Origin of the sequence: Paraburkholderia sp. BR10936, from assembly GCF_040965735.1 — a bacterium.
Taxonomy (GTDB): Bacteria; Pseudomonadota; Gammaproteobacteria; order Burkholderiales; family Burkholderiaceae; genus Paraburkholderia; species Paraburkholderia nodosa_A.
The window spans coordinates 1-115,343 of sequence record NZ_JBFRCM010000018.1; the positions used below are offsets into that span (position 1 = coordinate 1).

The window sequence follows — 115,343 nt, forward strand, 5'->3', positions numbered from 1 at the left end:
CACATTCGGGAAGTAGTGCGACCTGTTTGCGGTCATCGCCTTCAACGAATCGCTTCATGAGTCACCCAGATCTCAGTGCGTTGATTCAGTTTAGGCGACTAACACGTTTTCACACAGGCTGGACCCGAACCAGACAGTCATCCCGCTCCAAAGCAGTCGTTCAATCCGTTTCGTAAGCGATCAATCAATGACGCTCTGCGGCGTCGAGGCATATGCTCGCCATCCGGCAATTGCAAGAGCCATTCTGAGAAAGGGGTTAGCTATGACTGGACAAGGTTTGTGCGCAAATCGAATTCCAAACGACGGCGTCGAGCGGCATCACGGTTGACCAAACTATTCTCCCCGCGAGTGAAGGATGCGGGGCAAATCCGAAGAACTGGTCAACGGCTCGGGTTACTCCCTTGTCTTTCAACAAAGCAACACCCTCAGTCAGAAGGTGCTGCTCCTGCCAATCGCGGGAATTCACCAGCGCTGAGAAATCCCTGAAGCTGTCTGCAATAGGATGAAGTCCACCCTCCAACACATCAATTTTCTCAACCTTCCCTGATCGGCGCTCAAAGAATAGATCGCCGAAGACGGACGCCCCTATCGGCCTAACCGGACCATTGACCAAGCTTGGCCACTGCGCCAAGAGATTACCAAAATCAAGATGTGCCGCATCGACAAAAATATCGTCCCAAGACAGTTGTGAGCTCATTGACGCCGAATCGTAAGTTTGAGTTGAAATGTCCTTCGGCCTTCCATTAGGTTTTTGGGCCTACTCGGAGTGAATCACCTACCTGCCGTCTCAGGATTGTCAGCAATCTAGCAGCTTCTGTCGAGCGGCCGCATGTGGCCGTTCAGCGCCAGATGACCGAACGCGATGATCGTCTCGGGCGTGCGCGCGATACAAATGGCATAACCCGACCCGATATAGCGGACACTGGCGTGTCGCTATGGAAGCGTCAGTGTCACGAGCGACAATTGGTCGTCTGAGAACTCATAGTGAGTCCACACACCCTGCTGTTCAAATCGAATCCACGCAGCTCCATCCTTCGCTTGAGACGTCTTGATGCCAGCGCTCGTTGCGAAATGCATGGCTGCGGCATAGGCGTTGAAGCAGGGAACTCCAATGACGTCACTACTTATCGCGGAAAAGCCGGAGCGAGGTCGGATGTAGCACCAGATGACCGAGAGACGTTGCGTCTCGTCGAATCGGAATTCAAAGGCCGCCGATTTCGCAGACGAACTGAAGCTATCAGCAGTGTTTTCGTGTAGGCGGTCGAAATCATAGACAACGTCCATGTCAAAGTGCTCTAGTACCTCGATGACCGAGTCGCTCTTCAGATTTTTGCCGAGATAGCTTACGAGTTGCATCAGGGTGCCTCAGGTTTCTGTGGTGGAATTTTGACAAGCAGCGTTGCCATTGGCACGTTCTAGATTGTCGTTCATCTGGGAGCACTAGCCCAATGACCGCCCCTGGCCGACTGATGCTATATGAGCGGCGCCGGATATAGCGATCATGGCGGCGTCAAAACGCTCTCCAGACCTCGGAGCCAACGAATGCGTAGTGTTCCGGCCCGGAGGCTGGCCCAGGTAGAACTGCGGGCCATTCGATGCACGGATAGTAGATATACATGGGCAGGACAAAGTACAAGCTGCGTCTCACATCGACGATTGTCGTCAGCCTTTCGAACTTACGCTCCATCCAACTGAATGCTACGAAACCCGAGCAAGCGGACATCGAGAATATGCAGCCCCACGCGTAGCCGGGCAACTGGCGGCCGTCCACTATGGCGGTGTGGTACGAGTCACCATGCGGCGGTTCCCCTTCGTATTTCAGTGCTATCTCGTAGCTGCCGTCCGGCGGTAGTAGTACATATTCACCCATGCCAGCCCAGTGGCTAAGCTCTTTCTCCGTAAACTGGATTACGTGCGATTCCATCTAGGTTCTTCAACACCGCGGATAAAGAAGATATGCAGATTGTCGACGATTTCCGCGGCGGTGTCGAAGGACCGCTTGTGGCCGCACTGCGTCCCACGACCGGGCACGGCGCTCGCCCCCCGGCCAGCATCTCACGCAACGGCATAACCGACCCGTTACGGACGCTCGGACTTGCTGGAAGCGGCCGTTCGGCCGCGCCCCGGGGGCCGCAAATCGTCGGCGATCTTCGAGCCAGGTCGAATCAGACAATTGCCGGGAGTCGCTCGTCTTGCACGAATGGTGCTGTAAACAGTGCAGAACGTCGGCGCGACTTCGATGGACGATATTTATTCTGTGCCGTCGTGGCCAAAGTCAACGAGTACCTCACTGGGGCCGGCCACGTATAGCCTCTTACGTTTGCGCGGGTAATCGCAAACGTCGTGCTCCAACCTCTGACCGGCGATGATTAATACCAGAGGGATGCCGCCAGTGTTCGAAAGATTGTGGGCAGCGCCTTCCCGTGCGAACCCCAAGAAATCTCCCGCTCCGATTTCATACACCTGGCCGTCGATGGCTGCCTCCCCGGCCCCTGAAAGGACGTAGACACATTCCTCTTCATAGAGATGCCGATGATATTCGGCGGATTCGTGCCCGGGCATGAGTGTCACCAAATGAAAGCCGAATTGCGTGATCCCCGTGATGTCTCCGAGCGACTTCTTGAGGCGTATGGCCTTTTCGTTTAATGGATGGACAGAACGCTGCGGCGTCATCGCCTCGATATCGGCAGCCTTAAGCAACTCGCGCGGGTGTTTCGACATAATTGCCTCAACTTTTACAGGTAAATCGGTGGGAGTAAGGATTTTGTGCGGAGTCGCACGAGAAGCGGGCGCGGGCGCTCAAGGCGTTTTAGATTCCGCGCGCTGCTTGACCGCGGCATTCATTGCCTGAAAGTTTCGCCGAGTTTCCTCGATCACGTCCTTCGTCAACCATCCAACAAGCAATCCAGAGAAAGACTCCGTTTGCTCAAGATGGGTCCCATCGGCTACGGCTGTCAGGTGAATGCAATGTGTACCGTCGAAGACACCGCGAATCCATACACTGCCACGCCAGCAAAGGTCTTGTTCCGGACGAACGCGCACGATAGTCGGTTTGAATACCATCGAATCCGGTCCAGTGCCTAGCACAATGCGAATTGTTGCTCCTTCCCTGAACTCGCCGTCAACCCGAGTAATGAAGGGATTCCAATCGGGATACGCGGCGCTGTTTGATACGACTTTCCAGACATCGGCAGGCGGCCGATCGATAAGAACGTCAGCACGCGCGCGACTATCTTCGTGCAGGATGCAAAGGGCTCCAATTACGCCGACAACACTAGCGACGATGCCTTTCAGCAGCAATCTCCGTAAGCCCATATGCGCCCCGTAATCCGTTGTAGTGCTGCTGCTGCAGCCTTGAATTTACAGATTGTCGATGATCCAAACACCGATGTCGACCGGCCGAAAATGGCCGAACCCGGCAGTTCGCTGCTCGCGTGCGCGAAACAAGGGAAGACTCATGGACGAATGCATTCAGATCGGGGCTCACGCGCTGTTCGCGGCTGCAGTCCTGAGCCCCGAGTGGGGAGGTGAGTATCGGGAAGCAGACGACCGAGCTCGCTGCCAGAGAAGCGCGCAGAATGAGGGACGTCGCCGCAGGGGAGACGGAGCCGTCGAACTGAGGACGACGGACAGGCCCGAGTCAACAGCGACTGTTCACGCCCTGTTCGATTAGCGTTATATGTGCGGAAACGAACAGTCGCATGGAGATTGGTCGCGTAGAAGCGGACTTCGAGCCCGAAACGTCCGATCTGCGGCAAGACAAAGCCGTGTGTCAGCCCTAAGCGCGGTTGGCCGGACTTCGGCGATCCAATCTTCTACAAGGGACACCTTCATATGGGACGGCTGATGGTCGGAGCAGGGGAGATCGGCGTCATGCATCCCCGAACGCGCGCCGTGGTCACCGCATTGGCGACATTTGGGGCCTCGCCCTGCGTCATACTCGGCATCGTGAAGGGAACGACTCGAATATTGGCGCACATCCACCGTGCCAATGACCTTAAAGTGCTAAAAGGCCAACTGGCCGCAATTCTTCGTGACGCCCTGCCCGCGAACTCCCCCGCTTCAGCATTTATCGCGACGGAAAAGTACATCGGGGATACCGATGACGGCCCAGTTCAGGCCGTGATGATTGAAACTCTGAGAACGATATTGAGAGAGCTTCATGTGAGCCTTCAAGCGGAATGCATGAACAGAATGTCTGCCGTCCTCAGTTACGACGGTTACCACTTGCCCGACGAAAGTAACGGCTTTTACTTTGAGTTTGGCGAAGGCGAGATAGCAGCGCTGACAAAGTGGGCCGAAGCGTACGAAACGCGCTTCTGGGGCCGCAACGGCGTACTCCCAATGGCGATTCGTGACGGTATTAACAACGAAGACCCGATGGACGCCATTGCACGCTTGTACCGCAACGACTTCCCACCCCTTAGATGAAGGACAGCTAGTTCTTCTTCAGACACCCCGACCGGCCGAGGCTTTTTCAGATCGTTTTTGGGACATTCTACGGTGCTCGGCAGTACGGACCCGAATACGCCGGTCTGCGTCGCCGCAGATTCGGAGGCCAGCGAGGTCAACGACATCACCGTCACGAGCGGCCCGTTTCCGGAAGACCCGGCACTGACGATGCCCGCCTTCCCATTGCACGCTTGTACCGCAACGACTTCGAGAGGCGATTTGCTTTCGGCGGTCGCGAAACCACACATAACATGGAGTACCTTTGTGGGTAGGCCTGCCGAGCGAGGTGCGCCAAACCTGGAGCAAGGGCGCACACAAAAAATGAGCCGGTTAATCCGACTCTTGCTTCTTTGCGTTCTCGTAATTTGCAGTCCTACACAATTTTACCTAAGCTTTATTATAAAATGGGGGCGCATCCCGGTGCGATGCGGCGCGAGGCGATGGGTCCGGAGCCAATCACGGCCGGAAACGTATGGCGTTTTCATACATCCTAGTTTTCTACCAGCATCGATGTCTTATGATAAGAATACTTATCCGAATAGCAATGAAGCACCACACCTTTCACCCAATTCTTCGCACCCCGCGTTCAACGCCTCCACACGGCAGGTGCTAATTTCCGCCACGCTTGCAGCTATCGAGCGCGCACCCATTCTGGCGCGCCGCGCAACGGAGAACGCGACATGGGCAAGACATTCAAAATCGCCGCCATCGCCGGCGACGGTATCGGCCAGGAAGTGATGCCCGAGGGCGTGCGCGTGGTCGAGGCGGCGGCCGCGAAGTTCGGCCTGAAGCTCGAAATTAGCCATTTCGACTGGGCAAGCTGCGACTACTACCTGCAGCACGGCAAGATGATGCCCGACGACTGGTTCGCCACGCTCGAGGGTTTCGACGCGATCTATTTCGGCGCGGTCGGCTGGCCCGACAAGGTGCCCGATCACATTTCCCTGTGGGGTCGCTACTGAAGTTCCGCCGCGAGTTCGACCAGTACGTGAACGTGCGCCCGGTGCGTCTGCTGCCGGCGTGCCGTGCCCGCTCGCCAACCGCAAGCCCGGCGACATCGACTTTCTCGCACGACGCGATCATGCAGGCCATCGAGAAGGTGCTGGTGGAAGGCCCGCGCACGCCCGATATGGGCGGCACGGCGAACACCACGGAGATCGGCAGGGCAGTCGCCGCCGCGCTTTAAGCGCAAAGGCGTGGGATGTCCCCGCTGGACACCCCGGTACTGCTCACGCACTCAGTGCGGCGCGGCCCCCGTTGCCGCGTTTTCTTCCGCGCCCGGCTGTGCAGCCGCGGAGGCGCCTGCCGCCATATCGGCTGGCTGCGCGGCGCGGCACAGTGCCGTGAGCCATACGTCCTCGCCATGCGGTGCCACGCGCGCGTAGCCTTGCTCCACCACCAGCCGCCACGTATCGTCGGGCAGCGCCGCCCGATACAGCACGCGATAGTCGCCGCGGTGCGCGAGCGCTTCGTTCACGGCCGCTTCGCGCGCCGCGCGGTCATCCGGGTGAATGTGCCGCGAAAGCTCGACATAGTGGCGCGGCGCGTGCGCCGGATCGACGCCGAACAGGCGGCACCATTCGTCCGAAACGATCAGCTCGTCCTGCGCTCGCAGCCAGCGCCAGGCGCCGAAGCCCGCAATGCGCGCGGCATCGTTGAGCAGTTGCAGCCGCCGTTGCTCTGCGGATTCCACTTCCTTGCGCGCACTGATGTCGATGGTGGTGCCCACCACGCGCACCGGGCGCCCCGCGTCGTCCAGCAGCGTGGCGACGCGCGACTCGATCCAGCGGATCTGCCCGTCCGGCAAGATGATGCGGAAGTCCCAGACGCGCGGCGCCGTGCTCGCGACCAACTCTCTAAGCGTCTCGTCGTTCAGCCAGATCGAATCCTCGGGATGGAGGATTTCCCAGAATTCGGCGTTGCTGTGAATCTCTCGGCCATAAAGCTTCGCGCAGTTGCTCGAATAGATCAGCTCGTCGGTGACGAGATTCCATTCCCACGTGACGATGCCCGCCAGTTCCTGCGCCTGCTTCATGCGCGCCTCGTTCGACATGATCTCGGCGGTGTAGCGGCGGCGCAGATCGGTCATCGGCAGTTCGGTATTGCCCGCGATGCCGAGGTCTTTCACGGCATCGTCGCCATAGCGCAGCCAGACCCAGTTCACGTCGAGAAACGCTGCGAGGCGGCGCAGGTTCGAATAGTCGATCTCGCCGCCGCGCGTCCACTTGTGCACGGCGGGGCGTGAAATGCCGACGGCGTCGGCGACTTGCTGCAGGCTCAGCTTCTTGTGCTCGAGCAGCACTTTCAGACGGAACGCGAACGTATCCTCGGACATCCATTTCCCTCTGTGACGAATCTCGCGCGGTCGAAAGAATCAAGCGCAAAAGGGCGGCATACACCCCAAGGCCGCCGATCGGGGCCGGGAGTATGCCGCCTCTGATGAATGGGGCGCGCGGCCCCGACGTTTCGTCTGCTCCGTAATTCCCGCTAGTTTAACGGATCGGCAAGCGGGCCGTTCCGGACGGACGTCTCACGGTGTCCCGCCTACGCAGCCGGCCTAGAGGTCGATCACGAGGCGCGGCGTGCGCGCTCGCGACACGCACAGCAAAATAGTCTTCTGCGCGGCTTTCTCGTCGTCGTCCAGATATTGGTCGCGGTGATCCGCCTCGCCTTCGAGGATGGGGACTTCGCAGGTGCCGCACACGCCTTCGCGGCACAGCGACTCCACCGTCACGCCCGCGCGCTCGATAGCCTTGAGGATGGTCTCGTCTTCGCCCACCTCGAGTTCGATGCCGGACTTCGCCAGTACGACCGTGAACGCCTTGCCGCCCGTGTCCGTCGCGGCGAACTGCTCCGAGTGCAACTGCGCCTTCGGCCAGCCCAACAGCGCGGCGTTCGCGTAGACCGCGTCGTTGAGGCCTTGCGGGCCGCAGACGTAGACATGCGCGTCGCCGGGCAGATTGTGAAAGAGCTTGAAGAGATCGAGCTTCTGACCTTCGCTGTCGATATAGCAGTGCACGTTCGCCGCGTGGGGGCCGGTCTTCAACTCGTCGACGAAGGCGCCGTGCTCGGGACTGCGGTACGCGTAGTGCAGTTCCAGCTCGACATCCTCGGGGCGATGCTCGGCCAGTTGCGCGAGAAAGGGCGTAATGCCGATGCCTCCCGCGATGAACACATGCCGCTTGGGGCCGTGTGTGTTCGCGAGTTCGAACAGATTGGCGGGCGAGCCGATCGCGAGCCGCGTGCCTGCCTCGACCTTATCGTGCATGAAGGCTGAGCCGCCGCGCGAATCCTCTTCGCGGCGCACGGCGATCTGATACTGGCGCGTGTCGTGCGGCGAACTCAGGAGCGAATACGCATTGTGGTGCCACTGCTCGCCGTCCTGCATCGAGACGAGCACGTGGGCGCCGCCGCTGAATTCGGGCAGCGGGGCGCCATCGGGCAGCGCAAGCGTGAAGCGCTTGATGAGCGGAGTGAGTTGTTCGACGGCGACGACGTCGACAGTGATCGATTCGCGGGCGTTCATGTTGATTTCCTTGACTTCTGAATCCGGAAAAAGCAGCGGATGCGGCACGGTCCGCATCCGCGCGAAGCTGGGCGCCCGCCTTAGCGCGTGACACCCGCCATGCAGAGGTACTTGATCGACAGATAGTCTTCGATCCCGTACTTCGAGCCTTCGCGGCCGATGCCCGACTGCTTCACGCCGCCGAACGGCGCGACCTCGTTGGAGATCAGGCCCGTGTTGATACCGACGATGCCGTACTCCAGCTGGTCGGCCACGCGCCAGATGCGGCCGATGTCGCGGCTGTAGAAGTACGCGGCGAGGCCATAGATCGAATCGTTCGCGAGCTGCACGACTTCCGCGTCGCTCGAAAAGCGCACGATGGGGGCGACCGGCCCGAAGATTTCCTCGGCGAGCACGGCCATGCCGGGTTTCGCATCGGCGAGCACGGTGGGCGCGTAGAAGTTGCCGCCGCGTGCATGCGGCGCGCCGCCTGTGACTACGTGCGCGCCTTGCGCAACGGCGTCGCGCACGAGGCCGTCGACCTTGTCGCGTGCCGCTTCGGTAATGAGCGGGCCGATGTTCACGCCTTCGGCGAAACCGTCGTCGACCTTGAAGGCGCTCACGCGCTCGGCAAAGCGGCGGCAGAACTCGTCGTACAGGGCATCGTGCACGTAGAAGCGGTTCGCGCACACGCAGGTCTGGCCGGCGTTGCGGTACTTCGACAGCAGGGCGCCCTCGATGGCGGCGTCCAGATCCGCATCGTCGAACACGATGAACGGCGCGTTGCCGCCCAGCTCCAGCGAGACCTTCTTGACCGTGTCCGAGCACTGGCGCATCAGGAGGCGGCCCACTTCGGTCGAGCCCGTGAACGTGAGCTTCCTGACGAGCGGGCTCGACGTCATTTCGAGGCCGATCTCGCGCGACTTGCCCGTGACGATGTTGATCACGCCGGCCGGAATGCCGGCCTGTTCCGCCAGTGCCGCGAGTGCGAACGCGGAAAGCGGCGTCTCGTTGGCGGGCTTGATGACGATGGTGCAGCCGGCGGCAAGCGCCGGTGCGGCCTTGCGGGTGATCATCGCGGCCGGGAAATTCCACGGCGTGATGGCGGCGCACACGCCGATCGGCTCCTTCGTCACGACGAGGCGCTGGTCCGGGTTCGGGCTCGGGATCACGTCGCCGTCGATGCGCTTGCCCTGCTCAGCGAACCACTCGATGAACGAGGCCGCGTAGCCGATCTCGCCGCGTGCTTCCGCGAGCGGCTTGCCTTGCTCGCGCGTCATGATCTGGGCCAGCGCTTCCTGATTCGCCGTCACGAGCTCGAACCAGTTGCGCAACAGGCGCGCGCGCTCCTTCGCGGTGGTGGCGCGCCAGGCCGGGAAGGCGCGGTGCGCGGCTTCGATGGCCGTGCGTGCTTCCGGCGCGCCCATGTTCGGCACGTTCGCGATGCGCTCGCCGGTGGAGGGGTTGTGGACCTCGAGCGTGGCGCCGTCGTCGGCGCCGCGCCACTGGCCGTCGATATAGGCCTGCTCGCGCAGCAGGCCGTGATGTTGAAGTTTCGTCATGCCGGCCTCTTAGTCCTGATACTGCTGCGCGAGCAGATTGTGGAAGTGCGCGATGCCGTGCTCGCTGATGCCGCTGCGCTGCTTGTCGACCATGATGCGGCCCTGGCCGCGATAGCCACGCGACTTCAGGCCCTTCTGCACGCTTTCCACGAGGCGCAGGTCTTCCGGGCGGAACACGGTGCGATACCACTCGATCAGCTTTTGCTGCTCTTCCGTCGGTTCATCGTTCAGGAAGTAGATGTCGTAGTGCTGGAGCGTGACTTCGGCGCTCATCGGGAATTCATAGATGACCGTCATGAAGTCGCTGCCCGGCGGCACGTTGAACATCGTGCATGGCCACGCCCAGTAGCCGCTGAAGCTCGGGTCCTTCACGGACGGATCGAGCTTGAACGAGCGCTCCGACGATTGCGCATGACCGAATTGCACCGTCCAGTTGCCGTGCAGCGTGTGCGTGTACTGGTCGATCTTCACGGAGTCCGAGAAGCCGGGATGAGCCGGGCCGCAGTGGTAGCACTCCAGATAGTTATCGACGATCGACTTCCAGTTGGCCGGCGTTTCGGTCACGAAGCGGGCAGCCAGCTTGAGGTCGTCGATCACCGGGCAAGCCTTGCGCAGGCTGGCTTCGAGGCCCGGCAGCTGCGCTTCCACGCCTTGTGCGTCCGGGTTCAGGTTGATGAACACGAAGCCTGCGTATTCCTCCACGCGCACCGGCACGAGCGTGGAGTTCTCCTTGTCGAACGACTCCACGTGATCGCAGTTGTTGGCGTGCGCGAGCGCGCCGTCGAGCTTGAACGCCCAGGCGTGGTACGGGCAGGTGATGACGTTCTTCGCCTTGCCGCTGCCTTCGAGCAGTTGGTGGCCACGGTGCGGGCAGACGTTATAGAAGGCGCGCAGGACGCTGTCCTTGCCGCGCACGAGCAGAATGTTTTCGCCCACCACCTCGCGCGTCACATAGGCGTTCGTCTCGGCCAGCTCGCTGCGGTGCGCGACGCAGATCCACGCGTTCTCGAAGATCTTCTGTTCTTCCGACTTGTAAACCGCCTCGGAGGTGTAGTAGCTCGCCGGGATGGTCCAGGCGAGTTCCGGGTTGGCGCAGAAGTCGGCCGGGAGTTTCGGCTGTTCGGGTTTCTTGTGGAATTCGATCGGGAGGTAGGTCATGGGGTCCGCCGCACTGGGGTTGGTTAACTAACAGTTACGATGAAACTATAAGTTAACGAAAATATAAGTGAAATTTCGGCGGCAGTGGATCAGGGTTATCCCTTGACGTTGTCGGAGACGGCTCTTCCGTTGATGCACCGAGGCTATTCTTGTTCTTGTAAATCAATGTCCATTGACGTTTGGCAAAGCAAATCGATTTCTCCCCGGGCGTCAATAGGAGGATGCGATAGTGCGACGAACCTCTCTACGGTGCGTAACATTGTTAACTGATGGTTTTAGATTAACCGCAGGATAACCGCGCCGTGTCTGGAAACTGGAACCTCTGGTATCGGGGCCGGCGTGGGAAGCGCAGCCGCGTCATGCGGGGCCGCGCGAGCCACCCCACAACTGGAGGAGACATGTCCCAAGAGGCAATAGCCGAAGCGCTGGCCAACGAGCCGTCGCGCGCCAAATCCCGTATCGAATCACGCTCGATCGACTACGTGCCGCTCGCCGAACGCAAGGGCCGGGCGTGGCACCTGTGGCCGGTATGGTTCACGGGCGATGCCAATCTCGCGACCATCGCGGCCGGTGCGATCGGCATCAGCATGGGCGGCAACCTGTTGTGGAGTGCGATCGCCATCGTGCTCGGCAACGTGCTCGGCACTTTCTTCATGGCGTTCCATTCGAGCCAGGGCCCGCAGCTCGGGCTACCCCAGATGATCCAGTCGCGCCCGCAGTTCGGCTATATGGGCGCGTTGCTCGTGTGGGTGGTCGCGCTCGTCACCTATATCGGCTACAACTCGTTCAACCAGCTGATGGCGGGGCAGACCGCGCATCATCTGCTGGGCACGGAACCGCATCTGAGCTACATCGTCTTCACCGTGATTGCGGTCGCGCTCGCGGTATTCGGCTACGACCTGATCCACAAGGCGCAGCGCTGGCTCGCGTTCGCGCTGCTCGCCGCGCTCACGATCTTCAGCATCGGCATGTGCGTGAAAGTGCCGTTCCCCGCGGGCCAGCTGAGCTTCGCCGGCTTCAAGACCACGCCGTTCCTCGTCCAGCTCTTCTCGGCGGCGGCTTATCAGCTTTCGTGGTCGATCTACGTTTCGGACTACTCGCGGTACTTGCCGCCCAATACCGGTGTGCGTGCCACCTTCTGGTGGACCTTCCTTGGCGCGTTCATCGGCGGCGTCTGGATGATGCTGGTGGGCACCGCCGCGGCGGCGCTCAACGCGCAGATCGAGATTTCCGATGCGGTTCAGCGCGCGGGAGACATGATCTTTCCGGGCTTCGGCACGGTCACGCTGCTGCTTTCGCTGCTGGGGCTGCTCGCCATTACCGGCCTGAACTTCTACGGCGCGTCGCTCACGCTGCTCAGCATCACCGACTCGTTCAAGCCGCTCAAGTCGAACGCGACCAAGCGCGTGGTGAGCCTCATCGTGGTAGCGCTCACGGCGACATCGCTCGCGTTCGCGGCGTCGGACAACTTCATGGGCAAGTTCGGCGATTTCCTCGGCATTCTCGGCTACCTGTTCACGCCGTGGACCGCGATCAACCTGGTCGACTTCTTCATCGTGCGTCACTCGCATTACTCGGTGCGCGAGATCTTCAACCCGCGCGGCATTTACGGCCGCTGGAACTGGCGCGGCCTGACCGCCTACGCGGTGGGCTTCGTCGCGATGATCCCGTTCTTCAAGACGGAGCTTTACACCGGCCCGGTCGCCAATGCGCTTGGCGGCACCGACATCGCGATGCTCGTGGGCCTGCCCGTTGCCGCGCTGGTTTATCTGTGGACCTGCCGCTCGCTCGACATTGAAAAAGAACGCCAACTCGTGCGCGAAGCCGACCGCGGCCTGAACTGACTGCGCCACCACAGCGACTACAACATGAAATCGATGAATACAATGCGGCTTGCCGCACTGCATGTGGCTGCGCTCGCGCTCGCCGCGCTTCCGATGGCAGCCCGTGCACAAAGCAGCGTCACGCTCTACGGCGTGCTCGACGCGGGCGTCACCTACGTGAGCAACGCCGGCGGTTCGTATCAGGTGAAGTTCGACGACGGTGTTTCGTATGGAAACCGCTGGGGCCTGCGCGGAACCGAGGATCTGGGCGGCGGCCTGAAGGCCGTCTTCAAGCTGGAGAGCGGCTTTCACATTGGCAACGGGCAGCTCACGAACGGAGGATCGCTTTTTGGCCGCCAGGCTTATGTAGGTCTGCAAAACAACTGGGGTACGCTCACGTTCGGCAACCAGATCGACATGACCCAGGAGTTCGTCTACCTGTACAACGCCTCGTCATGGGCGAGTGGCTACGCCATCAACCAGGGCGACTTCGACCGCATGAACGGCGACCATCTGCCGAACGCCGTGAAGTTCATGTCGAACACGTTCGGCGGATTCCAGTTCGGCGGCATGTACTCGTTCAGCAATACCCCGGGGGACTTCCATACGGGCAGCGCGTGGAGCGTGGGCGCGCAGTATCAGCACGGCGCGTTTTCGATGGGCACGGCCTATACGCAGTTGAACAACCCGTCGGGCATCTACGCGTTCGACCCGTACAACATGATCGGCGTGCGCACGTTCTTCGGCAGGCCGACCGTGAGCGTCGATCCCGCCACGGGCGCCGTCAGCTCGCTCTATGCCAACACGCCGTTCCCCGTGGACAAGCAGGGCGCCTTCGGCGTCGGCGCGAGCTACGTAGTCGACAAGGTCACGCTGATGGGCGCGTTCACGTACACGCAGATCAAGGCGTTCGGCGAAAGCGAGCACATGCAGGTCGCCGAGGGCGGCGCGAACTGGCAGATCACGCCGGCGGCAAGTCTCGTGGGCGGCTATCAGTACACGCACTTCGACGGCCATCACTGGAACCAGCTCTCGGCGGCGATGCATTACCTGCTTTCGAAGAGCACGGACGTCTACATCTCGGGCGACTGGCTGAAGGCGTCGGAAGGCGTGGATGCGGTGATCGGCTATAGCTTCACGCCGTCTTCCACGACCACGCAGGCCGATGTGCGCATCGGCGTGCGCCATACGTTCTGATGAAGCCAGCTGCCAACCCGGAGCTGGACGACCTGCGAGTCTTCTGCACGGTCGCCCGCAAGTCGAGCTTCAGTGCGGCCGCCGACGCGCTCTCCGCGTCGGCGGCATATGTGAGCAAGCGCGTCGGGATACTCGAAGCTGTGGGTGCAGGCGAACGTCTCGTGGAATCCGACTAAAAAGGAGTGTTTGGCGTGATCGATTTTACCCATGTTCGTTCGTTGCTCGAGGCGAGGCGCGAAGGCTACAGCCTCGCAGGAGACTTCTATACGGACCCTGCGATGCACGAACTGGACATCGAGGCGGTCTTCTCGAACGAATGGCTGTTTGCGTGCAACGTGGCCGAAATTCCGCGCGAAGGCGACTACATCACGCTCGATATCGACAAGACCTCGGTGGTCGTGCTGCGCGGGAAGGGCGGGGACGTCGGCGCGTTCTTCAACACCTGCCGCCATCGCGGTTCGCTTCTGTGCACCGAGCCGGCGGGGCACGCGAAGCGGCTGGTCTGTCCGTATCATCAGTGGGTCTATGAGCTCGACGGCAGCTTGCTGAGCGCGCGCCAGATGCCCGCTGGTTTCGATCGCAGCGCGCATGGCCTGCGTCCGGTTCATGTCGAGGTCATCTGCGGGATGGTTTATGTCTGCATCTCCGACACGCCACCCGATATCTCTCGCTTCAAGGCGGCGGTCACGCCGTATATCGCGCCGCACCGGCCGGATCGCACCAAGGTCGCCTTTTCCATGACGCTCGTGGAGGAGGCGAACTGGAAACTCGTCATCGAGAACAATCGGGAGTGCTATCACTGCGTAGGAAGTCACCCGGAACTGCTCGCCACGCTGATTGAATTCGCGCTGCCGGACGACCCGCGCGCGAACCGCGATTTCCAGCTCCTGATGCAGGAAAAGACGGCACTCTGGGATCATCTCGACTTGCCGCATGTGCCCGCGGATGGTGGAACGGAATTTCGCTGCATCCGATTGCCGTTCCATCGCGGCGCGGTGTCGTTCACCGCAGACGGGCGCCCTGCATGCAAGAAGCTGCTGGGCGGCCTGACCGAGCCCGATATCGGATCGGTGCGGATGTTCAGGGTTCCGAACAACTGGAACCACTTCCTCTCGGACCACATCATTCATTTTCGCGTGCTGCCCTTGTCGGCCACGCAGACTGCGCTCAAGACGACCTGGCTCGTGCACGAGGATGCCGTAGAAGGCGTGGACTACGACATAGAGACGCTCACAGCGGTATGGCGCGCGACGAACGAGCAGGACGCCACGCTGGTGATGCACAATCAGCGCGGCGTGAATTCGAAGGCGTATGCGCCGGGGCCTTATGCGCCTGCGGAGTTCATGCTGACCAACTTCACCAACTGGTACGCGCGGAAGCTGGCGGAGTACGTAAAAGGAGCGCGGTGGGCGATTTCGCAGGCTTGATGAAAAAAGTGCATCAATTAGTTCTTAAATATCGTTTGTCGTCTGCGTTTCCCAATCCCTATACTCGGTCCGGCGTCGCGTGTGTGCTGTACACCGCAGGCGCATTCCCGGCCGCTTCGTTTCAGGCGTGCGGCCACCCCAAAAAAATGAAGACGGCACGTACGTCGGTCGGTCCCGTGCGTGAACCCCGCAAGAGGGCAGCAGAAAGGCCAGACGTGCTTCGCCTCTGAAAGTCGACATGGAGACAGCGCACGTCATGCGTTCACAATCCGGCAAGAATACTGAGAATCCATCCAGCTCGAGCCCCCGGAAGCCCAAACTCCATCGCAGCCTGCAAGCGCGCCACCTGCGCATGATCGCCATTGGCGGCTCCATTGGCACGGGCCTGTTCGTGGCCACGGGTGCATCGATATCGCAGGCAGGACCCGGAGGCGCGATCCTTTCGTACATGGTGATCGGCCTGATGGTCTACTTCCTGATGACGAGCCTCGGCGAGATGGCGGCGTTCATGCCTGTTTCGGGCTCGTTCGCCGCGTACGGTGCAAAGTTCGTCGATGAAGGCTTCGGTTTCGCCATCGGCTGGAACTACTGGTATAGCTGGGCCGTGACGATCGCCGTCGAACTGGTCGCGGCGCAGCTCGTGATGGGCTACTGGTTCCCGCACGTGCCGGGCATCTGGTGGAGCGCGCTCTTCCTGGCTGTGGTTTTCTCGTTCAACGCGTTGTCGGTTCGCGGCTTCGGCGAGGCCGAGTACTGGTTCGCGTTGATCAAGGTGCTGACCGTGCTTGCGTTCATCGCGATCGGCCTCCTGATGATTTTCGGCATCCTGCATGGCGGCCCCAGCAACGGCTGGGAAAACTTCACGATCAAGGATGCGCCGTTTGCCGGCGGCTGGAGCGCGATGCTCGGCGTTGCCATGATTGCGGGCTTTTCGTTCCAGGGCACGGAGATGATCGGCGTGGCGGCGGGTGAAGCAGAAAATCCGGGCTCGACGATTCCGCGTGCAGTCAAACAGATATTCTGGCGCATCCTGCTTTTCTACGTGCTCGCGATTTTCGTCATTGGCGTGCTCGTTCCCTACACGGATCCCAACCTGCTGAAGAGCGACGTGACAGATATCGGCGTGAGTCCATTTACGCTCGTCTTCCGGCGTGCGGGTCTTGCCTTCGCGGCCGGCGTGATGAATGCGGTCATCCTCTCCGCCGTGCTGTCCGCCGGCAATTCCGGCATGTACGCGTCGACCCGCATGCTGTACAACCTCGCCATGGAAGGCCGCGCGCCGCGGCTGTTCGCGAAGCTCTCGGCAGGCGGCGTGCCGCGCAACGCACTGTATGCGACGACTGCGGTCGGGGCACTGTGCTTCCTCTCGTCGCTCTATGGCGATAAGACGATGTACCTGTGGTTGCTGAACTTGTCGGGTATGGCGGGATTCATCACGTGGCTCGGCATTGCGGTCAGCCATTATCGATTCCGCAAGGGATTCCTGAAGCAGGGCTATCGCCTCGAGCAACTGCCGTATCGCGCGAAATGGTTCCCGTTCGGCCCGATTCTCGCCGCCGTGCTGTGTACCGTCGTCACGCTCGGCCAGAACTATCAGGCTTTCCTTGCCAATAAGATAGACTGGGTAGACGTGGCCGCGACCTATATCGGCCTGCCGCTCTTTCTCGTGGTCTGGTTGGGCTACTCGGTCGTGCGCAAAAGCCGGCTGGTTCGCTACGAAGACATGGAGATCGCGCCGTGGATCGAACGCCAGATGGCGGCTTCGTCCGACACTTCGTCGAGCGCCGGTTATCCTGGCAGCATCGCTATCCAGGCGAATCAGGTGAAGGCGGCTTCGGACGTTTGATCCATTACTGCGGCGTCGACTTTCTCCTGTCTTCCTTTCGCACATCGAAATTCTGTAATCGCATGAAAAATTACTACGAATCCACCGTCTCTCGCCCGTCCTACCCGCAACTGAGCGGCAAGACAGATACGCAAATCTGCATTGTCGGCGGCGGCCTCGCCGGCCTGAATACCGCGCTCGGGCTAGTCGAGCGCGGCGTGCGCGACGTCGTCGTGCTCGATGCCGAGCGTGTGGGCTTTGGCGCATCGGGCCGTAACGGCGGCTTCGTGTTCGGCGGTTACAGCCTCGACAATGCCGATCTGCTGCGCACGCTCGGGCACAGCCAGGCGCGCTCCCTGTACCGCCTCACGGTCGACGCCGTGGACCTGATCCGCACGCGCATCGCGCGCTACGGCATCGATTGCGAGATCGTCGATCGTGGCGTCATGCTTGCGAACTGGTTCGATGATCCGTCGCGGCTCGACGCCACGCGCACGCTGATGAAGCGCGATTTTGGCGTCGACTGGGAGCCGGTGACGAAGGACGCATTGCGCTCGCAGTTGAAGACCACGCGTTATCACGGCGGACTCTTCGAGCCCAACGCTTTTCATTTCCATCCGCTGAAGTACGTGCTCGGTGTGGCGAACGCCGCTGCGCAGGGCGGCGCCCGAATCTACGACCAATCGCCGGTGCGCGCGATCGAGCGGAACGGCGCGGGCTTCGTCGTGCGCACGCCACATGGCAGCGTGACGGCGAAGCATGTCGTGTTCGCCGGCGGCGGCTATGCGCGCGGCGTCGCACCGCGTATCGAGCGCGCGGTATTGCCGATCGCGACCTACGTGATCGCCACCGAGCCGCTCGGCGCGCGCCTGGCCGATGCGATCGACGCGCCCTACGCGGTCTACGACACGCGCTTCGCGTTCGACTATTACCGGCCGCTGAAGGACACGCGCATTCTTTGGGGTGGCCGGATCTCGGTGCTCGACCGCGGCCCGGAAGCCATCGCGCGATTGCTCAAGCGCGACCTCGCACGCGTGTATCCGCAACTGGCGGATGTGAAGATCGAACACGCGTGGGGTGGCTTGATGAGCTACGCGCGGCACAAGATGCCGCAAATCGGTCGAGACGCCGACGGCGTCTGGCATGCCATCGCGTTCGGCGGCCACGGCATGGCGCCCACCACGGTTGCGGGCGAGACGCTTGCCGACGCCTTGGCGCTGGGCGTGCCGGTGCCCGAAGGCTTTTCCGCATTCAGCCTGACGCGCACCTTCGGCCTCGCGGGCCTCGCGGCCGCACAATTGACGTACAGTGCTTTCCAGGCGCGCGATGCGCTGGCTGGATACCGCCACTGAGTCCCGCATTCACTTCGCGCAACCCGATGCCTGCTGCGAGGCCGGGTTGCCTGCGCGGGTTACGTATTCGACGGCGTCAGTGAATACAGGAGCCGATGCGCCGATTCGTGAAGAAGAATGAGCGCCCGTTTATTGGGCATTCTTCACGACTCAAGGCAGCATGCAGCCATGCAGCAATCCGCGCCCGAGATGAAACTGCGCGGCAACGCCTGCTGCATGCAACCGCTCGACGTAAAAATTGCCATCGTCACGCAAGGGATCGAATTCGGCCACGGCCACGAAAGCCGGCGGCATGCCGGCGAACGACGCTATGGCACTCCTGTATCAGGCTTTTGTCGAGGCGATAGCGCACTTCCTGGGCCCGCTGGAGCCGTACACTCAGCCGCTCCGCGCGCGGGGTGTGCCGCTGTGCTGGAATCCGCATGTTCGGTGCGGTTTGTTGTCAAGACGCGTCTATTTCGGCTCCCTATACTCGCCTGACATTGCCCGGCGCCACGCCACTCCCCCTTCTGGAGGCAAGCCATGTCGACGATTCCAGCACGCATAGAACGCATGCCGTATTCGAGCTTTCATCGGCGATTGTTGTGGCTGGGAGGGCTGGGCTATGTGTTCGATGCGATGGATGCCGCCGTGCTGGCCTTCATGCTGCCGGTGCTGCGCACGCAGTGGCATCTGAGCAGCGTACAGACCGGCGTGCTCGGCAGCGGCACCTTCATCGGGTATTTCTTCGGCGCCGCGCTCGCCGGCATCCTCGGCGACGTGATCGGGCGACGCACGGTCATGGTGTGGGCGCTGATCATCTACTGCATCGCTTCGCTCATTAGCGCCGGGGCGCAGGACTGGCCGTTCTTCATGGCGATGCGCATCGTAGCCGGTGTCGGCACCGGCGCCGAAAGCGCCATCGTCGCGCCGTTTCTCTCCGAGTTCGTGGCGCGCAAGTATCGCGGCACGTTCACCGGCAGTCTGGCGGCGTTCTTTTCATTCGGTTTCGTCGCCGCCGCGGTACTCGGATATCTGGTCATCCCGCTGGCACCCGATGCCTGGCGCGTCGTCTCGGTGATCACCGCGCTGCCGGTCGTCATGCTGCTGTGGTGGCGGCGTGCATTGCCGGAGTCGCCGCGCTGGCTCGATACGCGCGGCAGAACCGCCGAAGCCGCGGCGATCGTCGACAAAATGGAAGCGGAGGTGCGCGCCAACGGCTTGCAGCTCGAACCGCTGCAAGCGCACGAGCCAGCCGCGGCGGCGACCGCGGGGCGCGGCACGCCGCTCGGCAATCTCAAGGCGCTCTGGTCGCGCGAACTGGCGAGCATTACCGCGATGGCCTGGCTCATGTGGCTGTCGATCACGTTCAGCTACTACGCGTTCTTTACGTGGATTCCCGGTTTGCTGGTGCAAAGCGGCATGACCATCACGCGCAGCTTTTCGTATTCGCTCGTCATGTACCTCGCGCAAATCCCCGGTTATTTTTCGGGTGCGTGGCTCAATGAAAGGATCGGCCGTCAGGCCACCATCGCGAGCTACATGGCCCTGGGCGGCCTCTCCGCGCTGGGACTCGCGCTCACCCACGGCAATGCCGAAATCCTGACCGCGGGCTTCCTGCTGTCGTTCTTCATGAACGGCACGTATGCCGGTGTCTACGCTTTCACGCCCGAAGTGTTCCCGACCGACGTTCGTGCGACCGGCATGGGCGTCGCTTCGGCAATCGGGCGCCTGGGCGCGATCGCCGCGCCCATCCTCGTTGGCTATCTCTACCCGCGCCTCGGCTTTGGCGGGGTTTTTGGCGCCACGACGCTGGTGCTGATCATCGGCGCGCTCGCCGTTCTGATCATGGGCGTACCCACGCGCGGCCGCTCGCTCGAAGAAATTGCCGCCATGCGCATGAAGCTCCCGGAGTCGGCGCATGACACGCTCGCGCGAGGCAACCAAAGGAGGAACGTATGAACCGCATCCTGTTCAAGAACGGTGCTTTGCTCGATCCGCTGCAAGGCGCTTTGCAGCCGGGCCACAATCTGCTGGTGGAAGGCGACACGATCAAGGCAATGTCGACACAGCCGATTGACGTGCACGACGCGCAGATCTTCGATCTCGCAGGAAAGACCCTCATGCCGGGCCTGATCGACCTGCATGCGCATATGGTCGCGACGCAGTTCGACTTGCCGGCCCAGGCGAGGATGCCCAACGTATTCGTCACGCTCAAGGCGGTTCCGATCATGCGCGGCATCTTGCGGCGCGGATTCACGACCGTGCGCGATGCGGGGGGCGCCGGCTTCGCGCTGAAGCAATCGATCGAAATGGGCCTTGCGCAGGGGCCACGCCTGTTCGTTGCCGGGCGCGCGCTCAGCCAGACCGGCGGCCACGGCGACGTGCGCGCGCGCTCGGACTTCATCGTCGGCGACGCGCCGTGCAACTGCTGCGTGCGCGTCGGGGCCTTGAGCCGCGTGGTCGATGGCGTCGACGCGTTGCGCCGGGCCGTGCGGGAAGAACTGCAGATGGGCGCCGACCAGATCAAGATCATGGCCTCGGGCGGGGTCGCGTCGCCGACCGATCCGGTCGGCGCGCTCGGTTACTCGGAGGACGAGATCCGCGCGGTCGTCGCCGAAGCCCACGCGCGCGGCACTTACGTGATGGCGCATGCCTATACGCCCGAATCGATGCAGCGTGCGGTGCGCTGCGGTGTACGCACCATCGAGCACGGCAATCTGATCGACGCACCGACCGCCGCGCTGATGGCCGAGCACGGCGCGTACGCGGTGCCCACGCTGGTGGCCTACGAAGCGTTGCATCTGGAAGGGGAGCGCTACGGCTTGCCCCCCGAGAGCGCGGCCAAGATCGACATCGTGCGCGAGGCCGGCTTGCAGTCACTGGAAATATTCAAACGCGCCGGGGTCAAGATGGGCTTTGGCACCGATCTGCTCGGCCCATCGCATCGCATGCAAAGCGACGAGTTCACGATTCGCGCGCAAGTCCTGACGCCTGGGGAGATCATCAGCAGCGCCACCACCATCGGCGCCGAAATCCTCGGCATGACGGGCAAGCTGGGACGCCTGGCACCGGGCGCCTATGCCGACGTGCTGGTGGTCGATGGCGATCCGCTGCGCGACCTGGGCTGCCTCGGCGGCCAGGGCGATCACATTCCGCTGGTGATGAAGGGCGGACACGTCGAGTTCAACGAATTGCGTTGAAGCGGTCAAGGCAGGCTAGCCGAATTGGCAGACAGGCTGGCACTTGTGCGGACATCACTAGTGAACATTCCGGGTTGCAATCTCGCCGCTGGAAAGCACAACTCCATGCCGCTCACACGCAGTTTCACGCGTCGCATCAATTTCCTGCAGCGTGCGTGCCGAATCCCATCCTAGCGCCTGTGCTGCAATCGCGGAGACTTCCAGCAACAATGCGTTCGTCAGATGCCCTGAGATCGCAATGGTCGTGCGGCGGAACACCAGATCCGCGAGATGCGTCACCATATCTTGCTCGCACAGGTATCGGATTTCATGGGTCGTATACGCCGCCTCGCCCGTGAGCGAATGATCCGCGCGTCCGTCCTGCGCATGCGCGCAGTACGCGGCGACCGCCGCAGCCGCTGTGCCATAGCGGGCGAAAAGCGTCTCGGCCCGTGCGGCCGGAAGAGTGTGGCGTTGTGCGAGCGCGCCGATCCACGCGTCCCGTTTGCCTGCATCGTGCGGATAATCACGGCCGCCGCCGATCGGCTCGTGGCGCGTGCTGATCCTGCGTGAGCGTTCGAGGCGTCCGAGCACATCGTCGGCGACGGATTCCGCAAATCCGCGAAAGGTCGTCCATTTGCCGCCCACCAGCGACAGCACCGAGATCTGCGTACCCGGCAGGTGATCGACGTGCACCACATGATCGCGGCTCACATCGCCCGGATTCGCAGCGTCTGAATAAGGCAGTGGCCGCACGCCGCTATAGCGGAAGGCGATATCCGATTGCTTGAGATCCACACGGGGAAAGACTTCGCGCAAGACGCCGAGCATATAGGCGACCTCGTCGTCCTCGCAGCGCACGCCGTCCGGATCGTCGACCCGGATATCGGTCGAGCCGATGAGCAGCTTGTCCATAAACGGATAGATGAGCGAGATGCGACCGTCCTTCGAGCCGTAGTACACCATGCGGCCGCGCAGTTGCGCATGGAGCTCGGGATGGTCGACGATCAAATGCGACCCCTTCGCTCCGCCGATATATTTCCGCTCGATCCCGAGCGCAGCATTGACGCTGTCGATCCACGCGCCGCCCGCATTGACGACGATCGCGGGCTCCGTGGCAATGCGTTCTTGCGTCACGAGATCACGCAGCCATACGACGCCGCTCTCCACGTGATCGACACTCACGTAATTGGCTGCGGCAGCGTGCTCGCAGGCAGCGAGACCATCTGCGACGAGTTCGAAGTTCAGCCGTTCGGCTTGCGTCACTTTGGCGTCGTAATACGTGGCAGTCACCTTGATCGCAGGATCGAGCAGCGGCAGGCTTTGCAGCGACTGCTTTCTGAGCGCGAAACGGTGCCGCGGCATCGTGCGGTCATGCCGGCCGAGAAAGTCGTACATCGCCAGACCGATCTTCGAGATGACCGCGCCGCGATCGGCGAGCTTTGCCTTCATGCCGAAGAAGCGGCGCGCGGACGCGATCATGCCGCCGAAGTACGAGTGAATCGGCAATACGGTTTCGAGCGGCCGCACAAAGTGCGGCGCGTTTTTCAGCAGCAGGTTGCGCTCCAGCGTGGATTCGGCCACGAGGCGAAACTCGCCGGTTTCGAGGTACTTCACGCCGCCATGGATGAGCCGCGACGGCGCGCTGCTCGCCCCCGAAGCGAAATCGGTCTTGTCGATCAGCAGGCAGTCGACGCCTTGCAATGAGAGGTCGCGAAAGAGGCCCGCGCCGTTGATGCCGCCACCGACAATCAACACGCTGACCTTCGGCCGCTGCCTCACGCGGTCGAGAAAGAATTTGCGGTTTCGTTCTGTCATCGTTGCGCTCCCCTTTCAGTGCGCGATGGCCGCATGATCGAGCGCGGGCCACAAAGGCTGCATGGCTGCCGTTAGCCGCGACCAGAGCGCATACGCCTCGTCGAGTTGGCCATGTCGTTGGGTGTCCGGAACGTACGTGTGCGCGACCCGGCACGCGCGCGCGGTCGCTTCGGAAAGCGAGGCGAAAACGCCCACGCTGACACCGGCGCAGAGCGCAGCGCCAAGCGCGCTGGCCTCCCGACTCTCGGGAATATCGATCGCGACGCCGAGGACATCGGCGAATAGCTGGGCAAGCAGGGGACTCGACGAGCCTCCGCCAGTCAGCCCGGCCCGACGCGCAGGAAACGCGCTCGTCAATGCTTCGACGTGCCAACGGTGATTGAACACCATGCCTTCGAGCACGGCCCGCGCCAGATGCGCGCGACGATGCCACGAGCGTATGCCGAAGAACGACGCACTCGCCGGTTGCTCGAACGGCGAGCCGAACAGGAACGGATGAAACATGACCGAACTCGGCTCCGCGAAGGCCGCTTGCACTTCGTCGCCGATCAGGTCGAACAGCGAGCAGCCGCGCCGCGCGGCTTCCTGCGTTTCGTGCTGAAAGAGTTCGCGCAACGCCCAGTCGATGTTGCTCGATGAAGCAGGCGAGATGGACATGTTCATCCACTGGCCGGGGCGCGTGCCATTGCGGCATGACCAGCGCGGATCCCGTTGCGGTCGATCGGAGAGGATTTCGTTGATGCTGAACGTGCCCGCCGTAATCGAAACAACACCCGGCTCGATGTTGCCCATGCCGAGCGCGCTCGACGTGACATCGTGCAGCCCGCAGGCAACCGGCGTGCCTTCCTTCAGCCCGGTCTGCGCGGCGGCCCGCGCGGTGAGCTGGCCGGCGGGCGCTGCCGAAGCGATGATCTGCGGCCGCGCATGACCGATCGACGTCAGGCCGTAGAGCGCCAGGACTTCGTCGCTGTAAGTCTGCGTATCGACATCGGTGAAGGACGAACTCGCTTCGGTCGGATCGGTGGCCGGCACGCCGGTCAGGCATAGACGCAGCCAGTCCTTGCAAAAGAGCACGTGGCCGATCTTCGCAAAGCGCTCTTGCTCGTTGAACTGGATCCACTTCAGCAGGCTCACCGCGGCGTAGGGATAGGGCTGCTGTCCCGTCAGCGTCAGCGCTTTTTCGAGCACGCCTGCCTCACGCCAGCGCTCGGTTACCTCGAATGCGCGACTGTCGAGCGACAGGACACCCGGTCCGAGCGGCGCGCCGGCGCTGTCGACGAGATAGAGCCCGTCGCCGTGCCCGGTCACGCCCACGGCCGCAATCGAGTCCGGCGGAATCTCGTGCAACGCATCGCGGATGGCGCCGCAGGCCGCTGCCCAAACCTCTTGCATGTCCCGTTCGACGTGTCGCGCGCGCGGTTGGCGCTGCTCGACCCGCCGGCTTCCCACCGCGACGGTGCGTCCGGATGTGTCAAAGACGACGGCCTTGGTGGCGGTCGAACCGCTGTCGACGCCGAGTAAATAGCGCTCCATCGTGTCTCCATGCTGTTTTTTGATGCGTTGCAACAGCTTCCTTTCGGCCCATCGAGCAGGCGAAGACCACCCAGGGTTATCGCGGATGGCAGCCGGGGAAAGGAATGCTTACCTTGAGGTCACTGAAATAAATTTCAACACACGAAAAAAATATCACTTTTCGTGGGTGCATGGAGACAACATGACGAAAATCGCCGGAAAGCGTGATGCCGAGGACAGCCTTGCGATACGCGCGGCCTGGTTGCACTACGCAGCCGGGCAGACCCAGGCAGACGTCGCCTCCCGACTCGGCGTGAGCAGCGTCAAGGCGCACCGGTTGATCACGCGCGCCAATCAGAGCGGCGCGATCAAGTTCACGATCGACGGCGATGTCGCCGAGTGCGTCGTGCTCGAAGCCGAACTGGCCCAGCGCTATGGCCTGAGTTATTGCGAAGTGGTGCCGGATCTGCACGAAGGCGACTTGCCGTTGCGTGCGTTGGGGGTCGCGGGGGCGTACTTCCTGCAACGCGAGATCGCGGCGCGCCAGGACGGCGTGATCGGCATCGGACACGGGCGCACGCTCGCCGCCGTGGTCGCGAACATCCCGCGCATGGACGCAGGCACGGTGCGTTTCGTGTCGCTGCTCGGCGGCGTGACGCGCAAGTACACCGCGAATCCGTACGACGTCATCCACAAGCTCGCCGACCAGACGGGCGCGGTGTCGTACGTGCTGCCGCTGCCGTTTTTCGCCAATACCGCGGAGGATCGCGAGGTGCTGCTCTCGCAGCGTGGCGTGCGCGAAGTATTCGATCTCGCGGCGCATGCGGATTTGATGGTAGTCGGCATCGGCTCGGTGGACGAGGACGCGCAGCTTGTCGCTTCGCAGATGATCGAGCCGGCCGAAATCGAGGAAGTGCGCAGCAAGGGCGGCAAGGGCGAACTGCTCGGCCATTTTTTCAGCGACGCCGGCGAATCCGTCGAAACGTCGCTGGCGGCGCGCACGGTCGCGCCTCCGTTGGCCGATCTGACGAGCCGGCGCATCGTGGCCATTGCCGGAGGCGCGTCGAAGATCGCTGCCATCCGCGCCGTCCTGAAGAGCGGACTCCTTAGCGGCTTGATCACCGACGAGGCCACGGCGCTGGCGCTGAATGGCGACCCTGTCGCGACGGAAGCGCCGTGATGGACAAGGTCATGGGCACAGTCACGGGCAACGCGGCACGAGATCTCCTCGTCGGCATCGACGCGGGCACCTCGGTCATCAAGGCCGTGGCCTTCGATTTGTCGGGACGGCAGATTGCCGTGGCCTCGCTGCCCAATCGCTACACGACCAGCGCCGATGGCGCGGCGACCCAGTCGCTGGCGCAAACCTGGGCCGATTGCGCGCAGACCTTGCGCGATCTCGGCGAGCAGGTCGAGGGCCTCGCGCAGCGCACGCAGGCGCTGGCGGTCACGGGCCAGGGCGATGGCACGTGGCTCGTCGGTGCGGACAATCAACCCGCAAGCGACGCCTGGCTGTGGCTCGATGCGCGCGCCGCGAACACGGTGCGCGCCTTGCAGGAAGGCCCCGCAAGTCGCGCGCGCTTCGAGGCGACCGGCACCGGGCTCGCCGCATGCAGCCAGGGCGCGCAGATCGCGCATATGGCCGCGACGATGCCGGACGTGCTGGCGCGCGCCGAAGTCGCGCTGCATTGCAAGGATTGGCTGTATCTCAATCTCACCGGTGTGCGCGCGACCGATCCGTCGGAGGCCAGCTTCACCTACGGCAACTTTCGCACGCGCCGCTACGACGATGCGGTCATCGACGCACTCGGCCTGAGCGCGCGGCGCGGCCTGCTGCCCGAGATCATCGACGGGACCGAACTCACGCATCCCCTCTCTGCGCAGGCCGCAGCCGAGACGGGCCTGCTGGCCGGTACGCCCGTGTCTCTCGGCTTCGTCGATATCGTGCTGACGGCGCTGGGCGCGGGCATCCACACCGAAGGCGCGGCGGGCGCGAGTTGCTCGATCGTCGGCTCGACGGGCATGCACATGCGGGCCATGCGCAACGAGAACGTGCATCTGAACGCGGAAGGCACGGGCTATGTCATCGCGCTGCCGTTGCCGGGCATGTCGGCGCAGGTGCAGTCGAACATGGCGGCCACGCTGAACGTCGACTGGGTGCTCAATCTCGCCTGCGATCTGCTCACGCAGTTCGGCACGAGCCTCTCGCGCAGCGACCGGATCAAATGCATCGACGGCTGGCTGCAGGAAGGGCGGCCGGGCTCGCTGCTGTATCACCCGTATATCTCGGATGCGGGCGAACGCGGGCCGTTTGTCGAGCCCAACGCGCGTGCGGACTTCATTGGACTGACGAGCGAAAGCCGCTATCCGGACCTGGTCCGCGCCGTGGTCGAAGGGCTCGGAATGGCCGCACGCGACTGCTACACGTCGATGGGCATACCCATGCCTGACGAGCTACGCCTGACCGGCGGAGCGACGCGTTCGCGCGCGTTGCGCGGCGTGCTCGGCGCCGTGGTCGGCGCGCCCACGCGGATCTCCACCCGCGAGGAAGCGGGCGCGGCCGGTGCGGCCATGATGGCTGCGGTTGCGCTCGGCGTGTACCCGAACATGAATGCGTGCATCGCCGAATGGGTGACGCCGCTGCTGGGACGGCCCGAGTCGCCCGATGCGGAATTGACCCGCTTGTACGCGCAACTTTTTCCCGCGTATCGCAAGGCACGCGAGGCGCTGGTGCCGACGTGGGCGGAAACGGCCCGATTGCTGAAATCCCGGCATCGGCCAGTTTCCGCAAGCCTCAACTAACGTCGAACATGGAACGTGAGATGAGCGAGAAGGACATGGTGGACCTGTGTGTCATCGGCGGCGGCATCAACGGCGCGGGTATCGCGCGCGATGCGGCGGGCCGCGGGCTGTCGGTAATGCTGTGCGAGAAGGACGATCTCGCGCAGGGCACGTCGTCGCGTTCCGGCAAGCTGGTTCATGGCGGCCTGCGTTATCTGGAGTACTACGAATTCCGGCTCGTGCGCGAGGCGCTGATCGAGCGCGAGGTGCTGCTCAACGCCGCGCCGCACATCATCTGGCCGCTGCGTTTCGTGCTGCCGCACAGTCCCGGCGATCGTCCCGCCTGGCTCGTGCGCACCGGCCTGTTCCTGTACGACCATCTTGGCGGCCGCAAGAAGCTGCCGGGCACGCGCTCGCTCGATCTGTGGCGCAATCCCGAAGGCGCGCCGATCAAGGACGAGTACCGCAAAGGCTTCGAGTATTCCGACTGCTGGGTCGACGACGCGCGCCTCGTGGTGCTCAACGCCGTCGATGCCGCCCGGCGCGGCACCGAAGTGCTCACGCGCACCGCGTTCGTTTCGGCGCGGCGCGAGGGCGGGACGTGGCGCGTGGAACTGCGCGACGCGCGCAACGGCGCGACGCGGGTGGTGAGCGCGCGGGCGCTGGTCAACGCGGCCGGACCCTGGGTTTCCGAAGTGATCGGGCGCGCGGGCGCGCAGTCGACGCGCAAGGTGCGGCTCGTCAAGGGTAGCCATCTCGTCACGCCGAAGTTCTGGGAAGGTCCGCATTCCTACCTCGTGCAGAACCACGACAAGCGCGTGATTTTCATCAACGCGTACGAAGGCGACAAGGCGCTCATCGGGACGACCGACGTCGCCTGGGATGGCGCGCCGGAAACGGTGGCGATCACGAACGACGAGATCGACTATCTGCTCTCGGCGGTAAACCGCTATTTCAAGCATCCGTTGCGCAAGCAGGACATCGTGGAGACATTCTCGGGCGTGCGCCCGCTCTACGACGACGGCAAGGGCAATCCGTCGGCGGTCACGCGCGATTACGTGTTCGACCTCGACGTTGGCGGCGGTGCTCCGCTCCTGAACGTCTTCGGCGGCAAGATCACCACCTTCCGCAAGCTCGCCGAGCACGCGTTGCAAAAGCTGCAGCCGACCTTCCCGAAGATGGGCGCGGACTGGACCGTAGCCGCGACGCTGCCGGGTGGCGACATCGAAGGCGCCGACGTGCCGCGTTTCATGGCGAGACTTCAGGCGCAGTACGAATGGCTGCCGCGTGACCTGTTGCGCTATTACGTGCAGACGCACGGCACGCTGACGGCCCGGGTGATCAACGGCGCGACCTCGCTTGCCGGTCTGGGCCAGCAATTCGGGCCGAGCTTCTATGAGGCGGAGGCACGTTATTTGATGGCTAACGAATGGGCTGAGTCGGCCGACGACATGCTCACGCGGCGCACCAAGCACGGCTTGCACATGAGCGCCGCGCAAAAGGCCGCCTTCGGCGTCTGGCTCGACGGCCTCGTCAGGAAATCCGCGTAAGCAGGCGGGCCCCAATCCCGAGGCAACCCATAGGACACGAGACGAACATGGCATTCACACTCGCACTGAACACGAATCCGCTGGTGAACCGCTTCGCGGAGCCGGCCGACCTGATCGATGCCATTGCGCACGACATGAAGATCCGTGACGTGCAGTTGACTCACGAGTTCATCAATCCGTCGTGGCCGGCAGCAACGACACGCAGGCTGACGCGCGAGATGCGCGCGGCGATGACGCGTACCGGCGTGCGCATCACGTCGGGCATGACGGGGCCATACGGGCGGCTGAATCACTTCGGTCATCCGGATGCCGATGTGCGCCGCTATTACGTCGACTGGTTCAAGACCTTCGCGGATATCACCGCCGACCTGGGCGGCGATTCGATCGGCACGCAGTTCGCCATCTTCACCTACAAGGACTTCGACGACCGGGCGCGCCGCGACGCGCTGATTCAAACCGCGATCGATTGCTGGGCCGAAGTCGCCGAACATGCGAAGGCCGCGGGGCTGAAATACGTGTTCTGGGAACCCATGTCGATCGGCCGCGAGTTCGGCGAGACCATCGCCGCGTGCATGGCGCTGCAGGACAAGCTGAGCGTCGCGAACATGGCGATTCCCATGTGGATGATGGCCGATATCGACCACGGCGACGTCACGAGCCCCAATCCCGACGACTTCGATCCGTATGCGTGGGCGCGCGCCGTGCCGCGGGTGTCGCCGATCATTCACATCAAGCAGTCGCTGATGGACAAGGGCGGTCATCGTCCTTTCACCGCCGAGTTCAACGCGCGCGGCCGCATTCAGCCCGAACCGCTGATCAAGGCGCTGCGCGAAGGCGGTGGACGCGACAACGAGATCTGCCTCGAGCTGTCGTTCAAGGAGCGCGAGCCGACCGACCGCCAGGTCGTCGAGCAGATCGCCGAATCCGTGGCGTTCTGGGCGCCGCATTTCGATTCCGGCGTTGCCGATCTGAATATCTGAGGAGATCCGATGATGCACGGCACGAGGACACAGAAACTGGTCAACGACGGCGACGCCGCCGTCGACGAGATGCTGGAAGGCATCATGGCCGCCCACGGCGATCTGCTCACGCGCAACGACAGTGCGCCGCGCGCGATCGTCGCGCGCAACGGGCCGCGCGCCGGCAAGGTGGCGCTCGTGATCGGCGGCGGATCGGGCCATGAGCCGACGTTTCTGGGCTTCGTCGGCAAGGGGCTGGCCGACGCGGCGGTGATCGGCAACGTCTTCGCGTCGCCGCCGCCGCAACCTGCCGTGGATGCCGCGCTCGCCGCGCATGGCGGCGCGGGCGTGCTGTTCATGTACGGCAACTACGCCGGCGACGTGATGAATTTCGACATGGCCACCGAGATGCTCGAACTCGAGGGCGTCGAGGCGCGCACGGTGCTGACGACCGACGACATCGCCTCGGCGCCGCGCGAGAAGCGCGCAACGCGCCGCGGCGTGGCGGGCAACGTGTTCATCTTCAAGGCGGCGGGCGCCGCTGCCGATCTGATGATGCCGCTCGACGAGGTGGAGCGCGTGGCGCGTCATGCCAACGCGCGCACCTACACATTGGGGGTGGCGCTCGCGCCGTGCTCGCTGCCGCAAACGCGGCGTCCGAACTTCGAGATCGCGGCCGGTGAAATGGAAATCGGCATGGGCATTCACGGCGAGCCGGGCATGCGCCGCGAGACGCTGCGCACGGCCGACGCGATCACCGACGAAATCATGGATGCGATCCTCGCCGAGATGGACGCCGCAAAGGGCGATCGCGTTGCCGTACTCGTGAACTCGCTCGGTTCCACGCCGCTCATGGAACTGTACATCCTCAACCGCCGCGTGGCGCAGCGGCTCAAGGATGCGGGGCTGGTGGTGCATCGCACGCTGGTCGGGCCGCTTTGCACGTCGCTCGAAATGGCGGGCGCGTCGATCACCGTGATGCATCTGGACGATGAACTTCAGCGCCTCATCGATCACCCGTGCGAATGCGCGATGTTTCAGCAGAGGGCTGCATGACGCCCGCGCTGACGACCGCCGATATGGCGCGCCTGTTCCGCGAACTCGCGGACGCCATCGCGAAGGCGCGCGACGAGCTGTGCCGGCTCGATGGCGCGATCGGCGACGCGGACCACGGTATCGCCATGGAGCAGGGCTTCACTGCCGCCTCGAAAGCGATCGAGGTGCTGCCGGCGGACGCCACGCTCGCAGATCAGTTGAACGCGGCGGCCAAGGGTTTCCTGAACGCGGTGGGCGCTTCGTCGGGACCGCTTTATGCCACCGCGTTCATGCGTGCGGCCAAGCTTGCCGGTGCGCGGCAGGCACTGCCACTGAACGAGGCGCCAGGCCTGATCGTCGCGATGGCAGAAGGCATCCGCTCGCGCGGCCGGGCCGAAGTCGGCGAAAAGACCATGGTCGACGCCTGGGCGCCCGCTGCGGAGGCGATCGAACACGGCATGGAGGAGGGCTTGCCGGTGCGCGAGATCATGACGCGCGCGGGCGAGGCAGCAACGGCGGGCGCCGAATCGACGATCGCGATGGTCGCGACCAAGGGTCGGTCGTCGCGTCTCGGTGAACGCAGCATCGGGCACATGGACCCGGGCGCGGCGTCGGCCGCGATGGTGGTGAATGTGATCGTAGAAAACTGGAGGAGACATGGCACGGATTGAATGGGCAGGCGGCCGGCAAAGCCGCGGTACCGACGCAACGGAGGTGAGCCAATGAGCGCCATTGCTCCATCGACGAAGGGTCACGGCGGGCACAAGGCTCGCCTCGTGATCGAAGTGGTGTTGCTGGTGATCTTGCTGGTTGCGATGGCGATGAGCACGAAGGTCGTGAAGATCGGCTCCAGCGCGGACTCGCAGACCCAGGAATTCGAACCGGCCGCCTACGGCAAGAAGCAGTTTCCGAAAACTCAGGCCGCCATCGAAAAGCGCGCAGTCGATGCCGCCACGCTGGACGCGGCCATCGCCAAGGATCAGGACGCGGCGGGCAAGCAGTACGGTGTGGCCGGCGGCGGCGTGGGGCCCGAGATGTCGGTGAAATTCACCGGTGTAGCGGGCAAGGAAGATGCGGGCGTGTACGAAGTGAAGGTGCCGGGTTTGCCTGACTCGCTGGTCGTGCGCGTGCAAACAGGACCGGCAATCAACGGCACGGATCTGCGCGACGCCACCGGCGACATCAGCTTCGGGCAGTTCACCAACCAGATCGACTACCAGAACGCGGGCTACGCGATCAATGCGGAAATGAAGAAAGTGGTCCTGTCGAAAGTCGATACGACCAAACTGACCGGCAAGACCGTCTCGGTCGTCGGCGTATTCCAGCTGATCAATCCGAACGGCTGGCTCGTCACTCCTGTGAAGCTGGACGTCAAATGAGCACCGCGACCCCTATCACGACACCTGCCGCAACGAAGGACGGCGTCCTGCTGTCCGCGCGCAACATCGTCAAGTCTTACGGCGGCGTGCATGCCCTGAAGGGCGTGAATTTCGAGATCCATCGCGGCAAGGTCACGACGCTGTTCGGCGAGAACGGCGCAGGCAAGTCGACCCTGATGAAGATCCTGTCCGGCGTCGAAAAGCCCACGTCGGGTGAGATCGAACTTGACGGCGAGCGGGTCGCCTTCGCCTCGTCGAGCGATGCACGCGATCACGGCATTTCGATCATTCACCAGGAGTTGAGCCTCGCGCCCAATCTGAGCGTGCGCGACAACATCTTCATGGGCCGCGAGCTGCGCACGCCGACCGGCGTGGACTTCGCCGAAGAGGCGCGCCAGACGCAGGCACTGATGGTCGACCTCGAAGAAGAGATCGACCCGATGACGCTGGTCCACGACCTGCGCCTCGGCCAGCAGCAGGTGGTCGAGATCGCACGTGCGCTCTCGGTCGATTCGCGCATCCTCATCATGGACGAGCCGACTTCCGCGCTGAGTGCCTCCGAGGTCGAGGTGCTATTCAAGGTGATTCGCGACCTGACGAGCCGCGGCGTGTCGATCGTGTACATCTCGCACCATCTCGAAGAGGCGTTGCAGGTCACGGACTACGCCGTGGTCCTGCGCGACGGCAGGATCACCGCCACGGCGCAGCGCAAGGACATCGACCTCGGCTGGATCGTGCGCAACATGGTCGGCGAGAATTTCGATCTCGGCTCGCCGCCGACGGGTTACGCGTTCGGCGACGTCGCGCTCGACATCGACGACATCAGCGTCGCCGACGAATCGGGCACGGGCACCTCGGTGGTCGATCATCTGTCGCTCGAGGTGCGCGCGGGCGAGATCGTCTGCATCTACGGCTTGATGGGTGCGGGCCGCACGGAACTGCTCGAAGCGGTGGCCGGCCGCACGCACCTGCCTGTCACGGGCGGCAAGGTGCTGCTCGAAGGCGAGGACATGGCGTCGCTGAGCATTGGCGAGCGCATCGGGAAGGGCCTCGTGCTGGTGCCGGAGGACCGGCAGCGCGATGGCCTCGTGCCGACCATGAGCGTGGGCTCGAACATGTCGCTCGCGAGCATCCGCTCCTTTGTGAAGGGGTTCCTGATGTCGACTGGCGCCGAGCGCGAACTCGTGGGCGAATCGATCCGCAACGTGCACGTCAAGACCTCGGGAGCGGGGGCGTCGATCCGCTCGCTCTCGGGCGGCAATCAGCAAAAGGTGGTGATCGGCAAGATGCTGGCGACCGGGCCGAAAGTCATCCTGCTCGACGAACCCAGCCGCGGCATCGACATCGGCGCGAAAGCGGAGGTGTTTCGCCTGCTCGCGGAGAACGCGAAGCAAGGTCTGGCCGTGGTCTATTCGACTTCGGAAGTCGGGGAGTGTCTGAGCGTCGCGCACCGCATCATCGTCATGCGGCGCGGCAAGATATCGGCCGAATTCGGACCGGATGCCAACAAGGACGACATCATGGCCGCCTCGGGCGAAGCCGTGGTTGTCTGATCGAAGCAATGCCAGGAGACATTCAACATGAACCATGCCGCCAAAACACCGAGATCCAGTCGCTTCGGCGGAGAAGGGCTGGACTTCGGCAAGATCCTGCTCGAAGGACGTGCGTTTTTCGCGCTGATCGCCATCGTCATTATCTTTTCCTTTCTGTCACCAAATTATTTCGCACTAGAAAACTTCCTGACGATGGCCTCGCACGTGGCCATTTACGGGATCCTTGCGATCGGCATGCTGCTCGTGATCATCAACGGAGGGATCGACCTCTCGGTCGGCTCCACGCTCGGACTCTCCGGTGTCGTCGCGGGATTCTTCATGCAGGGCGTGACGCTGAACATGCTCGGCGTCGTGGTGTATCCGCCGGTCTGGGTGGTGGTCGTGCTGTGCTGCGCGCTCGGCGCGCTCATCGGCCTCGTCAACGGGGTTCTGATCGCGCGCTTCCGGGTGCCGGCCTTCGTCGCCACGCTCGGCGTCATGTATGTCGTGCGCGGGTTCGCACTGCTGATGACCAACGGGCTCACCTACAACAACCTCGGTGGACAGGCAGACCTGGGCAATACCGGTTTCGACTGGCTTGGTTTCGACCGGCTGTTCAACGTGCCGGTGGGCGTGCTGATTCTGGTGGCGATCGCAGTGCTCTGCAGCATCATGCTCAATCGCTCGGCATTCGGCCGCTGGCTCTACGCCTCGGGCGGCAATGCCCGCGCGGCGGAACTCTCCGGCGTGCCGGTAAAGCACGTGCAGATCAGCGTGTACATGCTCTCGGGCATCTGCGCGGCGATCGCCGGTCTGATTCTCTCCTCGCAGCTCACCTCCGCCGGTCCGACGGCGGGCACGAGCTACGAGCTGACGGCCATCGCGGCCGTGGTGATCGGAGGCGCGTCGCTGATGGGCGGCACCGGCAATATCCGCGGCACGCTGCTCGGCGCATTCGTGATCGGCTTTCTGTCCGACGGTCTCGTGATCATCGGCATTTCATCTTACTGGCAAACCGTATTCACCGGCGCGGTCATCGTCCTCGCGGTGTTACTGAACGCCATTCAATATCGCCGCCGTGTCAAGCGTCCCGCGCCGACCGGTGGACAACTGGCTTCTTCGCAAGGCGGCAAGGCCTGAGCCATACGGCCGGCAAGCGAGAAGTGAATTGACGCTTTTCACCATCATCCACTGAGGAGGAGACAACTCATGACCTTCAAGACAAAGACCACGATCCTTGCGGCCCTGGCCCTGGCCCTGGCCCTGGCCGCACCCTTGTTCGCCGGACAGGCTCAAGCCGCCGGCCTCATCAGCATCATCGTCAACGATCCTGCGAACCCGTACTGGCTGGCCGAAGGCAACATCGCTTCTGCCGAAGCCAAAAAGCTCGGCTACACCGCGAATGTTTCCGCGTCGAAGGGCGACACGAATACCGAGAGTCAGCAGATCGACACCGCCATCACCAACAAGTCGGTCGCGATCATTCTCGACCCGGCCAACGCGAGCGGTTCGGTTGGCGCCGTGAAGAAGGCGATCGCCGCGAAGATTCCGGTGTTCCTCGTCAATGCGGAAATCAATCAGCCGGGCCTCGCCAAGGCGCAGCTGGTTTCGAACAACGCTCAAGGCGCCGCCCTGGGCGCCCAGCAATGGGTCAAGGACGTCGGCTCGAAAGACAACTACGTCGAACTGCTCGGCGCGCCGTCCGACAACAACGCCGCGACGCGCTCGAACGGCTACAAATCGGTGCTGAGTCAGTATCCGGATCTGAAGATGGTGGGCTCGCAAGTGGCCAACTGGGATCGCACACAAGGTTTCAACGCCACGCAGAGCCTGATGCAGGCGCATCCGGACGTTATCGGTGTCATCAGCGGCAACGACGAAATGGCGCTCGGCGCGATCGCCGCGCTCAAGCAGGCAGGCAAGCTCAAGAGCGTGAAGGTCGGCGGCTTCGACGGTTCGCCCGCAGCAGTCGACGCGGTCAAGGCCGGCGAGTTGCAATACACCGTGCTGCAGCCGGTCGCCGAGTTCTCGGCCAAAGCGGTGCAGGAAGCAGATCAGTACCTGAAAACCGGCAAGACGGGCGCATCGAGCGAGAAGCAGCTGTTTGATTGCGTGCTGATCACCAAGGCGAACGCGTCGAAGTACACCGCGCCGTTCGTGCTGTCGAAGTGAGTTGACTGGCGTATTGATCACTGTGCCGGACTGGCGGGTCGAGCCGCTCCCGCCGGTTCCGGCGCGACATGCGCTGTGAGACGTGAGCGCATAGACGCAACAAGGTAACCATGACTGATTCCCTCTTTTGGGTCGGCACGAGCTGGAAGATGAACAAGACGCTGGCGGAAGCGATCGCTTTTGCCGAGCGCATGTTTGCCAGCCCCGACGACCCGCGAATTCAGTGCTTCGTGATTCCGCCTTTCACCGCGATTCGGGAAGTCAAATCCATTCTTGCGGAGACCGACATCAAGGTCGGCGCGCAAAACATGCATTGGGCCGAGCACGGCGCCTGGACCGGTGAGATAGCGCCGCCGATGCTGGTCGATTGCGGCATGGACCTCGTCGAACTCGGTCATTCCGAACGGCGCGAGCATTTCGGCGAAACTGACGACACCGTTGGCCTCAAGGTCGAGGCGGCCGTGCGCCATGGGCTGACGCCGTTGATCTGTGTTGGCGAGACGCTCGCCGACAAGCAAAGCGGCCGCGCTGCAGAAGTGCTGGCTGGCGAGGTCCGCGCTGCGCTGGCAAGACTCAGTACGGAACAGCGCGCAGCGCCGATTCTGCTCGCGTACGAGCCGGTGTGGGCCATTGGCGAACGTGGTGTTCCCGCCAGCCCCGAGTACGCCGATGCGCGACAGGCGGAAATCATTCAGGTCGCGCAGGCGATTCTCGGCCGCCGCATCCCGTGCCTGTACGGCGGCTCGGTCAACCCCGACAACTGCGCGGAGCTCACCGCCTGCCCGAATATCGACGGGCTCTTCATCGGCCGTTCGGCGTGGGATGTGAGCGGGTATCTGGACATATTGAAGCGCGTCGGGGCAGTGCTCTGACCTCGATGCGGGCTTGCCAACCCTTATTCTCAAGGAGATCGTCATGAAAGTGGCCATTGGAGGCGACAGTGCCGGAGTCGGATTGGCCCGGGTGCTGGCCGACTATCTGAAAGATCGTTTCGACGTTTTCGAAGTGTCGAGCAACGAAGCGAATCCGAACGAGTTTTACGCCAATCTCTCGGACCGCGTGGCGTCGGGCGTGATCAGCGGCGCATATGACCGCGCGATTCTCGTGTGCGGCACCGGCATCGGTGTCAGCATTTCGGCGAACAAGGTGCCGGGCATTCGCGCCGCGCTGTGCCACGACACCTATTCGGCGGAACGCGCGGCGCTCTCGAACAATGCGCAGATCATCACAATGGGTTCGCGCGTGATCGGGCCGGAGGTGGCCAAGGCCATTGCCGACGCGTTTCTGGACAACACGTTCGACGAAAACGGGCGTAGCGCGGGGAACGTCGCGGCGATCAACGAAGTGGATTCGAAATATCACCACCGGTAACTCGACGGATTTCCCAGCGCGGCTGGGTGTCGTCAGCGCTTGCGATCGACACGGCGCGCAAAATACTCGCCGACCAGCTGAATCACCGATACGAGCGCGACCAGAATAAAGATCACGACGATCATCACCTGGGTTTCGTAGCGTTCGTAGCCATAGCGAATCGCCATGTCGCCAAGGCCGCCGCCCCCGACGGCGCCAGCCATCGCCGACATGTCGATCATCGCGATTGCCGTTACCGTGACGCCGCCGAGAATGCCCGGCAGCGCTTCGGGCAACAGCACGTGGTGGACGATCTGGGAGCGTTTGCAGCCCATCGCGCGCGCGGCTTCGATGAGCCCTGGCTCCACACCCCCGAGATTGACCTGGACGATGCGCGCAAAGAACGGAATCAGGTTCGCGCTCAACGGCACGACGGCAGCCCACGCGCCCAGCGTCGTACCGACAATGAAGCGCGTGACCGGCAGCAGTGCAACCAGCAGGATGATGAAGGGGATCGCGCGGAACATGTTGATGGCGGTCGAGAGCGCCTTGTGCAGTAACGGTCGCGGATAAAGTCCGCCTGGTGCGCTCACTGTGAGCACGATCGCGAGCAGCATGCCAGCGACGATCGCGATCAGCATGGAGGCACCCACCATGAGCAGGGTCTGCAGCAGGGCCTGCACGTAGCGGTCAGCCAGGGTTGGCGACATAACGTTTCACCTCGATGGAAGCATGCGCAGGCATGCGCAATATCAGAATGCGGGAATCACCGACCCATTGAAGTGTGTCTGGATAAAGTGTCTGACTTCCTCTGACTGATACGCCTTGACGAGCTTCGGCACCCACGGCGCGTTGCGGTCCTGCTCGCGCACCGCGATGATGTTCACGTAGGGGTTGTGTTCCTTGTGCTCGACGGCGATGCCGTCGCGCGTGGCGTACAGTCCCGCCTCGGACGCCACGTTATTGACGATGGCCGCGGCATCCACGTCGGGCAGCGAGCGCGCCTGGACCAGCGGGTCCGCCTCGACGAAATTCAGCTTGCGGGGGTTGGCGCGCACATCCTGTAGCGAAGCGGTGCCGGTGTAGGGATCGAAGCCGTCGCGCAACGTGATGAGCTTGTGATCGCGCAGGATCACGAGGGCCCGGGTCTGGTTGCTCGGGTCGGCAGGAATGCTGACCGTTGCACCGACAGGAAGCGCCTCGAGCGACTTGTACTTCTTCGAATAGAAGCCGATGGGCGAAATATACGTGTCGCCAGCCGCCACGATCTTGTAGCCGCGCGACTTGACCTGATCGCGCAGATACGGAATGTGCTGGAAGGAATTGGCGTTCAGATCGCCGTTGTTCAGCGCCTCATTCGGGCTCGCGGTACCGCTGATGACGATGGCCTCCACGTCTAGCCCGTCCTTTTTTGCAACCTGCGTGACGACCTCCCAGATTTGCTCGTCTACGCCACCGGCCACGCCCACCTTGAGCGGCGTCGGCGCGCCGGCGGAGTAGGCGGGACCGCTGGCAAACGGCAGCACGAACGCGAGCGCGGCGAGAATGGGCAGAGTGCGTCGAATCATGAAGATGGCTCCGGGGTGAAAGGATGAGTTGATACGCCGGGCCATTATAGGAACGCGGATCTGCGTGGCACTACGAATGGATTGTCGAATGCTAATGACGCGCGGCGGTCCACCTATAGCCAGCAGGCCTGCTTAACGTGACGCGTTACGGTTGCCATGCGCCGCGATCGAAACGGGATGTAGACGAATTTTGGCTGATAGGCTTTTTAGTGGTTTGCTATATACTTTTCCAACTTTTCTTGTCCCGGGGCGACGACGCTGTGAAAAAAATCCTCCTCACCCTTGCCGCCTCGGTGGCAGCCTGTGCCATCTGGTCGGTCGCCGCGCACGCGGAAGACCGCGAGCTGGTTGTGGCATCGAGCGCGACCTATACACCGTTCGCGTTTGAAAACAAGGACAAGCAGATCGTAGGCTTTGACATCGACATCATCGACGCGATCGCGAGGCAGCAGCATATGAAACTGCGTATCGTGAACACGCCGTTCACGAGCATCTTCGCGTCGCTCAACAATGGCGACGTGGACCTGGTCATCTCCGGCGTCACGATCAACGATAAGCGTAAGCAGAGTTTTGACTTCTCGGCGCCGTATTTCGACGCACGCCAGTTGATCGCGGTGCCGAAGAACAGTCCCGTGAAGTCGTTGAAGGACCTGGATGGCAAGAAGGTCTCCGTGGTGAGCGGTTCCACGGCCGACGATGTCATGAGCCGTGAGGTGGGCAAGACCAACCCGAATATCCGACGTTTCGAGAGCACGCCGCTGATCATTTCCGAACTCGCCTCAGGTGGTGTAGACGCGGCAATTGGCGACAACGGTGTCATTGCGTACCGGGTATCGCAGAATCCTGGCCTCAAGACCGTGGAAGACGCGAATTTCCCCAAGGAATACTACGGAATCGTGGTCCGCAAAGGCGACAAGGCCCTGCTGGACAAGATTAACGCCGGGTTGGCTGCGATCCGCGCAGATGGCAGCTACAACGTGATCTACAAGAAGTGGTTCAACCAGGACTTCAAGCCGCAATAATGGCGTGATGCACCGGCGCGCGCCGGGCCCGCCCGCGCTTCAGCCTTTTATTGAAAGCGAGCATGGAAGACAGCAATCCGGTCATGTGGTTCGGCTGGTTCCGCCCGGACATCCTGGTGGAGTACAGGCAACTGTTCTGGGAGGGGGCGTTGGTCACCGTTGGCACAACGGTGACCTGCGTGCTGATGGGCTGCGCCTTGGGCCTCTTGTTGGCGCTCGCGCGGCTTGCCGACGCGAGGCATCAGCCGTGGCGGGCGGCGTGCAAATATGTGCTGCGCTGGCCGTCTACGGCTTATGTGAGTTTCTTTCGCGGCACGCCGTTGTTCGTGCAGATCTTGCTGATGCATTTCGCGGTGATGCCGGTGTTCATCCATCCGGTGCACGGGCTGTTGATCAGCGGCGATCTGGCTCGAACCTTGAAGCAGAATCACGGGGCGCTGATCTCCGGCGTAGCGGCGCTGACGCTGAATTCCAGCGCCTATATCTCCGAGGTGTTTCGCGCAGGCATCCAGTCGATTGCGATCGGCCAGAGGCAGGCGGGCCAATCGCTGGGCATGACGCACGGACAGATGATGCGTTATGTTGTGATCCCCCAAGCCTTCCGGCGCATGCTGCCTCCACTGGGCAACAACGTGATATCGCTGCTCAAGGACACGTCGTTGATCTCGGCAATCGGTCTCGGTGAGATGGCCTACGCTGCACGCACAGTGGCCGGCGCTTACGGCCGCTATTGGGAGCCTTACCTGGCGATTGCCGCAGCATACTGGCTGATGACGTTGGCGCTGACAATGGGCCTGCGCAGGCTGGAGGATCACCTGGCGCGAACCGATCACGTCGCACGGTAACGCGATAGCTAAAGACTGAAGGCGGCAGAGCGGGGTCGCCGCCAAGCTTCGCGATATCCCGAGTCACGCGCGGCGCTTCACACCCGGCAGTACGCAAAGCGCTTCATAAGCGAGATTGGCGGCAAGCAGGGCGGTGGTGCCGAACGGATCGTACGGCGGGGCGACTTCGACCACATCCGCGCCCACCAGGTCGAGCCCCCATGCGCCACGAATGATTTCGAGGGCTTGCGGGACCGTCAGTCCTGCGATCTCCGGCGTGCCGGTACCGGGCGCGTACGCCGGGTCGATGCCGTCGATATCGAAACTCAGATACACCGGCCCTCCGCCAACGCGCTCGCGCACCTCTGCCATCAGCGGTTCGAGCGAGCGGTTCCAGCACTCCTCGGCCTGCACTACGCGAAAACCCTGTTCGCGACACCAGTCGAAGTCTTCTGCGGCGTAGCCGGTGCCGCGCAGACCGATCTGCACCACACGCTGGCAGTCGAGCAGCCCTTCCTCGACCGCGCGGCGAAACGGTGTGCCGTGCGCGATCTTCTCGCCCATCATCGTGTCGTTGACATCCGCGTGCGCGTCGACGTGTATAAGGCCGACCTTGCCGTGCTTGCGATGAATGGCACGCAGGATCGGCAGCGTGATCGTATGGTCGCCGCCTAGCGTGACCGGCGTAGCGCCGTGGCTCAGGATGGCGTCGTAGGCCGTCTCGATCCGTGCGATCGAATCGGGGAGGTTGTACGGATTGATCGCGACATCGCCGATATCCGCGACGCGCAGCGAATCGAACGGCGCGGCGCGTGTCGCCATGTTGTACGGGCGCAGCAACACCGATTCGGTGCGAATCTGGCGCGGCCCGTAGCGCGCGCCGGTGCGATTCGATGTGCCCAGATCGAACGGCACGCCAACGAAGCAGGCATCGAGCCCTTCGGCGTTCTCCACGTTGGGCAGTCGCATCATCGTCGCGATCCCGGCGCAGCGCGGCATCGCGTTGCCGCCCAGGGGCTGGAAATATTCCATGTTCACGATTCGCTCCAGTTGCATTCAGTCGGATGCTTAAAAAGCATTCGGTGAATGCATTTTCTGCGCGAGGCGGGACACGAACAATCGAAATAATTTCATGCGACGCATGTCCTCCCGTCATGGATCGGCGTAAACCCTCGCACCTCGCCGTGCATAGGCGGGTTTTCCTCAGGTCATGCAAGAAGCTCATGCACCGCATGAAAACATATCGATTGTCCGCGCCGCGCGGCGCCGCCGAGAATGGTTTGGACAACGACGCAGATGCGTGTGCATAGGCCAATCGGGCCGGCATCTGTATCGGACGGTACCAACCAGGAATGCGACCATCCATGAACTATCCGGAATTCACCGCCAGCTTCGAGGAAGCCGGCGCGCGGCCAATGCAATGGCCCCATACAACGGGCCAAACCTGCGGCGAGGCACTCGTCACCCTGCTCGAAGGATACGGCGTCCAGTACGTGTTCGGCATTCCGGGCGTGCATACGGTCGAGCTTTATCGGGGTCTCGCCGCTTCGTCCATCCGCCACGTCACGCCGCGCCATGAACAGGGCGCGGGCTTCATGGCGGACGGCTATGCACGCGTGACCGGGAAACCGGGCGTGTGCTTCATCATCACGGGGCCTGGCATGACAAACATCGCGACCGCGATGGCGCAGGCGTATGCCGACTCCATTCCGATGCTGGTGATATCGAGCGTGAATGCACGCCGCGAACTGGGCAACGGAGACGGACGCCTGCACGAATTGCCATCGCAGCGCGACGTATTCACTGGGCTCACCGCGTTCTCGCACACGCTGCTCGATGCTGCGGAACTGCCCCAGGTGCTGGCCCGCGCATTCGCCGTTTTCGGCGGCGCGCGGCCGCGTCCGGTGCACATCGAGATTCCGCTGGACGTAATCGTCGCACCCGCTCGCGGCATGAACCTGATGCCGGTCGTCCTGCCAGCGAGGCCGGCGGGGTGCCCGGTGGCCCTCGCTGCGGCGGCAGACCTGCTTGCCACGGCGCGCCGTCCACTGATTCTTGCTGGCGGTGGCGCGCTGCACGCCGCGGCCGAACTGCAGGAACTCGCCGAGCGCCTGCAGGCGCCGGTTGCGCTGACGATCAACGCCAAGGGCTTGCTGCCGCCCGAGCATCCGCTGCTGCTGGGCTCGACGCAATCGCTGCCGCCAACGCGGGCGCTGGCCCGCGAAGCGGACGTCGTGCTCGCGGTCGGCACCGAGTTGGGCGAAACCGACTACGACGTGGTGTTCGACGGCGGCTTTTCGATCGAGGGCCGGCTGATCCGCATCGACATCGACGCGCAGCAACTGATGCGCAACTTCAGTCCCGACGTGGCCATCCCCGCCGACTCGCGGCAAGCGCTTGGCAGCCTGTCGACGCGGCTGCATGAACGCATCATGTCGGCGCGTCAGCGCGAGTGGGGCGCGCAGCGGGTCGCGCTCGCGCGGCAGGCCGTGGAGGCCGGCTACGACGCGCCGACACGCTCGCAGAAGCGCCTTGTCGACACGATCACTGCCGCGTTGCCACACGTCATCATCGCGGGCGACTCGACCAGTCCCGTGTATGCGGGCAACTTCGTGCACGACGCACCCCAGCCGCGTTCATGGTTCAACTCGTCGACTGGCTACGGCACGCTGGGCTACGGGCTTCCCGCGGCGATTGGCGCGAAGCTCGCGGCGCCCGATCGCCCCGTGGTTTGCCTGATCGGCGACGGCGGGCTGCAGTTCACGCTGCCGGAACTCGCCAGCGCCGTGGAAGCCAGGGTACCCGTGGTGGTTCTCTTGTGGAACAACTTCGGCTACGGCGAGATACGCCGCTACATGACGGCGCGCGATATCGTGCCGGTCGGCGTCGATATCCACACGCCGGATTTTCTCGCACTGGCGCGCGGTTTCGGCTGCGTGGCGGCTCGCGTGGATACGCCCGATGCACTTGCTGCCGAACTGCAGCAAGCCGTATCGCGCGACATCCCGACCGTGGTCGAAGTGAAGGAAGCCGACTGGTTTGCGCGGGTGCCGGCATGAAGCAGCATGAAGGGTTCGGGCCGGGAGTGACCCTGCGTACGCAGCTCTACATCGACGGCTTCTGGTGCGCGGGCGAGGGCCGGCGGCGTCTGACGGTCGTCAACCCATCGACCGAAGAAACGATTGCCCACGTCGAGGCTGGCAACGCCGCCGATGTCGATTGCGCGGTGCGTGCTGCCGCGCGGGCCTTCCGCACCTGGAAGAAGACAACCGGCGCGCAGCGAGCAACCTTGCTGCGTGCGATCGCGAGCGGCGTGAGCGACCGGCGCGAGCATCTGGCGGCGCTGCAGTCGCTCAACAACGGCAAACCGCTGGAGGAGGCGCGAATCGACGTGAGCGACGTGATTGCCACGTTCGAGTACTACGCGGGCCTCGCCGAGCAACTCGACGCAGTCGGCGAGTCCGTGGTTGCCATTCCCAGCGACGACTATCGGGCGAGCGTCCGGCGCGAGCCGGCGGGCGCGGTCGCGCTGATCGTGCCGTGGAATTTCCCGATGGTCACGACGGCGTGGAAACTCGCGCCTGCGCTTGCGGCCGGCTGCACGGTCATTCTCAAGCCATCCGAAATAACGCCCCTGCCTGAGCTGGAGCTTGCGGCAATCATCGCGGAGGCCGGCGTGCCGAGAGGCGTGGTCAACGTCGTGACGGGCACGGGCACCGAAGTCGGGGCGCCGTTGGCGTCACACCCGCTCGTCGCGAAGGTTTCCTTTACCGGCAGCACTGCGGTTGGGGCGCAGGTCATGAAAACCGCTGCGGATACGATCAAAGGCGTGAGTCTGGAACTGGGCGGAAAGTCCTCCATTATCGTGTTCGCCGATGCGGACCTCGATCTCGCCACCGACCTCGTTGCGGGCGGCGCGTTCTTCAATGCCGGCCAGATGTGCTCGGCCACTTCGCGCGTACTGGTCGAGCGACCGATAGCGGACGCACTCGCCGCACGTCTGGCCGACCGCGCAACGCGCACATTCGTCGGCGATCCTTTCCAGCCCGGCGTGCAGATGGGGCCACTCACCAACCGCGCGCAGTACGACCGCGTGCAGCGCTACATCGCGCACGGCAAGGCCGACGGCGCGCGTCTCGTGATCGAAGGCGAGGCGCCAGCCGGTCCCGGCTACTTTGTGAAACCGACGATGTTCGTCGATATCCCCCCCGAAAGCCCGCTGTGGCGCGAGGAAATCTTCGGCCCCGTGCTGTGCCTGCGCAGCTTCGATACCGAGGACGAGGCCATCGGGGCGGCCAACGATACGGAGTTCGGCCTGGTCGCCACGGTCGTCACGCGTGACGCCGGGCGGGGCAGGCGCGTGGCGGCCGAACTGGAAGCGGGCGTCGTCTGGATCAACGCGCCGCAGGTCATCTTTCCTCAGACCTCATGGGGCGGCTACAAGCGCAGCAGCATCGGGCGCGAGCTGGGTCCGTTCGGGCTCGCCGCCTTTCAGGAAATCAAGCAGGTGCTCATGCCTGCCGGGGCCGGCGCGGCTCCGGAAAACGTTCGCGGTGCATGAGCTTTTGTCATGGCGCGCATGCAGAGATTTCGTTTGTTGCGGGTTTTTGACGCACGTAGAGTCCATTCACGCAGCACGTTCGCGTGATTTTTGGTAATGGCAGCGCGCATCGGGCAGCGCCCATACGGTTCAATCAGGAGATGACCATGCAGGGGATCAAGCTGGGGAGAAGGCAGGCCATTCAGGCAATCGGCACGGCTCTGGCGGCATCGGCCTTGCCCATGCCATTCATCAGTACTGCCAGGGCACAGGAAAAGAGCTATGCGGGCAAGACCCTGCGGCTGCTCACCTGGTCCGACGACACCGGCGCAGCGGCCTTGCGCAACATCGCCGCCACGTTCAGCCAGAAGACCGGCGCGCAGGTCATCGCCGACCGCGCCGATGGCACCTCCGGCATGGTCGCGAAACTCAAGGCGGCCGGCGACCGGCCGACCTACGACGTGATCACGCTTGCCGGGGTCGGCGCCTCCGGTCTCGCCGATGCGGGCCTGCTGATGAAGCCGGATCTGAACAAGCTGCCCAACCTGAAAGACGTCGCGCCGCAATACCGCACGGGCGCCAATGGATTCGGCGTCGGCTACCTGCTGTGGTCGGACGGCCTCGTCTACAACACGTCCACCGTGAAGGCCGCCCCCTCGACGTACGAAGCCCTTTGGGATCCGAAGTATGCGGGACGCCTGTTCCTGCCGCCGCCCGAGTGGGCTGAAGCGGTCGATCTCGCGATCATCGCCGCGAAGATGGCGGGCGGTTCGCAGCAGAACATCGATCCGGGGTTCAAGAAGCTCGCCCAGTTGAAGGACCGCGTGCTGACGCTCGGCGAAAACCCGAACCAGGTCGCCGACCTGTTCCGCACCGGCTCGCTCGACATCGGCGGCATCTATGCACCGGCATTCTTCCCGGAGCAGATCCGCAAGCCCGAGTACAAGATGGCCGTGACCTACGGCATGAAAGAGGGCTTCGCAACCCAGCTGATGTTTACGGTGATTCCGAAGTCGCATCCCGGCGATGTCGATCTCATCCATGCCTTCATCAATCATTCGCTCGATGCCGGCGTGCAGGGCCGCATGGCCGCCGACGTGCTCAACGGTCCGGTGAACTCGCGCGCGGTCATTCCCGCCGAAAGCCGCGCCTTCGTGCCGTCGCCGCAGCAGATCGCCGAGAAGGCCGTGCTCCACGACGACAAGGCGCTCGCCGCGTTGCAGCCTGCGTGGATCAAGCGCTTCACCGAGATCTTTTCCGCGTAAGCGCCATGTCAGCCCTCTCTTCACATCGCGCTGGCACGCCGGCGCAGGCCGGCGAATCGACAGCCCAGCCCGGCACCGCAACGGCGCTGCCGCGCGTGCCGCCGTTGCTGCTGCTCGCGCCGATCCTCGCGTTTCTCGCCGTGCTGATCGCGGCGGCGCTCGCCGTGCTGCGCATGAGCTTTGGTGTGCCAGGCAACGAGTGGCATGCCTTCACGCTGCAGAATTACGTCGACCTCGGGGACGCCTACTTCCTGCGCTCGCTCTGGCTGACCTTGCGGCTGGCTTTCCAGAGCATGATCGTCGCCGTCGTGCTGGCGATTCCCGTGGCACTCGCGATGGCGCGTACGCAGTCGCGCACCGCGCGGCGCCTCCTGCTGGCCGGTGTGCTGCTGCCGCTGCTGGTCAATCTGCTGCTGCAGGGCTACGGGTGGCTCGTGATGCTGGGGCCGGCGGGCCTCGTCAATCACGTGCTCATCGCCACCGGCCTGATCGGGCGTCCGGTGTTGTGGCTGTATCGCGAGAACGGCGTGCTGCTCGGACTGATTCAAACGGCGTTCCCGCTCGCCGTGCTTCCCATCTCGAGCGCGATGCGTGCGGTGTCGCGCTCGTACGAAGAGGCGGCGGCTACCCTCGGCGCAAGCCGCTGGCAGACGATGCGCCACGTGATGCTGCCGCTGGCGATGCCTGGCATCGTCTCGGGCGCGCTGCTCGTGTTCGCCTATAACGCCAGCGCGTTCGCGGTGCCATTGCTGCTGGGCGGACGCCGCGTGCCGATGCTCGCCGTGCTCGTGCACGATCAGGTCGCGCCGTTGCTGAACTGGCCGGCCGCGTCTGCCTCGGGTGTCGTTCTGATGGCCGCGACGCTTGCGGTGATGGCCATCTCGCAACGACTGGTGCGCAACCTGCAACGCCACGCGGAGTCCCGCTCATGAATGCCTTGCGTATTCCCCTGACGATGCCCGGCCGCCTCAGCCGCGTGACCGGATGGTTCGCGACGATCGTGCTCTTTCTCGCCGCGCTGCCGATTCTGACGATGATCACGATGTCGTTCGGCAATTCGGACACGCTCGAATATCCGCCGCAGAGCTTCGGCCTGCACTGGTATCGGGCCGCATGGCACGCGTTCATGTCGCCCGATGCGAGCGACGTGCTGTCCATGGGCACGGCGCTCACGACGAGCCTCATCGTCGCGGTCTCGACGATGTTCATCGCCGCCGCCGTTTCCGTGCCCGCTGCCTACGCGCTCTCGCGCTACCGCTTTCGCGGCAAGGCCGTGATCGAGCAACTGGTCGCGCTGCCGCTCGTCTATCCGCTCGTGATGCTGGGGCTTTCGCTGCTACTCGTCTTCAATGTCCTGCCGGTGGAACTGGGCATGGGGCGGCTCGTCATTGCGCACGTCATCCTGGCGCTGCCGTTCACGGTGAAGAACTGCGCGGCATCGGTTGCGTCGATCGGACCGGAGTTCGAGGAAGCCGCCTGCGTGATGGGCGCGAGCCCGCGGCGTGCGCTCGTCGACGTCGTGCTGCCGCTCATGCGTCCCGGCATTCTCGCCGGCATGCTCTTCGCGTTCATCGTTTCGTTTAACGAATTCACGGTGACGTTCTTCCTCTATGGCATCAACACGATGACGCTGCCGGTCTGGCTCTACAGCCGCACCGTTTCGTCGCTCGACCCAACCGTGTTTTCGTTCGCGGTCTTCATCGTGCTGATCGACTTCGCCTTGATCTGGCTGCTCGAAAAGCTCGTCGGCGACGAAGGCGTGGCGCTCTGATCGCCGCCTCTCACGCGGTCCCGGGCACAAAGGAACTCTCATGACTCATCTGTCTTTGCAGGCCATCACCAAGCGCTTTCACAACGCATTCGCGGTCGACCACGTCGATCTCAACGTTCCGGACGGCAAGCTGGTGTGTTTTCTCGGGCCTTCGGGCTGCGGCAAGACAACCCTGCTGCGTATCATCGCGGGCCTGGAGACGCCGACTTCCGGATCGGTGATGTTCGCGGGGCGCGACCTCACGCAGGTGCCGGCCAACCGGCGCCACTTCGGCATGGTGTTTCAGTCGCTTGCGCTGTTCCCGCACATGACCGTTGCCGCCAATGTCGCCTATCCGCTGCGTTTGCGTGGCGTCGACAAGCGCGCACAGGCGAAGCGCGTGGCCGAACTGCTCGACCTGATCCAGCTTCCGCACATGGCGAACCGGCCCGTTACGCAGCTTTCCGGCGGACAGCGCCAGCGCGTGGCGATTGCGCGTGCGATTGCCTCGTCGCCGAAACTGCTGCTGCTCGACGAGCCGCTTTCGGCGCTCGATGCGAAGCTGCGTGAAGCGATGCAGGTCGAGATTCGCCTGCTGCAACAGCGGCTTGGCATCACGACGATCATGGTCACGCATGACCAGCGCGAAGCGATGACGATGGCCGACGAGATCGTCGTGATGCAGAAAGGGCGCATCGCCCAGGTCGGCAGGCCGCTCGACATCTACCGCGATCCCGTGAATGAATTCGTGGCGGACTTCATCGGCCTCGGCAACATCTTGCCCGTGACGCTCGAAGCCGACGCCGGCATCGCGCTGCCGGGCGGCCAGCGGATCGCCGTCAATGCCGCGATGCGCGCGCCGGAGCGCTCGGGCGACATCCGCCTGCTGATTCGTCCGGAAGACGTGTGTGTGCGGCCGATGACTGCGAATCCCGGTCCGAACGTCGTGGCCGGCAAGGTGACGTTTGTTCGCGACGTGGGCGCGCAGATCGAAGCGACGATCGATTGTGACGGCTTCACGCTCACTGCCGCTACCACCCCTCGCGAGACGCCGGACCTCGAAGTGGGGCGACCCGTGCTCGCCGAGATGCCGGCCCACGCGTGCAGGCTGATTCCGGCGCATACCACGCACTGAAATTTCGCCTCGAAATTTTTACCCCCAAAGAAGCAGTTGGAAGGAGACATCCGTCATGAACACCACTCACGTCACCACGAACCCCATGCAGCGCCTCGCGGCTCGCACCATCGCAGCCTTCGCGCTTGCCGGCATGGCCGGCCTCAGCGCGTTCGCGCCGCTCGCGCATGCGGACGCGCTCGACACGATTGCGAAATCGGGCGTCGTGCGTGTCGGCGTATTCGAGGACTATCCGCCGTTTGGATCGATCGGACCCGACATGAAGCCGCAGGGCTACGACATCGACGTGGCCAATCTGATCGGCAAGGCCCTGAATGCGAAGGTCGAACTCGTGCAGGTGACGGGCGACAACCGCATGGCCTATCTGGCGGATCACAAAGCGGACATGCTGCTTTCAGTTGGCCAGACGCCCGAGCGCGCGAAGGTCATCGACTTCTCGCAGCCGTATGCGCCGTACTATCTCGCGGTATTCGGGCCGAAATCGCTGGCGGTGAAGAATGCGGGCGATCTGGCCGGCAAGACGGTCGCCGTCGCGCGCGGCACGCTCGAAGATCTGAGCGTGTCCAAGGTGGCGCCGTCTTCCGCGGTCATCAAGCGCTTTGACGACCCGAACGGCGCGATTTCCGCATTCCTCTCCGGTCAGGCCCAACTGCTCGTGGTTGGCAATGACGTTGGCGCGACCATCATGGCCCGTCATCCCGCCAACGATCCGGAGCAGAAGTTCTCCTTGTTCAGCTCGCCAGATCACGTGGGCCTGAACAAGAACGAGCCGCGCCTGAAGCAGAAGGTCGACGACGCGATCGCGGCCGCAAAGAAGGACGGCTCGATGAACGCCATCTCGCTCAAGTGGCTGCGTGCTCCGCTGCCGGCCAGTCTTTGATGCGCTCCGACTCCCGCTTACCTGAACGACAGACGGCGCAGCGATGACTTACACATTCGACTTTAGTGACTTCGGTCTCTACGCGGGTATGCTCGCGCGCGGCGTGGAAGTGACGCTAGGCCTGACGGCGGTCTCGACCGTGTTGGGCGGCCTGCTCGGCATTGCCGGCGCGAGCGTTGCCGTTGCGGGCCCGAGGTGGGTGCGCACGCTGGTTGCGTCCTACGTCGAGCTGATTCGCAATACGCCTTTTCTCGTGCAGCTCTTCTTTGTGTTTTTCGGGCTGCCGGGTCTGGGCGTGCAGATCAACGAGATGCAGGCGGCGGTATTGGCGATGACCGTGAATCTGGGGGCCTATGCGACCGAGATCGTGCGCGCCGGCATCGACTCGGTCCCTCGCGGCCAGCGCCAGGCGGCCATGGCGCTCGGCTTGCAGGGGCGGCAGGTTTTCCGCCATGTCGTGCTGCCCCAGGCGCTCGCCAACGTCTTCCCGGCGCTGCTGGGCCAGGTGCTGATCGTGATGCTCGGCTCGGCCGTCGTCTCGCAGATTTCCGTGCCCGATCTGACGTACGCAGCCAACTTCATCCAGTCGCGCAACTTCCGCTCGTTCGAGAGCTACGTGATCGTCACGGTGATCTACCTTCTGCTGTCGATCGTCCTGCGGTTGCTCATCAACCGGCTCGGCAAGGGCCTCTTCGCCGGACGCACGGCACGCGGCGCCGGCGCCTCACGCACAACCCTGCGCGCGTGGTTTTCCGGTCGCGTCCGCATGGCTGCATCCGGCCTTTCGAAGGAGCGTTCGTAATGGTCGAGTTCACTCTCTGGGACATCGCGCGCAATCTGCTGCTGGCCGCGCGCTGGACCGTCCTGCTCTCGCTTTGTGCGTTCGTTGGAGGCGGCATCGCGGGCCTCGTGCTGCTGGCGATGCGCGTGTCGCCGTTGGCCTGGCTGCGTCGCATCGCCGTGCTGTACGTCGAACTGTTCCAGGGCACGCCACTGCTGATGCAGCTCTTTCTCGCGTTCTTCGGGCTGCCGCTCGTGGGAATCGAAGTGTCGCCGTGGCTCGCCGCAACGGTGACGCTCACGCTCTACACGAGCGCCTACCTGGCCGACATCTGGCGCGGCTGCGTCGAAGCCGTGCCACGAGGGCAGTGGAGCGCCGCGGCCAGCCTCGGCATGACATGGCCTCAGCAACTGCGTTACGTCGTCTGGCCGCAGGCATGGAAGATCGCCGTGCCGCCCACGGTCGGCTTTCTCGTGCAGGTGGTGAAGAGTACGGCGCTCACCTCGATCATCGGCCTGACCGAGCTGACCAAGACCGGGACCATGATCACGAACGCCGTGTTTCGTCCGTTCCCGATCTACGCGATGGTCGCGCTGCTGTACTTCGCGATGTGCTTTCCGCTCACGTGGTACGCACGTGTGCTCGAAGGCCGCTACCAGCGTGCCCGTCACCGCTGAACGCATGAACTTCAACGCTTTTCGGAAGCAGGTTTCCACATGATTACCATTAGCAACGTATCGAAGTGGTACGGTCAGTTCCAGGTGCTCACTGACTGCACGACGGAAGTGAAAAAAGGCGAAGTCGTCGTGGTGTGCGGGCCGTCGGGCTCAGGAAAATCGACGCTCATCAAGACGGTCAACGGCCTCGAACCGTTTCAGAACGGCGAGATCAGGATCAACGGCGAGTCGGTCGGCGACAGAAGGACCAATCTGTCGAAGCTGCGCTCGAAAGTGGGCATGGTTTTTCAGCATTTCGAACTCTTCCCGCATATGTCGATTACCGAAAACCTCACGCTCGCGCAGGTGAAGGTGCTTGGCCGGCACAAGGACGAGGCCGCGCAAAAGGCCCTGGGGCTGCTGCATCGCGTGGGCTTGCGCGCTCACGCGGACAAGTTTCCTGCCCAGCTCTCCGGCGGTCAGCAGCAGCGTGTCGCAATCGCCCGCGCGTTGTCGATGGACCCGATTGCGATGCTGTTCGACGAGCCAACCTCGGCACTCGATCCGGAGATGATCAACGAGGTGCTGGACGTGATGGTCGAACTCGCCCAGGAAGGCATGACGATGATGTGCGTCACGCACGAGATGGGCTTCGCGAAGAAGGTGGCGAATCGCGTGATCTTCATGGACCAGGGGTGTATCGTCGAAGACGATCTCAAGGAGGCGTTCTTTGCGCAGCCGAAGTCCAGTCGCGCGAAGGACTTCCTTTCAAAGATCCTTCACTAGCCTGCTTCCGTCAAACCGGAAACGCGAATCCCATGAGACGCCTTCCTCCACTCAACGCACTGCAGGTATTCGAAGTGGTCGCGCGCCACCGCAGCTTCACGTGTGCTGCAGAACACCTGTGTCTCACGCAGGGCGCGGTGAGCCGACAGATCCTCTCGCTGGAGGACTACTACAAGTTTCCGCTTTTCATCAGAGGAAAAAAGGGGCTCACGCTGACGACCGAAGGCGAGATGCTGCTGCCCGTCGTGAGGGAGGGCCTCGCGCGCATCGAGGAGACGTCGGCGCGCTTGACGCGGCAGCGCACCGATCTCGCCATGAAGGTGCCGACCTGCATCATGCGCTGGATGTTGCCAAGAATCATGCGGTTTCAGGGCGAGCACCCAGACTTGCTGGTGCAGATTACGGCAACCTGGCAGCATGACGTCGACTTCCAGGCCGAGCCGTTCGACGCCGCGATCATCTACGGTTCGTCCCCAGGCGCCGATGTTCACGCGGTGCCGCTCTTCGACGAGCAGATCACGCCGGTATGCGCGCCGGAACTGCTGAACAGCAAGCCGCTCGCACAGTTCGACGATCTCTCGCAATTTACGCTGCTGCATCCGACGCGAGACCATCGTGACTGGAGACAGTGGCTCGATCAGGTTGGCGCGACCCAGGTGGACGCAAACATGGGTCCGAGTTTCGAAACGCTCGATCTGGCCACGAACGCGGCCATGCAAGGCTTCGGCATTGCGATCGGCGACCGCACGCTGGTCGATGACGACCTCGTGGCGAAGCGGCTTGTCATGCCGTTCGACACGGTGATCGAAACGGGCGCGCGCTATTACTTTGTCTATCCCGAGTGCGTGGCACATCAGCCGAAGGTGAAGCTCTTCAGCGAGTGGATGGCACGCAATCACCAACGACAACCGGCGATTGCGCCGGTATAGCAACCGCCAGGCGAGCGGCGCCCCCTCAAACCTGCGCCGCCGCTTCATCCGCTTTGTCGCGTTCCAGCAAAGGATAAGCGAGCGCGCAAATATGTGACTGGATGCGCACGAGATCGCGCAGCACGTCGAGATGCAGCGAACTCGAGGCCAGGCTGTCCGGCTGGCCGTCGCGCAACCGTTCGAGGTGGCGTTCGCGCGCCGATCGTTCGAGTTGCCTCAGGGCCTGCTTGTCGGCGATGAGCTGCGCGGCGGTTTGTGTGCGCCCCGACACGAGCAGGGCCTGGGCGCGGCGAAAGCTGTCGATCACCGAGTCATGCAGCATGCGCAGCTCTTCGGTGCCTTCCGCCGAAAAGCTCAGCTGCATCTTGATCTTCTTCTGTGCGATCTCGAGCAGATTCTTGTCGATGATGTCGCCGATATGCTCGAGATTGATCACGGCGGTCATGATGTCCGATGCCCAGCGCCGGTCCTCTTCGCTGAGCGGCTCGCGGGTCAGTTCGGTGACGTAGCGCTTGATCGCGTCGTGGAGCACGTCCACGGTGTCGTCACGGCTCGCGACATCGCTCACTGCGCGGCGGTCATTGGCAAGCAGCACCGGCACGCTCTCGCGCAGCATCGCCTCGACGATCTCGCTCATTCTGATCACTTCGCGCGCCGCGCACGCCAGCGCCAGCGGCGGAGACTGCAAGGCGCTTTCGTCGAGGTAGCGCGGCGAGCACGTATCGTCGCCCGCAGCGGGCGAGGGCATGATGCGCTCCAGCAGACGCGCTACCGGATCGAGCAGTCCGATGAACACGACTGCGATGGCGACGTTCAGGCCAGTGTGAAAATCGGCGATCGTGCGGCTGGCGTCGCCGGGCAGCGTGTCGAGCAGGCGCGCGAGCGGCGAGCACACGGCGAGCAGCAGCACGCACACGCCGCCGCGCAGCAGCAGGTTGCCGGCGGGCAGCCTGCGGCGGCTGAGATCGTGCCCCTTCGCCGCCTCGAAGTACGGATTGAGCGCGCTCCCGACGTTCGCGCCGAGCACCATGGCGATCGCGATGTCCAGAGGCACGGTATGCAGCTTCGCGAGCGACATCACGAACAACACGACCGGAATGCTCGAATGCGCGGCCCACGTGAGCACGCACGCCAGCGCGGCGTTGAGCACGGGCTCGCCGGACAGCGCGCCGAGTACCGTACGCAGCGCGGGCGCGGTTTCCGCGGGCTGCACCGTCGAGACGAGCAGCGTGAGCGCGAGCAGCATGAGTCCGAGCCCGATCGATGCCCGGCCGATATCGCGGTTGCGCGAGCCCTTGCCCCTTTCGAACAAAGCCATGCCGATGAGCAGGCACGCGGGCGAAATCCAGCTGAGGTCAAGCGAGAACGCCTGCACGATGAGCGTCGAGCCCACGTTCGCGCCGAGCATCACGGCGAGTCCCGTCACCGCTCCCATCAGGCCGCGCGCCGCGAAGGACGACGCGATCATGCCAGTTGCCGTACTGCTCTGCAGCGCGCCGGTGATCGCGAGTCCTGCACAGAATGCATTGAAGCGGTTGCCGAGGCTGCGCGCCATGAAGCGCCGCAGCGAGGCGCCGAACGCGCGCATGAGCCCGGACTCGACCATGTGCAGGCCCCACGTGAGCAGGGCGACACCGCCCGCGAGATGAAGCACGATCAGGATCATCCGGCGCCTCCTTTGTGTTGTTTTGGCTACACCGCCTGCACGCCTGCCTCGATCGCCTCCTCGAGTATCATCAGCGCACCGCCGCTTTGGTCGAGACGCGCGAGAGCGCGAGCAGCACGAGGAGCGTGCCGCCTCCCAGCACCATCGTGAGGGTCGACGCATCGAAGATCGCACCACGGTCGGACAGCGCGAAGATGCCCACGGGCAGCGTGACCCAGCCAGGTGGATAGATCATCAGCGTCGCGCCCAGTTCGCCCATCGACAACGCGAAGCTCAGGCTGAACGACGCGAGCAGATACGGTGCGATGAGCGGCAGTGTCACGCGGGTCAGCTGGTAGAACGGCCGCGCGCCGAGGCTTTCGGCGACCTCGCCGTACTCCGGCGCGAGCCGCGAGAGCCCCGCCGACACATTGCCGTACGTGAACGCCGAAATCAGCAGGAAATGGCCGAGAAGCACGATCGACGCCGTGCCGTTGAGCAGGACGGGCGGCTGGCTGAACGCGACGAGCAATCCAAGCCCGATGGAAACCGACGGCACCGCGCTCGGCACGAAGAAGACGACGTCGAGCACGCGTCTCGGCATGCCCTTCATGCCGCGCAGCGCGAGTGCCGCCCATGTGCCGCTCACGAGTGCCGCCGCACTGGCGAGCGCCCCGGTGAGCACGCTCACGCGCAACTGGTCGGCCGAATCCGTGTGGAACACCCGCGCGTAGTGCGCGAGCGTCAGGTGGCTCGGCAGAATGCCGTTCCACTGTCCGCTCACGCTGGCGAGCGCGATCATCGCGACCGGCAATCCATAGATCGCGGCGAATAGCAGCGCCGCCGCACTCCAGGTCGACACCTTTGCCCATTTAGCCCAAAGCAGCACGGCGACCTCCGCAAAGTGACACGACTGTCCGGTAGCAGGCGTAGAGCCCGAGCGACAGCGCGATGTTGATGACGGCAATCACGCAGGCCGTGGTGTAGTCGAACTCCTGAATCGCCTTGCCGTAGATGAGCAGCGGCAGGGTGATCACGTCTTTCGCGCCGATGAACAGCACGATGCCGAACTCGTTGACGGTCAGCAGCAGGCAGAGGCTGCCGCCCGCGAGCAGCGCGGGCAACGCGGCGGGCAGGATGATCTGCCGGAGGATGCGCAGCGGCTTCGCGCCGAGACTGCTCGCCACTTCGATCTGCGCGTTGTCGATCTGCGAGAAGCAGGCAAGCAGCGGGCGCATGATGAACGGCGTATAGACCGTCACCTCGGAGAGCACGACGCCCCACTGCGTGTACAGGAAGTCGACGGGCGGCAGGTTCAGGTGGAAGAACGTCATCAACGACTGGTTCAACAGACCCGCCGAGCCGTACACGAACGTGAAGGCGAGCGCGACGAGAAAGGTTGGCAGTGCGATGAAAGTATCGATCAGCCGACCGACGAAGCGCGCGCCGGGAAACGGCACGAATGCGATCACGAGCGAGAACACGAAGCCCAGCACGAGGCAGCCCACCGACGCGCTGACCGCGATGGCGATCGTGTGATAAAGCCCGCTCAGGAACTGTCGCGAATGCAGCACGGCGGCGAAGTTCGCGAGCGTGAGCGAGTGAGTGCTGGCCTCGGCCCCGCCGCCCAGGGCCTGCAGCGCGATGAGGCCGAACGGGTAGAAGAAGATTGCCGCCAGCACTACGAGCGGCGGCGCGATCCAGAGGCCGCGCCAGCTGGCCGGGGAGCGGCCGGCCGGCGCGGGCGGCGCAATGACGAGATCAGCCATGGCCTTCGACCTCCGGTACGAGCGTGACGTCCGCGGCGTCGAAGTGAACGGACATCGCCGTGCCGGGCTCCGGCGGGCTTTCGAGCGGCGCACGCGTAAGACGTAGCGCTTCGCCGCCGACATCGAGCACGACGCTGTGCAGTTCACCAAGCCATTGCACGCTCTGCACGACGCCCGTCACGCGATTGGACGCTTCCGTGCGCGGCCTGAAGTGCAGATCGTGCGGCCGCACGCATACGTAACACGCGCTGGCGGCGGGCAGGCCGTGATGATTGCGCCCGACGATCGAAAAATCCCCGCAGCGCACCCGCGCGTAGCCGTCGGTCGTGGGCACCAGCTGCTGCGCCGGCAACACGTTCGCACGCCCGAGGAATTCCGCCGCAAAACGGTTCGGCGGATGCCGGTAGAGCCCCTGGGTCTCGCCGTGGGCCACCAGCTTGCCGTCGCGCATGATGCCGATGTGGTTCGCGAGTGTGAGCGCCTCGGTCTGATCGTGCGTCACATAAAGCACGGTCAGCGAGGGCAGGCTGCGATGCAGCTTCGCCAGCTCGTCGAGCATCGAGCGCCGGATCTGCGCGTCGAGCGCGGAGAGTGGCTCGTCGAGCAGCAGCACCTGGGGCTGGATCGCGAGCGCACGCGCGATTGCCACGCGCTGCTGCTGGCCGCCGGAGAGCTCGCGCGGATAGCGCTTCGCATACTTCGACATGCCGACGAGGCCGAGGCACTCGGGCACCCGCGTGCGGATCGCGTCCGCGTCGGTGCCGCGTGCACGCAGGCCAAAGGCGACGTTGTCTTCCACGCGCATGTGCGGAAACAGCGCGTAGTTCTGCACGACCATGCCGATGTTGCGTGCATACGGTGGCAAACGCGTGACGTCGCGCGCGCCGATCACGATGCGTCCCGCGCTCGGCTGCACGAAGCCCGCGACGGCCCGCAGCGCGGTCGTCTTGCCGGAGCCCGAGGGGCCGATGAGCGCGACGATCTCGCCGGGCTTCACGGTGAGCGTGAGCGAGTCGAGAATTGTCTGGCCGCCGTACGTCACCGAGACATTCTCGAAGCCGATTCCGCTGGCGCCGTGCGCGACCGCCGCCGGCACCGCGGGGGCCTGCGGCGCAGGCCCGCGTTCCATGGTGAAGGTATTGGCCATTAGTTGCTCGAGATCGCCTGGTTGTAAGTTGCCACGTCGGACTTCAGGTCGTGCATGACCTGGTTCCAGTCGGGCTCCCAGATTTCGACGCCCTGCAGCATCGCGCTGAGCGTCTTGAAGTTGGCGTCGGTGGGATGCACGTCGGTGCGCACGGGCATGCCATAGGCGGACTTGCTCACGTCCTGCTGGGCCTCGGCGCTCAGCAGGAAGTCGATCAGCTTCTTGCCGTTGTCCGTATGCGGCGCGCCGGCGACGAGACCGATGTAGTAGGGCAGCGAGAACGTGGCGCGGCGCCCGCTCGGGCCGGCGGGGAAGAAGACCGAAATGTTCGGGTTGTCGCGCATCTGCGAGAGGTTCATCTGCAGATCGCCATTGGCGACGTAGAGTTCGCCCTTGTTCACGAGCGCCGTGAGCTTGCCCGTGGACGCCGACGGCCCGAGGTTGTTCACCTGGAGCTTGCGCAGATACGCGAAGCCGCCGTCCTTGCCGTCGAACGCGTGGAAGGTCTGCAACATCAGCGCGGTACCGTCACCGGCCTGGCCCGGCGTCGAGTACTGCACCTTCTGCTTGAACTGCGGAGCGAGCAGGTCCGTATAGGCCTTGGGCGCACTCTTGAGCACTGCGGAGTTGTAGATGAACGTGGGGTAGTTGTCGACCATGGCGACGTACAGCCCCCTGGCATCCTTGTCGCGCGCGGCGATCTTGTCGGCGCCAGCCGGAGAGTAGGGTTGCAGCAGGCCGTCGGCCGCGGCCTTCTGCATAAACGGCGGCAACGTCACGAGCACGTCGGCCTGAATATTCGACTTCTCCTTGCCGAGACGATCCACCACGCCGCTCGACCCGGCCTCGATATATTGCACCTTGATGCCCGTTGCCTTCGTGAAGGCTTCGAACTGGTTGCCGAACCAGCTGGGCGTGCCGTCGTGAAGACCGTCCGCGCTGTAGAGGGTCACGACGCCGGATTGTGCATGCACGGAGCCCGCTGCGAAAGCGAAGGCACAGGTCACCGCGGCGATCAGTTGAGTTTTCATATTCAACCTTCCTTGAGTTCGGATGCTGAAAAAAACCTCGTAGGGCCGCGCGCTGGCGGCTTGCATCGCAATCCTGCCGGATGCTGCAGTCACTCCCAGGGCATGGACCAGGTCCTGACGTTGGTGTAGCTCTTCATCGCCTCGACCATGCCTTCCTTGTAGCCGTTGCCGGAGTCCTTGATGCCGCCGAACGGCGACATCTCCGTGCGGTAACCCGGGACTTCCCAGACGTTCACGGTGCCGACCTCCAGCTCGTTGACGAACTTCGTGGTGTAGTCGAGCCGATTCGTGCAGACGCCCGAGGAAAGACCGTAGGCGGTCGAGTTCGAGATGCGGATGATTTCGTCCATCTGGTTTGGAACCCGAATGATCGGAATCACCGGGCCGAAAGTCTCCTCGCGCACGAGTTCGCAGTCGTAGGGCACGTGATCGACGACGGTGGGGGCGAACAGCGCGCCCTGGCGTGGGGCGCCGTAGAGCACGCGTGCGCCGTGCGCTTCGGCGTCGGCCACGCGGCGCTCGAACAGTTGCGCGGCCGCTTCGTTGATGACCGTCCCCACGTCGACACTGGGGTCCATCGGGTCGCCGCACTTGAGCTTCTTCGCGTGCACGAGCACTCGCTCGACGAAGGCATCCGCCACGCTTTCCACCACGAGAATGCGCTTGACCGCCGTGCAGCGCTGGCCGGAATTCTTGGTCGCGCCCGTCACCGCAAGCAGTGCGGCACGGTCGAGGTCGGCGTCTTCCATGACGATGAGCGGGTCGTTGCCGCCCAGTTCCAGCACGGTCCGGCGGTAGCCTGCGTGCTGTGCGATGTACTTGCCCACGCGTACCGAGCCGGTGAACGTGACCAGGTCGCAATGCGGGTCCGTGATCATGCTGTCACCCATCGTGCGCGGATTGCCGGTGACGACGCTCAGCATCTCGGGGGGCAGGCCCGCTTCGTAGAGCACGTCGGCGAGCGCGAGCGCGGTGAGCGGCGTGAGTTCGGTGGGCTTGAGCACCACCCGGTTGTTCGTTGCGATGGCCGGCGCGAGCTTGTGGCTCACCATGTTCAGCGGATGGTTGAACGGCGTGATGGCGGAAATCACGCCGAGCAGCGGCAGACGCGTCGTGAAGATCTTGCGGTTCTTGCCGTTCGGGCTGATGTCGCACGAGTAGACTTCACCGTCGTCCTTGATCGTGAGTTGCGCGGCAAACGACCAGACATCGTAGGCGCGGCTTGCTTCGTAGAGCGAATCTTTCCAGCACAGACCCGACTCCGCTGTGATGAGGCGCGCGAAGTCCTCCTTGCGGTCGCGCAGCGCTTCGGCGGTGGTCTGGAGGATGCGCTGACGCTCGAAGCGCGTGAGGTGCGGGCGCGCGGCGTGCGCTTTGGCGAACGCTTCCTGCACGTGTTCGGGACGGCCCGCGGGCACGGTGCCGACCACTTCGTTCGTGTAGGGATTGAAGACTTCGATCACTTCGTCGGTCGAGACCTGCCGGCCGGCGATGCGCATGGACTCCTGCTTGAATGCGGGTTTGGTCATGACGTTCATCGCATACCTCGTTCTATGATCCGGTTGGGCGCGCCCCCCTCGCGAATGCGAGCGGCGGCGTGCGGGGGCCTTCGTGTTGATACGTGTGTCAAGCGGCGGCGGCTTGTGCGACGTGGTTCAGCGCGACATCGAAGATGTCGAAATTGCGCAGCGCGCGGCCCTGCGGCCAGTCGGTCTTGCGGTTGACAATGAGCGGCACGTCCTGCTCAGAGATCCCGCCATGCGAGCGCAACGGCTCGGTCAGGCCGGAAAAGTCGTGGCGCGCGGCGCTCGTGCCGAACACCTTGGCGCGCGTGCCGACCACGACGATGTCGCCGATCCGGTCGGGCGGCAGCTCGAAGCGCTCGCATGCGGCATCGCTCGTCAGCGCGAGTTCCACGCCCGCGGTGTGGCGCAGCTTGTCGAGCAGCGTCGCCGCGCCTGCGGCGTCGGTGCCCTCCGGGAGGTAGACGGTGGCGAACGAGCCGAGCGCGCCGTGGTGCGCGACGTAGGGATCGGTGATCGGCAGGATCACGCGCGCGCGACCCTTCCCGGTCCACTCGTCGAACAGATCCTGGAGATAGAGCACGTCGGGCTCGCCATTCGCGCGGTGCTTGTCGTTCATGCCGTGGTCCGCCGTGATCGCGAGTACGCAGCCTGCGGCGTCGAGTTCGCCCACGTAGCGGTCGAACATTGCGTAGAAGTCGTTGGCTTTCGGCGCTCCAGGTGCTGCCTTGTGCTGCACGTAGTCGGTCGTCGAGAGATACATCAGGTCGGGGCGAAACGTATCGAGAAGCTTCACGCCGGCGGCGAATACGAACTCGGAGAGATCGGCGGAGTAGACGTCGGGCAGCGGCTTGCCGACGAACGCGAGCACATCGCCGAGACCGTTCTGCTCGCGTGTCGCCTGATCGGCTTTTTCGGCCGAGAACGCGATGGCGCGGCCGCTCGCGAAGTCGAGCCCCTTGCCGAGCAGCGTGCGCAGTTTGTCCTTCGCGGTGACGACCGCCACTTTCGCGCCGGCGTCGTGGAATGCCGCGAAGATCGTGGGTGCGCGCAGGAAACGCGCGTCGTTCATCATCACTTCTTCGCCGCTCGCACGGTCGTAGAAGTAGTTGCCCGCAATACCATGCACTTTAGGCGGGCGGCCCGTGAGGATCGAGAGATTGTTCGGGTTGGTGAAGCTCGGAATCACGCACTGCGCAATGCGGCTCGTGCCGGTGCGCAGCAGCTTGGCCAGATGCGGCGCGCGGCCTGCCTTGATGGCCTCCTCGATATACGCCGGCTCGGAGCCGTCGAGGCAGATCACCACGACGGGCGCGGCGGGAAAGCGGTATTCGCGACCGTTCACGGCCACTGCGGTGTCATTCAGCGTGCTCATTGCATCTCCATTCAGGCTGTTTTTCGATCTGACCGACCATGCCCATTTCCTCGAGGACTTCGCCGATCGCGGCGAGTGCGGCGCGCATTTCCTTTTCGCCGATCCGGCCAATACAGCCGATGCGGAACGAGTCGGCCACGGTCAGCTTGCCCGGATAGATCACGAAGCCGCGCGCCTTCAAACTTTCGTAGAACTGCGCAAAGACGAAGAGTGGGTCCTCGGGCATATGGAACGTGACGATGATCGGCGCCTGCAGCGCGTCCGCGAGCAGCGGCCTGAAGCCGAGCGCGCGCATGCCGTCGAGCAGGATCCGGCAGTTGTTGCGATAGCGTCCCCCGCGACCGGCTACGCCGCCTTCGGCATCGAACTCATCGAGCGCCTGGTGGAAGGCAACGATCACGTGCGTGGGCGGCGTGAAGCGATACTGGCTCGTCTTCTCCATGTTGAGCCACTGGTCGTGCAGGTCGAGCACGAGCGTGGTGGCGTTGCCCTGTGTGCGCTTGAGCGCTTCGACGCGGCAGATCACGAAGCCGAGGCCCGGGACGCCTTCGATGCACTTGTTGGACGATGCGGCGACCGCGTCGATGTGCATGGCCTGCACGTCGATCGGCAACGCGCCGAAGGCGCTCATCGAATCGACGAGATAACCCTTGCCGTATCTGGCCGCCAGTGCGCCGATCTGCGCGATGGGGTTGAGGATGCCCGAGGTCGTCTCGCAGTGAACGGTGAACACGTGCGTGATGGACGGGTTGCTCGCCAGCAGCGCCTCGACCGCGGCGAGGTCCGGCGGCGTGTCCTCGGCCGTTTCGTGCACCACGGTCCTGCGCCCGGCGATATCGAGAATGCGCTTCGCCCGCTTGCCATAGGCGCCGTTGATCAGCACGAGGACCTCGCCGTCGGCGGGCACGAAGGTCGTGAGCATGGCCTCGACGGCGAAGGTGCCCGAACCTTGCATGGGCACCGTCGCCCAGTCGTCCGAACCGTTCGCTATCCTGACGAGTCGCGTGAGCACTGAGCGGTTGATTGCGATGAAGTTCGCATCGCGCGAGCCCCAGTCGTGAACCATTGCCGCTTTGACGGTGCGCGAGGTGGTGAGTGGACCGGGCGTAAGGAGCAGCGGATCGCCGGTTTCTGAAGCTGCAGGGGAGGAAGCCGTGGAAGATGCCGTCATGGGGTGTCTCCGTGAAGGTCTGTTCTGACTGTCTGACTGCGTGTTGAAGTCACTTTAGGCCGCGCAACAAAAACAGTCAATACGCCACTATTTGCCACAACACCAGGGGATACGCGGATGCGTTGCCAGCGATTGCGTCAGATGCGGCGCGGCAAGCGGCAGCGCGACCCGGCACTACGTGCGCGCAGAGGAACGATGTGGAGAGGGATGGGCAAGCGCCCGTGTGTGCGGCTCAGCGCTCGCCGCTAGCGACGATCACTCGCCACTGCTGCAGTTCGAACGCACGAGCGATACGCGGGGGCGGCGGCGCATCGACGACGACGCCTGCGATGTGCGGCACGGGCGTGATCCGCACGGGCGTGCCGTGCTCGAACTTGGTGTGGTCGGCGAGCACGTAGACCGCCTTGCCGGCGTTCATCATCAGATGCCGCTGCTCGGCGGCGAGCCGCGAGTAATCGGTGAATTCGCCCTCCGGCGAGATACCGCTCACGCCGAGAAAAACAAGGTCGACGCGATAGTGGGCGAGCGCGGTCATCGTCTCGATGCCGAATGCCGCTTCGTCGTTCGGCTCGATGTCGCCACCGAGCACGATCACTTTCACGCCGGGCGCGCGGCACAGGAGCAGGCCGATCGGCAGGCTGTTGGTGATGACGGTGAGGTCGCTGTGGTTCGTGAGCGCAGCGGCGAAGCCCAGCGTGGTGGAGCCCGAATCGAGCAGCACGACCATGCCGTCGGCGACGAGCTGCGCCGCAGCGGCGCCGATGGCCGCCTTGCCCGCAGCGTTCGCCGCTTCGCGCGTGGCAAGCGACGGTTCGTCAACCGCGCGCTTCGCCGCGCCGCCGTGGACGAGACTCAGGCGGCCCTGTTCCGCGAGCGCCTTGAGGTCACGACGGATCGTTTCGCGCGAGACGCCGAGCGTCATGCTCATGTCGGCGACACTCACTGAGCCGCTCGCATCGAGGCTTTGCAGAATGTAGTCGGTGCGTCCGACGGCGAGACGGCGGTTCAGCGGCGCGGGTGGAGCAAGGGGTGGGGCGGCGCGGTCATCTGGCATGGTGTTGCCTTTCAGGAAAGGAAATCGCGGCGGTGCCCGTGAACCGGATGCACGAGGATAAGCCACAAAATACCACAAATTGCCGAGCGATTCGTTCCTCTCGAAGAGGGGTGAATCGTCGTTGTATTTTGGCAGGTTCGTGATGCCAAGCCGCCCAGACCAAGCAAATATCCCCCATCAAGCGCACACGTCTTGTGGCAAATCGAGTTGTTTTGTGTGGCATCTTGTTGCATTATTTGGCTTGGTAGCTGTCCTCGCAACGCATTTCACTCCGCATCGAGGCCCACCCTATGCCTACCCCTGTCCCTGCGCATGCGCGCGTCGTGATCATCGGCGGCGGTATCGTCGGCTGCTCCGTGGCTTACCATCTCGCGAAACTCGGTTGGCGCGACATCGTCCTGCTCGAACAGGGCGTGCTCTCGTGCGGTACGACGTGGCACGCGGCGGGCCTGGTCGGCCAGTTGCGCGCGCAGCACAGCATGACGAAGCTCATTCGCTATTCCACGGCCCTTTATGCCGAACTCGAGGCCGAAACGGGGCTGGCCACCGGCTGGAAGCAATGCGGGTCGCTCTCGGTGGCGCGCACGCCGGAGCGGATGACCCAACTGAAACGCACGGCCGCGTCGGCGCGCGCCTATGGCGTGACCTGCGACGTCATCGGGCCGCGGGAGGCGGGCGAGTTGTGGCCGGTGATGCGCGCCGACGACCTGCTTGGCGCCGTCTGGCTCCCGGGTGACGGCAAGGCGAATCCGACTGACCTGACGCAATCGCTCGCGCGCGGCGCGCGCATGCGTGGCGCCCGCGTGGTCGAGAACACGCGAATCACCGCCGTGCACACGGCCGCCACGCGCGCGGGGCGAGTCGTCACCGGAGTCACGTGGCGCAACAAGGACGGCGACGAAGGCACGTTGCAGGCGGATCTCGTCGTGAACTGCGCGGGGCAGTGGGCGAAGGCGATCGGCCGGCTGGCCGGCGTCACGGTGCCCCTGCATTCGGCGGAGCACTATTACATCGTGACCGAGCGCATCGCGGGCGTGCATCCCGATTTGCCCGTCATGCGCGACCCCGACGGCTTCATCTACTTCAAGGAGGAAGTGGGCGGCCTCGTAATGGGCGGCTTCGAGCCGAATGCGAAGCCGTGGGGTATGAACGGGCTTCCGGAGAACTTCGAGTTTCAGCTGCTGCCCGACGACTGGGATCAGTTCGAAGTGCTGATGGAAAATGCATTGCAGCGTGTGCCGGCGCTTGAAACCGCGCAGGTTCGCCAGTTCTACAACGGGCCGGAATCGTTCACGCCGGACAACAATTTCATTCTCGGTGAGGCGCCCGAGTTGCGCGGCTTCTTCGTGGGCGCGGGTTTCAACTCGATGGGCATCGCCTCGGCGGGCGGCGCCGGCATGGCGCTAGCAGAGTGGATCGTGGCCGGCGAGCCGACCATGGATCTCTGGCCCGTGGACATACGCCGCTTTGCGCGCTTCAACGGCAACGACACCTGGCTGCACGACCGCGTCAAGGAAACACTAGGCCTGCACTATGCGATGCCCTGGCCAAATCGGGAACTCGACACGGCGCGGCCATTCCGTCGCTCGCCGCTCCATGCGCTGCTCGCCGCCGATGGCGCCTGCTTTGGCAGCAAAATGGGCTGGGAGCGCGCGAACTTCTTCGCGCCAAAGCCCATCGAGGCGCGCATCGAGTACGCGTTCGGCCAGCAGAACTGGCTGCCGTGGAGCGGCGCGGAGCACCGCGCCTGCCGCGAACGCGTCGCGCTGTTCGACATGACGTCGTTTGCCAAGCTGCTCGTCAAGGGGCGTGACGCGGAAGCTGTCCTGCAGGGCATCGTCGCCAATGACGTAGCCGTGCCGGTCGGCACCACGATCTATTCCGGTATCCTGAACGATCGCGGCGCTTACGAGTCGGACGTCACGCTCACGCGCCTGGCGGAAGACCAGTATCTCGTCGTCACAGGCTCCGCGCAGGCGACGCGTGACTTCGACTACATCGAGAAGGCGATTGGGCACGAGCGGCACTGCGTGCTCGTCGACGTCACCAGCCAGTACGCGGTGCTTGCCGTGATGGGGCCGCACTCGCGGGCACTGCTGCAAAGTGTTTCGAAAGCAGACTGGAGCCCCGCGGCGTTCCCGTTTGGTCAAAGCCGCGAGGTCGATATCGGTTACGCGACCGTGCGCGCAACGCGCGTGTCCTACGTCGGCGAACTGGGCTGGGAGCTATACGTTCCCGTCGAATTCGCCGTAGGCGTCTACGAGACGCTTCGTGCGGCGGGCGAAGCGTACGGCCTTGTGAATGCGGGCTACTACGCGATCGAGTCGTTGCGCCTCGAGAAGGGCTACCGCGCGTGGGGCCGCGAACTCTCGCCCGAGCACAATCCCTTCGAAGCCGGGCTCGCATTTGCATGCAAGCTCGACAAGGACATCGCCTTTCGCGGTCGCGACGTACTTCTGCGGCTGCGCGACCAGCCCTTGCAGCGTCGGCTCGCCGTCTTCAGCGCCGACGGCGCAAGCGATCGCATGCTATGGGGCGGCGAGGGCATTCTGCGCGACGGCAAGCCGGTCGGCTCGGTAACGTCGGCCGCCTTCGGCCACACGCTCGGCTGCCCGGTTGCCATGGGCTATCTCTCGCGCCTGGACGGGCCTGTCGATGCCGCGTGGCTCGCCCAGGGGCGCTATACGATCGACGTGGCGGGAGAGCCGATTCCGGCGACGCTGCATCTGCAAGCGCCATACGACCCGCGCTCGTTGCGCACGAAGAGTTGACTGAATCATTGCGGGCAACTGAAGGGCTGCACGCGAGCGGGTCAACGGCATCGTCCTCCCAAGGTGGCAACATGCATTACGCGCAATTGCGGGCATTTCATGCGGTGGCGGAGCAGGGCGGCTTTTCGAAGGCCGCCCGTGCGCTTGCGCTGACACAGCCGGCGATTTCCGATCACGTGCGGCGCCTCGAACAGGACTATGGCGTACGACTTTTCGAGCGCACCGCGCGGGGTGTCGAACCGACGGACCTCGGCCGGCGCCTCTACGCGGTGACGCGCCAGATGGTGGCCTGCGAGCGCGACGCCCGCCGCCTGCTCGAAGCCGCGGGCGAACTCGAGTCGGGCGAGCTTTCCCTCGTTGCCGATGCACCGGACCTGGCGATGAGGCTGATCGGCGCGTTCCGGATGCGCCATCCGGGGATCGTGGTGAAACTCTCGGTGGCCAACGCGACCGAGTGCATGCAGCGCGTGCTAGCCGGTGTTGTCGATGCCGCGATCTCTGCCGCGCGGGTCGTGCATGCCGGCCTGGAAACGCGGGTGCTGTGCGAGGCGCCGCTTGCCGCCGTCGTTCCTGCCAGCAGCGCGCTCGCCACACAGGCAGCGCTCAGCTACGAGGCGCTCGTGCGCGAACCGATGATCTTCCGCGAAACGCAATCCGTCACGCAGCAACTGCTCGAAGCGGAGCTGGTGCGCAAGGGCCTGCAAGTGCGTCCCGTGCTGTACGTGGAAAGTCGCGAAGCATTGCAAACCGCCATCGCGCAGGGCGTTGGCGTGGGTGTCATCGCGCGTACGGAGTTCGGTGGCTCGCCGGGCGTCCGCGCGATTGCGCTTGCCGACTGCCGGGTCCGCATGATCGAGTCGCTGGCGCGGCTCGCCGACCGTCCGGCGTCGAACCTCCTCGATGCACTGTTTAGTACCGACCCCGTATCGACCTGACTTCGGGCTCGATGCTTGCTACCCGAGGCGGAACAACGATCGACTCATACGAAACAGAGGGCCTCTATCATGAAACGCGAAGCATGAAAGAACGAGCAACTATCGTGTGCTGGCAGCAAGGACGGATTCTCCTCGTCGAACGGGGGCGATCGCGATGGTCGCTGCCCGGCGGCACGATCCGGCGCGCGGAGTCGCCGGCGGACGCTGCCGTACGTGAACTCAATGAAGAGACGACGCTCGAGGGCTGCGAGCTGGGATACCTGTTCCAGTTTGGCGGACTCAACAAGCGGCACCACGTCTTTTTCTCCGTGCTGCACGACGACGCGAGACCTATGCCGAATAACGAGATTCTAAGGTGCCGATGGTTTCGTCCCCAGAAGGTCTCGACACTGATTACCAGCGTGCCGACACGGGAAATCGTCGATCTCCTGTTCGGTCATGAAATCAAGCAAACCACGCTCGTGCGCGCGTAACGCGCTCTGCCGCCGAGCGGCCTCGCTGACCGCAGCGCTGTCCAGTCATCGAATCCAGACGCCAATCCCCGCGCGTCGCCCGCAACTATCGGGCGGGCTGATGAATGAGATCGCAAATTGCGAGTTTTTCTATTTGCCGCTCATTTATACGATATTCATTGTCCGCACAGTGTTTGTGCGGCCGCACCGCAAGCGCATCTGGAGGAGCGATGGAACATCAGCCCCGCACGCAGAACGAAAAGCTCGAGGTCAAGACCACGACATGCTACATGTGCGCGTGCCGCTGTGGCATACGCGTGCATCTTCGCGACGGCGAGGTTCGGTATATCGACGGCAATCCCGAGCATCCGCTTAATCAGGGCGTAATCTGCGCCAAAGGCTCGTCGGGCATCATGAAGCAGTATTCGCCGGCGCGCCTCACGCAGCCGCTGCTGCGCAAACCGGACGCCTTGCGCGGCACCGCCCAGTTCGAGCCCATCTCGTGGGAAGCGGCGTTCGACATGCTGGAAAAGCGCCTCGCGCATTTGCGCGCGACCGACCCGAGGCAATTCGCGCTCTTCACGGGCCGCGACCAGATGCAGGCCCTCACGGGCTTGTTCGCCAAACAGTTCGGCACCCCAAACTATGCGGCGCACGGCGGCTTCTGCTCGGCGAACATGGCGGCCGGCATGATCTATACGTTGGGCGGCTCGTTCTGGGAGTTCGGTGGGCCGGACCTCGACCGCGCGAGACTGTTCTTCATGATCGGCACGGCGGAGGACCATCACTCGAATCCGCTGAAGATTGCGATTTCGAAGTTCAAGCGCGCGGGCGGCCGCTTCATCGCCATCAATCCGATCCGCACGGGCTACGCGGCAATCGCCGATGAGTGGGTGCCGATCCGTCCCGGCACGGATGGTGCGCTGTTCATGGCGCTCATGCGTGAGCTGATCGAACAGAATGCGTATGACCGCGAGTTCGTCGAGCGCTATACGAATGCCGGTGAACTGCTCGATATGCGCGCCGACAGCGATACGTACGGCCTGTTCGTGCAGGACCCGGCGGTCGAAGTGCGCAATCCGCTGTTTCCGCAGAATCACCTGTGGTGGGACGCCGCGAGCCAGCGCGAAGTGCCGCATCATGCGCCGGGCGTGCGTCCCGCGCTGGAAGGGCGCTATACGCTCGCAGACGGCACGCCGGTCGCGCCATCGTTCGGGTTGCTGCGCGAGCAGGTTGCCGACTGCACGCCGGAGTGGGCGGCGCAGATCACCGGCATTCCCGCCGCCACGATCCGCCGGCTGGCTCAGGAAATGGCCGATGTCGCGCGCGATCAAAAGGTCACATTGCCGATTCAGTGGACCGACGCCTGGGGCGAGACGCACGAAACCGTGACGGGTGCGCCCATTGCCTTTCACGCCATGCGCGGGCTCGCCGCTCACTCGAACGGCTTTCAGTCGATACGCGGCCTCGCCGTGCTGATGTCGCTGCTCGGCACGATCGACCGGCCCGGCGGTTTCCGGCACAAGTCGCCTTACCCGCGCGCCGTGCCGCCTTCGGCGAAGCCGCCCAACAGCCCCGACGACGTGAAGCCGAACACGCCGCTCGCGAACGGTCCGCTGGGCTGGCCCGCCGCGCCGGAGGATCTGTTTATCGACGCCAAGGGCGAGCCCGTGCGCATCGACAAGGCGTTTTCGTGGGAGTATCCGCTCGCCGTGCATGGCTTGATGCATAGCGTCATTACGAACGCGTGGCGGGGCGATCCGTATCCCATCGATACGCTGTTGATCTTCATGGCCAACATGGCGTGGAATTCGTCGATGAACACGGTGGAAGTCCGCAAGATGCTCGCGGACAAGCACGAGAACGGTGAGTACAAGATTCCGTTCATCGTGGTGTGCGATGCGTTCCAGTCGGAGATGACGGCCTTCGCCGACCTGATTCTGCCCGACACGACCTACCTCGAACGCCACGACGCGATGTCGATGCTCGACCGGCCCATTTCCGAGTTCGACGGTCCGGTGGACTCCGTGCGCGTGCCGGTCGTCCCGCCGACGGGCGAATGCAAGCCGTTCCAGGAAGTGCTCGTCGAGCTGGCGAGCCGCCTGAAGCTGCCGGCTTTCACGACGCCCGAAGGCACGCGCAAATACCGCGACTATCCGGACTTCATCATCAATCACCAGACGGCGCCGGGCTCCGGCGTGGGCTTCCTGATCGGCTGGCGCGGCAAGGACGGCGAGAAGGCGCTGGTTGGCGAACCGAACCCGCGGCAGTGGCAGGAGTATGCGAAGCACAACTGCGTCTACCACTACACGCTGCCCGAGTCGCTGCAGTACATGCGCAACTGCAACGGGCCTTATCTGGACTTCGCTGTCGAAAAGGGCTTTCGCAAGTTCAACGAGCCGATCGTCATCGCGCTTTACTCGGACGTGATGCAGAAGTTCCGGCTCGCCGCCCAAGGCAAGACCAAGGGCCGGCAACCGCCCGAGCATTTGCGCGCGCGCATCGAGCAATACTTCGACCCGCTGCCGTTCTGGCATCCGCCGCTCGAGCACGACGCGACCGATCACGCGCAGTATCCGCTCGCGGCCGTCACGCAGCGTCCCATGGCGATGTACCACTCGTGGGACTCGCAGAACGCCTGGCTGCGGCAGATTCATGGCGAGAACTATCTGTACATGAATCCGCGCACGGCGGCGGCACAGGGCATCGAGGACGGCGGCTGGATCTACGTCGAATCGCAATGGGGCAAGGTGCGCTGCCTCGCGCGCTACAGCGAGGCGGTCGAGCCCGGCACGGTCTGGACATGGAACGCCATCGGCAAGTCGGCGGGCGCGTGGAATCTCGGACCCGACGCGAACGAATCGCAGCGCGGCTTCCTGCTGAACCACCTGATCGCCGACGAGATTCCCGTCAAGCGCGGCGGTCACACGCGCACGTCGAACTCCGATCCGATCACGGGGCAGGCCGCATGGTACGACGTGCGCGTGCGCATCTATCCGGCGGAGGCGCACGCCGACCACACGCTGCCGCAGTTCGCCCCCATGCCCGCGCTGCCCGGCTCCGTCGGCGCAGGGGCGGGGGCAGGGGGCATCATCCATCGCGTCGCGCAGGCGTATTTCGCCGGGCGCGGCGAGTTTGCCGCGCGGCTTGCGAAAGCCGCGCAACGCAAGTGAAACGGAGAGCATGCGATGACACAGATGGCGCTCGTGATCGATCTGAACGTCTGCGTGGGCTGCCACGCGTGCGTGACGAGCTGCAAGGAATGGAACACGTCGGGCGAGGCGGGCAGTCTCGCCGACTTTCGCCCGTATGACGCCGATCCATCGGGCACGTTCTTCAACCGGGTGCAGACGTTCGAAGCGGGCGAGTTTCCGCTTGCCGACACCGTTCATTTTCCCAAGTCCTGCCTGCACTGCGAGGACCCGCCGTGCGTGCCGGTCTGTCCGACCGGGGCAAGCTACAAGCGCAAGGAAGACGGCCTCGTGCTGGTCGACTACGACCGCTGCATCGGCTGCAAGTACTGCGCGTGGGCCTGCCCCTACGGCGCGCGCGAAATCGACGAAGCGCGCAAGGAAATGACCAAGTGCACGCTGTGCTCCGACCGCATCTACAACGAAGCGCTGCCGGAGCGCGACCGCAAGCCCGCGTGCGTGCTCGCGTGCCCGACCTCGGCGCGCCTCTTTGGCGACATTCACGATCCGGAGTCGGTCGTGTCGAAGGCGATCCGCGAACGGGGCGGCTATCAGCTGATGCCCGAGTGGGGAACCCGGCCGTCGAATCACTATTTACCGCGTCAACCGGTGACGTCCTGCGGTAGCGGCTCGTGTTCGTGCAAGACGCCGGGCGCGGGTGAGACCGATACGCTCGATGCGCAGGTCGAACACGGCGCGCTCAATCTCGCGTCGATCGCCACGCGCGTATGAGCACGTCAGCGCGCCCGCATGGCGCACCCCGAATCGTAGAGTGGAGAACGGTATGAATCCGGCATTTTCCGTGGTGTTTCTCACCACGCTGAGCGGTGCGGGCCAGGGCTTGCTGATCGCGCTCGTCGGCGTGGAGCTGGCGCAACGGCTCGGCTTCGGCGACGTGGCAGCGGTTCCGGCGATGTTCTATGTCGTTGGTGCGGCGCTTTCGTGCGCACTAGGCGCATTGGGGCTCGTGGCGTCGTTCTTCCATCTCGGCCATCCCGAGCGGGCTTGGCGGGCCATTGCGATGTGGCGTACCTCGTGGCTGTCGCGCGAATGCCTTTGTCTTCCCGCGTTTCTGGCCTGCACGTTCGCTTATGGTCTCGCGCACCTGCTTGGGGCCTCGTATTCGCTGGCAATCGGGGGCGTGGCTGTCGTCGCGAGCCTGCTGCTGTTCGTGTGCACCGCGATGATCTACGCGTGCCTGCGCTTTCTCCAGGAGTGGGCAACGCCGCTCACGCTGGTCAATTTCGTCTTGCTCGGCTGCGCGTCCGGCTTCACGCTCGCAACCGCGTGCGCCGCGAGATTCGCACCGGCCATGGCGGTGCCGCTCGCCGTCTGCGCATGCGTGTTGACGCTGGCGGGCTGCGCGTCGCGCACGGCCTCGCTGGTCCGCAATGCGCGTCTGCGTCCGAAATCGACTGTGCAAAGTGCGACCGGCATTCGCGCGGCACATGTCGAGCAGAAGTCGCGGGGATTTACGGCGGGCGCTTTCAATCTGCGCGAGTTCTTTCACGGCAAGACGCCAGGCGCGCTCAAACGCATCAAGTGGACGTTCCTGATCGCGGCGTTCCTCGCTCCTTTCTGCCTCGTGGCGATCGGCGGCGGCATTCGATCCGTTGGACCCTCGTTCGCGGTGTTTTGCCTGGCGACTGTGATCCAGTACGCGGGCCTGGTGGCGGAGCGCTGGTTTTTCTTTGCTGAAGCGCGGCATCCGCAGAATCTCTACTATCAGCGTTCATAATTCGCGCGCTCCACGTCCCTCTACTCGCGGAACGTTTTCGCGGTTTCCGTTGCGGCATGCCTCAGGTCGGGCACGAAGGCGAGCAGGTCGTCGAGCGCGACTCGCCCGACCGGCGCCTGGACGGCGATTGCCGCGCACGCACGGTTGCGGTCCAGCATCACGGGCACGGCGATCGCGATCAAGCCCTGTAAATGCTCCTGATTGTTGATCGCGAGCTGCCGCCGGCGCGTTACCGCCAGCTCTTTGCGCAACGCTTCGCGGTCGGTGATCGTTTGCTCCGAGTGGGCGCGCAGCGGCAGCGTATCGATCATGCGGTCGCGCCGCTCCTTGGGCAAAAAGCTCAGCAGCAGCTTGCCGCTTGCCGAACAGTGCAGCGGCACGTGCGAGCCCGGCTGCAGATGCATGCGCAGCGGCCATTCGGTCTCCACGCGGTCGACATAGACCACGTCGTTGCCGGCGAGCATGGTGAGATTGCAGGTCTCGCCAATCTTTTCGACGAGCTGCTCGAGCAGCAAGTGCCGCGCCGCCGCCGGCCCCGCGTGCATCAGCACGTTCACCGCCATCATTCTCACGCGTGCCGAACATTCGTAGAGCTTGTCGTTGGCGCCGCGTGTGACGAGCCACGCGTCGGTGAGCTGGGCCAGGATGCGGTGCACCGTCTGCTTGGGCAAGCCGAGCGCATCGACCAGATCCGTCATCGCCAAAGGACGGCCCGCCTGGGCTAGCGTTTCCAGCACGCGAAACGCGCGCACTGCCGCCGCATTCGATTGGTTCGAGGTGGACACGCTTGTCTCCTGCGTCGCTTGCCTTGTGCGATCGACGCTAGCTTCCCGTCATTGTGCATCTTCCAATGCGATTTTCGGGACTGGTGAAAGTCCCGAAAATCGCATATTCCGCGCCTTGATAGTCGTGCGTCTTTGATTGCGCGGGAATCGGGACTCGCATTCACGCGCCGATGAATAGATTGGCAGTACAGCCAATTATTTGATCGGAGCGCGCCGATGAATGTGAGAGAGACCGTCGCCAACGCCGCCGGTGCGGGCAAACCCGAGGCGCCCGCCCCGCAGATCGCCGCGCTCGTGGCGCGTGCGCGTGCGGCGCAGCAAGCGTTCGAGTTCGCCGGACAGGCAACCCTGGACACCGCTGCAGCAGCAGCCGCGTGGGCGATCATGGAGCCCGGCCGAAACCGCGAGCTAGCCGAGCTGGCGGTGCGCGACACGGGACTCGGGAACGCCGACGACAAGTTCCGCAAGAACTACCGCAAGACGCTCGGGCTGCTGCGCGACCTGCATGGGAAAAAGACCTGCGGCGTGATTGCTCGTGACGAGGCCACAGGCATCGTCGAAATCGCGCGCGCGGTGGGGGTGGTCGCGGCGATCACGCCCTCCACCAATCCGGCCGCGACGCCCGCCAACAAGATCGTCAACGCGCTCAAATGCGGCAATGCGGTGATCGTCGCGCCTTCGCCGAAGGGCTATGGCGCGTGCGAGGCGCTCATCGGCTTCATCCACGCCCAGTTCGCCAAGGCGGGGCTGGACCCGGCGCTCGTGCAGATGCTGCCCGCGCCCGTGGACAAGGCCGCCACCGCGGCCCTGATGCGCGAGGCCGACCTCGTCGTCGCGACGGGCTCTCAGGCCAATGTGCGCATGGCCTACGCCAGCGGCACGCCGGCCTTTGGCGTAGGGGCCGGCAACGTGGCGTCGATCGTGACGCGCACGGCGAACCTGCGCGATGCGGCGTACAAGATCGCCGCGTCGAAGACCTTCGACAACGCGACGAGCTGCTCGTCGGAGAACAGCGTCGTGATCGACGAGGCGGTTTACGACGCGATGCTGCACGAACTCGCCGCCTGTGGCGGCGTGCTGCTCGACGCGCAGCAAAAGGCGCAATTGCAGGCGGCGATGTGGACCGACGGCAAGCTCTCGTCGCGTTGCACCGCTAAATCCGCGGCGCAGATCGCGCGCGCCGCCGGCCTCGACGAGGTGGCAGAGGTCGCGGCGCACACAGGCGCGTTCCTGATGGTCGAGGAGAGCGGCTTCGGCGCGGCGCACCCGTTTTCGGGCGAAAAGCTCGCGCCGGTGCTCACGGTCTATCGCGCGCGCGATTTCGACGCTGCGGCGGATATCGTGCGCAGCCTCTACGCGTATATGGGAGCGGGTCACTCGGTCGGCCTGCATACCGACGATCCGGATCAAGCCGTGACGCTGGGTTCGACGCTGCCGGTGGCGCGCGTGATCGTCAACCAGGCGCATTGCTTCGCGACGGGCGGCAACTTCGACAACGGCCTGCCGTTCTCGCTCTCGATGGGCTGTGGGACCTGGGGGCGCAACAACTTCTCGGACAATCTCGGCTTTCGCCAGTACCTGAATGTCACGCGCGTGGCGTACCCCATCACGGAGCGCGTTCCCGAACTCGACACCTTGCTCGGCGACTATTTCCGGAGGTTCGGCCCATGAGCGCGCCCGCCACGATCCGCGCGCTGATCGAAACCCGCGCCGCACAGTATCCGGACAAGCCCTTCCTGCTGGCCGCGCCCGACGAAGGCGCCAGCGAAGACGCCGGCGCAGTCGCCGAGAGCGTCACGGCAGGCGCGACGTTGACCTTTGGCGCGCTGCTCGAGCGTTGCCGCACGCTCGAGAGCCGCTTTCGCGACGCCGGCCTCAAGCCGGGCGATGTCGTTTCGGTCCTGATGGGCAACGGCATCCAGACTGCCACGCTGCTGCTCGGCGCGATGTACAGCGGACTGATCGCGCATCCGCTCAACCTGCTTTGCCAGGCGTCCCAGCTCGCCTATATCGTCGAGCACTCGGATACGCGGATGATCTTCGCGAGCGCGCAGACCAGCGGCGCCCTCGAAGCGGCGCTCGCCGCGCTGCGCGAGCAGGGCATGTCGCGCCACATCGCGCTCGTGCGCACGCAGCCGGATGCCGTTGCGTTGCCGGTGCTGCCCGCACTCGAAACTGTGGCCGCCCATGAGGCGAGCGCTGTTCCGGCGGCGGCGAGCCTCGCGGGCCTCCCGGTCCTGGAATCCGCGCGCGTGGAAGAAGCCCGGTCCGGGCCCGATGCGGCCGACATCGCCCTGCTGATGTACACCTCGGGCACGACCGGCGCGCCCAAGGGCGTGCTGCTCAGCCACGCAAGCCTCCATGCGAACGCGCGCAACATCAGCCTCGAGCACCGGCTCGCCGACGACGACCGCGTGCTGGCATCGCTGCCGCTCTACCACATCAACGGGCTCGTCGTGACCTTGCTTGCGCCGCTCTGGCACGCGGGCTCGGTCGTGCTGACGCCGCGTTTCTCCGGGCGCACGTTCTGGCGCGACGCCGCCAGCTACGGCTGCACGTGGATCAACGTGGTGCCGACCATCGTCGCCTATCTCCTCAACGGCGACGAACCGAGCGGACTCGACCTCTCGGCGCTCAAGTTCTGCCGCAGCGCGTCGGCTGCGCTGCCCGCCGACCATCATCGCGCGTTCGAGGCGCGCTTCGGTATCGGCGTCATCGAAACGATGGGGATGACCGAGACCGCCGCGCCTGTCTTTAGCAATCCGTACGATGCATCGCGGCGCCGCATTGGCAGCATCGGCCTGCCATCGGGCGGCGAAGCGCGCGTGATCGACCGTGACGGCCGTGAATGCGGACCGAACGAGTGCGGCGAAATCGTGCTGCGCGGCGCCCAGGTCATGCGCGGCTACTACAAGCGCGGCGAGGACACGGCGAAGGCGTTCACCGCCGACGGCTGGCTGCGCACCGGCGACCTGGGCTATCGCGACGACGAAGGCTACTTCTATATCAATGGCCGCTCGAAGGAACTGATCATCAAGGGCGGCGAGAACATCGCGCCGCGCGAGATCGACGAGGCGCTGCTGCGCCATCCGGGCGTGCTCGACGCGGCGGCCGTCGGCGTGCCCGATCCCGCCTATGGGCAGGAGATCGTCGCGTTCGTGGTAGCGCGCGAGGCTCACTGGCAGGGCGCGCCCGACGCGGACGCTCTGCGCGAGCACTGCCTGCGCGAACTGGGCCGCTACAAAACACCAAAAGAATTCCGCTTCGTGAACGAACTGCCGCGCGGCCCCTCAGGGAAGGTCCAGCGGCTGAAGCTCGTGACGCCCTCGGGCTGAGACACGACTAGACGCATCCGACCCGGCGACACAAAAGAGAGACTCAGGAGACGACGACATGAAGCAGCACGCCCAGCGCGTCAAGACGCGCCATATCATTCTCGCGGTCATGTGCCTGATGTACTTTATTTCGTACATCGACCGCGTGAACATCGCGGTCGCGGGACCGCTGATCCGCCACGAAATGGGCCTGAGCGCGGTACAGCTCGGCCTGGTATTTTCCGCATTCGCCTACCCCTATGCCGTCATGCAGATCATCGGCGGCTGGCTTTCGGACAAGTTCGGTCCGAAGATCGTGCTCACTGTGCTTTCGTTGATCTGGGGCGCGGCGACGCTCGCCACGGGCTTTGCCGGCAGTGTCGCGATGCTGGTGGGGCTGCGCTTCGCGCTCGGCGTGGGCGAGGGCGGGGCGTTTCCCACGGCCACCCGCGCTTTCACATACTGGATGCCGGTGGGCGAACGCGGCTTCGCGCAGGGCATCACACACAGCTTCGCGCGCCTGGGCGGCGCGGTCACGCCGCCGCTCGTGCTCGCGGTGGTCGTGGCAGGGGGCTGGCGCGACGCGTTCATCCTGCTCGGCATCGCGAGCCTCATGTGGACGGTGCTCTATCTGTTCGTGTTCACGAATTCGCCGGAACAGAACCGGCGCGTCACGCCCGAAGAGACCGCCGAGATCGGCTATTGCAAGGGCGACTGCGACCGCGCGAAGCGCGCGGCGACACCGTGGCGCAAGCTCGTGCGGCGCATGTGGCTCGTCACGTTCGTCGACTTCTGCTATGGCTGGCTGTTGTGGGTCTATCTCACGTGGCTGCCGTCGTATCTGAAGGAGTCGCGCGGCTTCGACCTCAAGCAGCTCGCGCTCTTCACGGCGCTGCCGCTGCTCGCGGGCGTGGTGGGCGATACGCTCGGCGGCGTGGTCTCCGACCGGATCTACAAGTGGACGGGCCGGCTGCGCTTCGCGCGCTGCTCGGTGCTCGTGACGGGCATGGGCGGCTCGCTCATTTTCCTGCTGCCGATGGTGTCTGTCGCGAACCCGATAGTCGCGGTGCTCTACCTCTCCGCTTCGTTCTTCTTCCTGGAGATCACGAATCCGGTGCTGTGGACGCTGCCGCTCGATATCGCCGGCAAGTACGCGGGTACGGCGGGCGGCATGATGAACACGGGCTTCGGCATTGCGGGGATGGTGTCGCCGGTCGTGTTCGGCTACCTGATCCAGCACACCGGCAGCTACAACGTGCCGTTCATGATCTCGGCGGGATTGCTGGCGCTGGGCATCGTCGCGGCGCTCTTCATCGATACCTCACGCACGGTCGAGGCCGACGAGGAACGCGAGCGGCGCATGGGCCCGGAAGAGGCAGGGGCCTTCGCGTTCCTCGACAGCATGCCGGCGGTGCGGCTCGAACGGCACACGCTGCGGCGCCCGCTGCGCTGGTGGCGCTGAGCCACGCGGGGGGCGAGGCGTGAGGCAGGGCATGCGGCAGCCCTGAAGGCATCCAGCGGCTTCCGGTGCCTTGCGAGGGCCGCCGCCCAGGTACGTCTTATGCGCCGCCGTCGAGCTTGCGCAGACGCCAGATGAGGCTCGACGTGTCGAAGCGGCTGCCGCCCAGGCGCTGCACGTCGCCGTAGAACTGGTCGACTAGCGCCGTGACCGGCAGCGCCGCGCCGTTGCGCTTCGCTTCGTCGAGGCAGACGCCGAGGTCCTTGCGCATCCAGTCCACGGCGAAGCCGAAGTCGAACTTGTTGGCCATCATGGTCTTGCCGCGGTTGTCCATCTGCCAGCTCGCGGCGGCGCCCTTGCCGATCACGTCGAGCACGAGCGCCATGTCGAGCCCGGCGCGCTCGCCGAAGTTGATCGCCTCGGAAAGCCCCTGCACGAGGCCCGCGATGCAGATCTGATTGACCATCTTGGCGAGCTGGCCGGCGCCCGCCGCGCCCACCAGCGTCACGGCCGCCCCGTAGTGGGCGAGCGTGGGCTTCGCGCGCTCGAAGGCCGCGGCTTCGCCGCCGCACATGATCGTGAGCTTGCCGTTCTGGGCGCCCGCCTGGCCGCCCGACACGGGCGCGTCGATGAAATGCAGGCCATGTTCGGCGGCTTGGGCCGAAAGCTCGCGCGCCACGTTGGCGGAGGCGGTCGTGTGGTCGGCAAACACGGCGTCGCGCGCCATGCCGGCGAAGGCGCCGTCCGCGCCGAGCGTGATGCTGCGCAGGTCGTCGTCGTTGCCGACGCAGGCGAGCACCAGATCGGCGCCCTGGGCCGCTTCGCGCGGCGTGGCGGCCGCGCGGCCGCCGTATTCGGCGACCCATTGCGCGGCCTTTTCAGCGGTGCGGTTGTAGACCGTGACGTCGAGCCCGGCCTTGGCGAGATGACCGGCCATGGGATGGCCCATCACGCCAAGGCCCAGGAACGCGACACGGTGTACCGGATTGGGGGCGGACGAGGATACGGATTGGCTCACAGTGGCTCCTTGGGGTGGGGTTTGAGGCTGGGGCGCTCTCATTATCTCAGCTATCGGCGCGGCGCCTGGGCGGCGTCGGCACGAGGCGGCGCCGGCCTGGACTCAACCTGGACTCAAGGATAGGGCCCCTCTTCACCGCGCCCCGCTGATGGCGAGATGCCGCGTGTGATGGCGGCGACCCACCCAGGCGGCCGAGAGTGCGCTCACGAGACCCGCGAACATCGTGTAGAGGCAGATGAGCCACGGATCGCCGCCGTTGCGCTGCAAGAGCCAGGTCGCGATGATCGGGCTGATGCCGCTCGCGAAGATGCCGGAGAACTGATAGACGAACGAGATGCCGGAGTAGCGCACGTTGGCATCGAACAGCTCCGCGAAGAGCGCCGCCTCGGGCCCGTAGACCGAAGCGTAAATGACGCCCAGCGGAATGATCACGGCGATCCACACGAACACCGGCGAGCCGCCGCTGTGCTTCATGAGCCAGAAGCCGAAGAACGACGACAAGCCCGTGAAGAGCGAGCCCCAGAAGTAGATGCGCGTCCTGCCGACGCGGTCCGAAAGGCGGCCGAAAAACGGAATCGTGAAGATCATCGTGAAAGCGGCCGCCATCACGGCGAGCAGGGCGTCGGTGCGCGAGAGTTTGAGCGTCTGCGTGAGATAAGCGATCGTGAAAACGGCGAAGACGTTGAAGAACACACCATCGATGAAGCGTGCGCCCATGCCGGCGAGCACGTTGCCGGGATAGCGGCTGAGCACCTCGGCGATCGGCACGCGGACTTCGGCGCCCTGTTGCTTCACGCGTTCGAACTCCGGTGTTTCCAGCACACGCAGGCGGATATACATGCCGATCGCCACGAGCGCGAAGGAAAGGAAGAACGCCACGCGCCAGCCCCACGCGAGAAACTGCGCATTGCTGAGCACGGACGAAAGCAGGGCGACCACGCCCGACGCGAGGCAGAGCCCGATCGCGAGACCGATCTGCGGAATGCTCGCATAGAGGCCGCGCTTGCCTTCGGGCGCGTATTCGAACGACATTAGCACGGCGCCGCCCCATTCGCCGCCAAGGCCCAGGCCCTGCGCCACACGCAGGACGAGCAGCAGCGCGGGCGCCCACAGGCCGATCTGCGCATAGGTCGGCACGGTGCCGATCAACACGGTCGCGACGCCCATGATCGACAGCGTCAAGATCAGCATGCTTTTGCGGCCGAGCCGGTCGCCGAAGTGACCGAACACGATGCCGCCGAGCGGACGGCTCAGGAAGCCCACCGCGAAGGTGCCGTAGGCGAGCATCGTCGAGATGAGGGGATCGCCGCTCGGGAAATAGAGCTTGTTGAATACGATGCCGGCGACGACGCCGTAGAGGAAGAAGTCGTACCACTCGATGGTCGCGCCGATCAGGCTCGCGACGACCACGCGCCTCATCTGCCTGGCGTCGGTGCGGGGCAATGCGTTCATGGCTGTCTCCTTTTTGGGCGCACCTGGTGCGGTGCGGTTCCTTGAAAAGCAGGTTTTTTCGTCAGGTATCCTTTGTTTGCTGCGTGTCGTTTCGGTGCTGCATGGACTACTTGCCTGAGCCACTGCGTGTGGTGACTTCAGGGGTGGGCCTCGGCATGCTCCCGTTGCGGCTCGGTGAGGCTCGCGTGGTCCTCGAGAATCATATCGGCGGCTTTCTCCGCGATCATGATCACGGGGGCGTTGGTGTTGCCTGAGACGAGCTCGGGCATGATCGACGCATCGACGACGCGCAGCGCAGCGACGCCATGCACACGCAGGCGTTCGTCGACGACCGCGCTCGCGTCGCGGCCCATCTTGCAGGTGCCCGCGGGGTGATAGATGGACTGGCTGAACTGGCGCGCCGCATCGAGCAATTCGGCATCGCTTTGATACCGCTCGCCGGGCACGAACTCGGACACGATGTGCGGCGCAAGCGCCGGCGCGGCGGCGATGCGGCGCGCCACCCGAATGCCGCCAATCACGACGGGATGGTCGCGCGGATCGGACAGATAGTTGGCGCGGATGGCGGGGTACTGGAGCGGGTCGGTGGAGCGGATTTCGACGCTGCCGCGGCTATGGGGCCGCAACTGGCAGACGGACGCCGTGAACGCCGAAAAGGGATGCGCGCCCTGGCCGGGCTTGTCGGCACTCAGCGGCTGCATGTGGAACTGGATGTCGGGGCGCTCGACCGCAGGGCTCGATCGCGTGAAGATCGCCACCTGGCTGGCCGCCAGCGTGAGCGGCCCGGTGCGCCAGAGCGCGTATTGCAGGCCGATCCACGCCTTGCGCAACGGATGGTTGACCTCGTCGTTGAGCGTGCGTTCGCGCGTGCGGAACACGAGCCGCACCTGAAGATGGTCCTGCAGGTTCTGACCGACGCCCGGCAAATCGTGCAGCACGGCAACGCCCGCATTGCGCAAGACGTGCGCAGGGCCCACTCCGGAGTGCTGAAGAATTTGCGGCGAACCGATCGCACCCGAAGCAAGAATGACCTCGATGCGCGCCCGTGCGCGCTTTTTCACGCCGTCCTGCAGATACTCCACGCCGACCGCGCGGCGCCCTTCGAACAGGATCCGGGTCGTCTGCGCCCGCGTTTCCACGATCAGATTGCTGCGTTTGCGTGCCGGTTTGAGAAAGCCCTTCGCGGTGCTCCAGCGAAAGCCGTTATAGGCCGTCTGCTGAAAGTAGCCGACCCCTTCCTGGAACTCGCCGTTGTAGTCCTGATTGAGCGGGATGCCGATTTCCTGTGCGGCGGCGATGAAATGATCGGCGATGGGGCGGCGCAAGCGCAGGTCGGAGACTTTCAGCGGTCCACCTACGCCGTGCCACGCGTTCGCGCCGCGCTCCTGGTCCTCGGACTTCCTGAAATACGGGAGAACGTCCGCATAACTCCAGCCGCGATTACCGAGCGCCGCCCAACGATCGTAGTCCTCACGCTGCCCGCGCACGTAGAGCAGGCCGTTGAGCGAACTCGATCCGCCGAGCACTTTGCCACGCGGCCAGTCGATCTGCCGGCCGGCCACGCCTTCGTCCGGCTCGGTGCGATAGCACCAGTCGAGCGTGGGGTTGTGCATGGTCTTGAAGTACCCGACCGGCACGTGGATCCACGGATTGTTGTCCTCGCCACCCGCTTCGAGCAGCAGCACGGCGTTGCGCGCGTCGGCACTGAGCCGGTGGGCAAGCACGCAACCGGCCGATCCGGCGCCGACGATCAGGTAGTCGACCTCATGGTCCATGAATCCCGTCTCCTCGAAATCCAGGGGCGGCATGACGCGCCGCGTTTTCGGATCAATGTCGGGGAAGGGGATGCCGACCGCAAGCGGCGATCGTGCGCACGGGCCGAAAGTGAAACGGAAACTGCCGAAACGGAATCAGAAAGCCACGGCGCTGCGCCGGGGCCCGCTCAGGCGAGCGAGAGCCCCTGGAGCAGCGGCGCGAGCCGGCTCGCCGTCTGCTTCATGCGGCCCACCGACTCCAGCAGTTCCTCGAGGGTCGCGCGCGCGGTCGGGGCATGCACGGCGAGCGCGGCGAGCACGCGTTTGCTGGCGGGGTCGCGCACGGGCACCGCGATCGCCACCATGCCGCGCACGAACTCTTCGTTGTCGATGCCGATGCCGCGCACCGCGAGCTGTTCAAGCTCGGCCGCGAGCGCCTTGGGGGCGGTCAGGGTGCGGTGCGTCATCTTCGTCAGCACGAGGCGTTCGAGCAGCGCGTTGCGCTCGAGCACGCTCATCTGCGAGAGAAAGAGCTTGCCGCTCGCGGTGCAGTGCAGCGGAACATGCATGCCCGGACGCATCTCCATGCGCAAGGGCTCCGTCGTCTCGACACGCTCGATATAAAGCACGCGGTCGCCGTCGAGCGCGGTGAGATTGCAGGTTTCGCCGAGCGATTCCACGAGGGTGCGCAGCAGCACGCGGCACGAACGCGTGAAGGTGTTGTTGGCGAGGGTGGCGAGCGCGAGCTGCGCCGCCCGCGGGCCCAGCGCGATGCTGCGGTCGTGCCCGCGCGAATCGGGCATGTGGATCACGTAGCCGCGCGCCTCGAGCGAATCGATGAGCCGCAGCAGCGTCGCCTTGGGAATGTGCAGCCGCGCGGACAACTGTGAAAGCGTGTACGGCTGGCCCGCGGACGCCAGTTGCTCCAGCACCACGAGCGCGCGCAGCACGCGGGCGTCGTCCGCCGACGTCTCTTCGCGCAGCGCGGGGGCGTGGTCTTGCGCCCTGATTTGCGGTGGGGTTTGCGTCGTCGCTCGCGCTGTGTCGCGCATCGGTCTCCTCCTGAAGAGCATGGAAATGAAACGAATTGTTCGAGTTTCCGGGCTTTTTTCAGTATGAGCGCAAAGTTCGCGGCGTTACGTAGCGGATTACCCCGATATGTCATGCAAATGATTCCCGCGCCGTATCAGGCCGCTGTACCAGGCGATACCGGTCCACTGGCTCTACCTGCGCAATTCTGGTCTGCCTAGAATTTTTCCCAACAGAGCGCCAAAGAACGACGACAGCTTTGCAAGGAGACAGGCATGACGAACAGGCAGTCGGCAGGAACCGCTCTCGCAGCGGAGCGTGCGAGCGTCTTCACGAAGCCTGTGGAGCATTGATCATGGGATACAGCACAGTCGATCCCACCGCCGCCGGCTTTGCCGCGAGCGATTGCGGCTCCACGAAGTACGACCCCAGGTACGATCCGCTCGTCTCGCCGGGCCCTGGCGTCGGCAAGGATTACGCGCCGACCTACTGGGTCGCGACGGCAGGCAGCCCGCCGCCCGACGACGGGCCCGTCACGAGGGATCTCGACGTGGACGTCGCGATCATCGGCGCGGGCTACACGGGGCTCGCCACGGCGCTCTGCCTCGCACGCGAGCATGGCATCAAGGCCGTGGTGCTGGAGGCGAACCGCACGAGCTGGGGCTGCAGCAGCCGCAATGGCGGACAGGGGCAGAACGCCTCGGGGCGCCTCTCGCGTTCGCAATGGATCGAGCGCTGGGGCAAGGATATCGCCCTGAAAATGCACGACGAGATCCAGCAGGGCTTCGATCATTTCAAGGAGCTCGTTGCCCAGATCGATTGCGATCCGCAGCCGGGCGGTCACTTCCTGATCGCCCACCGGCCGCGCATCATGGCGAAGCTCGCCGCCGAAGCGAAGGTCTGGAAGGACGTATTCGGCTACCCGTCTGAGCTATTGAGCGCGCAGACGTTTCGCCGCGAGTTCGTCGACGACCACGAGGCGGCCGGCGCGCTGCACGAGCCCGAAGGGATCGGCATTCACGCGCTGAAGCTGGCCTTCGGTTATCTGCGCCTCGCACGCGCTGCTGGCGCGAAGGTCCACACGAGCAGCCCGGTGATGGGATGGGAGACCATCAACGGCGTGCATCACTTGCGCACGCCGGGCGGCATCGTGCGGGCGCGGGCGGTTGGCATTGCGACCGGTGCATACACGGCGCAGACGCTGCATCCCACGCTGCGCAGCAAGGTCATGCCGATTCTCTCTAACTCGATGGTTACGCGTCCGCTTACCGAAGCCGAGATTGCCGCTTGCGGCTTTCGGACGACTCAGGTGCTTACGGATACGCGCACGTTGCGCTTTTACTATCGGTTCTTGCCCGATTTGCGATTGCAGATTGGCAGCCGTAGCGCGATTACCGGCGAGGATGCGCCTAATCCGCGGCATCTCGATTTGCTCAAGGAAGGCATGGCGCGCAAGTTTCCGGCGCTGCGTGGCGTGCAGATCGATTATTCGTGGTGGGGGTGGGTCGATGTGAGCCATGACATGATGCCTCGCGTATGTCAGCCCGATCCGCGGCAATCGGTGTTTTATGCACTTGGCTATGGGGGTAATGGCGTGTCTTATTCTCAGCAGGCGGGGAGGCGGCTTGCTGAGCGTATCGCGGGTAAGGGTGGACAGCTTACGCTGCCGATTTTTACTACGCCGTTGCCTGGGCATCCGTTTGCGCCGTTCCGGCGGATCGGGCAGAGGATGCTTTATTTGCAGTATTTCAGGCGGGATGAGAAGGCTTGAGGTTTGGGTTTTGGGTTTTCTTGTGTTCGCGTCGGTCTGCATGCGTTGCCCCTGTGCGGGGCGGCACCTACTTTCTTTGCGGCGGCAAAGAAAGTAGGCAAAGAAAGCCGCTCACACCGCCAGCGCCTGCCACAGTTCACATCTCGACGTACATGGTGAATGGCTCCGGAGCGTCTGTCACCTCTCGCCCCCAAACGGAGTGACAAGGCGCTCATCCTTCCGGCGGCGCTCCGCGCGCCGAAGGGCATAACCAAACACCAACGGGGCACGAGTTTTCGCGAATGCACATTCATGCCCCCCGTTTTCCCTTGCAGACCCAACCGCAGCGCGCGAAGCGAGCAGCGGGATGAATGAGCGCATTGTCACTGACATTGAAGGTGCGAGGCGACAGACGCTCCGGAGCCATTCACCATTTATGGCGAGATGTGAACTGTGGCAGGCATTGGCGGTTTGAGCGGCTTTCTTTGCCTACTTTCTTTGCCGCCGCAAAGAAAGTAGGTGCCGCCCCGCACAGGGGCAACCCAGGCAGACCGACGCGAAAACAAGAAAACCCACAAAACCCAAAACAAAAAAAAAGCGCCACCCAAAAAGGCGCCCCGAAAACCGAATCCGATATCTGTGGAGGTGACATGCAACCCCCGAAGGAAAACCAGGAACTGAAGTGCGGCCTAAAGCAGCGCCACATGACGATGATCGCGCTAGGCGGCGTGATAGGCGCCGGCCTCTTTGTCGGCAGCGGCGTCGTGATCCAGCAAACTGGACCAGCCGCCGTGCTCTCCTTCCTCATCACCGGCGGCCTCGTCGTGCTAGTCATGCGCATGCTCGGCGAAATGGCCTGCGCCATGCCCGCAGTCGGTTCGTTCTACGAATATGCACGCCTCGCATTCGCCACCTGGCGCGGACCGGGCAAGCTGGCAGGATTCCTCACCGGCTGGATGTACTGGTACTTCTGGGTCATCGTGGTCGCCGTCGAGGCGGTGGCAGGCGCCAAGCTCGTCCAGTTCTGGCTGCCCGACGCGCCCGCCTGGCTCATCAGCCTCGTATTGCTCGTGCTCCTGAGCGCAACGAACCTGATCTCGGTGGGCAGCTACGGCGAATTCGAATTCTGGTTCTCCTCGATCAAGGTCGCGGCGATCATCGTTTTCCTCTTTCTCGGCGGCCTCTATGTCCTTGGATTGTGGCCATCGTCGCTGCATACGACTGCCGTATTGCCGACGCTGCTAGGTCACGGCGGCCTCATGCCGAAGGGCATCGGCCCGGTGTTGAGCGGTGCCGTCGCGGCAACGGGCTTTTACTTCGGCGCGGAGATCGTCACGATCGCAGCGGCCGAGGCGCGCGAGCCCGCCAGGGCCGTCGCGAAGGCCACGAACTCGGTCATCACGCGCGTGCTCGTGTTCTACGTCGGTTCCGTGCTGCTCGTGGTCGCGCTCGTGCCGTGGAATTCGCCGGCCATGGCGACGCCCTATGTGAGCGCGCTCCAGGTGATGGGCTTGCCCGCCGCCGCGAACATCATGAACGCGATCGTGCTGACCGCCGTGCTCTCCGCGCTCAACTCGGGGCTCTATGCGGCCTCGCGCATGCTGTTCGCACTGACCCGCCACGGCGACGCCCCGGCGGCGCTCGCGAAAGTCAACCGTCGTGGCGTGCCGGTGCGCGCGATCCTGCTTGGCACCGTGTTCGGCTATGTGTCGGTCGTGATGTCGTACGTGTCGCCGGATACGGTGTTCGCGTTCCTCGTCAACTCGTATGGCACGGTCGCGATCTTCGTCTATCTGCTGATCGCCCTGTCGCAACTGCGCCTGCGCAAGCGCCTCGATCCGGCAGCCGTTGGCGAGCTGCGCGTGAAGATGTGGTGCTTTCCCTACCTCACGTGGGTGGCGATTGCCGGCATGGTGGGCATTCTCGTCGCGATGGCGTTCATCCCCGAGCAGCGCAAGCCGCTCTGGCTCGGCGTGGCGAGCCTCGCCGTGCTGCTCCTCACCTACACATGGCTGCAGCGCTGCGCGCGCATTCGTGAGCGTGCCCGCGACTACGCGCCGTCCTTCGCGACGTGGCCGTCCGCCGCAACTGAATCGGGCGCGGGCCGCTACGGCAAATGAAGCAGTCTGCATGCAGTCATGAACGTGACAAGGAGAACGCGATGACCACGGAACGCGCGATGGAGGGACCGGACCGCCTGGTGTCGGTGCGCGAGCGCTTCGGCTTCGATTCGAATCTCAGGGTGCCGGCCTTCGGAGGCGAGCGCGACGCCCACGTGCCGGACGTCGATGAGGCCTATCGCTTCAACCCCGAAGTCACGCTCGCGATACTCGCCGGCTTCACGCGCAACCGGCGCGTGATGGTGCAGGGGCTGCACGGCACGGGCAAGTCCACGCATATCGAACAGGTCGCCGCGCGCCTGAACTGGCCCTGCTTGCGCGTGAATCTCGACGGCCATATCAGCCGGCTCGATCTCGTCGGCAAGGACGCGATCGTGGTGCGCGACGGCCGCCAGGTCACGGAGTTCCAGGAAGGCATCGTGCCGTGGGCGCTGCAGCGTCCGGTCGCGCTGATCTTCGACGAATACGATGCGGGGCGCCCCGACGTGATGTTCGTGATCCAGCGCATTCTCGAGCGCGACGGCAGCTTCACGCTGCTCGACCAGAATCGCGTGATCCGCCCGCACGCCCACTTCCGCCTTTTCGCGACCACCAATACGATCGGCCTCGGCAATCTCAACGGCCTGTATCACGGCACGCAAATGCTGAATCACGCGCAGATGGACCGCTGGAACGTGGTCGCCACGCTCAACTACCTGCCGCGCGAGGAAGAGGCCGGCATCGTGCTCGCCCGCGTGCCGGAGATGACCGACGACGCGGGCCGCCAACTCGTCGATTCGATGATCAGCATGGCGGCAATGACGCGCAAAGGCTTCGCGACCGGCGATCTCTCCACGCTGATGTCGCCGCGCACCGTGATCGACTGGGCCGAAAACTGCCAGATTTTCCGCGATCCCGCGCTGGCGTTCCGGCTCACGTTCCTGAACAAGTGCGACGAGGCGGAGCGGCCGATCGTCGCCGAGTATTACCAGCGCTGCTTTGGCGTCGAGCTGGACCCAGCGTCCACAGCGAAGGGCGGGGAGGGCGGCGAACCGCGGGAGCCGCGCGCGTGAGCACCACGCCCACACCCGAGGCCGTGCGCACCGCGCTGCGGCGCGAGTCGCTATGCGCGGCCGCCGTGCGCGCGCTCACCGGCGACGCCGCGCTCCACTATCGCGGCGGCCGGCTTTGCCGCGAGTCGCAGCCCTTGCCGCTCTATGCGCCGCATCTGCGCAGCAACGTCTACGAGGACGAGTTCGCCTCGCTGCGCGGTGCCGCGGACGCCGCAGCGCAACGGCTTCGCCATTCCGACGCGGCATTGCACCGCCTGCTGGCTCCCGAGGCGCCGACCGAGCGTCTGCTGTTCGATCTGTTCGAGCAAGTGCGCTGTGAGGCGCAATTGCCGCCCGGCATGCCGGGACTCGCGCACAACCTGCGACATCGCTTCGAAACGTGGTCGCGCGCATATTGCCGGGCGGGCTTGACCGAAGGCCATCTCGGCATCCTGCTCTATACGGTGGCGCAGATCGTCTGGTCGCGCGTGAGCGGCTGGCCCGTGCTCGACGAGACCGAGGATCTGATCGAAGCGACGCGCGCCGGCATCGTGCCTGCAATCGGCGTGCAGCTTGCGGGGCTGCGTACGACTCGCGCAGATCAACGCGCCTATGCGGCGCATGCGCGCGAGCTGGCACGCCGCGTCGCGATGATGCTCGACGATGCGCGCGCGGCAAATGCAGGGGACGACGCCGAGGAAGCGCGCGCACCCGACGACGCCTTGACGTCGTTCTCGCTGTGGGTCGACTTCGACGAAACGAGTGTCGAGCTGCCCGCACTCGCGCCGACCGGCGTGAGCCGCGTGCTGGCCGAAGCGGCGAATGGCTATCGCGCATACACGACGCAGTACGACCGCGAGATCCGGCCCGCCACGCGCGTGCGCGAAGCGCTGCTGCGCGAGTATCGCGAGCGGCTCGATGAGCGCATCGCCGCGTGCGGCATCAACGTTGCGCGCCTGGCGCGCGCGCTGCAGACGGCGATTGCGGTGCCGCAGCGCGATGGCTGGCTTTTCGGCGAAGAGGACGGCCGCATCGACGGCAGACGCCTCGCGCAGGTCGTCAGCTCGCCCGCAGAGCGCCGCGTGTTCAGGCGCGAGCGATTCGAGCCGCGCAGCGATTGCGTAGTGGGCTTCCTGATCGATTGCTCGGGGTCGATGAAGGCGCATATCGAGCCCGTCGCGATGATGGTCGATCTGCTCGCCCGTGCATGCGAGCAGGCGGGAATCGCGACAGAGGTGCTCGGCTTCACGACGCTCGCCTGGAACGGCGGCCGCGCGCGTGCGGACTGGCTCGCGGGCGGGCGGCCGCCGCATCCGGGGCGCCTGAACGAGACCTGCCACATGGTGTTCAAGTCCGCCGACGAGAGCTGGCGGCGCGCTCGCCCGGCCATCGCCGCGCTGCTCAAGGCGGACCTGTTTCGCGAGGGCGTGGACGGGGAGGCCGTCGAATGGGCGTGCGCGCGGCTCGCTGGCCGCGCGGAGGCGCGGCGCATTCTCGTCGTGATTTCGGACGGCAGCCCGATGGACACGGCCACGGCGCAGACGAACGACGCGTTCTATCTCGACAATCACCTGAAGGAGGTGGTCGCGCGCCACGAGGCAATGCGCGACGTCGACGTGATCGGGCTCGGTGTCGGGCTGGACCTCAGTCCTTACTACCGGCATTGCGTTGCGCTCGACTCCGCTGAGCCTCTGGACATGAAGCGGCTGGTCGCTCTCGCGCAATGGATCGGTGCGCCGCGTTAGTGCGATGGAGGCACCCTGTGCACAGGTGTCGATTCCTGCACGGGCGATCCGCAGCTCACATCAAACCAACAGTTCCTTCACCGCACACAGCACGAGCGAGGCGCCGATGATCATCAGCACGCCGAACGCCAGCCTGCGCATCGCGAGGGAAGACAGCGGCGGCGGGTAGTGGCGCGCCGCGAGCGTCATCAGCATCACGACCGGCGCGGCGAGCGCGGCCTCGATGCAGATCGAAGCGGGAAGCTCGCCCTCCCAGGCGCTGAACATCACACGTACAAGCGACGTCACCGTGAAGAGCAGGATCAACGCGCAGCGAATCTCGATCAGCTTGAGCGGCTGGCGATAGAACTGGAAGATGAGCGGCGGCCCGGACACGCCGAACATGCCGCTCAGCAGGCCGCCGAATACGCCGCTCACGAAAAAGCTGCGGTTCCCCGAGCGTTGGGCGAGCGGCACGGGCCGCAGCGCGGCGCTCAAACCGCCATACAGCACGACGGCGCCGAGCAGCAATTGCAGCATGCCGGAGGCCGAGGCGCTCAGGTAGTCGAGCACCATCACGCCCACTACGACCGAAGGCAGCACGCCGAGCGTCGCGGCGCCCACGGCCCGCCAGTCGATATGGTGGAGCTTGCCGGGCAGTGCGGCCGCGCTGTTCGCGAGCGTAACGAGGCTCAGCAGGGTGGCGATGCTTGCGAGCGGCGCGAGGCTGAAGCCGCTCGTGGCGCCCATCACGATCATGCTGAGGCCGAAGCCCGGATCGTCTGAAAATAACTGGCTGCGCCGATCAAGGCGATCAGCACCAGGACCTTCTCATGCGTCATGCTGCGTGGGGTTCCTTCGAGTGAGTGACGTCGCGTTGGCGGGCCGTCTGCGCCTGGACCGCCGTGGTGGCGATCACGTAATAGATATCCTCGGGGCAGCAGCCGCGCGAAAGATCGTTGGCGGGCCGGTTCAGGCCCTGCATCAGCGGGCCGATGGCCTTCGCGCCGCCAAGACGCTCGGCGAGCTTGTAGCCGATATTGCCCGCATCGAGATTCGGGAAGACCAGCACGTTCGCGTGGCCGCCGCACTGCGAGTGCTCGATCTTGCGCTCGGCGATCTCCGCCACGAGCGCCGCGTCGAGCTGCACGTCGCCGTCCACGCAAAGGGCGGGGCGTTGCTCGTGCACGCGCCGCGTCGCCTCGATCACCTTGTCCACGTTCGCATGGTGGGCGCTGCCGCTCGTCGAGAACGACAGCATCGCGACGCGCGGCTCTTCCATCAGCAGGCTGCGCGCGCTGTCGGCGGCGGCCATGGCGATCTCGGCGAGCTGTGCGGCGTCGGGGTCCACCACGAGCGCGCAGTCGGAAAAGATCAGGCCGCCTTTGTAGCGATGAAACGGCTCGCACAGCATCATCAGGAAGAAGCTCGAGACGAGCCTGAACGACGGCTCGACGCCGATCAGCTGGATGGCCGAGCGCACCACGTCGGCGCTCGTGTGAACGGCGCCTGCCACCGAACCGTCCGCGTGGCCGAGACGCACCATCAGGTTGGCGAAGACGAGCGGCTTCGCGGCCTCGTCCCACGCGAGCGCGGGCGTCATGCCCTTGGCACCGCGCAGCGTGACCAGTTCGTCGGCGAAGGCCGTGCGCCATGCGCTTTTTTGCGGGTCGATCAGCATGATCTCGCCGAGATCGACCGACTCGCGCGCCGCGGCCACACGGATCGCGCCCGGTTCGCCCAAGAGCATGATGCGCGCAATGCCCTCCTGGTGCGCGCGCGCCGCTGCGGCGAGCACGCGTGGGTCATCGGCTTCGCACAGCACGATGCGCATGGGCGCGAGGCGGGCACTTTCGACGATACGGTTCAGGGCTTTCATGGTGTCATGGGCTCATGGACGCACAAACGGACGGACTCACGCCAGCAACTGGCGTGTCCAGACGAAAACCGGCCACAAGCGGATGCTCCGCCTGCGGCCGGCGATCGGAGGCAGCCCGCGCGCACCTGCCTGCAACGTACGGCGCGCGCGGGCTGCGGCTGGCCCTTCAGACGAAGTCCTTGTACTTGTCGAGCAGGCGCACGGGCTTAGAAAGCGCGTCGCGGCGGAACGGATCGCCGAGTTCGCGCGTGCACATGATCTCGACGATGGTCGTCTTGCCCTGGTTCATCTGCAGATCGATCGCGCGCTTGAGCGCCGGGCCCACGTCCTCGAGCTTGTCCACCACGATGCCCTCCGCGCCCATCGCCTTCGCAATGCCGGCGAAGCTCGGGCTGTCCAGCTCGCCCGCCACAAAGCGGCGATCGTAGAAGTCCACCTGGTTCTTCTTCTCGGCGCCCCATTGGCGGTTATGGAAAACAACGGCCGTCACCGGAATGTTGTGGCGCACGCAGGTGAGCGTTTCCATCAGGCTCATGCCCCAGGCGCCGTCGCCCGCATACGAGATCGCGGGGCGGTGGGGCGCGGCCACCTTCGCGCCGATGATGGTCGGGAACGCATAGCCGCAGTTGCCCCAACTCATCGCGGCGAAGAGGCTGCGCGGCTTGTTGAAGCGCAGATAGCTGTTCGCGACGGAGTTGATGTTGCCGATGTCGGTCGACACCATGACGTCCTCGGGCATCGCCTTCTCGAGTTCGCGCAGCACCTGGCGCGGATGCAGATACTCGCCGCCTGTCGGCGTGCGCTCGTGCTTCTGCTCTTCGATCATGTCGAGGCTGTAGGCGTCGCGCTCGTGCGTCCACGAGTCGAGTTCCTTTTCCCATGCGGCCTTTTCGGTGGCGATCTGGTCGGCGCGCTCGGCGCGGTTGGCGTCGCTCGCGAGGGTGCGGTTCGCGAGGCGCTCGGTCAGCGCCTGCGCCGAAGCCTTCGCGTCGCCGCAGATGCCCACCGAAATCTTCTTCACGAGACCGAGCATCTTGTGATCGGCGTCGATCTGGATGATCTTCGCGTCTTTTGGCCAGTAGTCCATACCATGTTGCGGCAGCGTGCCGAACGGTCCGAGGCGCGAGCCCAGCGCAATCACGACGTCCGCGCGCGAGATCAGCTTCATCGCGGCCTTCGATCCCTGGTAGCCGAGCGGGCCGCACCAGAGCGGATGATTCGCGGGGAACGAGTCGTTGTGCAAGTAGCTGTTCACGACGGGCGCACCGAGCCGTTCGGCGAGCGCCTTGCACTCCTCGATTGCATCGCCCATCACGACGCCGCCGCCCGAGATGATGACGGGGAACTTCGCGGCCGCGATCAGATCCGCCGCTTCGTTGAGACTTTCGTCGCCGCCGGGGCCGCGGTCGAGCCGGCGCGGCTGCGGAATCTCGGCCTTGATCTTGCCGTAGAAGTAGTCGCGCGGAATGTTCAGCTGGGTCGGGCCCATTTCGGACATGGCGCGGTCGAAGCAGCGCGCGGTGTACTCGGCCATGCGCGCGGGGTTCGTCACGTGGCCCTGGTACTTCGTGAACTCCTGGAACATCGGCAACTGATTCGCTTCCTGGAAGCCGCCGAGGCCGATGCCCATCGTGCCCGCCTCGGGCGTGACGATCACGACCGGGCTGTGGGCCCAGTACGCCGCCGCGATGGCCGTCACGCAGTTGCTGATGCCGGGACCGTTCTGGCCGATCACGACGCCGTGGCGGCCTGACACGCGCGAGTAGCCGTCGGCCATGTGCGCCGCGCCCTGCTCGTGAACCACAGGAATGAGGCGAATGCCGGCGGGCGCGAAGATGTCCATCGCATCCATGAACGCGGAGCCCATGATGCCGAACATGTCGGTCACGCCGTTGGCCGCGAGGGTTTCGACAAAGGCCTCGGACGGGGTCATGTCCTGCGGGCCGCTGGCCGTCTGGGTAGGGGTCTTTTCGCTCATCAACTGTCTCCGGGTTATCGTTTGACGGAATGCCGTGGTTTGAATGCTATTCGGCGCCCGATGAGGGTCAAGGGATTCCGTCCTTGAGGGGTGAATCTGAAATGGAATGGAACGATTCGTTTCAAAACACTGGCGACCGCTGCGCCGCTGTACGCGGGTCAGGCGGACTGCTTCGGCCGTTCCTTGCGGAACGCGCGCTTCACGGCGATCAGGCCGTCGCGGAACTCGAAGAGATCGCAGCCTTCGGCCTCGATCCGCCAGCCTTCGGCATGCGTGCCACTGAACAGCCATTCGGATACGCCGCGTTGGCCCGCGACGTAGTGGCGGCCCTTGCCCCAATGGGCGTCGGGGAACGTGCGGAAGACCGCTTCGAAAGCAGCGCGCACCGCCTCACGCCCGACGAAGCGGGTGCCATACACTTCGGGACCGCCGGCCGCATCGAACACGCAGTCTTCGGTCATGAACCGCATCAGCGCGTCGGCGTCATGACGGTTGAAGGCATCGGAAAAGGCGGCGAGCGTGTCGGCCGTGACGGCGGGTTGGGCGCTGAGCGTGTCTGCCATACGTGTCTCCAGTGGAAAAGCTGGTGCCGCGCGGTGCGCGAGGACTCGCGCGCGGCACGGTATAGCGACACGTTAGGGTTTGCGAGGCGAGGGCGGTAGCACCAGTGCGGAGCTTTCGCCTGGGCCAGCGCCCGGAGACTTCCTGAGAGACTCAAGCGGGCCGCTGCTTGCGCACAACCTCGGCGAGCGCGCGCACGCCGGGTTCGATTTTCTCGAGCTTGATGGCGGAGAAGCCCATGCGGAACCATGGGCTGTGTTCGGCCTCGTCGGCGAAGAACACGCCGCCGGGCTCGATCAGGATGCCGGCCTCGCGCGCATCGTCGGCAAGGCGTGCGGAGTCCAGCCACGCCGGCCCCTGGACCCAGCACGAGGCACCACCGCCGATCGGCACGTATCGCACCTCGGGCAGATGGGTGTCGAGCGCCGCCATCAACGCGCGGGCGCGCTCCTTGTAGGCATGCGCGAGCCGGCGCAGGAGCGCGTCGTGGTGTCCGAGCGCGAGGAACGTCGCGAACGCGCGCTGGATATAGGCCACCGGGTGGCGGACCATGAGGCGGCGCAGCGCGCGCAACTCGCGCACGAGTTCCTGCGGGCCGACCACGTAACCGAGACGCAGGCCCGGGGCGAACGTCTTCGAAAGGCTACCCACATAGATCACGCGATCGGCCGTGTCGAGGCTCTTCAAGGCGGGATGCGGCGTGCCGGAAAACGTGTTCTCGCTCTCGTAGTCGTCTTCGATGATCACGAAGTCGTGCTGCTGGGCGAGTTCGAGCAGCGCCTGACGGCGCGCGATGGGCATGGTGGCCGTGGTGGGGCACTGATGGCTCGGCGTGACGAACACGTAATCGCAACGGGCGAGCGAGTCGCGCAGGCGCACCGGGTCGATGCCTTCGCCGTCGATCGGCAATTCGAGCAGTTGCGCGTTGCGATTCACGAAAATATTGCGTGCATCGGGATATCCCGGATTCTCGAAGCCGACCGTCGTGTTCTTGCCGCAGAGCAGGTCGGCGACGAGATAGAGCGCCTGCTGGCAGCCATTCGTGATGATGATCTCCTCGGGCATGGCGAACACGCCGCGCCGCGGCAGCACACGCGTGCGGATCTGCTGGATCAGCGACTCGTCATCGCGTTCGATCAGGTCGGGCGCCCAGTTGCGGATCTCCATGATCGAGAGCGCTTTCAGGCAGCACTCGCGCCAGTCGTTGGTCGGAAAGAGCGATTGATCGAACTGCCCGTAGATGAAGGGATATGCGTAGTTCTGCCAATTGGCGGGTTTGACGATGTTGCGCTGGGCGGAGGGCGGGCGCACGATGCGCGAATTCCATGAGGGTGGGGCACGCAAGCCGGCGTCATGGGGCTCGACGACGTCGGGCTGCTGCACTCGTTGTTGCACGCGCTGTTGTACGGTTACGCCGTGCAGGCCCTCCAGCATCTCGGGGTTGACGAAGTGGCCGCTGCGTTCGCGCGACACGAGATAGCCTTCCTCCACGAGCATCTGGTAGGCGAGCACCACAGTGTTGCGCGCCACGCCGAGCTGCTCGGCCAGCTCGCGGCTCGAAGGCAACGCGGAGTCCGGCGGCAGTTGCCCGTCGAGGATGGAGGCCACCAGCATCTCGCGGATCTGGTGCTGCAGACTTGTCTTCGACTCCGATGACCGTCGGAATTGCTGTGCCCACAGGGCGGACGGGGTACGGGTCGGCATGCTGGCTCCTGTGATTGATGGCGGCGGCGAGACAACGTTTGAGCAACCGTATTGCAGCAAAATCGGCCAGTCAATCGACACACGATATTCAACACTGGCCGTCCAGGTCGATTAGGTAAATTTCGGAGCGACGGTTTGCGACAAGACGGTCAGCGCTGCGCTTTCGGAAAGTAACTCGAGATAGACGCGCACGCCAGGCCCTTGCTGCGGCGCAGCGCGACCGGCTGGCGGGCGTTGGGGCGGCGCGCGCGCGGAGTAAAAATAATCGGAAGAAATCGGCTGGACGGTGCTTGCGGCGCTTCGGCAAAGCGACAGACAGCGGTCATCCGCCACTGGCCCCATCGGAACTTCCTGCCTGGTACTACCCGCCGTTTTATTGATTGAGAATGCTTGACTAAACGGGCGAGTTCGCGAGTGCGAAATGAAAGAAGCCGAAATTCGCCCTGGTAGCCGCTGACTATACTTGAATTGAGACGGAACCCGAAGCGGACGTGGAACTTCGCGCTGGCGTGCGCATAGTTGTTCAACTTGAGGAGACGGCGGTGAGAGCCCTACCCAGACGAAAGACGATGAAGCATCACGCGGATTCGTCGATCGAGCCGGTCATCAAGATCCGCCACGGCCGCGGGAAAATGAATGCCTGGTGGCTAACCACTGCAGTGCTCGTGATGTGCGTCGTGCTCTGGCAGGCCGTATCGATGGCGCGCATCTTCCCGCCGTTCGCGCTGCCCTCGCCGGTGGCGGTATGGCAGGCCTTCGTCGAAATCGTCCACAACGGGTACGGCGGCCAGTCGCTCGTCAGCGACATCCTGATTAGTTGCTTTCGCATCGTTATTGGTTTTGTGGGCGCGATTGCGATCGGCGTACCGATCGGGCTGCTGATGTCACGCAACAAGATCGTGTTCGACATCATCGATCCGCTGCTGCAGTTCGTGCGGCCGGTTCCACCGCTTGCCTATATTCCGCTGCTGGTGGTGTGGTTCGGCATCGGCGAATTGCCCAAAGCCATTCTGATTCTGGTCGGCACCATTCCTGTAATCATCATCGGCACGATGTCGGGCGTGAAAAGCACGCCGCCGCTGCGCATCGAGGTTGCCCGCACACTCGGCGCGACCAACGCACAAATCTTCCGCAAGGTCGTGCTGCCCTCGGCCATGCCGGAGATCTTCACCGCGATGCGCGTGGGTATCGGCGTGGCGTGGACCTGTCTGGTCGCCGCGGAACTGATCGCGGCGAGCAGCGGCCTTGGCTGGCTCGTCCAGTTCGCCGGACAGGCCTTGCAGGTTGCCATCGTGATCGTCGGCATCGTGATCATCGGGTTGATCGGATATGCAATGGAGCTGGCGATTCGCAAGATCGAAAATATCGTCGTACCGTGGCGCGGACATAACTGATCGGGTGACTGGAGGAAACGACAATGAAAAAGAGGCAATGGGTCTATGGCATGAGCGCGGCTGTGCTGGCGAGCAGTTGTCTGGTTCCTGGCGCGGTGCATTCGCAGAGCAAGCCCGAGGTGATCATCGGCTACGAGGACAACGGCGCCGATCCGTACATGGTATCGATGGCCGAGCATCTGTTCGAAAAGCAGATGAACGCCGATGTCCAGTACAAGCTCTTCAGTTCGGGGCCGGCGGCGATGAGTGCATTGGCATCGAACAGTCTCACGTTCATGTGCGGACTGGGCGTGCCGCCGCTCGTCACGGCGATCGCACAGGGCTTGCCGATGACCATCGTATACAACCAGGAGCGCTATACGAATGCGGCCGGCATCGTGGTCAAGCCGGACAGCGGCATCCACGACGTCGCGGGGCTGCAAGGCAAGAAGATCGCGATCGTCGCCGGCTCGCAGGCCTCGTTCGAACTGGCGACCTTCCTGGCTGCTGCGCATGTGCCGTATGCGTCCGTCACGCAAATCAACATGGCGCCGCCGCAGATGCGCACCTCATGGGTGACCGGTGCGATCGATGCGGCGATCGTCTGGGATCCGGTATTCAGCGCGTTGCGTACGTCTGGCGGCAAGGCGATCAAGACGGACGGAGACTTGCCGCGTGAAGCCTCGAGCTACAACGTCTGTATCGCCAACTCTGACTGGGCGAAGGCGCATCCGGACCTGGTCCGCGGTTTCGTGGCGGCGCTCGACCAGGGCTATCAGGTGACGATGAAGGATCGCGACAAGGCGCTCGCCGAGATGGCGAAAGCAACGGGCGTGACGGTGCCGGTGGCGACGAGCGAACTCGCCGGTTATGAGCTGTTTTCCGGCGCCGATCAGACCACGCCGAAAGTGATGGGCCTCGACGCGGGCGTCAAAACGTCCGCCACGTACCTGACTCTGGTGAATACGGCCAAGGTGCTGAACTCGATTGGCCGCATTCCGAGCGTGCCGGCGAGTTTCGACAACAACGTCGCGCCGCAGTACTCGAAACATCTGGCGCATTGATCCATTGACTGTCTGACTGTCGAGCAGGAGACGAACTTGAACATCGTCATCGATTCTCTGTACAAGACGTTCGGCGCCACATCGGCACTGGAAAACATCAATCTGCAGTTCCGGGGCGGCGAATTCATCACCGTGCTCGGCGCCTCGGGCTGTGGAAAGACGACCTTGCTGCACCTGCTCGCCGGTCTGACTTCGCCCACGAAGGGCAACATCTATATCGATGGCGAGATCAAGGACCAGCCCGGGGCCGACCGAGTCGTCGTATTCCAGCAGGCCGGCTTGTTTCCGTGGCTCAGCGTGGCAGAAAACATCGAGTTCGGGCCGTCACTGCATGGGGTGCCCAAGGCGCAACGGCACAAGGAGTCGGCGGACATTCTGCGCATCATCGGTCTGGAGTCTTTCGCACGACACAAGCCCTATGAGCTGTCGGGCGGCATGCAGCAGCGCGTAGCAATCGCGCGGGCACTCGTGATGAAGCCGAAGGTGCTGCTGATGGACGAGCCCTTCGGCGCACTGGACGCGCAGACGCGCAGTTCCATGCAGACGTTCTTGACCGCGCTGTGGGAGCAACTCCACTGCACGGTGGTCTTCATCACCCATGACATCGACGAAGCGATCTTTCTCGGTACGCGTCTCGTTGTGCTTTCGGCGCGGCCGGGGCGGGTGGCACTCGACGTGCCCATCGAACTGGACAGACCGCGTACGCCAGAGGTCGCATTCGAACCGCACTTCCTGGATCTGAAGAAGCGCGCGATGGGCATTCTCGCGCACTGATCGCGCGCTCAGCGGCGAGCGGCCGTCGACGCCATCGCGGAAGGCGCAGCGGCGACGCGCGTCTGCGTGTCGATGCGGCGGAAGACCAGGGCGGAGATCAGCGTGATCGCGCCCACGCCGGCGAAGCTCATGCGAAAGCCGGGCGCAACCGATCCCCACTGTGCCTCGCCAAGGCTCACGAGCGCGCCGCCGATGGTGACGCCGAGTCCCATCGCGAGCATTTGCACCATCGAAAAAAGGCTGTTGCCGCTGCCGGCGTCTTCGTGCGAGAGGTCCTTGAGCGTGACGCTGTTCATCGCCGCGAACTGCATCGAGTTGGCCGCGCCGAAGATGGCCAGCACGACCATCTCCACCGCAACGGGCGTGCCGCGCGAGATCAGTGCGAACGCAACGATCGATGCGCCAACGATCAGCGTGTTGACCAGCAGGAACGTCTCGTAGCCGTAACGGCGGATCAGCGGCGCAATCCAGCGTTTGGCGACCGTCCCTGCGAGCGCGGCGGGGAGCATCATGAGGCCCGAGCGCAGCGGCGAGTAGCCGAGCTCGAGCTGCATGAGCAGCGGCACGAGAAACGGCACGGCACTCGAGCCGACGCGGCAGACGAGGTTGCCGATCAGGCCGACGCTGAAATTCGGCTCGCCGAACAAGCGCAGCTTGAAGAGCGGTTCGCGGTGGCCGCGTGCATAGGCCACGTAAGCGAAGGCCGCCGCGATGCCGACTGCGAAGAGGCCGGCAGACCACGCGGCGCGATGCGTCTGGACCGGCGTGTCGAAGGCCAGCGAGAACGCAATCATGCACAGCGACACGAGTGCACAGCCGGCGAGATCGAATGGAGGCGCCGCAGTGCTCGACGCGTTCGGCAGATAGCGGTGCACGGCGAACACGCCGGCGAGGCCGATCGGCACGTTGATCAGGAAGATCCAGTGCCACGAGATCGCCTGCACGAACCAGCCGCCGAGCGTCGGGCCGACGATCGGCCCCACCTGGCCCGCCACCGAAATGAGTGCGAGCGCCGAGACGTACTGCTCGCCGCTCACCGCACGCAGCACCGCGAGCCGGCCGATCGGCATCAGCATCGATCCACCGATGCCCTGCAGCACGCGCGCGACCACGAGTTGCGCGAGGGTGTGCGCACTCGCGCAGCATAGCGAGCCGAGCACGAAGATCAGAATCGCGACGAAGTAGACGCGGCGTGTGCCGAAGCGGTCGGCAAGCCAGCCCGAAGCGGGCGTGAGCATGGCCATGGTCAACGTGTACGCGACGATGACCGGCTGCATCACGAGCGGTCTTACGCCAAGACTGCGCGCAATCGAGGGGAGCGCGGTGTTGACGATCGTCGTGTCGAGCGTCTGCATGAAAAAGCCCGCGGCGACGATCCATAGCAGCGCCGTGTGGCTCGAATTTTTGTTCATCTGGAACTTCTCGGCGCGCCGCGTGAGGGGCGGGAACGGCTTTGCGGCGCAATTGTCATCAATGGCGTCATGATATTGTTACCGTCGCTCATCGGGAACCCCAGTAGAGACTTTGACTGTCATCGGCATTGCCGATAACCATCCGCCATGCTCAATCCCATCTGGCTCAGGACCTTCGAAGCGGTCGCGCGCTGCCACAGTTTCACCGAAGCGGCGCGCCAGCTCGGCCTCACGCAGTCGAGCGTGAGCGACCACGTGCGCCGGCTCGAAGAGTCGATTGGCCGCCGCCTGTTTATCCGCGACACACATTCGCTTGCCATCACGTCCGATGGCGAGGCGATGCTGGCGCATGCCGGCAGCATCCTGCAGGCGATCAACCGCGCCGAATCGCAGTTCCGCGCGCCGCGCCTGCGCGGGCGGGTGCGGCTCGGCTGCTCCGACGACGTTGCGCTCGGCCCGCTGCCCGCCGTGCTGACGGCGTTTCGCAACGCGCATCCCGACGTGGAGCTGGAAATCACGATCGGCATGACGGGCCGGCTTTACGAACTGCTCGATTCCGGCGCCATCGACCTGATGGTCGGCAAGCGGCGGCTGGGCGACAAACGCGGCACGGTGCTCTTCACCGGACGGCTCGAATGGCTCGCGCGCGCCGGCACGACGATGGATCTCGCGCAGCCGCTGCCGCTCATCCTCGTCGCCGAGCCGAGCGTGACGCGGGCCGTGGTGCTCGACGCGCTTGCGCAGACTGATTTCCGCTGGCAACTGGTATGCACGAGCAGCAGCCATTCGGGCTGCGTGGCGGCGGCGCGCGCCGGCCTCGGCGTCACTGTGCGGCCCCAATACCTCGCCGCGCGTGGACTGGCGCCGCCCGTGAACGTCGCGAGCCTGCCGGCGCTGCCCAACGTCGAATTCATCGTGCTCGCGGCAAAGCGGCTTTCCCGCCCGGCGCAAACGCTGCTGCAGCTCATGCATGACAGCGACTTGCGGGGCTCGTGGATTGGGGAGTGAGCGCGAGGCGGGAGGGGGGGAATGCGGGGTGGTGCGCGGATCAGGTGCCGCCGGATTCGAACGCGCTTTCCGCACGCAGCACTTCGACGAACGCTTGTTGGACGGCGGTGCCGAGCCAGTCGGTGCGCCGCTGAGTTTCGGCATCATGCGCGCGCTGCTTGTTTATCGGCGCAAGAGCCGGGGGTTGCGAGTTTGATGGGGCGTGGCTGCGTCTGGGTGGAGGTGTCCACAGCGCATTTTATGTTTTATTTAACATAATATAATTTATCGAATTTTTAATATGTTCGCAAACATCTAGAAACGTCATCACAGGTCGACAATGACCTTCAACGCATGCGTGCTGGCCGCCTGCGATCCGGCGCACGCTCAGGCTCAGCCGTTCAGCCGCCTGGCCTGATGAGGGCTGCGGGCCTGTGGATCCCGCGCCGGGAACGTCCGCCGCGGTTGCACCAGCCGCGTAACCGTCGTGCGTGTCTGGGTGAACTCATCCAGATCGACGGCAGCGATCATCGATGGTTCGAGGCGCGCGCTGCGGCCTGTACGCTGCTGGTGTTCATCGATGATGCGACCGGACGGCTGATGACGCTGCACTTCACGCAGACCGAATCGACCTTCCGCTATTTCGAGGCGCTGTCGAAGTATCTGGCCGTGCACGGCAAGCCGGTGGCGTTCTACAGCGACAAGGCCAGCGTCTTTTACGTGAAGCAGCGCTCGCAGACGGCGGGCAAAGGCGTTACGCAGTTCGGGCGGGCCCTGTATGAGCTGAACGCCGAGGCGTTCTGTGCGAACACGAGCCAGGCCAAGGGCCGCGTGGAGCGCGCCAACCTGATGCTGCAGGACCGGCTCGTGAAGGAACTCAGGCTGCGTGGCATCAGCACGTGCGAGGCGGCCAATGCCTGGGCGCCCTCCTTTATCGCCGGCTTCAATCGGCGCCTCGGCAAGCCACCCAGGAGCGACTACAACGCGTACCGGCCGGCGCCTGCCGATGAGGATCTGGAGCAGATCCTTGCCTGGCGGCTCCCGCGGCGCGTGACGAAATCGCTCACGGTGCAGTATGACCGGATGCCATGCAAGGCGCATCACATTCCAGCGCAACCCGTTCCACATGCCTCGAAGTACACGTCGCGGCTGCATTGCGGTCCATCGTTGTTCGACCTGCTCTTCATTCTTTGAACATTATGCGACTAAAGATTACGTCTTATATGCCGTTAATCCGGGCTCGTGTGCAGAGACCTGGTATTCAACCAGGGCTGGCGCTTGCTGGTCGGTCAGGTAGAGAGGCCTGCCCTTCGGATCCATATAAGGACTTGAATGACGATTCGCAGCCCCATCGTGCTGGGTGTGGTTTTGTGTCTTTCGGGTTGTGCCATCAACCCGCAAACCGGACAGCCAGAAGTCGCCCCTTCCGTTAAAACCCAGTTCAACAGCATTTTCAATAGCGAAGACCCCTGCTCGCACAACGACCGGAACATAGGAATTGCCGTCGGCGCAGTAGCAGGCGGCGTTATCGGGTATCTGGCCAATGGCGCAAAGGGTGCAGCCGCAGGTGTGGTACTTGGGGCTGGCGGTGGTTTCCTGGTAGGTCACGCTTTGGACGCGCGCCGCTGCGAGCTGTACAGGATTGCGCAGGCGAACGGTCTGAAACTAGCATCGGCCCCAATCACACAGGGCAAGCCAGGCGCGGCCAATTCCGCCGACAAGCCGGCCACAGTCGGGCTCGATGTCCAGCTTGAGAACAAATCGGACGAGTTTGTAGCAGGCAGCGCTGAATTGACGCCGCAGGCTCGCAAATACCTCGCGCAGATCGCGAACCAGTATTCACCCAAAACGCTGCTGGCAGCGCTGCCAGCTGACGCGACGCCCGAGCAGCGCGCGCAGGCAAGCGCACGGAAGGTCTTGATCGTCGGACATACCGACGAAAGCGATTCGTCGCTCGGCGCGGATCCTGCGGCACTATCCCAGCAACGGGCGAAAGCTGTCGCCAAAGTGTTCGTCGATCAGGGCGTCCCCGTGCAGAACATCTTCTACCAGGGTGCGGGCGATACGTTGCCGATCGCTCCGAATGCGACAGATCAGGGACGCGAGGAAAACCAGCGCGTGCAGATTGTGGACGTCCCGACGGAAGCAGACCTGCAACAGTTCCTGTCTAACCGCACGGCCGACCCCGCCAACTATCGTTTCGCCAGCGCGAGCATAGCCGCCCTGAAAGATGTGCCATCGGGCGAGCGCAAAAACGCGGTCAACGCTACCGCTTCGGATCTCGCCGCAACGGATAAACCGGCGGTCAAACCGCGATCGAAAGCGACATCGGTCACGAAAACAGCCAACGCGGGAAGCGACACGACTGAAGCAGGAACGAATCCGCCTGTCGTATCCGCTGCGACTGCGTTTGCTGCCCGGTCGCACAGCGCTCCGTCAGCAAGCGGATCGGGATCGGACTACAACTTTGGTGGCGCACCTACGGCAGGCGGTGGCATACCGGTGCGGCTCGGCTCAGCACCCGGAAAGTCGTCATTCAGTCTGATCAGTAACGCCAACGCCGGCTCGCCGATGACGCTCAACTCTTGCCTCGGCGACCGCCCTCACAGCGCGTCTGCCGTGCGCAATCTCGCGACTGACCAGGTGCTGAACGTTCGTGAGTATCTGCCCGGATTCTACGGCGCGCCCTGGGCAGCAGGACTTGGCGGCAATCTGGTCGCATTGCTCAACGTCCGCGTGCCGAGCGATGCCGGCAGTCCCGTCCCGGAGCCGGAACTGAAGATCTACAAGGACTATGCCGGCAATGCGAAGCAGAAACCTTCGTACTCGGCACGCGTTCCCGTGAACGTGTACCGCGGCAGCGACGCCACGCTCTACCGCGTCTTCGTGGGCGGACCGATGCAGTGCATGGATCTTGTCGTGCCCGTCAGCAAACCCCGCGCGACGGGCAACGTTTACTACACGAACCGGACGGTGGCATACACCGCATCGGGCGATTTCGCACTTCACTAAAACCAGCCAACAACTAACAATTCCGGGGCTCGAACGTGATAACCGATTTTCTCCAGGCTTTTGTCTCCACCATCGTGTGGTCGCTGCCGCTTCTGATTGCGGCCGTCGTGACGGTCTTTTTCGTGTGGAAGCGCTATACCGACGATCTCTGGTGGGCCGACTTCTGGGTCTGTGTGCCGCTCGTCGGCAAGATGCGTCGCTGGAAGCAGCAAACGCATGGCATTGAAAACGTCGCGACGTGGAGGGACGCTGGCCTGCCGCCCGCAGAAGAATCGCTGTGCTCCACCTATATCGACAAGCTTCCGAAGGTGGATCAGAAGGTGTTCGAGCGTGCAAGCGAATATCTGAAGATCACTCACCAGAACGGCCGCTCGCCGATGTCGGCTGTCATGTTTGGCGCATTGATCCTGTTGACGATCGCAGAAGCGGCGGGTACAGGGATGCTGATTGCGCCCTTCGTCGCGAGCGAAATTACGGGCAACCAGATGGTCTGGATCGGCTATGTGATCGCAACCGTGATGGCAGTCGGTTTGCTTGGACTGACGCACGCAGCGGGCGCGGCAGTGTACAAGCGCTCGGCTATCAAAAAGGCGCTCGGTTCAGTGAATGCGACGGTTGAGGGTTACACGGGTCACAAGATCAGTAGCGGCGACGACCAGCAGATCGACAAGGACGCGTCGCCAAAAGTGCGCTTCGGCAGCCGCGTGCTGGAGGGGGCGCATGATCGCGGCAGCCTCGTTGTGCCGATCGTCGCCATTACGTTGCTGGCAGTCCTGCTGGCCGGCATCACGTGGATGCGGATCAAGGGTCTGCAGATCGAGATGACCAGTCACGTCGCCGATCATGGTCAGCTGGCAGCGGATAGCGGCAGCAATCCCTTCCCTGCAGTGCCAGGCCTCGACGCCTCGACCCCGCTGCCGACTGACGTCGCTGACTCATCGCGCGCCGCGCAGCAGAACGTCGACCACGAACTGAGTAGCGAGATGTTCAGCCAGGGCATCGCTGGCGCGATCGTACTCGCGATCATCTACGTGATCACACAGGCACTCGGTTTCTTCCAGGCGTTCGGGAGCTCGTTTATCGGCGATGGCAAGAATGCGTATCGCCAGACGTACGGCCACACCAGCTTTCAGAGCTACCAGGCAAAACACATCAAGCCTGCCCTCGATCGCGGCAACATGCGATTAACGGAACTTCGCGCACATCTCGGCCGCGAGGTGCCGAAATACCGCGAGAACGTGTCGAAAATCAGTTGCAGAGATTACTATGACCGCAAGGTGCGGGAGGAAGCGCGCCCCGCGGCAGACGTAGACCAGGTTCAGCAATTCGAGGCACCCCGCGTGTCGTCGCCACCTGCGCAGCGAGCACAACAGACCATCACTCCGGAATCCGTCAATGTCGCACAGGCGGCTGAGGCACTCCCGCTCTTCATCGACGTTGCGCGAATTGCGGAACGCATCCTTGACGAGCCCGATCAGGAACGCCGCAAGGTGATTCTCGACATTGCCGCAGAGGGCTCGTCTGAGCGCCGCAGTTCGATTCTCACCGCCGTTCAGGCTCTCAAGGCACATCGCAAGGCGGCAGCCGAACAGGCACGCCTGGAAGACGACATCCTCGGAGATATCTGATGCGCCGATCGACTCAGGCCTTGCGCTCGCTTGCGTTCGGCGCCAGCTTCGCGTTTTCGGGTGTGCTACCCGCTCACGCCGGTCTTACGAACGACGTCCCCAGTTGCTATGCAGCGAACAAGATCGCTGCGCCACAGGTTCAGTACGACCAGCTCATATACGTGCTGGTCGACCAGACGGTCCAGCTCGATGCCACGTTGCAGAAGTCAGTGCTCGACAATGTCCAGGGGATGCTCAAGCCAGGTACGAAGTTCGTCATCGCTGAGTTTTCTGCGTTCTCGCAGGGCCACTATCTGAACGTCCTCCATACGGGCGTTATCGAACGTCCGATTCCTGCGAGCGAGGAAGGCAACGTCGTCATGAGCCGCCTGCGGGACTTCCACACCTGCATGCAGCAGCAACTGGTATATGGACAGAGGTTGGCGCTCGCAACGACCGCCCAGGTTTTGAAGTCGGGGACATCGACCTTGGACCAGTCGGACATCCTGATGGCACTGAAGAGCGTTTCATCCGCTGTTGCACAAGAGAAGGCCACACATAAGCTGGTCTTCGTTGTGACAGACGGACTGGAAAACTCCAGCGTCACGAGCTTCTATGCGCGTAACGCGGTGCGCCACATCAACCCCGCCGTCGAACTGAAGAAGGCGCAGGACAACAATCTCTTCGGCGACTTCGGTTCGGCACGCATTTACCTTCTCGGTGCCGGCGTCATGCAGCCGGCCGCCAATGGATCGACTGCCGAGCGTAACGGCTACCGGGATCCGAAGACGCTGATGGATCTGAAGCAGTTCTGGAGCGGGTATTTTTCGCGCTCGAACGCACAACTGGTCGAGTTTGGCGCACCAGCGCTCCTTGAGCCACTGTCCTGGTGAGCCACACGCGAATAGAACCAATTGGGGTAAGCGTCCGAATCGTGCAAAATCTGGCGCTTTCTCCGGAAAAGCGCCGACTGTTCAACGAATTGCTAGTTCGTCAGCAGCGCAAGATCCGCGAGCTCGCGCTGCCTTGCTACAAGCGGCTTTGCAGGCTATCACCGCCAGATTTTGCACGATTCGGACGATTACCCCAACACGAGAAGATCGGCAAACTGGCGGAGCTGCTGGCGGAAAACCGCGACCGCTTCTCGTACATGAACTGGGGAGAACAGCGGCACTTCTGGGGCGCGTTCAAGATGGATGCGCCCGGCGACGCGAAAAATACGCGGCGGCTTTTCGGCTTCCTCGTGAACAAGTAAAGTAACGACGCCATTGTGTTCGGCGAGATGTATTCGGCCGAAGGCGGGTTCGCGAGCGGGGCCATCGCCTCGGCCACGAATGGCATGCAGAAACTGATCGTGCGGCACGACGGAACGCTGCCGCAAAACTCACCGTTCCACCAGGACCTGCTGTAGACCGGCGTGGCGCGTAAAAGCGGTGCGCGAAGAGGCGTTGCGGCGCGCCTTCGCGCATTGCGTGCGACGCAGTGGCAACGAGCCGGCGTATGGACCTTTATCGTCGCTCATGCCCAAGGGCTGGCAATGAACTTCAACGCCCCTTTGAACTTGATTCCGGCACCGCCTACGATCGCAATGCGTGCAACGAGCGGAGTGGGTGATCCCGCATTCAGCGGTTGCAGCGTGAGCGGCGTCTTCGTGGACGGCGCGCCCGTGGACGTCTGTTCGCTCTCCCACCAGTAAGACGCGGTCCAGGGCACGTGACTCGTGTCGAGTTCGACGATCACCGCATCCGCGTAAATGCTGCTGCCTTCGAAATGATCCACAGTGGCGTCTCGACCGTCGATCTGATAGTCAGGTGTACGTACGGCCAGTTGCACGCGGTACGCCACGGTAGGGTTCTGCGGGTCGAGCTTGCCCCAGTCCGCCATGAAGATTGTGGAAAGCGCCTTCTCCAGCGCAGGCGTCTTGCCCCGTTGCGCGCGCACGTCGCTGTGCTCGAGCACGGCTGACGAGTCTTCTTCCGCAACACGGCGCGTGAGGAACCAGCGCTTGTTGCGCAGCGAAATGAGCACGTCGACCGGATACTTCGCTTCGAGCGTGCCAGCGGCATCCGCATCGGCGAGATCACCGGCCGGCATGACGATGTCGTCCACTTCGAGCCATACGTCGACACGATAGTCGCCAAACAGGAAACGCTGGAGGTTCTGATAACCCTCCTCGCTGTTGACAATGCCAAAGTAGCCCGAGTGGCTGCGATACACAAAAGCCTTGGCGCACGGCCTTTCCACCTGAGTGCCATCCGCGGCAACGGTGAACCCTTTCAGATCGGCATTCTGAATGCGAACGAGCCCGTCGCTGCCCTTTCCGACGAACGTGCGCGACAGGCCCATGCCGACCTCGTAGTCGAGGCGGTTCGTGCCGATCAACGTGAAGATATTCGCGGGGTCGAGCGGCGTAGCGGGACAGCGGGCAACGTCGTCGGTCTGGGTTTGCCAGGTCGGAACGAGCCCAAAATACTTGCCCATCACAGGACGGCTGAACGTGTCGATTTGATGGCTCGTGAAGAAGCTCGGCACATTGAATCCGCCGAATTCGATGCCGTTGTGCGGAGTCGCATACGTGAAGAGTTTTTTCACGGTCGTACGAACGTTATTCGGATCGCACTGCGGATTTTGCAGGAAGGTCCGCGCGACGAGCCCGCCCATGGAATGCGCAACGAGAAAGCAGCGGAACTGCTCGGGCGTTGCGTAAGCACCTTCCGTCTTGAGCACCAATGTACGCAAACGGGCGAGGAGATCGCTCAGCTTTCTCGCGAAGTCCTGGATCGGTGGTACGACACCGTTGCCGAGAAGCGTCGACGCTGGATCGTAGTAATGGAAGATCACAATCGAGCGGCGCGGCATCGGCTCATCGAACGTCGGGCTTGAAAGATCCATCCCTTCGCTGATCACGTTCACATAGTCATGATTCGCCACGAGCCGCACGACGGGCGACTCGAACACGAAACGCGCTGCGTCCGTGGCGCCGGGACGCGCTCGATAGACAGTCGATCCCGAATTGAAGCCGCAAAATGGGTCTGCCGTGGTTTCGTCGATGTCCGACTTGTTCATCGCGAATCCACGAATGTAGATGATCGGGTGATACGACTCGGCATTGGCTGATGGCATGGGAGGCTCCGTCGGAGTTGGTCTTGCCTTCGATCGTTTGCAGACCAGCATCGGGAAAGAAAGCGACGATTCAAATCGCGCTGGCATCGGCATGCCGGCGGGCTCGATGCGAACAGGCGTTGCAGGTCATGCGCACAAGGGAAGACAGTTCGCGCGTTTCTGCTCTACGCGCTGAGGCAGGCCGTCATGCGACTGCGTATTTACATTTGCCATTCAGTTTTCATTCACTTTATCAATAGGCAAGCAAATTTAAAGGTCGATTTTTTCACCCTTGCGTTCGGTTCCGAACAGATGGATTACGCAAGACGGTAGTGCTGCCTGAGGGCAGACATGGGAACGCCCTGCCCGCGTGGCTTCGCAAACATCCAACATCCCGCTGCACGAATGATTGGGATCTTCCGGGCACGTGACGGTGGCAGCGTGTGGAACAAGACTTGAAATAAGATTGAAATGTTTCTATTGTGGAAATGAAACTATTCTGACGTGAAACCGATGCGTTCCGGGAATTCAATGGGATCCAATTAATCAGGATAACGAACGTATTTAAAACGACTGAGAGGCTGAATTGAACCGTCGTGACTTCATACTCGGCAGCGCGGGTTGGTGCGGCTGCTGTGCAGCAGCGTCCGCGCAAGGCGTAACGGGCGCGGGTCGCCAATTTAACACGGCCAGTGGCGTGAGGGAAATTGCTCCAGCGCGGCAGCCGCACATTCAGCGGGATTTATCGGTCCGTAGCGTTGCGCCTCCTTCCGGCCGAGTGCTCTGCGGCTCGACCGATCCGCGCCCGGGTCCTGGTGGCCTCGTCCCCAAAGCATATGGATTGAAGGGCGGCGACTGGGCGAGGAAGTCGGCGTTCAGCTGGTCGTTTTCAGGCAACGTGCCTGGTGTTGGCGGCAGCAACGTGGTGGTCCCGATTCTCAGAAGAGCCTTCGGCACGTGGTCAACGGCCACGCCGCTCTTGCGCTTTGCACAGGTCACAAACGGGGCCGACATTCGCATCAATGTGGGTCTGCTCGGCCCCAACATCGCGGGCCTTACCACACCCGACGGCAGACAGATCACCATTACCAACGGCTTCGCGTTTGCGCCTACGGCGGCCTCGGGCTCGCCTAGCTTGCTGAATGTCGTCACACATGAGATTGGCCACGCGCTCGGTCTGCTGCACGCCAATACGGGCAATTCCATCATGTTCCCGACGACCTCCGCGCAAGAAACGCTCAGTCGCGACGACTTCGACGGTATTCGGGCGCTGTATGGATGGCCGGGCCAAACGCCGCTCAACTTCACGACCGAACAGGCGCCCGCGCTCTGCGTATGCGGCGACACGCTCGCGATGGTGTGGCGCGGAGGCGGCGACAATCGCAATATCTGGATTGCGACTTCGGACGACGGTTTGCATTGGACTCAGCAGCGTGCATTCACCGATGTCGGCACGATAGGCGGCCCCGCTCTCGCGTGGGATGGCTCGCGCCTCTGGATGGTGTGGCGCGGCACCGGCAATGATCAAGGGCTCTATTTCAAAACGAGCCGCGACTTCTTCGTTCACGACAATCCCGCCCAGGCGCCGCTGTCTTTCGCGGGTTCGTCGCATGGTCCTCGAATCGCGATCGTCCGGGGTGTTCCCACGATGGTGTGGAAAGGCATCAACAACGATCACCAGATTTACTTCTCCGAATTCCGCTCGGGACGCTGGCAGGGTCAGCAGATTATTCCCGGAGTAGGTACGGCGGCCGCGCCCGCTATCTGCCAGGACATCAATGGCGGAATCCGCCTCCTGTGGCGAGGCGTGCCGAATGATCAGGCGCTTTACACGACTGCGGCGCCTCCAGGCAGTTACGCGTGGGCGCCGCAAAGCACGTTGACGTGGTATTTGCTCGGAAATGGCACAACGGTGCCCGTTAGCAGCGGCACTGCGGGTTCGTGGGGCGGTCCGAGTCTCACCGTCGAGACGTCACAGCCGAATTTCACCACTTCCGGCGAGTCCGTTATTCATGCCGCGTGGCGCGGGATAGATGGCGACCAGGGCCTCTATTTTTCCCAACTGGCGCGCGATCAAACAGGCGCCGCCGGCGAGTCGCTCAATTGGTCCAGTCAGGCGAAGATTCCGAACGTGGGCAGCTCGCAACCGCCTTCCATCGTCAGCTTCAAGCGCCAGTTGGTCCTAGCGTGGAAAGGCGTCGAGAACGATACGCGGGTCTACGCAATCTCTACGTGATGTAACGGCCGATATCCCCTCTTCGGCGCGCGCTCAGCCCTGCTTTCGCGGCGCGGACGTGAGCGCGAGCGCCGAGCGCTCGACGGCGTCGGCTATGGTGTGCCTTTGATTTTCGTGCAGGTTTCCGGTTAGACGTACCTAAGCCGGGCGGGGCTCTCCCTTGCGGCCCGTTATAAATTCCTTTTCGAATCAGGCATCTTCTGACTACCCTTTGCGGGGTAGCATGACGATAGGAGCCCGATTGTTCAATCGGTGATGTGCGCCGAAATTGCAGACGCCGCCTGCAATTTCGACTCAATGCTCGGGACTTCAGCTCAGGCCCGAGGACTGGCGGTCGAAACGTGCGGATCACTGTCGAGACTTGGAAGGATTCGGCGCGCGTACCGAGCCACCGGGAAATTGAACGTCCCGCGCAAATTGATTCCTTCCAGGTGGGTCGGCGCGATTCGCCTTAACTGTTCCGATTCCAGTGGCTTGCCCGTGGCAGCCTTAATTTCTTCAAGAGCGCGTTGCATGTGCGCCAGATTCCGCGCGAGCGCGTACGTGCCATGACTGGGCTGTCGAAGCCCTTGAATTCGAGCTGAAGCAGCAGGCGGTTCCGTAGACGAAAATGAAAGCGGCCCGGCTGTCGATGACAGGCGGGCCGTGTTGGCTCTGCTCACGTTTCCGTGACCAACTTACAGCTTCTCCGTCGCGAGCTTCGCACCTAACCCGATGAATAAAGCGCCCATTGCCTTCGTCAGCCAGGACGAGATGGTCTTGTTTCGCCGAAGCGCATGTGTCATTCGGGACGCAAGAAATACATAGGCGATACTCGTGCTGATCCCAACGGTGTTGCCGATCACGCCCAGCTCGAAGAGGTGTGCGACCGGTCGAGGATCATGCACGCTCATGAATTGAGGCAGTAGTGCAGTGTAGAACAGAGCGACCTTCGGGTTTAGCACGTCGCTGAGAAATCCCTGCCAGAAGACATGCCGTAGCGTACTCTTCCCACTGCTCTCCTGGAGCGCGAATCCGCCATTGGCGCGCAATGCGCCCCAACCGAGATATACGAGATAAGCCGCGCCGGCGAACTTCACGACAGTAAATGCCGTCGCCGACGCGAGAACCAGGGCAGACAATCCCGTCACCGCTGCCAGCAAATGAATGTAGGCACCAAGGTTGATGCCAAAAGCTGCGCATAACCCTGCAGCCCGCCCCTGCGCAATCGTGCGGCCCAACAGAAATATCATATCGGGGCCGGGCACGAGGCAGAGCACAAGACTCGCACCGATAAAAAGCATGTACGTATGCCAACTCATTCTGTAGTCCGCCATTTGAACAAGCTATGAAGATCCGGTCTCTGACAGACAGCGCTATCGCTGTCTTCACGTGCCTCGAAAACTACCATGAAATTCGGCACCGTCGCCGCGCCGTCAAAACTGTAGCTTCGCGAACGGATACCTCGGAACGTTACTGTTTCCGACCGCCGCGTCATCCAAGGCGCAGCCGCAAGGTATCCGAACGTCTGTCCGGGGGCCCAGGTTGTCGGCCATGCATGTGGTGCACTATGCTTTTTCTATGTGGAACTGTCCGGTCTGTCCACCAACGAGGGTAGCAAACGAGGCGCGCCGTCAGAAGTGACGAAATCGCTGCTCGAAAGCAGACCTCATGCGCGCCCACTTCCCAGTCACAGCGATTCAACTGGCGAATCCGATTCGCCACAAGCGATACACTCGAACAGGGTTTTAGATCGTACTTGCCACAAGCGTTATCCTCGAACAGGTGTCGAGACGGAGACACACGATGAGCCGATTTCTGTGGACGCAGAAACTAGACGTCGCTCCCATGGGCACCCGTGAGGGAGTTGCGATGTCCTTCGATAGCGAACGTTGTCGAACGGTCCTGTTTGGGGGCGTCACATTGGGAACCGGCGCGCTCTGGAAAGACCTTAACGATACGTGGGAATGGGACGGCTCGAACTGGACGCAGATGGCTGATTCGGGACCGGCAGCTCGCGCGTATTCGGCCATGGCGTACGACGCCGCAAGAAAACAGAGCGTCCTCTTCAGTGGAAATCTTGGAACCGTCGACACGTGGGGATGGGACGGACGGAACTGGACACAGTTGGCGGACTCAGGACCCGGCGCGAGCTCAAGCTCACCGATGGTGTATGAGGCTCAACGAAGGCAGATTTTGCTCTATAACGCCAACAGCGGTTCGCCCGAAACCTGGGGTTGGAATGGCGCCGTTTGGACCCAGCAGGCAGACACAGGGCCATCCGCCCGGGTTGAGCACGCAATGGCCTATGACACCCAGCGAGACCGTACTGTGCTCTTTGGTGGAAAAAGTGTTGATAGCGGCAAATATTTTGGCGACACCTGGGAATGGGATGGCGCGACGTGGACCCAGGTCAGCGAATTTGGTCCGCCGCCGTGTATTGGCGCCGCGCTGGCCTTCAAGGGAGACAACGTAGCTCTGTTTGGCGGTGCATCGTCCACACAGGACCTCGGAGCCACGTGGACGTGGGACGGGAAGCATTGGACGCTTCGACAGGATTTCGGACCGCAGCCGAGGCTCAATCATGGTCTGGTCTACGATACCAAGCGAGAGACGCTGGTCCTGTTCGGCGGGAGCGCTCAATACCACGCCATAGTTTTCGGGGATACCTGGGAGCACGCTGGGATCGAGTAGTTTGAGGCATATCGAGCATAACTATTTCGACATCCTAACGTAATTTGACATAATTTT

The 115,343-nt window shown here is 63.8% G+C and carries 92 protein-coding genes and 6 pseudogenes; 60 read left to right on the plus strand and 38 right to left on the minus strand.

The genetic code is table 11. The annotated features are described in order from the left end of the window. Window positions 1-256 precede the first annotated feature (256 nt). From AB4Y36_RS30700 to AB4Y36_RS30720, 5 genes are all read right to left on the minus strand, one after another. Window positions 257-697, minus strand: a complete 441-nt coding sequence (locus AB4Y36_RS30700) for a hypothetical protein (RefSeq protein WP_368684983.1) — start codon at window positions 695-697, stop codon at window positions 257-259. A gap of 236 nt (window positions 698-933) precedes the next feature. Further along, the gene (locus AB4Y36_RS30705) at window positions 934-1,356 is read right to left on the minus strand and encodes a hypothetical protein (protein WP_368684984.1); all 423 of its coding nucleotides are present in this window, start codon (window positions 1,354-1,356) and stop codon (window positions 934-936) included. 154 nt (window positions 1,357-1,510) lie between these two features. Further along, window positions 1,511-1,924, minus strand: coding sequence for a hypothetical protein (locus AB4Y36_RS30710; RefSeq protein WP_368684985.1), 414 nt, complete (start codon window positions 1,922-1,924; stop codon window positions 1,511-1,513). A 326-nt stretch (window positions 1,925-2,250) separates the two neighbouring features. Next, on the minus strand, window positions 2,251-2,721 hold the full coding sequence (locus tag AB4Y36_RS30715; protein ID WP_083245393.1) for a cupin domain-containing protein: 471 nt from the start codon (window positions 2,719-2,721) through the stop codon (window positions 2,251-2,253). Window positions 2,722-2,799: 78 nt separating this feature from the next. Further along, complete coding sequence (locus AB4Y36_RS30720) at window positions 2,800-3,300, minus strand: SRPBCC family protein (protein ID WP_368602920.1); 501 nt, start codon at window positions 3,298-3,300, stop codon at window positions 2,800-2,802. Between the two features lie 573 nt (window positions 3,301-3,873). Here AB4Y36_RS30720 and AB4Y36_RS30725 point away from each other — a divergent pair. Next, the gene (locus AB4Y36_RS30725) at window positions 3,874-4,431 is read left to right on the plus strand and encodes a hypothetical protein (RefSeq protein ID WP_368684986.1); all 558 of its coding nucleotides are present in this window, start codon (window positions 3,874-3,876) and stop codon (window positions 4,429-4,431) included. Between the two features lie 701 nt (window positions 4,432-5,132). Continuing rightward, window positions 5,133-5,517, plus strand: a pseudogene (locus AB4Y36_RS30730) (isocitrate/isopropylmalate family dehydrogenase); the annotation flags it as partial. A 172-nt stretch (window positions 5,518-5,689) separates the two neighbouring features. On the opposite strand, the gene AB4Y36_RS30735 reads toward AB4Y36_RS30730, so the two are convergent. From AB4Y36_RS30735 to AB4Y36_RS30750, 4 genes are all read right to left on the minus strand, one after another. Then, on the minus strand, window positions 5,690-6,787 hold the full coding sequence (locus AB4Y36_RS30735; protein WP_069267192.1) for a PAS domain-containing protein: 1,098 nt from the start codon (window positions 6,785-6,787) through the stop codon (window positions 5,690-5,692). Between the two features lie 222 nt (window positions 6,788-7,009). Further along, entirely contained in the window at window positions 7,010-7,978 is a 969-nt protein-coding gene (locus tag AB4Y36_RS30740) for a 2Fe-2S iron-sulfur cluster-binding protein (protein WP_368619645.1), read from the minus strand. 80 nt (window positions 7,979-8,058) lie between these two features. Beyond that, on the minus strand, window positions 8,059-9,519 hold the full coding sequence (locus AB4Y36_RS30745) for an NAD-dependent succinate-semialdehyde dehydrogenase (protein ID WP_368684987.1): 1,461 nt from the start codon (window positions 9,517-9,519) through the stop codon (window positions 8,059-8,061). Between the two features lie 9 nt (window positions 9,520-9,528). Beyond that, window positions 9,529-10,677, minus strand: coding sequence for a ring-hydroxylating oxygenase subunit alpha (locus AB4Y36_RS30750; RefSeq protein WP_342948080.1), 1,149 nt, complete (start codon window positions 10,675-10,677; stop codon window positions 9,529-9,531). Between the two features lie 398 nt (window positions 10,678-11,075). Between AB4Y36_RS30750 and AB4Y36_RS30755 the strand changes: the two genes are divergently transcribed. From AB4Y36_RS30755 to AB4Y36_RS30780, 6 genes and pseudogenes are all read left to right on the plus strand, one after another. After that, a complete protein-coding gene (locus AB4Y36_RS30755) occupies window positions 11,076-12,521 on the plus strand; it encodes a cytosine permease (protein WP_342948079.1) in 1,446 nt (481 codons plus the stop codon). A 24-nt stretch (window positions 12,522-12,545) separates the two neighbouring features. Next, window positions 12,546-13,697, plus strand: coding sequence for a porin (locus tag AB4Y36_RS30760; RefSeq protein ID WP_368684988.1), 1,152 nt, complete (start codon window positions 12,546-12,548; stop codon window positions 13,695-13,697). Further along, window positions 13,697-13,834 (plus strand): annotated as a pseudogene (locus AB4Y36_RS30765) (LysR family transcriptional regulator); the annotation flags it as partial. The gene AB4Y36_RS30760 and the pseudogene AB4Y36_RS30765, both read left to right, overlap by 1 nt. Before the next feature lie 54 nt (window positions 13,835-13,888). Further along, window positions 13,889-15,124 carry an SRPBCC family protein gene (locus AB4Y36_RS30770; protein ID WP_368684989.1) on the plus strand — a complete coding sequence of 412 codons (1,236 nt, stop codon included), beginning with the start codon at window positions 13,889-13,891 and terminating at the stop codon, window positions 15,122-15,124. A 256-nt stretch (window positions 15,125-15,380) separates the two neighbouring features. Next, complete coding sequence (locus AB4Y36_RS30775) at window positions 15,381-16,970, plus strand: amino acid permease (RefSeq protein WP_368684990.1); 1,590 nt, start codon at window positions 15,381-15,383, stop codon at window positions 16,968-16,970. Window positions 16,971-17,032: 62 nt separating this feature from the next. Continuing rightward, the gene (locus AB4Y36_RS30780) at window positions 17,033-18,301 is read left to right on the plus strand and encodes an NAD(P)/FAD-dependent oxidoreductase (RefSeq protein WP_368684991.1); all 1,269 of its coding nucleotides are present in this window, start codon (window positions 17,033-17,035) and stop codon (window positions 18,299-18,301) included. Window positions 18,302-18,463: 162 nt separating this feature from the next. On the opposite strand, the pseudogene AB4Y36_RS30785 reads toward AB4Y36_RS30780, so the two are convergent. Further along, a pseudogene (locus tag AB4Y36_RS30785) lies at window positions 18,464-18,613 on the minus strand (alpha/beta hydrolase fold domain-containing protein); the annotation flags it as partial. Between the two features lie 210 nt (window positions 18,614-18,823). Between AB4Y36_RS30785 and AB4Y36_RS30790 the strand changes: the two are divergent. Next, on the plus strand, window positions 18,824-20,242 hold the full coding sequence (locus AB4Y36_RS30790) for an MFS transporter (RefSeq protein WP_368684992.1): 1,419 nt from the start codon (window positions 18,824-18,826) through the stop codon (window positions 20,240-20,242). Beyond that, window positions 20,239-21,483 (plus strand): amidohydrolase family protein, encoded by a 1,245-nt coding sequence (locus AB4Y36_RS30795; protein WP_368684993.1) that lies wholly within the window; start codon window positions 20,239-20,241, stop codon window positions 21,481-21,483. The genes AB4Y36_RS30790 and AB4Y36_RS30795 overlap by 4 nt, the downstream gene beginning before the upstream one ends. Before the next feature lie 57 nt (window positions 21,484-21,540). On the opposite strand, the gene AB4Y36_RS30800 is transcribed toward AB4Y36_RS30795, so the two are convergent. Further along, window positions 21,541-23,280 (minus strand): glycerol-3-phosphate dehydrogenase/oxidase, encoded by a 1,740-nt coding sequence (locus AB4Y36_RS30800; RefSeq protein ID WP_368684994.1) that lies wholly within the window; start codon window positions 23,278-23,280, stop codon window positions 21,541-21,543. A gap of 15 nt (window positions 23,281-23,295) precedes the next feature. Next, window positions 23,296-24,813, minus strand: coding sequence for an FGGY-family carbohydrate kinase (locus AB4Y36_RS30805; RefSeq protein WP_368684995.1), 1,518 nt, complete (start codon window positions 24,811-24,813; stop codon window positions 23,296-23,298). 181 nt (window positions 24,814-24,994) lie between these two features. Here AB4Y36_RS30805 and AB4Y36_RS30810 point away from each other — a divergent pair, with 181 nt between their 5' ends. The 12 genes from AB4Y36_RS30810 to AB4Y36_RS30865 all read left to right on the plus strand — a co-directional run bounded on the left by AB4Y36_RS30810 (window position 24,995) and on the right by AB4Y36_RS30865 (window position 37,571). Beyond that, window positions 24,995-25,972 carry a sugar-binding transcriptional regulator gene (locus AB4Y36_RS30810; RefSeq protein ID WP_069267203.1) on the plus strand — a complete coding sequence of 326 codons (978 nt, stop codon included), beginning with the start codon at window positions 24,995-24,997 and terminating at the stop codon, window positions 25,970-25,972. After that, a complete protein-coding gene (locus AB4Y36_RS30815) occupies window positions 25,972-27,594 on the plus strand; it encodes an FGGY-family carbohydrate kinase (RefSeq protein WP_368684996.1) in 1,623 nt (540 codons plus the stop codon). The genes AB4Y36_RS30810 and AB4Y36_RS30815 overlap by 1 nt, the downstream gene beginning before the upstream one ends. A gap of 20 nt (window positions 27,595-27,614) precedes the next feature. Beyond that, window positions 27,615-29,123 carry a glycerol-3-phosphate dehydrogenase gene (locus AB4Y36_RS30820; RefSeq protein ID WP_368684997.1) on the plus strand — a complete coding sequence of 503 codons (1,509 nt, stop codon included), beginning with the start codon at window positions 27,615-27,617 and terminating at the stop codon, window positions 29,121-29,123. A 47-nt stretch (window positions 29,124-29,170) separates the two neighbouring features. Beyond that, window positions 29,171-30,103: a sugar phosphate isomerase/epimerase family protein gene (locus AB4Y36_RS30825; RefSeq protein ID WP_368684998.1), complete on the plus strand. Its 933-nt coding sequence runs from the start codon at window positions 29,171-29,173 to the stop codon at window positions 30,101-30,103. Between the two features lie 9 nt (window positions 30,104-30,112). Further along, window positions 30,113-31,138, plus strand: coding sequence for a dihydroxyacetone kinase subunit DhaK (locus AB4Y36_RS30830; RefSeq protein WP_368684999.1), 1,026 nt, complete (start codon window positions 30,113-30,115; stop codon window positions 31,136-31,138). Then, window positions 31,135-31,788: a dihydroxyacetone kinase subunit DhaL gene (gene dhaL, locus AB4Y36_RS30835; RefSeq protein ID WP_069267207.1), complete on the plus strand. Its 654-nt coding sequence runs from the start codon at window positions 31,135-31,137 to the stop codon at window positions 31,786-31,788. The genes AB4Y36_RS30830 and dhaL overlap by 4 nt, the downstream gene beginning before the upstream one ends. A gap of 51 nt (window positions 31,789-31,839) precedes the next feature. Beyond that, window positions 31,840-32,496: a DUF2291 family protein gene (locus AB4Y36_RS30840; RefSeq protein ID WP_368685000.1), complete on the plus strand. Its 657-nt coding sequence runs from the start codon at window positions 31,840-31,842 to the stop codon at window positions 32,494-32,496. Further along, window positions 32,493-34,049 carry a sugar ABC transporter ATP-binding protein gene (locus tag AB4Y36_RS30845; protein ID WP_342948065.1) on the plus strand — a complete coding sequence of 519 codons (1,557 nt, stop codon included), beginning with the start codon at window positions 32,493-32,495 and terminating at the stop codon, window positions 34,047-34,049. Before AB4Y36_RS30840 ends, AB4Y36_RS30845 begins: the two co-directional genes overlap by 4 nt. A 27-nt stretch (window positions 34,050-34,076) precedes the next feature. After that, complete coding sequence (locus tag AB4Y36_RS30850) at window positions 34,077-35,168, plus strand: ABC transporter permease (RefSeq protein WP_069267209.1); 1,092 nt, start codon at window positions 34,077-34,079, stop codon at window positions 35,166-35,168. 69 nt (window positions 35,169-35,237) lie between these two features. Continuing rightward, complete coding sequence (locus tag AB4Y36_RS30855; RefSeq protein WP_368685001.1) at window positions 35,238-36,200, plus strand: D-ribose ABC transporter substrate-binding protein; 963 nt, start codon at window positions 35,238-35,240, stop codon at window positions 36,198-36,200. A gap of 110 nt (window positions 36,201-36,310) precedes the next feature. Next, window positions 36,311-37,072 carry a triose-phosphate isomerase gene (locus AB4Y36_RS30860; RefSeq protein WP_069267211.1) on the plus strand — a complete coding sequence of 254 codons (762 nt, stop codon included), beginning with the start codon at window positions 36,311-36,313 and terminating at the stop codon, window positions 37,070-37,072. Window positions 37,073-37,115: 43 nt separating this feature from the next. Then, the gene (locus AB4Y36_RS30865) at window positions 37,116-37,571 is read left to right on the plus strand and encodes an RpiB/LacA/LacB family sugar-phosphate isomerase (protein WP_069267212.1); all 456 of its coding nucleotides are present in this window, start codon (window positions 37,116-37,118) and stop codon (window positions 37,569-37,571) included. 32 nt (window positions 37,572-37,603) lie between these two features. Here the strand turns inward: AB4Y36_RS30865 and AB4Y36_RS30870 are convergent, their stop codons facing one another. Together AB4Y36_RS30870 and AB4Y36_RS30875 are read right to left on the minus strand one after the other, a co-directional pair. Further along, window positions 37,604-38,260: a methionine ABC transporter permease gene (locus tag AB4Y36_RS30870; protein WP_069267213.1), complete on the minus strand. Its 657-nt coding sequence runs from the start codon at window positions 38,258-38,260 to the stop codon at window positions 37,604-37,606. Between the two features lie 42 nt (window positions 38,261-38,302). Further along, window positions 38,303-39,118, minus strand: a complete 816-nt coding sequence (locus tag AB4Y36_RS30875) for a MetQ/NlpA family ABC transporter substrate-binding protein (RefSeq protein ID WP_069267214.1) — start codon at window positions 39,116-39,118, stop codon at window positions 38,303-38,305. Window positions 39,119-39,411: 293 nt separating this feature from the next. On the opposite strand from AB4Y36_RS30875, the gene AB4Y36_RS30880 reads away from it, so the two are divergent. Both AB4Y36_RS30880 and AB4Y36_RS30885 read left to right on the plus strand, forming a co-directional pair. Next, complete coding sequence (locus tag AB4Y36_RS30880; RefSeq protein ID WP_256094936.1) at window positions 39,412-40,140, plus strand: basic amino acid ABC transporter substrate-binding protein; 729 nt, start codon at window positions 39,412-39,414, stop codon at window positions 40,138-40,140. A 62-nt stretch (window positions 40,141-40,202) separates the two neighbouring features. Then, a complete protein-coding gene (locus tag AB4Y36_RS30885; protein ID WP_368685002.1) occupies window positions 40,203-40,985 on the plus strand; it encodes an amino acid ABC transporter permease in 783 nt (260 codons plus the stop codon). A 63-nt stretch (window positions 40,986-41,048) separates the two neighbouring features. Here the strand turns inward: AB4Y36_RS30885 and speB are convergent, their stop codons facing one another. Next, window positions 41,049-42,002, minus strand: coding sequence for an agmatinase (gene speB, locus AB4Y36_RS30890; protein WP_368685003.1), 954 nt, complete (start codon window positions 42,000-42,002; stop codon window positions 41,049-41,051). A 326-nt stretch (window positions 42,003-42,328) separates the two neighbouring features. Between speB and AB4Y36_RS30895 the strand changes: the two genes are divergently transcribed. The 11 genes from AB4Y36_RS30895 (at window position 42,329) to AB4Y36_RS30945 (ending at window position 53,686) form a co-directional block, all read left to right on the plus strand. Beyond that, window positions 42,329-44,023: a 5-guanidino-2-oxopentanoate decarboxylase gene (locus AB4Y36_RS30895; RefSeq protein ID WP_368685004.1), complete on the plus strand. Its 1,695-nt coding sequence runs from the start codon at window positions 42,329-42,331 to the stop codon at window positions 44,021-44,023. After that, complete coding sequence (locus tag AB4Y36_RS30900) at window positions 44,020-45,525, plus strand: aldehyde dehydrogenase family protein (RefSeq protein ID WP_368685005.1); 1,506 nt, start codon at window positions 44,020-44,022, stop codon at window positions 45,523-45,525. The genes AB4Y36_RS30895 and AB4Y36_RS30900 overlap by 4 nt, the downstream gene beginning before the upstream one ends. Window positions 45,526-45,671: 146 nt before the next feature. Beyond that, complete coding sequence (locus AB4Y36_RS30905) at window positions 45,672-46,769, plus strand: extracellular solute-binding protein (RefSeq protein ID WP_342948060.1); 1,098 nt, start codon at window positions 45,672-45,674, stop codon at window positions 46,767-46,769. Between the two features lie 5 nt (window positions 46,770-46,774). Continuing rightward, entirely contained in the window at window positions 46,775-47,701 is a 927-nt protein-coding gene (locus tag AB4Y36_RS30910) for an ABC transporter permease (RefSeq protein ID WP_368685006.1), read from the plus strand. Next, entirely contained in the window at window positions 47,698-48,540 is an 843-nt protein-coding gene (locus tag AB4Y36_RS30915) for an ABC transporter permease (RefSeq protein WP_368685007.1), read from the plus strand. Before AB4Y36_RS30910 ends, AB4Y36_RS30915 begins: the two co-directional genes overlap by 4 nt. 40 nt (window positions 48,541-48,580) lie before the next feature. Further along, window positions 48,581-49,654, plus strand: a complete 1,074-nt coding sequence (locus tag AB4Y36_RS30920; protein WP_368685008.1) for an ABC transporter ATP-binding protein — start codon at window positions 48,581-48,583, stop codon at window positions 49,652-49,654. Between the two features lie 85 nt (window positions 49,655-49,739). Beyond that, the gene (locus tag AB4Y36_RS30925; RefSeq protein ID WP_368685081.1) at window positions 49,740-50,534 is read left to right on the plus strand and encodes a transporter substrate-binding domain-containing protein; all 795 of its coding nucleotides are present in this window, start codon (window positions 49,740-49,742) and stop codon (window positions 50,532-50,534) included. Window positions 50,535-50,577: 43 nt separating this feature from the next. Then, on the plus strand, window positions 50,578-51,336 hold the full coding sequence (locus AB4Y36_RS30930; RefSeq protein ID WP_368685009.1) for an amino acid ABC transporter permease: 759 nt from the start codon (window positions 50,578-50,580) through the stop codon (window positions 51,334-51,336). After that, window positions 51,336-51,992, plus strand: a complete 657-nt coding sequence (locus tag AB4Y36_RS30935) for an amino acid ABC transporter permease (RefSeq protein WP_028207074.1) — start codon at window positions 51,336-51,338, stop codon at window positions 51,990-51,992. Before AB4Y36_RS30930 ends, AB4Y36_RS30935 begins: the two co-directional genes overlap by 1 nt. 39 nt (window positions 51,993-52,031) lie before the next feature. Beyond that, window positions 52,032-52,757 (plus strand): amino acid ABC transporter ATP-binding protein, encoded by a 726-nt coding sequence (locus tag AB4Y36_RS30940; protein ID WP_368685010.1) that lies wholly within the window; start codon window positions 52,032-52,034, stop codon window positions 52,755-52,757. Between the two features lie 32 nt (window positions 52,758-52,789). Beyond that, window positions 52,790-53,686, plus strand: a complete 897-nt coding sequence (locus AB4Y36_RS30945) for a LysR substrate-binding domain-containing protein (protein ID WP_368619672.1) — start codon at window positions 52,790-52,792, stop codon at window positions 53,684-53,686. A gap of 25 nt (window positions 53,687-53,711) precedes the next feature. Here AB4Y36_RS30945 and AB4Y36_RS30950 read toward each other — a convergent pair whose 3' ends face one another. From AB4Y36_RS30950 to AB4Y36_RS30990, 9 genes are all read right to left on the minus strand, one after another. Continuing rightward, entirely contained in the window at window positions 53,712-55,352 is a 1,641-nt protein-coding gene (locus AB4Y36_RS30950; RefSeq protein WP_368685011.1) for a Na/Pi cotransporter family protein, read from the minus strand. A gap of 70 nt (window positions 55,353-55,422) precedes the next feature. After that, window positions 55,423-56,220 carry an ABC transporter permease subunit gene (locus AB4Y36_RS30955; protein WP_368685012.1) on the minus strand — a complete coding sequence of 266 codons (798 nt, stop codon included), beginning with the start codon at window positions 56,218-56,220 and terminating at the stop codon, window positions 55,423-55,425. After that, complete coding sequence (locus tag AB4Y36_RS30960; protein ID WP_368685013.1) at window positions 56,204-57,100, minus strand: 2-aminoethylphosphonate ABC transporter permease subunit; 897 nt, start codon at window positions 57,098-57,100, stop codon at window positions 56,204-56,206. Before AB4Y36_RS30960 ends, AB4Y36_RS30955 begins: the two co-directional genes overlap by 17 nt. After that, window positions 57,093-58,247 (minus strand): ABC transporter ATP-binding protein, encoded by a 1,155-nt coding sequence (locus tag AB4Y36_RS30965; RefSeq protein WP_368619675.1) that lies wholly within the window; start codon window positions 58,245-58,247, stop codon window positions 57,093-57,095. The genes AB4Y36_RS30960 and AB4Y36_RS30965 overlap by 8 nt, the downstream gene beginning before the upstream one ends. Beyond that, window positions 58,247-59,278, minus strand: a complete 1,032-nt coding sequence (locus tag AB4Y36_RS30970; protein ID WP_069267228.1) for a 2-aminoethylphosphonate ABC transporter substrate-binding protein — start codon at window positions 59,276-59,278, stop codon at window positions 58,247-58,249. Before AB4Y36_RS30970 ends, AB4Y36_RS30965 begins: the two co-directional genes overlap by 1 nt. 89 nt (window positions 59,279-59,367) lie before the next feature. After that, window positions 59,368-60,816, minus strand: a complete 1,449-nt coding sequence (gene phnY, locus AB4Y36_RS30975) for a phosphonoacetaldehyde dehydrogenase (protein WP_368685014.1) — start codon at window positions 60,814-60,816, stop codon at window positions 59,368-59,370. An 88-nt stretch (window positions 60,817-60,904) separates the two neighbouring features. Then, window positions 60,905-62,176, minus strand: a complete 1,272-nt coding sequence (gene phnA / locus AB4Y36_RS30980; RefSeq protein WP_368685015.1) for a phosphonoacetate hydrolase — start codon at window positions 62,174-62,176, stop codon at window positions 60,905-60,907. Next, entirely contained in the window at window positions 62,160-63,347 is a 1,188-nt protein-coding gene (locus AB4Y36_RS30985; protein WP_368685016.1) for a 2-aminoethylphosphonate--pyruvate transaminase, read from the minus strand. The genes phnA and AB4Y36_RS30985 overlap by 17 nt, the downstream gene beginning before the upstream one ends. A gap of 232 nt (window positions 63,348-63,579) precedes the next feature. Then, entirely contained in the window at window positions 63,580-64,401 is an 822-nt protein-coding gene (locus tag AB4Y36_RS30990) for a DeoR/GlpR family DNA-binding transcription regulator (protein WP_368685017.1), read from the minus strand. A gap of 290 nt (window positions 64,402-64,691) precedes the next feature. Between AB4Y36_RS30990 and AB4Y36_RS30995 the strand changes: the two genes are divergently transcribed. The 6 genes from AB4Y36_RS30995 (at window position 64,692) to AB4Y36_RS31020 (ending at window position 73,488) form a co-directional block, all read left to right on the plus strand. Next, on the plus strand, window positions 64,692-67,172 hold the full coding sequence (locus tag AB4Y36_RS30995) for an FAD-dependent oxidoreductase (protein ID WP_368685018.1): 2,481 nt from the start codon (window positions 64,692-64,694) through the stop codon (window positions 67,170-67,172). Window positions 67,173-67,243: 71 nt separating this feature from the next. After that, window positions 67,244-68,107: a LysR substrate-binding domain-containing protein gene (locus AB4Y36_RS31000; RefSeq protein WP_368685019.1), complete on the plus strand. Its 864-nt coding sequence runs from the start codon at window positions 67,244-67,246 to the stop codon at window positions 68,105-68,107. Between the two features lie 83 nt (window positions 68,108-68,190). Next, entirely contained in the window at window positions 68,191-68,580 is a 390-nt protein-coding gene (locus AB4Y36_RS31005) for an NUDIX hydrolase (protein WP_368685020.1), read from the plus strand. Between the two features lie 209 nt (window positions 68,581-68,789). Next, the gene (locus tag AB4Y36_RS31010) at window positions 68,790-71,732 is read left to right on the plus strand and encodes a molybdopterin oxidoreductase family protein (protein WP_368685021.1); all 2,943 of its coding nucleotides are present in this window, start codon (window positions 68,790-68,792) and stop codon (window positions 71,730-71,732) included. Between the two features lie 15 nt (window positions 71,733-71,747). Continuing rightward, a complete protein-coding gene (locus AB4Y36_RS31015; RefSeq protein ID WP_368685022.1) occupies window positions 71,748-72,482 on the plus strand; it encodes a 4Fe-4S dicluster domain-containing protein in 735 nt (244 codons plus the stop codon). A 52-nt stretch (window positions 72,483-72,534) separates the two neighbouring features. Next, a complete protein-coding gene (locus AB4Y36_RS31020) occupies window positions 72,535-73,488 on the plus strand; it encodes a dimethyl sulfoxide reductase anchor subunit family protein (protein WP_368685023.1) in 954 nt (317 codons plus the stop codon). A gap of 20 nt (window positions 73,489-73,508) precedes the next feature. On the opposite strand, the gene AB4Y36_RS31025 is transcribed toward AB4Y36_RS31020, so the two are convergent. Next, entirely contained in the window at window positions 73,509-74,273 is a 765-nt protein-coding gene (locus AB4Y36_RS31025; protein ID WP_342948041.1) for an IclR family transcriptional regulator, read from the minus strand. A 216-nt stretch (window positions 74,274-74,489) separates the two neighbouring features. Between AB4Y36_RS31025 and AB4Y36_RS31030 the strand changes: the two genes are divergently transcribed. The 3 genes from AB4Y36_RS31030 to AB4Y36_RS31040 are packed head-to-tail and all read left to right on the plus strand — an operon-like array spanning window position 74,490 to window position 79,049. Next, window positions 74,490-75,944, plus strand: a complete 1,455-nt coding sequence (locus AB4Y36_RS31030) for an aldehyde dehydrogenase family protein (RefSeq protein ID WP_368685024.1) — start codon at window positions 74,490-74,492, stop codon at window positions 75,942-75,944. After that, window positions 75,941-77,608 (plus strand): AMP-binding protein, encoded by a 1,668-nt coding sequence (locus AB4Y36_RS31035; protein WP_368685025.1) that lies wholly within the window; start codon window positions 75,941-75,943, stop codon window positions 77,606-77,608. Before AB4Y36_RS31030 ends, AB4Y36_RS31035 begins: the two co-directional genes overlap by 4 nt. Window positions 77,609-77,666: 58 nt before the next feature. After that, window positions 77,667-79,049 (plus strand): MFS transporter, encoded by a 1,383-nt coding sequence (locus AB4Y36_RS31040; RefSeq protein WP_368685026.1) that lies wholly within the window; start codon window positions 77,667-77,669, stop codon window positions 79,047-79,049. Window positions 79,050-79,146: 97 nt separating this feature from the next. Here AB4Y36_RS31040 and AB4Y36_RS31045 read toward each other — a convergent pair whose 3' ends face one another. The 4 genes from AB4Y36_RS31045 to AB4Y36_RS31060 form a co-directional block, all read right to left on the minus strand. Then, a complete protein-coding gene (locus AB4Y36_RS31045) occupies window positions 79,147-80,064 on the minus strand; it encodes an NAD(P)-dependent oxidoreductase (protein WP_368685027.1) in 918 nt (305 codons plus the stop codon). Window positions 80,065-80,196: 132 nt separating this feature from the next. Then, on the minus strand, window positions 80,197-81,516 hold the full coding sequence (locus AB4Y36_RS31050) for an MFS transporter (RefSeq protein ID WP_368685028.1): 1,320 nt from the start codon (window positions 81,514-81,516) through the stop codon (window positions 80,197-80,199). A gap of 137 nt (window positions 81,517-81,653) precedes the next feature. Beyond that, a complete protein-coding gene (locus tag AB4Y36_RS31055; RefSeq protein ID WP_368619776.1) occupies window positions 81,654-83,291 on the minus strand; it encodes a GMC family oxidoreductase in 1,638 nt (545 codons plus the stop codon). A 167-nt stretch (window positions 83,292-83,458) separates the two neighbouring features. After that, window positions 83,459-84,322, minus strand: a complete 864-nt coding sequence (locus AB4Y36_RS31060) for an IclR family transcriptional regulator (RefSeq protein WP_342948034.1) — start codon at window positions 84,320-84,322, stop codon at window positions 83,459-83,461. 332 nt (window positions 84,323-84,654) lie between these two features. On the opposite strand from AB4Y36_RS31060, the gene AB4Y36_RS31065 reads away from it, so the two are divergent. The 4 genes from AB4Y36_RS31065 to AB4Y36_RS31080 all read left to right on the plus strand — a co-directional run bounded on the left by AB4Y36_RS31065 (window position 84,655) and on the right by AB4Y36_RS31080 (window position 90,945). Further along, entirely contained in the window at window positions 84,655-86,070 is a 1,416-nt protein-coding gene (locus tag AB4Y36_RS31065) for an NAD(P)/FAD-dependent oxidoreductase (protein ID WP_368685029.1), read from the plus strand. A 629-nt stretch (window positions 86,071-86,699) separates the two neighbouring features. Beyond that, window positions 86,700-88,169, plus strand: coding sequence for an amino acid permease (locus AB4Y36_RS31070; protein WP_368685030.1), 1,470 nt, complete (start codon window positions 86,700-86,702; stop codon window positions 88,167-88,169). A 59-nt stretch (window positions 88,170-88,228) separates the two neighbouring features. Further along, the gene (locus AB4Y36_RS31075; protein WP_368685082.1) at window positions 88,229-89,221 is read left to right on the plus strand and encodes an AAA family ATPase; all 993 of its coding nucleotides are present in this window, start codon (window positions 88,229-88,231) and stop codon (window positions 89,219-89,221) included. Then, window positions 89,218-90,945, plus strand: coding sequence for a cobalt chelatase (locus AB4Y36_RS31080; protein ID WP_368685031.1), 1,728 nt, complete (start codon window positions 89,218-89,220; stop codon window positions 90,943-90,945). The genes AB4Y36_RS31075 and AB4Y36_RS31080 overlap by 4 nt, the downstream gene beginning before the upstream one ends. Before the next feature lie 60 nt (window positions 90,946-91,005). Here AB4Y36_RS31080 and AB4Y36_RS31085 read toward each other — a convergent pair. The 5 genes and pseudogenes from AB4Y36_RS31085 to AB4Y36_RS31105 form a co-directional block, all read right to left on the minus strand. Continuing rightward, window positions 91,006-91,766, minus strand: a pseudogene (locus AB4Y36_RS31085) (TSUP family transporter). After that, window positions 91,763-92,803, minus strand: coding sequence for a phosphate acetyltransferase (gene pta, locus AB4Y36_RS31090; RefSeq protein WP_368685032.1), 1,041 nt, complete (start codon window positions 92,801-92,803; stop codon window positions 91,763-91,765). The pseudogene AB4Y36_RS31085 and the gene pta overlap by 4 nt, the downstream one beginning before the upstream one ends. 166 nt (window positions 92,804-92,969) lie before the next feature. After that, window positions 92,970-94,781 carry a sulfoacetaldehyde acetyltransferase gene (gene xsc / locus AB4Y36_RS31095; RefSeq protein ID WP_069267250.1) on the minus strand — a complete coding sequence of 604 codons (1,812 nt, stop codon included), beginning with the start codon at window positions 94,779-94,781 and terminating at the stop codon, window positions 92,970-92,972. A gap of 158 nt (window positions 94,782-94,939) precedes the next feature. After that, entirely contained in the window at window positions 94,940-95,344 is a 405-nt protein-coding gene (locus AB4Y36_RS31100) for a nuclear transport factor 2 family protein (RefSeq protein ID WP_342948028.1), read from the minus strand. 151 nt (window positions 95,345-95,495) lie between these two features. Next, complete coding sequence (locus AB4Y36_RS31105) at window positions 95,496-97,046, minus strand: PLP-dependent aminotransferase family protein (protein WP_342948027.1); 1,551 nt, start codon at window positions 97,044-97,046, stop codon at window positions 95,496-95,498. Window positions 97,047-97,615: 569 nt separating this feature from the next. Between AB4Y36_RS31105 and AB4Y36_RS31110 the strand changes: the two genes are divergently transcribed. From AB4Y36_RS31110 to AB4Y36_RS31120, 3 genes are read left to right on the plus strand one after another with little or no spacing between them, the layout of a single operon-like run. Further along, window positions 97,616-98,440, plus strand: coding sequence for an ABC transporter permease (locus AB4Y36_RS31110; protein ID WP_368685033.1), 825 nt, complete (start codon window positions 97,616-97,618; stop codon window positions 98,438-98,440). Between the two features lie 23 nt (window positions 98,441-98,463). Further along, window positions 98,464-99,483 carry an ABC transporter substrate-binding protein gene (locus AB4Y36_RS31115; RefSeq protein WP_069267254.1) on the plus strand — a complete coding sequence of 340 codons (1,020 nt, stop codon included), beginning with the start codon at window positions 98,464-98,466 and terminating at the stop codon, window positions 99,481-99,483. Window positions 99,484-99,519: 36 nt separating this feature from the next. After that, complete coding sequence (locus AB4Y36_RS31120) at window positions 99,520-100,257, plus strand: ABC transporter ATP-binding protein (RefSeq protein WP_342948024.1); 738 nt, start codon at window positions 99,520-99,522, stop codon at window positions 100,255-100,257. An 8-nt stretch (window positions 100,258-100,265) separates the two neighbouring features. Here AB4Y36_RS31120 and mdtD read toward each other — a convergent pair whose 3' ends face one another. Then, window positions 100,266-101,732 (minus strand): multidrug transporter subunit MdtD, encoded by a 1,467-nt coding sequence (mdtD, locus tag AB4Y36_RS31125; RefSeq protein ID WP_368662039.1) that lies wholly within the window; start codon window positions 101,730-101,732, stop codon window positions 100,266-100,268. 84 nt (window positions 101,733-101,816) lie between these two features. Between mdtD and AB4Y36_RS31130 the strand changes: the two genes are divergently transcribed. The 7 genes and pseudogenes from AB4Y36_RS31130 to AB4Y36_RS31160 all read left to right on the plus strand — a co-directional run bounded on the left by AB4Y36_RS31130 (window position 101,817) and on the right by AB4Y36_RS31160 (window position 108,686). Next, window positions 101,817-102,677: a LysR family transcriptional regulator gene (locus AB4Y36_RS31130; protein ID WP_069267257.1), complete on the plus strand. Its 861-nt coding sequence runs from the start codon at window positions 101,817-101,819 to the stop codon at window positions 102,675-102,677. Window positions 102,678-103,082: 405 nt separating this feature from the next. Beyond that, window positions 103,083-103,850 (plus strand): annotated as a pseudogene (locus tag AB4Y36_RS31135) (ISNCY family transposase); the annotation flags it as partial. 138 nt (window positions 103,851-103,988) lie between these two features. Then, window positions 103,989-105,668 carry an OmpA family protein gene (locus tag AB4Y36_RS31140; RefSeq protein WP_342950014.1) on the plus strand — a complete coding sequence of 560 codons (1,680 nt, stop codon included), beginning with the start codon at window positions 103,989-103,991 and terminating at the stop codon, window positions 105,666-105,668. A 35-nt stretch (window positions 105,669-105,703) separates the two neighbouring features. Further along, window positions 105,704-107,296: a hypothetical protein gene (locus AB4Y36_RS31145; protein ID WP_368685034.1), complete on the plus strand. Its 1,593-nt coding sequence runs from the start codon at window positions 105,704-105,706 to the stop codon at window positions 107,294-107,296. Beyond that, window positions 107,296-108,168, plus strand: coding sequence for a hypothetical protein (locus AB4Y36_RS31150; protein WP_368685035.1), 873 nt, complete (start codon window positions 107,296-107,298; stop codon window positions 108,166-108,168). The genes AB4Y36_RS31145 and AB4Y36_RS31150 overlap by 1 nt, the downstream gene beginning before the upstream one ends. 41 nt (window positions 108,169-108,209) lie before the next feature. Continuing rightward, the gene (locus tag AB4Y36_RS31155) at window positions 108,210-108,530 is read left to right on the plus strand and encodes a hypothetical protein (protein WP_342950011.1); all 321 of its coding nucleotides are present in this window, start codon (window positions 108,210-108,212) and stop codon (window positions 108,528-108,530) included. 15 nt (window positions 108,531-108,545) lie between these two features. Continuing rightward, window positions 108,546-108,686 carry a hypothetical protein gene (locus tag AB4Y36_RS31160; RefSeq protein ID WP_368685036.1) on the plus strand — a complete coding sequence of 47 codons (141 nt, stop codon included), beginning with the start codon at window positions 108,546-108,548 and terminating at the stop codon, window positions 108,684-108,686. A gap of 107 nt (window positions 108,687-108,793) precedes the next feature. On the opposite strand, the gene AB4Y36_RS31165 is transcribed toward AB4Y36_RS31160, so the two are convergent. Next, window positions 108,794-110,398 (minus strand): esterase/lipase family protein, encoded by a 1,605-nt coding sequence (locus tag AB4Y36_RS31165; RefSeq protein WP_368685037.1) that lies wholly within the window; start codon window positions 110,396-110,398, stop codon window positions 108,794-108,796. Between the two features lie 820 nt (window positions 110,399-111,218). On the opposite strand from AB4Y36_RS31165, the gene AB4Y36_RS31170 reads away from it, so the two are divergent. Continuing rightward, the gene (locus AB4Y36_RS31170) at window positions 111,219-112,613 is read left to right on the plus strand and encodes a matrixin family metalloprotease (protein WP_368685038.1); all 1,395 of its coding nucleotides are present in this window, start codon (window positions 111,219-111,221) and stop codon (window positions 112,611-112,613) included. A gap of 314 nt (window positions 112,614-112,927) precedes the next feature. On the opposite strand, the pseudogene AB4Y36_RS31175 reads toward AB4Y36_RS31170, so the two are convergent. Together AB4Y36_RS31175 and AB4Y36_RS31180 are read right to left on the minus strand one after the other, a co-directional pair. Then, a pseudogene (locus AB4Y36_RS31175) lies at window positions 112,928-113,131 on the minus strand (hypothetical protein); the annotation flags it as partial. A gap of 159 nt (window positions 113,132-113,290) precedes the next feature. Beyond that, window positions 113,291-113,914 carry a LysE family translocator gene (locus tag AB4Y36_RS31180; protein ID WP_342950008.1) on the minus strand — a complete coding sequence of 208 codons (624 nt, stop codon included), beginning with the start codon at window positions 113,912-113,914 and terminating at the stop codon, window positions 113,291-113,293. A 484-nt stretch (window positions 113,915-114,398) separates the two neighbouring features. Between AB4Y36_RS31180 and AB4Y36_RS31185 the strand changes: the two genes are divergently transcribed. Beyond that, window positions 114,399-115,286, plus strand: coding sequence for a hypothetical protein (locus AB4Y36_RS31185; RefSeq protein ID WP_368685039.1), 888 nt, complete (start codon window positions 114,399-114,401; stop codon window positions 115,284-115,286). Window positions 115,287-115,343 lie beyond the last annotated feature (57 nt).

Coding starts and splice junctions, on each gene's coding strand:
- AB4Y36_RS30865 (WP_069267212.1), top strand. CDS start 37,116: ATGAAAGTGGCCATTGGAGGCGACAGTGCCGGAGTCGGATTGGCCCGG.
- xsc (WP_069267250.1), bottom strand. CDS start 94,781: ATGAGCGAAAAGACCCCTACCCAGACGGCCAGCGGCCCGCAGGACATG.
- AB4Y36_RS31150 (WP_368685035.1), top strand. CDS start 107,296: ATGCGCCGATCGACTCAGGCCTTGCGCTCGCTTGCGTTCGGCGCCAGC.
- AB4Y36_RS30755 (WP_342948079.1), top strand. CDS start 11,076: ATGTCCCAAGAGGCAATAGCCGAAGCGCTGGCCAACGAGCCGTCGCGC.
- AB4Y36_RS31035 (WP_368685025.1), top strand. CDS start 75,941: ATGAGCGCGCCCGCCACGATCCGCGCGCTGATCGAAACCCGCGCCGCA.
- AB4Y36_RS30740 (WP_368619645.1), bottom strand. CDS start 7,978: ATGAACGCCCGCGAATCGATCACTGTCGACGTCGTCGCCGTCGAACAA.
- AB4Y36_RS30820 (WP_368684997.1), top strand. CDS start 27,615: ATGAGCGAGAAGGACATGGTGGACCTGTGTGTCATCGGCGGCGGCATC.
- AB4Y36_RS30960 (WP_368685013.1), bottom strand. CDS start 57,100: ATGGCTGATCTCGTCATTGCGCCGCCCGCGCCGGCCGGCCGCTCCCCG.
- AB4Y36_RS30995 (WP_368685018.1), top strand. CDS start 64,692: ATGCCTACCCCTGTCCCTGCGCATGCGCGCGTCGTGATCATCGGCGGC.
- AB4Y36_RS30925 (WP_368685081.1), top strand. CDS start 49,740: ATGCAGCGCCTCGCGGCTCGCACCATCGCAGCCTTCGCGCTTGCCGGC.
- AB4Y36_RS30845 (WP_342948065.1), top strand. CDS start 32,493: ATGAGCACCGCGACCCCTATCACGACACCTGCCGCAACGAAGGACGGC.
- AB4Y36_RS31000 (WP_368685019.1), top strand. CDS start 67,244: ATGCATTACGCGCAATTGCGGGCATTTCATGCGGTGGCGGAGCAGGGC.
- AB4Y36_RS30800 (WP_368684994.1), bottom strand. CDS start 23,280: ATGACAGAACGAAACCGCAAATTCTTTCTCGACCGCGTGAGGCAGCGG.
- AB4Y36_RS31100 (WP_342948028.1), bottom strand. CDS start 95,344: ATGGCAGACACGCTCAGCGCCCAACCCGCCGTCACGGCCGACACGCTC.
- AB4Y36_RS30855 (WP_368685001.1), top strand. CDS start 35,238: ATGACCTTCAAGACAAAGACCACGATCCTTGCGGCCCTGGCCCTGGCC.
- AB4Y36_RS31010 (WP_368685021.1), top strand. CDS start 68,790: ATGGAACATCAGCCCCGCACGCAGAACGAAAAGCTCGAGGTCAAGACC.
- AB4Y36_RS30970 (WP_069267228.1), bottom strand. CDS start 59,278: ATGAAAACTCAACTGATCGCCGCGGTGACCTGTGCCTTCGCTTTCGCA.
- AB4Y36_RS31030 (WP_368685024.1), top strand. CDS start 74,490: ATGAATGTGAGAGAGACCGTCGCCAACGCCGCCGGTGCGGGCAAACCC.
- AB4Y36_RS30725 (WP_368684986.1), top strand. CDS start 3,874: ATGCATCCCCGAACGCGCGCCGTGGTCACCGCATTGGCGACATTTGGG.
- AB4Y36_RS30745 (WP_368684987.1), bottom strand. CDS start 9,519: ATGACGAAACTTCAACATCACGGCCTGCTGCGCGAGCAGGCCTATATC.
- AB4Y36_RS30700 (WP_368684983.1), bottom strand. CDS start 697: ATGAGCTCACAACTGTCTTGGGACGATATTTTTGTCGATGCGGCACAT.
- AB4Y36_RS30830 (WP_368684999.1), top strand. CDS start 30,113: ATGATGCACGGCACGAGGACACAGAAACTGGTCAACGACGGCGACGCC.
- AB4Y36_RS30940 (WP_368685010.1), top strand. CDS start 52,032: ATGATTACCATTAGCAACGTATCGAAGTGGTACGGTCAGTTCCAGGTG.
- AB4Y36_RS30810 (WP_069267203.1), top strand. CDS start 24,995: ATGACGAAAATCGCCGGAAAGCGTGATGCCGAGGACAGCCTTGCGATA.
- AB4Y36_RS31060 (WP_342948034.1), bottom strand. CDS start 84,322: ATGCGCGACACAGCGCGAGCGACGACGCAAACCCCACCGCAAATCAGG.
- AB4Y36_RS30790 (WP_368684992.1), top strand. CDS start 18,824: ATGTCGACGATTCCAGCACGCATAGAACGCATGCCGTATTCGAGCTTT.
- AB4Y36_RS31065 (WP_368685029.1), top strand. CDS start 84,655: ATGGGATACAGCACAGTCGATCCCACCGCCGCCGGCTTTGCCGCGAGC.
- AB4Y36_RS30850 (WP_069267209.1), top strand. CDS start 34,077: ATGAACCATGCCGCCAAAACACCGAGATCCAGTCGCTTCGGCGGAGAA.
- AB4Y36_RS31180 (WP_342950008.1), bottom strand. CDS start 113,914: ATGAGTTGGCATACGTACATGCTTTTTATCGGTGCGAGTCTTGTGCTC.
- AB4Y36_RS30920 (WP_368685008.1), top strand. CDS start 48,581: ATGACTCATCTGTCTTTGCAGGCCATCACCAAGCGCTTTCACAACGCA.
- AB4Y36_RS30815 (WP_368684996.1), top strand. CDS start 25,972: ATGGACAAGGTCATGGGCACAGTCACGGGCAACGCGGCACGAGATCTC.
- AB4Y36_RS30795 (WP_368684993.1), top strand. CDS start 20,239: ATGAACCGCATCCTGTTCAAGAACGGTGCTTTGCTCGATCCGCTGCAA.
- AB4Y36_RS30905 (WP_342948060.1), top strand. CDS start 45,672: ATGCAGGGGATCAAGCTGGGGAGAAGGCAGGCCATTCAGGCAATCGGC.
- AB4Y36_RS30930 (WP_368685009.1), top strand. CDS start 50,578: ATGACTTACACATTCGACTTTAGTGACTTCGGTCTCTACGCGGGTATG.
- AB4Y36_RS31185 (WP_368685039.1), top strand. CDS start 114,399: ATGAGCCGATTTCTGTGGACGCAGAAACTAGACGTCGCTCCCATGGGC.
- AB4Y36_RS30945 (WP_368619672.1), top strand. CDS start 52,790: ATGAGACGCCTTCCTCCACTCAACGCACTGCAGGTATTCGAAGTGGTC.
- AB4Y36_RS31105 (WP_342948027.1), bottom strand. CDS start 97,046: ATGCCGACCCGTACCCCGTCCGCCCTGTGGGCACAGCAATTCCGACGG.
- phnY (WP_368685014.1), bottom strand. CDS start 60,816: ATGAACGTCATGACCAAACCCGCATTCAAGCAGGAGTCCATGCGCATC.
- AB4Y36_RS30715 (WP_083245393.1), bottom strand. CDS start 2,721: ATGTCGAAACACCCGCGCGAGTTGCTTAAGGCTGCCGATATCGAGGCG.
- AB4Y36_RS31070 (WP_368685030.1), top strand. CDS start 86,700: ATGCAACCCCCGAAGGAAAACCAGGAACTGAAGTGCGGCCTAAAGCAG.
- AB4Y36_RS31055 (WP_368619776.1), bottom strand. CDS start 83,291: ATGGACCATGAGGTCGACTACCTGATCGTCGGCGCCGGATCGGCCGGT.
- AB4Y36_RS31115 (WP_069267254.1), top strand. CDS start 98,464: ATGAAAAAGAGGCAATGGGTCTATGGCATGAGCGCGGCTGTGCTGGCG.
- AB4Y36_RS30885 (WP_368685002.1), top strand. CDS start 40,203: ATGGAAGACAGCAATCCGGTCATGTGGTTCGGCTGGTTCCGCCCGGAC.
- AB4Y36_RS31040 (WP_368685026.1), top strand. CDS start 77,667: ATGAAGCAGCACGCCCAGCGCGTCAAGACGCGCCATATCATTCTCGCG.
- AB4Y36_RS31015 (WP_368685022.1), top strand. CDS start 71,748: ATGACACAGATGGCGCTCGTGATCGATCTGAACGTCTGCGTGGGCTGC.
- AB4Y36_RS30950 (WP_368685011.1), bottom strand. CDS start 55,352: ATGATCCTGATCGTGCTTCATCTCGCGGGCGGTGTCGCCCTGCTCACG.
- AB4Y36_RS30935 (WP_028207074.1), top strand. CDS start 51,336: ATGGTCGAGTTCACTCTCTGGGACATCGCGCGCAATCTGCTGCTGGCC.
- pta (WP_368685032.1), bottom strand. CDS start 92,803: ATGAAAGCCCTGAACCGTATCGTCGAAAGTGCCCGCCTCGCGCCCATG.
- AB4Y36_RS31140 (WP_342950014.1), top strand. CDS start 103,989: ATGACGATTCGCAGCCCCATCGTGCTGGGTGTGGTTTTGTGTCTTTCG.
- AB4Y36_RS30705 (WP_368684984.1), bottom strand. CDS start 1,356: ATGCAACTCGTAAGCTATCTCGGCAAAAATCTGAAGAGCGACTCGGTC.
- AB4Y36_RS30760 (WP_368684988.1), top strand. CDS start 12,546: ATGAAATCGATGAATACAATGCGGCTTGCCGCACTGCATGTGGCTGCG.
- AB4Y36_RS30775 (WP_368684990.1), top strand. CDS start 15,381: ATGCGTTCACAATCCGGCAAGAATACTGAGAATCCATCCAGCTCGAGC.
- AB4Y36_RS31075 (WP_368685082.1), top strand. CDS start 88,229: ATGGAGGGACCGGACCGCCTGGTGTCGGTGCGCGAGCGCTTCGGCTTC.
- AB4Y36_RS30840 (WP_368685000.1), top strand. CDS start 31,840: ATGAGCGCCATTGCTCCATCGACGAAGGGTCACGGCGGGCACAAGGCT.
- AB4Y36_RS30750 (WP_342948080.1), bottom strand. CDS start 10,677: ATGACCTACCTCCCGATCGAATTCCACAAGAAACCCGAACAGCCGAAA.
- AB4Y36_RS30735 (WP_069267192.1), bottom strand. CDS start 6,787: ATGTCCGAGGATACGTTCGCGTTCCGTCTGAAAGTGCTGCTCGAGCAC.
- AB4Y36_RS31020 (WP_368685023.1), top strand. CDS start 72,535: ATGAATCCGGCATTTTCCGTGGTGTTTCTCACCACGCTGAGCGGTGCG.
- AB4Y36_RS30965 (WP_368619675.1), bottom strand. CDS start 58,247: ATGGCCAATACCTTCACCATGGAACGCGGGCCTGCGCCGCAGGCCCCC.
- AB4Y36_RS30900 (WP_368685005.1), top strand. CDS start 44,020: ATGAAGCAGCATGAAGGGTTCGGGCCGGGAGTGACCCTGCGTACGCAG.
- AB4Y36_RS30870 (WP_069267213.1), bottom strand. CDS start 38,260: ATGTCGCCAACCCTGGCTGACCGCTACGTGCAGGCCCTGCTGCAGACC.
- AB4Y36_RS30710 (WP_368684985.1), bottom strand. CDS start 1,924: ATGGAATCGCACGTAATCCAGTTTACGGAGAAAGAGCTTAGCCACTGG.
- AB4Y36_RS30780 (WP_368684991.1), top strand. CDS start 17,033: ATGAAAAATTACTACGAATCCACCGTCTCTCGCCCGTCCTACCCGCAA.
- AB4Y36_RS30860 (WP_069267211.1), top strand. CDS start 36,311: ATGACTGATTCCCTCTTTTGGGTCGGCACGAGCTGGAAGATGAACAAG.
- AB4Y36_RS31110 (WP_368685033.1), top strand. CDS start 97,616: ATGAAGCATCACGCGGATTCGTCGATCGAGCCGGTCATCAAGATCCGC.
- AB4Y36_RS30990 (WP_368685017.1), bottom strand. CDS start 64,401: ATGCCAGATGACCGCGCCGCCCCACCCCTTGCTCCACCCGCGCCGCTG.
- AB4Y36_RS31005 (WP_368685020.1), top strand. CDS start 68,191: ATGAAAGAACGAGCAACTATCGTGTGCTGGCAGCAAGGACGGATTCTC.
- AB4Y36_RS30985 (WP_368685016.1), bottom strand. CDS start 63,347: ATGACGGCATCTTCCACGGCTTCCTCCCCTGCAGCTTCAGAAACCGGC.
- phnA (WP_368685015.1), bottom strand. CDS start 62,176: ATGAGCACGCTGAATGACACCGCAGTGGCCGTGAACGGTCGCGAATAC.
- AB4Y36_RS30915 (WP_368685007.1), top strand. CDS start 47,698: ATGAATGCCTTGCGTATTCCCCTGACGATGCCCGGCCGCCTCAGCCGC.
- AB4Y36_RS31050 (WP_368685028.1), bottom strand. CDS start 81,516: ATGAACGCATTGCCCCGCACCGACGCCAGGCAGATGAGGCGCGTGGTC.
- AB4Y36_RS31165 (WP_368685037.1), bottom strand. CDS start 110,398: ATGCCATCAGCCAATGCCGAGTCGTATCACCCGATCATCTACATTCGT.
- AB4Y36_RS30875 (WP_069267214.1), bottom strand. CDS start 39,118: ATGATTCGACGCACTCTGCCCATTCTCGCCGCGCTCGCGTTCGTGCTG.
- AB4Y36_RS30895 (WP_368685004.1), top strand. CDS start 42,329: ATGAACTATCCGGAATTCACCGCCAGCTTCGAGGAAGCCGGCGCGCGG.
- AB4Y36_RS30825 (WP_368684998.1), top strand. CDS start 29,171: ATGGCATTCACACTCGCACTGAACACGAATCCGCTGGTGAACCGCTTC.
- AB4Y36_RS30805 (WP_368684995.1), bottom strand. CDS start 24,813: ATGGAGCGCTATTTACTCGGCGTCGACAGCGGTTCGACCGCCACCAAG.
- AB4Y36_RS31130 (WP_069267257.1), top strand. CDS start 101,817: ATGCTCAATCCCATCTGGCTCAGGACCTTCGAAGCGGTCGCGCGCTGC.
- AB4Y36_RS30910 (WP_368685006.1), top strand. CDS start 46,775: ATGTCAGCCCTCTCTTCACATCGCGCTGGCACGCCGGCGCAGGCCGGC.
- dhaL (WP_069267207.1), top strand. CDS start 31,135: ATGACGCCCGCGCTGACGACCGCCGATATGGCGCGCCTGTTCCGCGAA.